The sequence below is a fragment of the Streptomyces sp. NPDC050546 genome (assembly GCF_044457425.1).
Lineage (GTDB): Bacteria > Actinomycetota > Actinomycetes > Streptomycetales > Streptomycetaceae > Streptomyces.
On record NZ_JBITGX010000005.1, the window covers coordinates 227598 to 338854 of the forward strand.

The following is a 111257-nucleotide window of genomic DNA, read 5'->3' on the forward strand; positions in this document are numbered from 1 at the left end:
GATAACACCGTAACGCTTGACAATCCGAATCCATTTCCGTTGAGCGATGTCGTAGTTTTTTCCTTCTGGTACACGAAACGGCCTGACATGTCGGTCGTCATGTGGTCCGAGAAGTTCCTTCTTCCTGCATGCAGTCGAGTTACCTTCTCCAGTCCGGCCGACTGGAAGGGGAATGATTCCAGGTATACCTACGTTCTTCCCGGCAACGCCTCCCCGCGCGGCCAGGGTGCGTATTTCAAGGATCGCGCCAACCGGCCGTGGCTGTCTCAGGGAGTAAATGCATTTCGCCGGTCGGAGGAGATGAGCGGAAACTTCTGGAGTTGGGCAGAGAGGAATGGTATGCCCATGGCTTGGCACACACCTGATGCGGAGAAAGGGTATCTCTACGAGCTCTCCGCCGCAGGTGCCAAAATCAGCAAATCTCCTAGATGTAAGTAAGATGGCGGAGCGTGTGGCGTCGGCTATCGAGCAGCGGCGCCGGCTACAACGACCACGCGACCGAAGACGCCGCTTTCTCGTGACAGGGAATGCATGAGGCTGTGAAGTTGCGTCTCTACGTCCACCCGCCCAGTCAAGCCTGGCACGGTGGCGAGGCAGGACGACAGGAGCACCGCTCCAATCGCTGGGCCACCTCTGGGCCGTCCGGCAGTGACCGACGTCGACCAGCGAGGACCGGTAGCGCGCACATCAGCGCAGGTCAGTCCAACGCCTCATAGAATCAGTCGACTTGGGCGACCTTTGTAACCAGTTCTAGTTATAGTGGGCCATGGCCATGGGGCGCGGGGCGCGGGGTCGGAGGGCAGATGAAGAGCAGCCGGAGCGGGCCCGTGCACGACCATGGTGGAGGTGTCCGGTCTCTCCGGGTGCCCATCCCGGACAACCCGCTCGGGCACACGCTGGTGTACGTCGTCGACACCGACCGCGGGCCGGTGCTCGTCGACACCGGCTGGGACGACCCGGAGTCCTGGGACACCCTCGCGGACGGGCTCACGGCGTGCGGCACCTCCGTGGCCGAGATCCACGGCGTGGTCATCACCCACCACCACCCGGACCACCACGGCCTGTCCGGCCGGGTCCGCGAGGCGTCGGGCGCGTGGATCGCGATGCACGCGGCGGACACCGCGGTCGTACGACGGACCCGGGAGGCCCGGCCCGAGCGCTGGTTCTCGTACATGACGGCCAAGCTCACCGCCGCCGGAGCCCCGGAGGAGCACATCGCCCCACTCCGCACGCCCCGGCCCCGCGCCGTGCCCGGCCTCTCCCCCGCCCTGCCCGACCGCGACATCGTCCCGGGCGAACTCCTCGACCTCGCCGGCCGCCGCCTGCGCGCGATCTGGACCCCTGGGCACACGCCCGGCCACGTCTGCCTCCACCTGGAGGAGTCCCATCCCGCACAACTCCCGGGCCACGGCCGCCTGTTCTCCGGCGACCACCTGCTGCCCGGGATCACCCCGCACATCGGCCTCTACGAGGATCCCGACGACGCCACCGTGACCGACCCTCTCGGCGACTACCTCGACAGCCTCGAACGCGTGGGCCGTCTCGCCCCCGCCGAGGTGCTCCCGGCCCACCAGCACCCCTTCCCGGACGCCGCCGCCCGCGTACGCGAACTGCTCGACCACCACGAGGCCCGCCTCACCGCCCTGCAAGCCCTCCTCGCCGAGCCCCTCACGCCCTGGCAGCTCGCCGAACGCATGGAGTGGAACCGCCCCTGGGACCAGATCCCGTACGGCTCCCGCAACATCGCGGTCTCCGAGGCCGAGGCCCATCTGCGCCGCCTGGTCAAACTGGGCCGGGCGGAAGCGGTACCGGGGAGCGAGCCGGTGACATACGTGGCCGTGTAGGCGCCTGCGAGAGCATCCGGGCAGGGTGCTAGAACCAAGCCCATGGACCCCATCGAGCGCCTCCTCGCCGAACGCGCCTGCGAGCGTCTGATCCTCGGCTTCGTCCACCGGCTCGACCTGGGCGACCCCTCCTCCGTGGCCGAGTTGTTCACCGAGGACGGCGTCTGGCAGTGGCCGCAGGACGGGCGGCTGGTCAGGGGGCGCGACGCCCTGCGCACGTACTTCGGCTCCCGCCCCGCCGACCGGCTCTCCCGCCGCATGATGTCCAACGTCCTGGTCACCGTGGAGTCCCCCGACACCGCCAGGGCGATCTCCTACTTCACCACGTACCGCGTCGACGGCTACGACGGCGGTACGGTCCCGGCCGGGCCGCCGGTCCAGGTCGGGCACTACGAGGACGAGTTCCGGCGGACCGACGGACCCTGGCTGCTCGCTTCCCGGAGTCTTCACCTGCCCTTCGGCGGTCCCACACCGCGGACGAACTCGCCTTCGGCATAAGCGGGATGGGGTCAGGGCAGGGCCTCTAGGATGAACGAGCCGTGTCGCCCCCACGCGTGCGGCGTTGCGTACCACCGCAAGGAGATATGCCCATGGGCACCGATGAGGCCGCTCGAACGTCGCCCTTCAGCGGAGTCCTGGACGGGAGATCCGCCGGGCCCATGGTCCCCCGGCTGGCGCTGGGCGCCCGGCTGCGCAGGCTGCGGGACGCGCGAGGCATCGGCAGGGCGGAGGCGGGGGACGTCATCCGTGCCTCGCCCTCCAAGATCAGCCGCATGGAGGCGGGCCGCCACGGGTTCAAACTGCGCGACGTCGCCGACCTGCTCACGCACTACGGCGTCACGGACGAGGCCGAACGCGCGACCTTGCTGGCGCTGGCCGAACAGGCCAACACCCACGCCTGGTGGCAGTACTACAGCGACGTGGTGCCCTCCTGGACGCAGAGCTACCTCGGTGCCGAGCAAGCCGCGAGCGTCATCCGCTGCTTCCAGATACAGCGCGTCCCCGAACTGCTCCAGACCCCCGACTACGCGCGTGCCGCCGTCCGGCTCGCCCACACCGACGCCGAGGCGCGGGAGATCGACCGCCGGGTGGCGCTGCGGATGACCCGGCAGCGGATCCTGCACCGGCAGCCGGGCGCGGCCCAGCTCTGGGCCGTGATCGACGAGGCGGCGCTGCGGCGCCCGGTGGGCGGGCCGGAGGTGATGCGTGCCCAGCTCAGGCATCTCATCGAGGTCTGCCGGCTTCCGCAGGTCACCGTCCAGATCCTGCCGTTCCTCTCCGGCGGCCATGCCGCGGAGGGCGGTCCGGTCACCATTCTGCGGCTGCCCGGTGGCCAGTTGCCCGACGTGGTCTACCTGGAGCAGCTCACCACCGCGCTCTATCCCGACAAGGCGGCCGACATCGAGCGCTACTGGGACGCCATGAACCGGCTGGTGGTCGAAGCCGAGTCACCGGACGAGACTCCGACCATCCTGCACCGCATACTCCAGGAGACCTGAGCGAGGCCTGTCCGGGGTTCAGCGCTTGAGGGCGACACCGCCGTACTGGTGCACCTCCGCCGGCAGGCCCAGGGCCTCGGCGTCGGGACGCCAGCGCGAGCAGGACGTGACGCCCGGCTCCAGCAGCTCCAAACCGTCGAAGTAGCGGGCGATCTGCTCGGGGCTGCGCAGGATGTACGGGATCGAGCCGCCGTCGTTGTACTGCCCGATGGCCCGGAGGTAGTCCTCGCTGGTGTCGGTGGAGTCGTACTGCACCAGATAGCTGCCGGAAGGCAGCGCGTCCACCAGCTGCCGCACGATCTCGCGCGCCTCGTCGTGGTCCTCGATGTGGCCGAGGATGCCCATCAGCATGAGCGCGACGGGCTGGTCGAAGTCCAGCGTCTTGCCGGCTTCCCGGACGATCGTGCTCGGCTTGCGCAGGTCGGCGTCGACGTAGTTGGTGACGCCTTCCGGTGTGCTGGTGAGCAACGCGCGGGCGTGGGCCAGCACCAGCGGGTCGTTGTCGACGTAGACGATCCGGCTCTCCGGGGCCACCCGCTGGGCGATCTGGTGGGTGTTGTCCACGTTGGGCAGCCCGGTGCCGATGTCCAGGAACTGGCGGATGCCCTCTTCAGCGGCGAGATGGCGAACGGCGCGGGCGAGGAAGTAGCGGGCGGCGCGCGCCCCGGTCTCGATCCCGGGGAAGATCTCGCGGAAGGCGTCACCGGCCACACGGTCGACTTCGTAGTTGTCCTTCCCGCCCAGCCAGTAGTTCCAGATCCGCGCCGAGTGCGGAACCGAGGTGTCGATCTTGGAGAGCGGCTCCTGCTCGGAGTTCTCCACCTGCTCAGTCATGGACGCTCCTGCGTGTGGTCGTGGAGCTTCACGTTAACCGGTTTACCTCAGGGACAGGATCAACTCCTCGGCCGTGTCCAGCAGTTCGACCTCCTCCGGACTCATCGTCGGATTGGAGGCGCGGCGGCTCCGGGCCTCCGTCAGGGCGGGCCGTGTGAGCGGGGACGGGTCGGCGAGGAGGGCGGCCAGCATGGTGCGGGCGGCCGTGGCCAGGGGGTCGCCGGAGACCGCTGCCTGGGCGAGGACCACCGCCGAGGCCGCCCAGTCCAGCCCCGGGTCGCCCTCCTCCGTGTTGGACCAGTCGATGACGCGCGGCCCCTCGGGCGTGATCATCACGTTCTCCGGGTGGAGGTCCAGATGGAGGACGCGGGCCACCGGGTCGGTGGAGTGCAGGGCGGGGACGGTGTGCAGGTCGCGCAGGAGCCCGGCCAGGATCGAACCGGCCTCCGCCACCTCCAGCGTGCCCGCCAGGCAGGCCTGGAGCATGGTCGGGCCGGAGAGCCGTTCCATCACCAGGTCGGTGCGCGAGCCGGTCGGGCGGACGCGGGGCACCGGATAGCCGTGGGCGCGCACGTGCTCCATCACCGCGCCCTCCGCCGCCGCGTCTCCCCCGCCCTCCCGTTCGCGGCGCAGCACCCACATCTCGTCGATCTCGTACACATCGGCACGGCGGCCCGAGCCGAGGAGTCTTCCGGGCGGTGTGGTCGGCATGGGGCGAAGGTACTCTCGGCCGTTTTGCTACTTCCGGGTACAGTAGGCGGGTCGTCATCACCCGTACAGGGAGAAGCCGGTGTAATTCCGGCGCTGACCCGCAACCGTGAACCGCCCGCCGAGGCAGGCGGTGAGCCGGATCGCCCCGTACGGATCGTGACCGGCTCATGTGCCCGGCGCCCGCCGGTGCACGGCACCGTCGAGGTATACGGAGCCGAGCCGCCGGGGTGTCCCGTGCTGCCCGGCTCCCTCACAGGGAGAGGCACCCGCCGATCATGAACGTCCGCCGCAGCGCCGCCGTCCTGGCCGCCGCCACCGTGATCGGCGCCGCCACGCCGGCCGCCGCCGCACCGTCACCGACTCCGTCCCAGGCGTTCCCCTCCGCCCTGTACGGCGACAAGGACCCCAAGTTCGACGGCGTCTGGCGCCAGTCGCTCGCCCTGCTGGCCCAGGACACGGTGGGTGAGAAGCCGGCCGCCAAGTCCGTCGAGTGGCTGGTCCGGCAGCAGTGCGAGGACGGCGGGTTCGCCGCGTACCGGCCCGACCCCGCCGCCGCGTGCGACGCCAAGACCATGCTCGACACCAACGCCACGGCCGCCGCCGTCCAGGCGCTCGCCGCCCTCGGCGGACAGGACGCCGTCACGGACAAGGCCGTCGGCTGGCTGAAGTCCGTCCAGAACAAGGACGGCGGCTGGGGCTACGCGCCCGGCGGCGCCAGCGACACCAACTCCACGTCGGTCATCGTCGGCGCGCTCGCCGCCGCCGGTGAGAAGCCGGACCAGGTCGAGAAGGGCGGGAAGTCGCCCGACGACGCCCTGCTGAAGCTCGCCCTCCCCTGCGGTGGGGACGACGACGGCGCCTTCGCGTTCCAGCCGGACAAGAAGGGCGAGCTGACCGCCAACGCGGACGCCACGGCGGCCGGTGTCCTCGGCGCCCTGGGCAAGGGCATGGTGGTGGAGGCCGGGAAGAAGTCCGACGCCACATGCGCGGATCCGGCCACACCGCGACAGGCCGCCGACAACGGGGCCGCGTACCTCACGCAGACCCTCGCCAAGGGCGACGACCACCTCACCTCCGCCCTCGCCGGCGCGGACCCCCAGCCCGACCACGGCAACACCGCCGACGCGGTCGTGGCACTCGCCGCGCAGGGCGAGGCCGCGCAGGCCGGGAAGTCCGTGCGGTGGCTGGAGAAGAACTCCGCCGGCTGGGCCGAGCAGGGCGGCCCGGCCGCCTACGCCCAGCTGATCTTCGCCGCGCAGGCGACGGGCGCGAACCCGCGTGACTTCGGCGGCACGGACCTGGTGAAGCAGCTCAACGCGACGGGCCCGGCCCCGCAGGCCCCCGAAAAGACCTCGGCGGCCGACGAGAAGGACGACTCGGGGTCGGACTTCTTCGGCGTCTGGTGGTACGTCGGGGTCTGCCTCGTCGCCGGTATCGGCATCGGCTTCCTCTTCACCGGCCGCAAGAAGAAGCAGCAGTCGTGATCGGCCGGGCCGTTCTCCTCCTCCTGGCCTCGCTCCTGCTGATCGCGGGCGCGGGCCAGGCCCAGGCCGCCGGCTACCGGTACTGGTCGTTCTGGGACCGCGAAGGCGACCGCTGGGTCTACGCCACCCAGGGCCCGTCCATGGCCCGCCCCTCCGACGGCGACGTCCAGGGCTTCCGCTTCGCGGTGAGCGAGGACTCCGCCGAGGCGGCCCGGCCGCGCGGCACGGCCGACTTCAGGACCATCTGCGCGAAGACCCCCGCGCAGGACGGGAAGAAGCGGGTGGCGCTCGTCATCGACCCCGGCACCAAGGCGGACGCCCCCCAGGGCGAGACCCCGCCCCCCGCCCGGACGGCCTGCGCCCGCGTCTCCCCCGACGCGACCACGGCTGAGGCCCTCGCGACGGTCGCCAAGCCCCTGCGCTACGACACGAACGCCCTGCTGTGTGCGATCGCGGGCTACCCGGAGAAGGGCTGCGGAGAGCAGGTGGCGAGCTCCCGGGAGTCGACCCCGGCTGCGAGGAAGGACACGTCCGACGACAGCGGCCCGTCCCTGGGCCTGCTGGCGGGCATCGCCGTGGTGACGGCACTGGGGGCGGCGGCGATCTGGCAGGTACGGCGGCGTGACCAGGCTTAGCAGCGCGGACCGGCTCAGCGACGTGCCCTCCCACCCCCCGCGCCGGCCCCGGGCCCCTCTGCACCCCGGCGCCTGGTGGCTCTGGTCCCTCTCCCTCGGCACCGCGGCCACCCGCACCACCAACCCCCTGCTCCTCTGCCTCCTCATCGCGGTATCCGCCTACGTCGTGGCGACCTGCCGCCCCCCGACCCCCTGGTCCCGTTCCTACGGCGCCTTCGTCAAACTCGCCCTCGCCGTCCTGGTCATCCGGCTTCTCTTCGCGATCGTCCTCGGCTCCCCCATCCCCGGCACCCACACCCTCGTCACCCTCCCCGAGGTGCCCCTCCCCGACTGGGCCCAGGGCATCCGCCTGGGCGGCGAGGTCACGGCCGAGGCCCTCACCTTCGCGTTGTACGACGGTCTGAGACTGGCCGCCCTGCTCGTCTGCGTCGGCGCCGCGAACGCCCTCGCCAATCCCTCCCGCCTCCTCAAGTCCCTCCCGGGCGCCCTGTACGAGATGGGGGTCGCGGTCGTCGTCGCCCTCACGTTCGCGCCGAACCTCATCGCCGACGTCCAGCGCCTGCGCGCCGCCCGCCGGCTGCGCGGCCGCCCGGACAAGGGCCTCCGGGGCCTGCTTCAGGTGGGCCTCCCGGTCCTGGAGGGCGCGTTGGAGCGCTCGGTGTCCCTGGCCGCCGCGATGGACGCCCGCGGCTACGGCCGTACCGCACAGGTCCCGCCCGCCGTACGCCGTACCACCGCCGCCCTCACCCTCGGCGGCCTGCTCGGCGTCTGCGCGGGAACGTACGGGCTACTCACCGCCGAGGGCGCCACCTACGGCTTCCCGGTCCTGCTCGTCGGCCTCGCCGCCGCTCTCGCGGGTCTGCGGCTCGGCGGCCGGCGCTCGCTGCGCACCCGGTACCGCCCGGACCGCTGGGACCTGCGCGCGCTGCTGGTGGTCGCCTCCGGCGTGGCGGTCGCCGCGCTGCTCGTGCTCGCCTCGGTCCGTGACCCCGCGGCCCTGCACCCCGGCGTGGTGCCGCTCGTGGCCCCCACGCTCCCGGTCTGGCCCGCGGCGGCGATCCTCTTCGGCCTGCTGCCCGCGTTCGTCGCCCCCGAGCCCAAGGAACCGTCGTGATCCGCTTCGAGGATGTCTCCGTCACCTACGACGGTGCCTCCGAACCCACCGTCCAGGGCATCGACTTCGAGGTCCCCGAGGGCGAACTCGTCCTCCTGGCCGGTCCCTCCGGCGTCGGCAAGTCCACCGTCCTGGGCGCGGTCAGCGGCCTCGTGCCGCACTTCACCGGCGGCACCCTGCGGGGCAGGGTCACGGTGGCCGGCCGCGACACCCGCACGCACAAGCCGCGCGAACTCGCCGACGTCGTCGGCACGGTGGGCCAGGACCCGCTCGCCCACTTCGTCACCGACACCGTCGAGGACGAACTCGCCTACGGCATGGAGTCGCTGGGCCTCGCCCCGGACGTGATGCGCCGCCGCGTCGAGGAGACCCTCGACCTCCTCGGCCTGGCCGACCTGCGGAGCCGCCCCATCGCCACCCTCTCCGGCGGCCAGCAGCAGCGCGTCGCCATCGGCTCGGTCCTCACCCCGCACCCCAGCGTCCTCGTCCTGGACGAGCCGACCTCCGCCCTCGACCCCGCAGCCGCCGAAGAGGTCCTGGCGGTCCTCCAGCGCTTGGTCCACGACCTCGGCACGACGGTCCTCATGGCCGAACACCGCCTGGAACGGGTCATCCAGTACGCCGACCAGGTCGCCCTGCTACCGGCCCCGGGCGAGCCGCCGATCCTGGGCACCCCGGCCGAGGTGATGGCCGTGTCCCCGGTGTATCCGCCCGTGGTGGCCCTGGGCCGCCTGGCGGGCTGGACCCCGCTCCCCCTGACGGTCCGAGACGCCCGCCGCAAGGCAGGGGATCTCCGCGGGCGTCTTGAGGGACGCGAGGGCATCGCCCTTCAGGGGCGCGGGGAACTGCGCGACCAGCCACAACCAACCCGCACCCGCGAACAATCCACACCCCCCACCCCTCTGGGCGAGGTCCAAGCCCTCTCCGTAACCCGCTCCCGCATCCAGGCCCTGGCCCACATCAACCTCACCATCACCCCCGGCGAAACCATCGCCCTCATGGGCCGCAACGGCGCCGGAAAGTCCACCCTCCTCAACTCCCTGGTCGGCCTCGTCACCCCCACCTCCGGATCCGTCCGGCTCGGCGAAGCCACCCCCCACCGCACCACCCCCAAGGACCTCGTCCGCAAGGTAGGCCTCGTCCCCCAGGAACCCCGCGACCTGCTCTACGCCGACACCGTCGCCGCCGAGTGCACGGCGGCCGACCAGGACGCGGGAGCAACACCCGGCACCTGCCGTGCCCTCGTCACCGAGCTGCTCCCGGGCGTCACCGACGACACCCACCCCCGGGATCTCTCGGAGGGCCAGCGCCTCGCCCTCGCCCTGGCCGTCGTACTGACCGCCCGGCCCCCGCTGCTCCTGCTGGACGAGCCCACCCGAGGCCTGGACTACGCGGCGAAGGCCCGCCTGGTCGGTGTGCTGCGCGAGCTGGCCGCAGAGGGGCACGCCATCGTGCTGGCGACCCACGACGTGGAACTGGCCGCCGAGATCGCCCACCGCGTGGTGCTGCTGGCCGAGGGCGAGGTGATCGCGGACGGCCCGACCGCGGAGGTCGTCGTCTCCTCGCCGTCCTTCGCCCCCCAGGTCACCAAGATCCTGGCCCCGCAGCACTGGCTCACGGTCTCCGAGGTCCGCGCGGCCCTCCAACCAGGGACGGACGCGTGAACGCCCAGCGCCAGGCCCGGGCCGTCCGCCTCGGCCCCCGCTCCCTCACCGCCCTGCTCCTGGTCAGCGCCGTAGGGGTGGCCGCTTTCGGCTGGCCCTTCCTCGCCCCGCCCACCTCACAGCTCAGCGCCCACGCGCAGGACGCGCCCTGGCTCTTCGCGGGACTGCTGGTGCTGCTCGTGGCGGTGGTGGCCGCCGCGATCTCGGAGTCCGGTCTCGGCCCGAAGGCGGTGGCGATGCTCGGTGTGCTGGCCGCCACGGGGGCCGCTCTGCGGCCGATCGGCGCCGGTACCGCCGGGATCGAGCCGATGTTCTTCCTGATGGTGCTGAGCGGCCGGGTCCTCGGCCCGGGCTTCGGGTTCGTCCTCGGCTCGGTGACGATGTTCGCGTCCGCGCTGCTCACGGGCGGGGTGGGCCCGTGGCTGCCGTTCCAGATGCTGGCGATGGGCTGGTTCGCGATGGGCGCGGGCCTGCTGCCGGGCCCGGACCGCCTCCGCGGCCGGACGGAACTCACCCTGCTCGCGGCCTACGGCTTCCTCGCCGCCTTCGCCTACGGCACGGTGATGAACATGGCCGGCTGGCCCTTCATGAGCGCGCTCGCCTCGAACGTCGCCTTCGACCCGCAGGCGACGGTCCCCGCCAACCTGGCCCGTTTCCTCGCGTACTGCCTGGCCACCTCGCTCGGCTGGGACCTCGGCCGGGCGGTCGTCACCATCGTCCTGACACTGACCCTCGGCCCGGCGGTGCTCAGGGCGCTGCGCCGCGCCACACGCCGGGCGGCGTTCGAGACGCCGGTCACCTTCGACGCTCCCACGGCAGTGAAGCCGCCCACATGACCCACGTCACGTACGAAGCGAGGCCGTAGGTACCGGCCCCGGTCAGGGGCCGGACCACACCCCTGAATGCGGCCGCGCCTAGTAAAAGAGGACATTGCAGGCATCAGCGGAGGCTGCTTCTCTGGACGGCCAGGCGGCGGCCCCCTGATCCCCGGGGCCGTCGCCTTCGCTCCGCTCAGCCGCCCGTACTGACACGGAGCTCCTTCACACCGTTGATCCACGCCGAGCGCAGCCGGCGCGGGTCGTCGACCAGCCGCAGCCCCGGCATGGCGTCGGCGATGGCGTTGAAGATGAGGTCGATCTCCAGCACGGCGAGGGACTTGCCCAGGCAGAAGTGCGGGCCGCCCCCGCCGAAACCGAGGTGCGGGTTGGGATCGCGGGTGACGTCGAAGTCGTCCGGCTCGTCGAAGACCTCGGGATCGTGGTTGGCGGAGGCGTAGAACAACCCCACCCGGTCCCCCTTGCGGATGCGCTTGCCGCCCAGCTCGGTGTCCTGGGTGGCGGTGCGCTGGAAGGCGGCGACCGGGGTCGCCCAGCGCACGATCTCCTCCGCCGTCGTCGACGGCCGGTCCCTCTTGTACAGCTCCCACTGCTCGGGGTGGGTGAGGAAGGCGTGCATGCCGTGGGTGATGGCGTTGCGGGTGGTCTCGTTGCCCGCGACGGCCAGCATCAGCACGAAGAAGCCGAACTCGTCCGAGTTGAGGTTGCCCTCGTTCTCCGCCGCGACCAGTTGCGTGACGATGTCGTGGGCGGGGCACTGCTTGCGGTCGGCGGCCATGTTCATCGCGTAGGCGAGGATCTCGGTGGCCGACTCGGCGCCGACCTCCTCGGTGATGGCGTACTCGGGGTCGTCGTACGCGATCATCTTGTTGGACCAGTCGAAGATCTTGTCCCGGTCCTCCTGCGGGACGCCCATCAGCTCCGCTATCGCCTGGAGCGGCAGTTCGCAGGCGACCTGGGTGACGAAGTCGAACGGCCCGGTGTGCGCCCGGGCGTTGGCGACGATCGCGAGGGCCCGGGCCCGCAGCCGCTCCTCCAGGGCGCGGATCGCCCGGGGCGTGAAGCCGCGCTGCACGATCTGCCGGACCCGGGTGTGCTCCGGCGGGTCCATGTTGAGCAGGATGAACCGCTGGGCGTCGATGGAGTCCCGGTCGATGTGCTCGTTGAAGCGGATGATCGCCGTGTTGAGGTACGACGAGAACAACTCCGGGTGCGTGGAGACGTACTTGACGTCGGCGTGCCGGGTGACGGCCCAGTACCCCTCGTCCTGGAAGCCGGCGACATTGGCCGGCTGGGGCACCCAGCAGACCGGCTCGACCCGGCGCAGCTCGGCGAACTCCGGCAGGGGCACACGTTGATGGAGCAGGTCCGGGTCGGTGAAGTCGAACCCGTCGGGCAGCGCGGGACAGGGCATGGGCGGCTCCCACCACTCGTACCGACTCTTGTTCTGACGGCCCATCAGCTGTGCGGAGTTGCGGTGACGGTAGTAACGGGTTCTACAACTAGCAAGAGGCATGGACCCCTCAATTGCCCGCACGACCCTTGCGGTCACGGAGTGACCGTCAGCACACTGCTGACAGAACTAGAACGCGTACTAGTTCCGCGTAGCCTCCCGGAGAGGACCCGCACCCATGGCTGCCGAACCCGTGATCGTCGAAGCCGTACGCACCCCGATCGGCAAGCGCGGTGGCGCGCTCGCCCATCTGCACCCCGCCTACCTGCTGGGCGAGACCTACCGCGAACTCCTGGGCCGCACCGGCATCCCCGCCGACTGCGTCGAACAGATCGTCGGCGGTACGGTCACGCACGCCGGTGAGCAGTCCATGAACCCCGCGCGCACGGCCTGGCTCACGATGGGGCTGCCGTACGAGACGGCCGCGACGACCGTCGACGCGCAGTGCGGGTCGTCGCAGCAGGCCTCGCACATGCTGGCCAACATGGTCGCGGCGGGCGTGATCGACGTCGGCATCTCGTGCGGGGTGGAGTCGATGTCCCGGGTGCCGCTGGGGTCGGGCTCGAAGCACGGGCCCGGGAAGCCGTTCCCCGACGAGTGGAACGTCGACCTCCCGAACCAGTTCGAGGCGGCCGAGCGGATCGCCCGCCACCGGGGTCTGACGAGGGAGAACGTCGACGCGCTGGGACTCGCCTCCCAGGAGCGGGCCGCCCACGCCTGGGCGGAGGAGCGTTTCAAACGAGAGACCTTCGCCGTCCAGGTCCCGACGACGGAGGAGGAGCAGCACGCCGGGCAGGGCATGTGGCGCCTGGTCGACAAGGACGAGGGCCTGCGCGACACGTCGGCGGATGCGCTGGCTTCTTTGAAGCCGATCATGCCTACGGCGGTACACACGGCCGGCAACTCGTCGCAGATCTCCGACGGGGCGGCGGCGATCATGTGGGCGTCGAAGCGGATGGCTCGCGCCCTGAAGCTGAGGCCCCGGGCCCGGATCGTGGCCCAGGCGCTGGTGGGGTCCGACCCCCACTTCCACCTGGACGGACCGATCGACGCGACGAACGCCGTGCTGGGGAAGGCCGGGATGTCCCTGAAGGACATCGACCTGGTCGAGATCAACGAGGCGTTCGCGTCCGTGGTGCTGAGCTGGGCGCAGGTCTTCGAGCAGGACCTGTCGAAGGTGAACGTCAACGGCGGCGCGATCGCCCTCGGGCACCCGGTCGGGGCAACCGGGGCCCGGCTCATCACGACGGCGCTTCATGAACTGGAGCGCACGGACAAGGAGTTCGCGCTGATCACCATGTGCGCGGGGGGCGGTTTGGCCACCGGCACGATCATTCAGCGGTTGTAGTCGCCGTCGTCCAGTTGATGAAGGTGGAGAACGTGGCGGGGTCGAGGGTGAGGATCGGTCCCGCCGGGTTCTTGGAGTCGCGTATCGCGATGGTGGTGTGCGGGGTTTCGGCGACCTCCAGGCACTGACCGCCCTGGTCGCTGCTGTACGACGACTTATGCCACTGGATCCCCATAGCGTTCCTCCATCACGCGCCGGATGAGCTTCGCCGAGTCCTTGAGGGAGAGCGCGGCAGCTCGCAGATGATCGTAACGGAGCGAGCAGTTCTTGACGGTGTCCGGATTCGCAGTCGGATGACCACTGCCGTAGCTCTCCGTGTAGACGATGGTCGGATCGCTCGCAAAGTGGTAGAGGTCGAATGAGCCTGTCAGCCCCGCGTGCGCACCCGCCGAGAACGGCAACACCTGGATGTTGATCCGAGGGGCGTGCTCGAAGGACAACAAGTGGGCCAGTTGCCCCCGCATGACTTCCGGGCTCCCGATCTCCAAGTGCAGCGCGGCCTCGCTCAGGACCGCCCAGAAGACCGGCGGTTCCGCCTTCTCGAAGACCCGCTGACGAGCCAGCCGTACCGCCGTGCGGTCTTCGAGGTCGGTCTGGTCCAACGCCCCGAGTACAGCCCGCGCGTACCCCTGCGTCTGGAGGAGACCCAGGACCATGTGCGTCTGGAAGGAGCAGATCTCGGTGGCCCGCATCTCCAGCTCCGCCACCTGCTGGAACCAGGCCGGGAGCCGACTCCGCAGCACCAGTTCCACCAGCCGGGAGAACATCCCGTCCGTGCCCAGCGCCGCATCCGCCCGTTCGCTGAACTCCGGCGTCGGAACCTTCCGCGCTGTCTCGATCTGGCCCACCAGCGAGCCGGTGTAGTTGAGGATTCCCCCGAGCTGCTTCAGCGTCAGGCCCGCCGCCTCCCTGTGCCGCCGCAGCTCGAAGCCGTAGTAGTCCAAGGGCGAGGCACCCGGGTCAAGGGCGTTGATGTTGGTCACGCAGAGCCCCTCTCACGCAACTCAGTCCACTACGGGACCGGTTGTATCCGTTCCGTAGCCGAGAGTAGTCACTGCACGCCAAGCTCGTCTCGTGAACGATTACTTTCCCGCCCAGTACACGATCCGCCTCACCGTCGGTGAACACGCCGCCCGCCACATCCGCCGTATCGTCCGCTCGTTTCTCGGCGAGTGGGGTATGCCCGAGCTGTCCGACGCCGTAGAACTCGGCGTGACGGAGCTGCTCGCGAACGTCGTACGGCACGTCCCGGACCGGCGCTGCGCACTGCTGTTGCTGCGGCAGCCGCACGGCGTGCGGGTGGAGGTGTCGGACGGCAGCGATCAACTCCCCCGCACGCCGGCCTCCCTGGACGCCGAGTCGGAGAACGGCCGTGGACTGCTCCTGCTCGACGCGATGGCCGACAAGTGGGGCGTGTCGGCGTGGCGTGAGGGCGGGAAGACGGTCTGGTTCGAGTGCGAGGCCCCCGTGCCGGGTCAGAGCGGGGGCTCCGCCGTGCACACCCACGGCAGCCGGGAGATCAGCCAGCCGTCGCCCAGCGGGGCTCCCTCGGCGGTGAGCAGGGTTCCCGAGCGGACTCGTACGGCGTCCGTCAGTGCCGTACCGCGCAGCGCGGGAGCCTCGGACAGGGCCTGCGCGAGTGGCGTGACGGCGGCTCTGACCCGGCGTCCCGCGCACATCTGAGGGTGGACGGCCCACACTTCACGGTTCGATGCCGCAGGGCGCAGCCGAGCGAAGGAGACCAGCCCGCAGTCCGTCGGGGTGAGGACGGGACCCGCCCCCTGTGCGAAGCGCGCGAACCGGTCCTGCGGTGCCAGCACCGCCAGCGCGCCACCGGGGCCGGGCGCGAGCCCCGCCCGCCCGGCCTCCTCTCCGACCGCGCGCCCGAGCGCCGCCCAGCCCGGCTCCTCGTCCTGGGCGACGGCGAGCGCGTCCACCCCCAGGGCCAGCGCTCCCTCGACGATCCTGCGGGCCAGCGCGTCCCCGTCGGGTGCCCAGCTCAGTGCGGGTGCCCCGGCCCGGACGAAGGGCAGCAGACAGGGCAGCCCCGCGGCCTGGTACACCGGCAGGGCCCGGCGGGCCCCCTCCGCGTCGGTGTGGCCGACGACCGCGGCGTAGCCGGCAGCGGCGACCGTACGGGCGACGTCCGGCGTCTCGTCGTACACATGCCACTCAGCGGCGTCCGGGCGGGCCGCTCTGACCCGCTCCAGCTGGCCGAGAAGGGCCGCTCCCCAGTCCGTACGCGGACCGGTCAGCGGTGCGACGACGGCGACTCTCGGACCGGCCATCGGCTCATCCCCAGATCAGCGAGTCGCCGCTCGCGGCCACGGCCACGGCTTCGGTGCCGTTCGCCGTGGTGCTCGGCGCGCCACCGAGGACCAGGGCCGTGACGAGCACCGCGAACAGGCCATTGAGCAGGCGAGAAGGAGCAGACATGAGGGTCCCCCTGGATTGTCGTCCGACAGGTCGTCGTTCGACGGTCGTCGCGTGTGTGGTCAGCGGCGAACGCCGGGGGCTCAGCATGTTGTGGCGAGGTCGTTCGCGGCTACGGCGAGGGGAGTTCCGGGACCGGCCATGGCCAGGGGCGGACGACGGCCGGGGCTACGGCGTGGGACCGTCCGGCGGTCCGTATCGCGGACGGCGGCTTTTCCGATGGACGGAACCATTTCTAAGATCCTCGACGGAGCGTCAGGGGGATGGCGCTCGTGAACAACAGGGGGATGACATGGACGCACGCGCCCGAGCACAGGAGCTCTACCGACTCGCTCTCGACAACGCGGCCTGGCGCCCGGAGACCCTCACCGAGAACCACGGCTGGAGCGGGACGGAACTCGCCGAGGCGCTCCGGCTGCTCGGCGAACTCGGCCTGTTCGTACCGTCCTCGGACAACCACAACGGCTGGACGGCACTCGCCCCGGACACCGCGCTGCGCAAGCTGCTCCTCGACGAGGAACAGCACACGAACGCCCTGCTGAACAGCGTCCGGCAGACACGCTCCTCGCTCGCCCGGGTCCTGGCGGACTTCCAGCCGGTGCACGCCCGTGACCTGGCCTCCGTGCAGATGGAGGTGGTGAATGGTATGGCCAACGTGTCGGCGGTCCTGGAGGACGCCTCGCGGCGGGCGGAGGAGGAGGTTCTCTCGATGCACCCCGGCCGCGCGCTGCCCGCCGGGATCATCGAGGCCGGACTCGAACGCGACCGGATCGTGCTGGGCCGCGGCGTACAGATGCGTACGATCCATCTGAACTCGGCGGCCACCGCTCCGCACATGACGGCCTATCTGCGGCGGCTGAACGGCGCGGGCGCCCAGGTACGCACCGCGCACACCCTGCCGCTGCGGCTGATCGTGGTGGACCGCTCGCTGGCGATCGTGCCCGCGTCCCAGACATCGGACGGAGAGATCGCCGCCGTCGTGCTGCGCGGCGAGACGCTGGTCGGGGTGTTCCGGGGGATCTTCGAGCACTGCTGGGCCAGTGCCGCCGTGCTGACCGAGTCCGCGACCGACAGCCCCGAGGGCGACTGGCACCCGACCGGCCGCCACCGCGAGCTGGTGCGGATGCTCGGGGGCGGACTCACCGACGAGGCGATGGCCCGCAAGCTCGGGGTCTCCGAGCGCACGGTCCGCCGCCTCGTCTCCGAACTGACCGAACGGCTAGGAACGGCCAGCCGGTTCCAGGCCGGTGTCTGCGCCGTCCGGCTCGGCTGGCTCGACGACTGACGTCTGCCGCGGGGCGGCCGCGCTACGGCCCCATGCCGTGCCCGCGAGCACGAGGAGCGCGCCCAGCAGCCCCAGCCATCCCGGCCGGTCCCCGGCGAGTGCGATTCCGAAGACGGCGGCCCACACCGGCTCGGTGCCGAGCAGCAGGCTGACCCGGGAGGGCGATGTCCGGCGCACCGCCCACATCTGCACGAAGAACGCGAACAGGGTGCAGAACGCCGACAGGTAGAGCAGCCCGAGCCAGTCCCCGGCGTCGAAGCCCGCCGTGGCCGCCCACGGGGTGCTGCCGGTGCCGGGCGCCGCGAACAGCAACGCGAACACCATGACCGCGCTGCCCAGTTGCACCGTGGTCATCGACAGCGCGTCCGCACCCTGCACCGACCGCATGCGCGACATCGCCAGGACGTGCACGGTACGGGCCACGGCCGCGCCCAGCATCAGCAGATCACCGAGGGACGGTGCGCTGAACCCGGCGCCCTGGGTGAGGAGCAGGACACCGAGCACCGAGAGCCCCGCGGCCGCGGCGAACGACCGGGAGGGCCGGGTGCCGGTGAGCCGGCTCTCCGCGAGCGGCGTGAAGATCATGGTGAGGCTGATGATGAGCCCGGCGTTGGTCGCGGAGGTGTGCACGACGCCGTACGTCTCCAGGAGGAAGATCCCCGACAGGATCAGCCCGAGGACGCCGGCGCCCCGTATCTGTGTTCTGTCGAGCGCCCGCAGCTTGCGCCACCCGGTGACGACCAGGACCGGCAGGACCACCCCGAACCGCAGGACGAGCACGGCCAGGACGGTCTGGGTCGTGGTGATGTCCTTGGCGGCGAGATAGCTGGAGCCCCACACCACCGCGACCAGCAGGACGGGCAGATCGGTCAGCCAGGCGCGGCGGGCCGCGTTGACGGTCATGTGGGACTCCTAGGGCGGCGGACGATGAGATGTGGGGCTGGAGCGGCGGCTCAGCGCGCGGTGTAGGCGATCACCAGGACGTCGCGGTGAGCGGCGAGCTCGGAGTCCACCGGCCGCACCGGGGTCACCGAGTGCAGCGTGCGGCGGTCGTCGCCCAGCAGGAGGTCACCGGGCTCGGACAGGGTAGCCGTGAGCAGGTGCTCACCCTCGTCGGAGTAGACGCCGCTCTCGCCGCCGGTGACATTGCTGCGGCCGATCAGCAGCGAGGTGATGAAGGTGACGCCGTCCCGGTGCCGGCCCTCGGGCGCCGGCTGGCCCTGCTGGTCCGCGGAGGCGCTGATGCGGTACGGGTGCAGTTTCACGTTCCACGAGGCGGTGCCGTCGACGGCGGTGAAGATCCGGCCGAGTTCGACGAGGACGGAGCGCAGCAGCGGATCACCGGTGAAGGACTCGGTCAGCGGGTCGAATACCCGCTCGACGCCGCCGTTGAGCGGATTGATGTCCGACTCCTGTCGGTACGGCGCGTGCGGGAGCAGGGTGAGTTCGCCCTCGGCCGGGTCGAGCTCGAACTGTCCGTAGCGACGGAACCGGTACGTGCCTCCGTCGGCCATGTACGTGTCGAGGGTGAGCTCGTCCCAGTGGGCGGCGAAGCGCGCCCAGTCGGCGGCGCCGACACCGGCCAGCGCGGAGAGCTGTGCGGCGGGCATCAGATGACCGCCGGGCCCGGCGAGGGCGTTGACGGCGTCGACGGCGGCGGGGTGACGGACGGCGGCAGTGGTCATGGCGTACTCCATGGGGAGAGGAGAGGGCGAGGGGTGAGGACGAGAAGGGCGGGAGGGAACACTCAGACGGCGGCGAGAACGGACTCCGCCACCGGGACGAACGGCGCCGACTCCGCGGCGATCGCCCGCTCCTCCCACTTCTCCCGGTCTCGCAGATACAGCGGTGTTCCGACGGTGATGGAGCGCGTGTCGGCGCCGCCGGTGCGCAGTCGCCAGGTCACGGAGCCGGTGGTGCGGGCTGCGCAGGCGTCGATGAACACCTGGGCCGCGAGCCTCAGCTCGCCGAACCAGCGGCCCTCCAGGGCCTCCCGCGTCCAGACCTGTTCCAGATGCCGCTTCTCGCGGATGAGTTCGGCGTCCAGGCAGGCGCTCTCGATGTGCCGGTAGCCGCTGAGCAGGAGCCAGGCGGCGGGCATCTCACGGATCTCGAGGACCTTCTCGCCGTGATCGAGGTGTTCCAGACCGGAGTAGCGGCCGAGTCCGTACGCGCCGACCCGCCGGTTGAGCCGCTCGACCAGCGCGGTCAGCGGCAGCGGTTCTCCGTCGAGAGCGACGGGCAGCCCGTGTTCGAAGGTGACGGTCAGGGTGTCGGTGTCGCCGGGGCGGGCGGTCGGCCGGCTCCAGGTGTACATCTCCTCGGGGACCTCGTGGAGTTCGGGGTCGTCGAGGATGCCCGACTCGAACTCGCGGCACCAGAGGTTGGAGTCGCCGCTGACGATCCGCCCGGCGAGCAGGTCGATACCGGCGGCGCGCAGTTCGACGAGCTTGTCGTCGCGTGTGACGGGATCGAGATCGTACGGGCTGCCGAACGCGCCCTCGTAACCGAGCAGTGCCAGCGCCCCGTTGAGACGGCGCAGGGTGTTCTGGGAGCGGTTGGCGGTGTGCAGCACGGCCTGCGCGCCGAGCGCACGGGCCAGTCCGACCGCGCTGTGGGCGATCAGCGGGCGGCTCAGCGTGGAGCTGACCGGGTGGAGACCGAGGTAGACGGCCTGAGCGGCGATCGCGGGAGCCACGTAACGGTCGGCGAACTCGGCACGCCGGTCGAGGATGTGGATCGTCGCGCCGAGCGCTTCGGCCACCTGGCGTTTGTAGGTACTGGACTCGTCCTCGCCGATGTCGACGCTCACGGCGTGCACCTCGCGGACGCCCATCCGGCGCAGCCGCAGCAGCAGATACGAACTGTCGAGTCCGCCGCTGAACAGGGTCACGACGGGGCGGTCCGGGTCCAGGGAGCCGAGCTGCGAGAAGGAACGTATGAGCGGGGAACGCATGGCGTCTTCAACCTCTGCACTGGTCACAGGGCACGAGACTTCCGTGCCGGAAGGCACGCGACAACGGATTCCGGCGTCCGTGCCCGGCCATGACCGGACCCGGAAGCGCCGCGGAGAACCGACACACGGAGGGCGCTTTCGGTGGTTTTCCGACACCGGCGAGGCCGGCGCGCCGCTACGCGTCGGCGAACTGGCGCGTGAGGGTCCGGCGGTCGCGGCGGGCCACCAGGCGATCGGCCTCCGGGGTGCGCTGGTAGTACACCCGGCTGCCCTCCCGCGTCCGGTTGAGCAGCCCTACGCGATGCAGCCTCAGCAGGTGGTACGAGACCGTCGAGGCGCTCATCCGGTGCCGTTCGGCGAGTTCCGTGGTCGTGCGGGCGCTGCCCAGGTCGGACAGGAGGAGCAGCCGCGCTTCCCCGATCACCTTGCCCAGCGCGTCCGCCGCCGGTTCCTCCACCGGGAGGCCGCTCTCCGCGCCGTTCGGCCCGATCGGATACGCGAGATGGGTGCCGTCCTCGCCCCACGGGTCGTCCCGCAGCAGCCAGGTCGACACGAGCGGCGAGGGGTGCAGCACGATCCTGGTCGACTCGCACACCTTCCAGGAGCGCTCGTCGCGGATGTGCAGCGCGCCGGAGTCGTAGGAGACCGCGGGGTGCAGGGAGTTGAGCGTGGCGCTCAGTCCCCGTCTGGCCATGGAAGCGGCCCGGTGCCGGATGTCCGCCTCGATCCGGGACTGCGTGACATCCCAGCGGTCCGCGAGGAACGCCAGCCAGTACTGCGCGAGTTCCGACGCCACCCGCTCGACGAACGACCGCTCCCCGGCCTCCAGCGCGGCGGTGATCGTCCGCGTGTCCGCGGAAGCCCTCGACGGCCTTCCGTACTGCCCCCGCTTCAGGAAGCGGTCCATCTGGCGGGCGACCACGGCACTGGGTGTCGACGCCAGCTGATGCAACTCCGCGTCCAGTGAGCCGTACAGGTCGCGGTGGGCGAAGAGGAAACCGGGCGCATAGGTCCGGGTCTCCCGGCGCAGCGCCATCAGCAGGTGCAGGTCCTTCCGGAACAGGACCTCGCGTGCCGCGGAGCGTTCGATGCGCAGTCCCGCGCCGTCGGCGGTCCTGCCGAGCCCCAGCAGAAACACCATCTGCGCCAACGGAGACATCGCGAACGTCGCATCGGTCAGCGCATCGGCACCCAAACGTACAGAAATCACTCGATCCCCCCGCCGTCCTTGGGCGGCAGCCGTCGATCCGGTCACGATCGACAGCCCCCCGTCGGATCGAGATCCTCACAGACGCATCAGGCGCCCCGCCAGATCATTTTCTCGCACATCCGGGACATTCCATCAGTCTCGAAACGTGGCGGGGGCACCTCTTTCGGCCAACCGCCAAACGGAATGACGTGATCCGCCCTTCGACGTCGTTCCAAACTCTCATGTGAAGCGCTCTCTTCCGACGACCGCGGAGGAATACTCCGCATTTCACATCCGGCCAACACCTCGGTGCTTTGTTGACGCAGTCATGTTCAGCCTGTGGAATCAAAGCCGAAAGAGCCAAGCCACCCCCACTTCAGGGAGAGAAATGCGTCGCAGAATTGCCGCCGCCATCGGTTCCGTCGCGCTCGTGGGTGCGACCGCTTTCGGTTTCGCCCAGACGGCGACCGCCGCCGAGACCGGCCCCCAGGCCACCTACCTCTGGCTGTTCCAGCACGACGACTTCGGGGGCAGCAGCAAGAACTTCTCGGGTGACGACCACGACCTGAGCAACACCTTCTGGAACGGCACGTCGAGCCGAGTCGACAACGGTGCCAGCTCGATGAAGAACCAGACCAGCCGCGACGTGGCGCTGTACCAGAACGTCGGCTGCTCCGGCGACAACTACTTCGCCCGCGCCAACTCCGTCGACGCGGACTTCAGCAACAACTCGTTCGACAACAAGGCCAGTTGCGTGGACTTCCGCTAGACGCGACGAGGGCGGTGCAGAGATGTCTCCGACCGTGACACACCCCCGCGCCGCCCTCCTCACGGCGCTGGCGGTCCTGGCGACGGGCTGTGCGGCGAGTGCCGCGCCCCGGAGCGACAGCGCCCCCGAGCCCGTGGCCCCCACCGCCGAGGTACGGGGCCTGATCCTGCCGTTCGACGCCTACGAACCCTCCCATCTGGAGTCGTTCGTGGTCGCCGAGGCGCGCGACCTGCTGATGCGGTCGTGCATGCGGGCCCGCGGCCATGACTGGAAAGTCCTCGACTATCCCGCACATATCGACGACCTGAAGAACCGACGGCGATACGGGGTCATCGAAATAGCGGTGGCCCGGAAATTCGGGTACCACGCGAATGCGGCGGTGATGTCGGCGGGCACCGACATCACGAACCTGCGCAAGAAACGCGACGAACAACTCGGATCCGCCGGCATGCGAGCGGCCTACGACGAGAAGAACGGCTGCGGATACAAGGCGAACGACCGTCTTCAGCGCGACGGGGCGAATGCCGACTACGACCGTTTCAACCGACTGAGTTCCGAAATTCTGGCGCGGGCCAAGAAGGAGCCGGAGTCGCGCGCGGCGCTGAAGAACTGGGAAACGTGCATGCGGCAGAAGGGCTTCGACTACCGCACACCCGACGAGTCCATCGCCGATTCCCGCTGGTGGTCCCGGAAACCGCCCGGGGCGTCGCGCGAAGAGATCGCCACAGCCATGGCGGACGTCCGGTGCAAACAGCGCACTCGCCTGGTCGCCGTCCTGTTCGGGGCGGAGTCCCGGCTCCAGCGGCAGTCCGTGGCGAGTGACCGCGGCTACTTCGCCCGGCTCGCCGCCGCGAAGGCCAGGAACCTGGAACAGGCCCGGGAGATCATCGACCGGCACTGACGGAACGGCCCGCCTTCTCCGGCGCCCCTGCCGCGGCCCGCCCCGCGACGGCCGGCCGCGGCCCCGTCAGCACGTGGACGAGCCCGAAGCCCGCCCCGACCACGACCGCCCCGCCCACCGCGTCCAGCACCCAGTGGTTCGCCGTCACGACGATCGCGGAGCCGGTGAGCAGCGGGTGCACCAGCCCCAGCACCTTGATCCACCACCGGCTTGCCAGCATCGCGATCACCACCCCGCACCACAGCGACCAGCCGAAGTGCAGGGACGGCATGGCCGCGTACTGGTTGGTGATGTCCGTGAGCGTGCCGTAGTCGGGCTGGGAGAAGTCCTGGACGCCGTGGACGGTGTCGACGAAGCCGAGCGTCGGCATCAGCCGCGGCGGGGCGAGCGGGTAGAGCCAGAAGCCGGCCAGGGCGAGCAGGGTGGCGAAGCCGATGGCGGAGCGGGCCCAGCGGTAGTCGGCGGGGCGGCGCCAGTACAGGACGGCGAGGACGGCCAGCGGGACGACGAAGTGGAACGACTCGTAGTAGAAGTCGGAGAAGTCCCGCAGCCAGCCGGTCCGCGCCACGGCGTGGTTGGCCCAGTGCTCGATGTCGATGTGCAGGGCGCGTTCCAGGCCGAGGATCTGCCAGGCGTGCTCCTCCGCCTCGGCCCGGCCTGCCGAGATGCTTCCGCCGGTGGCGGCGAGCCGGACCTGGGAGTAGGCGGCGTAGGCGGCCCGGAGGAGGAGCAGCTCCAGGAGGAGGTTCGGCCGGGTGAGGGCCCGGCGCAGGAAGGGCGGTGGCAGATGCCGGAAGCGGGCCGGGGCGGCGGGCGCGTACGCGGTCGGTGTCGGCGACTGGTAGTACGGCGAGGCCCGGGACAGGAACGGCACGGCCACGGCGGCGGCCAGGGCGGCCAGCAGGACGAGCTCGGCGCGCAGCGGGTCCAGTGCCGCCATGTCCGGAAGCAGCAGCCTGGTCGGCAGGGTCATGACCAGGACGACGGCGACGGGCCATACGTACCGGTCACGGGCGCGCCTGCCGGCCCGGCCGACGACCGCGAGCAGCACCCACAGCAGCTGGTGCTGCCAGGCCGTGGGCGAGACGACGATGGCGGCGCAGCCGGTGATCGCGACGGCGAGGAGCAGTTGGCCGTCGCCGAAGTACCGCACGGCGCGGCGCAGGGCGAGGACGGCGACGGCCACGCCGAGGACCAGGAGGAGCGCGACCTCCAGGGGGCCGTTCAGGCCGAGCCGCAGCAGGGCGCCGTGCAGGGACTGGTTGCCGAGGTCGTCGGCCCGGCCGCCGAGGCCGACGCCGGCCAGGTGGTGGACCCAGTAGACGGAGGAGTCGTGCGGCATCGCCGCCCAGGCGAGCCCGGTGCAGGCGGCGAAGGTGACGCCACCGGAGAGCGCGGCGTGTCTGCGGCCGGTGCACCACAGCAGGGGCGTGAAGAGCAGCAGGGTGGGCTGGAGCGCCGCCGCGACCCCGATGAGCAGTCCGCTGGTCCGCTGCCCGTGGGCGACGAAGCAGCCGAGCAGGACGAGCAGGACCGGGATGATGCTGGTCTGGCCGAGCCACAGGGTGTTGCGGACCGGCAGGGACAGCATCAGCAGGCCGATGGCGACGGGGGCGGCCAGCAGCGCCGTGCGGCGGCCGATGGGCTGGGGCAGGGCGCGGGCGGCGATCAGGCCGAGGGCGGCGACCAGCAGCAGCGTGCCGAAGGTCCAGCCCCAGCCGAGTGCCTGTTCGGCCGAACGGGTGAGGGGCTTGAGGACGAGCCCGTTGAAGGGGGTGCCGGTGAAGCGGGTCGAGTCGTAGAGCGAGCCGTTCACATGCAGGACGCCGTTCGGCCCGACCCAGGTCTCCAGGGCCGTCAGCCGCTCCCCGCGGGGGGTGCCGAGGACGACTGTCACCTGCCGTGCGGCGAGGACGGCGACGATCAGCCACAGCCCGAGGCAAACCATGCGCAGGCGTGCGTGAGGCCTGCCGACGGCTGTCGCTCCGAAGGCTTCCGTCGGTCGTCCGCCGCGCTCCGCATTCGTCACGCCTCGTTGGCCTTCTGCCCGGTATGACCCTTACGCCCCCTTCATCCGGTTGACGATAGTGCGCGCGACGCGCGGTTGCCTCTCGTGAACGCGAGAAGGATCACATCAAGATCACGTGGGAACCGCTCCCAGCCGGGCATGCGTGCCTGCATAGCCGGTGTTTAGATGCACCCTGCAACGAAAGGCATACCGCCCGTGAGCGGGCATTCTCCGCCTATCGTCGCTTTCTCGGCCCGTTCGACAGCGCCGCCGCGCGGACCGCGTCCCTGTCCCCGATGAAAGGTAGGCGAGCGAGTCTTGTGACTGCCTCGGTCATTGCTCCCACGTCCGCGCTCAAGAGCCGCACGACGAAGGCCCACGACACCACCGTCACCGACCCCGCGCTCGTCAAGCGCGCCGTGAAGGCGGCCGCGCTGGGCAACGCGATGGAATGGTTCGACTTCGGTGTCTACAGCTACATCGCGGTCACTCTGGGCAAGGTCTTCTTCCCGTCGGGCAACCCCACCGCGCAGCTGCTCTCCACGTTCGGCGCCTTCGCCGCGGCCTTCCTGGTCCGCCCCCTCGGCGGCATGGTCTTCGGCCCGCTCGGCGACCGCGTCGGACGCCAGAAGGTCCTCGCGCTCACCATGATCATGATGGCCGCGGGCACCTTCGCGATCGGTCTGATCCCGTCGTACGCGACGATCGGTGTCGGCGCGCCGATCCTGCTTCTCGTGGCCCGCCTCGTGCAGGGCTTCTCCACCGGCGGCGAGTACGCGGGCGCCTCCACCTTCATCGCCGAGTACGCCCCCGACAAGCGGCGCGGCTTCCTCGGCAGCTGGCTGGAGTTCGGCACGCTGGCCGGCTACATCGGCGGCGCGGGCCTGGTCACCCTGATGACCGCCCTGCTCTCCGCCGACGACCTGACCTCCTGGGGCTGGCGCCTCCCGTTCCTGATCGCGGGTCCGATGGGCATCATCGGCCTCTACCTGCGGATGCGCCTCGAGGAGACCCCGGCGTTCGCCGCCGAGGCCGAGAAGGCCGAGCACAACCGGCCCAAGGTGCCGCTGCGCGAGATGATCACCGGCCAGTGGCGCGCGCTGCTGCTCTGCGTCGGCCTGGTGCTGGTCTTCAACGTCACCGACTACATGCTGCTGTCGTACATGCCGACCTACCTGACCGGTCAGCTGCACTACGACGAGACGCACGGTCTGCTCGTCGTCCTCGGTGTGATGGCGCTGATGATGATCGCCCAGCCGTTCGTCGGCGCGCTGACCGACCGCGTCGGCCGCCGCCCGGTGATCGCCACCGGCTGTGCGGGCTTCCTGCTGCTGTCCGTCCCGGCCCTGCTGCTGATCCGCGAGGGCAGTCTGCTCGCGGTCGGGCTCGGCATGGGCGCGCTGGGCATGCTGCTGGTGTGCTTCACCGCCGCGATGCCCTCGGCGCTCCCGGCGCTCTTCCCGACCCGGGTCCGCTACGGCTCGCTCTCGATCGGCTTCAACGTCTCCGTGTCGCTGTTCGGCGGCACGACCCCGCTGGTGGTGACGGCCCTGATCGGCGCGACCGGGGACATGATGATGCCCGCGTACTACATGATGGCCGCGGCCGTGATCGGCGGTTTCGCGGTGTGGCGCATGGCGGAGTCGGCGGGACGCCCGCTACCGGGCTCGGCACCGTCCGTCACGGAGGAATAAGACACGCCGGTCGAAACCCCCCTGACAGCGGACCGCCGCACCAACTATCTTCGACAGCGCCAGTAGTTAGGGAATCTAACTATGCGTACGAAAGGTAGAGGTGCATGAGCGAGTCGCACGTCTGGGACGAGGTCGACGCCTACTTCACCGCCCACCTCGCACCGGACGACGAAGACCTGGCGGCGGCGCTGCGCGACAGCGACGCCGCCGGGCTTCCGCACATCAACGTCGCGGGGAACCAGGGCAAGCTCCTCCAGCTCCTCGCCCAGATCCAGGGCGCCCGCCACATCCTGGAGATCGGCACGCTCGGCGGCTACAGCACCATCTGGCTGGGCCGCGCCCTGCCCGCCGACGGGCGGCTGGTCTCCCTGGAGTACGACCCCGTGCACGCCGAGGTCGCCGTCCGCAACATCGCCCGCGCCGGTCTCGACAAGCTGGTCGAGGTGCGGGTCGGCCCGGCCCTGGAGTCGCTGCCCAAGCTGGCCGACGAGAACCCGCCCCCGTTCGACCTGGTCTTCATCGACGCCGACAAGGCCAACAACCCGCACTACGTCGAGTGGGCCGTGAAGCTCACCAGCACGGGCAGCCTGATCGTCCTCGACAACGTCGTCCGCGGCGGCCGGGTGACCGACGCGGCCAGCTCGGCCCCGGACGTGGTGGGCACCCGCTCCGCGATCGAACTGATCGGCAGCCATCCGAGGCTGAGCGGGACGGCGATCCAGACGGTCGGCACGAAGGGCTACGACGGGTTCGCGGTGGCCCGGGTGCTGGCCTGAGGGGCCCTTGTGCAAGGACCCTGAGATCGGCGGGTCGCGGTCAGACCTCGTGGTAGAAGCCCACGTTGACGCTGCGCGGGGCGGTGCGGTCCTGGATGATGATCTCGCCGCTGCCGCCCCGTGGAAGCGGGACGGTGCCGCCGTAGGCGAGGGGCTGGGCGTACTCCCCGACCGTCAGCCGGACTTCGGAGGACGGGTCGGGCTGGGAGCCGCGCAGCCAGGTGAGCTGCCAGGTCCCCTCGGGGCCGCACAGGAACTCCAGATGGACCCGGGAGACGAACAGCCAGTCGTCCGGCGTCGAGAGCCGGCACACCGACTTGTCGCGGCCCACCCGCAGCACGGCACCCGGCTCGCTGGGCGCGTCGGCCATGAGCATGCCGGCCGTGGCACCCTCCTCCGCCGGGGACACGGCGGCCATGGTGAGTTCGAGCACGTGCGCTCCTCCTGAGACGTCCTGGTGGGCCTGTCAGGCCTGTGTGTCGGACAGGTCCTGAGCCCGCCGCATGATAGAACGCCCGACTGCACGCTGTCCGGCACAATGGCCTCATGACCGAGCGAAAGCCACCCGGCGTCGACTTCGAGTCCTGGGTCGACAAACAGATCCGTGACGCGGAGACCCGCGGCGAGTTCGAACGGTTGCCGGGGGCGGGCAAGCCGCTGCCGGCCGATGTGGACTCCACCTACGACGAACTGTGGTGGATCAAGCGGAAGATGGCCCGCGAGGGCTTCTCCGTCCTGCCGCCGGCACTGGCGTTGCGCAAGGAGGCCGAGGACGCGCTGACCGCGGCCCTCGCGGCGCCCTCGGAGCGGATCGCACGGAAGATCATCACGGAGATCAACGACAAGATCCGCGAGATGATGTTCAAGCCGCCGCCCGGCCCCCCGCTGGGCAAGAAGCCGTACGACGTCGAGGACGTCGTACGGCAGTGGCGGGAACGCCGGGCGGATCGGTGAACGGGGATCGGTGAACGGGGTCGCTCACACGTGCAGCAGCCGCTCCGCCAGCTCGCGGTAGTCCTTCAGGGCCAGCCGGAGCTGCTCGGTGTCGGAGCTCGACACCGGCTTGCCCTCGCCGCTCTCGACGGACTGCCAGGAGTGACGCAGGGTACGGCGACGCTGCGCCACGGCCTCGGTGAAGCGGGCCGCGATCTCCTCCAGCACATGGTCGGCCTCCTCTACGGAGGCCCGGGGCCCGTCGACGAACCCGGCGACGGCGTGCTGCAACTGCACGCCGAGCTTGTCGGACTCGTCGTGGGGGAAGAGGTGGGCGTGCTTGCCCTCCCGGGGGGTGCCGGTGGTACCGGGGGTGCTGGTGGTACCGGTGGTACCGGTGTCCTTGGGGACGGTGATCTTGTTGGTGGCGCTCGTGGCGGTGGCGCCTGTGCCGGTCGCGCGCTCGGTGCCGGTGCCGCGTCCGGTGCCCAGGGCGCTCTCGCCTCGGGCGTCGGGGGCGGCGGCGGTGTTCTCGCCGGGCGGTCGGGTCACGTCGGACATTTCCTCAACTCTCCTTCGCCTGACGTCGGTTGAGCGCCCACGGCGTATGTCCGCCACGGGTGTTCGCGGCCTTGCGGCCGCCGTTCAGTCCGGCACGGCGGTGTCCGTCCTCGTGCCGTCCGTCCTCGTGCCGTCCGGCGCCGCCGTCGTGGCGGGCCGGCCGTACCAGTTCCTCGAACAGGGCGCGGGCCGCCACCATGGCCTCCCGCATGTCTTCCGTACCGGTGCCGCCGTCACGGGCGTCCTCCGCGCGCAGATGTGCCGCACGGTGCACGCGCCGATAGCCGTCGACGTGATGGGCGTGGTGCACGGACAGCGCGGCGAGCTGTTCCTCGTACTGGCCGCCGTCCGGGAAGCCCCGGGCGCCGGCGAGTTCGGCGAGCAGCCGGTCCGCCTCGGCGACCGCCTCCCGCGGCGAGTCGACGAACCGCTCCTGGGCGGCCGTCCAGCGCGCCTCGTAGCGCTCGCGCTGCGCGGGGTCCAACGACCGCTCGCGCAGGTCGCCGTGGCGGTGCACCCGCTCGGTGAGTTCGCGCTCGGCGGCCTTGGCGTCGCCGTCGTGGCGTGCGACGGCCCGCTCGTACTCGGGTCCGAAGCGCCGCTTCAGGCTCGGGCCGCGACGAGGCCCGCGGGCGCGCAGGGTCATGACGGCCGCGATGATGACGACGACCGCCGCGATCACGATCAGGGCAATGATCAGGCCAGTGGACATGGATGCCTTCCGGGTTCTCGGCCCAACCGGCCCTCCTCGCGGACCGGTTCGCCGCACGGGTAGCCCGGAAACCGCCCCCCAAACGGCACACGGCGGTCACACGAAATCCGGTTGCGGGCGCGGTGCGGCACTGGCCGAGAATGCGCTCATGACCTGGACCGTGGCCCCGGAGCCGTACGACTCCCCCGTCGCCGCCGCTCTGTGGCGGGCGTACTACACCGAGCTCAGCGACCGCTGGTACCTGGTGCACGAGGGCCGCCGGACCGACCCGGAGGAGCTGGAGCGGGGGATCGCCGCCCAGCCGGGTGCCGATCTCGCGCCGCCGCGCGGGCGGTTGCTGGTCGCCCGGTACGGCGGTGAGCCGGCCGGCACCGCGGGCGTACGGCGGTACGACGGCACGACCGCCGAGCTCACCCGGGTGTTCCTGCACCCGCCGATGCGCGGCAGGGGCGGTGCCCCGCTGCTGGTCCGGGCCGCCGAGGACGCCGCCCGTAAGTTCGGCGCCGCACGGATGATCCTCGACACCCGCGGCGACCTCGTCGAGGCCCGCGCCCTCTACGCCCGGCTCGGCTACACGGAGACCGAGCCGTACAACGACGACAAGTACGCCGAGCACTGGTTCGCCAAGTCCCTCACCACCTGAACCGGCGTTCAGCCCAGCCGCACCGGCCGCCGCTCCTCCAAGGGCCCGTCGTCGTACGGCCGCTCCCGCCGGGACCCGCACAGTTCGGCGTTCAACTCCCGCACGAGCTGGACCAGATCGGCCGGCCGGTCGGGGCCCCACCAGTCGCCGAGCAGCTCGGCGAGGGACTCCTCGCGGGCCTGGGCCAGCCGCTCGGCGACTTCACGCCCCTGATCGGTCAGGACCAGGCCGAGGCCCTCGCGCACGGCGAGCCGCCGCTCCTCGACCTGGCGGGCGGCCTCGATGATCACGGTCAGCGGCACGGGCATGCTGTCGGCCAGCACGGCAGGCTCCACCTCGCCGTATCTCCGGATCCGCAGCAGCAGCCAGCTCGCCGCGGGCTGGAGGTCGTAGCCCGCCCGGTCGGTGATCTTCCGGTAGATCTCGCGCCGCCCCGCGCGGGTTCCGAGCACCGACAGCGCGCGGCACACCTCGTCGTACGAGGTCCGCTGGACGGGGTTGCTGGCCAGGGTCTCGGTGACGTCGGGCGCGGTGACCGAGCCGCGCAGCCGGTCCTCCTTGAGGAACCAGGCCAGCACGAAGCCGAGGAGCGCGACCGGGGCGGCGTAGAGGAAGACGTCCGTGATGGAGACGGCGTAGGCGTGCAGGGCCGGTGGGCGCAGGCCGGGCGGCAGGGCGGCGATGCCGCGCGGGTCGGCCTCCAGCGTGTCCACGGAGACGCCGGGTGGCAGCCGCGCGCCCCGGAAGGCGTCCGTGAGCTCGTCGCCGAGCCGGCCCGCGAAGATCGTGCCGAAGACGGCGACGCCGAACGAGGCGCCGATCGAGCGGAAGAAGGTCGCGCCGGAGGTGGCGACGCCCAGGTCCTCGTACGGGACGGCGTTCTGCACGATGAGCACGAGGACCTGCATCACCAGGCCGAGGCCCAGTCCGAAGACGAGGAAGAAGCCGCTCAGCTGGACGGTGGAGCTGTTCTCGTCGAGCTGGTGCAGCAGGAGCAGCCCGAGCGTGGTGACGCCGGTGCCGGCGATCGGGAACACCTTCCAGCGCCCGGTACGGCTGACGATCTGGCCGGAGGCCGTCGAGGCCAGCAGCAGGCCCACCACCATCGGCAGCATGTGCACTCCGGACATGGTGGGGCTGACGCCCTGCACGACCTGGAGGAAGGTCGGCAGGTAGGTCATCGCGCCGAACATGGCGAAGCCCACGACGAAACTGATCACGGCGGCGAGCGTGAAGGTACGGACGCGGAACAGCTTCAGCGGCAGCACGGGTTCGGCGGCACGCCGCTCGACGGCGACGAAGGCGACGGCGAGGACCACGCCCAGCACGGCGAGCCCGATGATCTGTGCGGACCCCCATCCCCAGGTCGTCCCGCCGAGGGAGGCGACCAGCACCAGGCAGGTGGCGACGGCCGCGATGAGGAAGGTGCCGAGGTAGTCGATGACGTGCCGTTGCGACCGGCGCGGGAGGTGCAGGACGGTCGCGATCACGGCGAGCGCGACGACGCCGACGGGCAGATTGACGTAGAACACCCAACGCCAGCTCAGATGCTGGGTGAACAGCCCGCCGAGCAGCGGCCCGAGCACACTGGTCGCGCCGAACACGGCCCCGAACAGCCCTTGATAGCGCCCGCGTTCCCTGGGCGGGACGAGGTCCCCGACGACGGCCATCGACAACACGATCAGCCCGCCCCCGCCCAGCCCTTGCAGGGCCCGGAAGGCGATGAGCTGGGTCATGTCCTGCGCGGTGCCGCACAGCGCGGAGCCGATGAGAAAGATCACGATCGCCGTCTGGAACAGCCTCTTGCGGCCGTACTGGTCGCCGAGCTTGCCCCACAGCGGGGTCGCGGCGGTGGCGGCCAGGAGGTAGGCGGTGACGACCCAGGACAGATGGTCCATGCCGCCGAGGTCGCTGACGATGGTGGGCAGCGCGGTCGACACGATGGTCTGGTCCAGTGCGGCGAGCAGCAGGCCGAGGAGCAGGGCGCCGATGGAGACCAGCACGTTCCCGGGAACCTGCTCCGGGGCGAGTGTTTCCGCAGGTGAGGGTACGGGTGACGGTGTCGTGTCGTGCACATCCCCGGCCATGCGACCTCCCGAGGGTCCTGTGACATTTTCCATCGTGACCGGTGTGACGGGGTATGGCCTGCCGAGTCCTTTTGGAAGCGTTCATTCCGGGGGCTCCCCGGCCGCACTGTGGAGAAGATCTGGATAATCTCTGGAGTTCGCGAGGGGAGGAGGAACGCGTGGAACCGCCTAATGGCCACCCGTGCCCGGAGTGCGGCGCGCCCAGACAGCAGGACAAGTCCCCTTCCTGCGTCTGCGCCCACCGGGCCACCGAGGCCCTGCGCGACACCCGCACCGCCCAGGCGGCGGCAGCGGAGGACTTCGACCCGCTGCGGATCCGCCCGTACGTCGAACTCGACGAAGGTGCCGGTCCCGCGGGGCCCGAGGACCCGCCCGCGCAGGACACGACGGCGAAGACTTCCCAGCCGCCTCTGACGGACCCTGCGGGGGGCCCGGGCCCGGGCGCTTCACGCGCGACAGCGGCACAGCCGCCCCCGCCGAGCACCCCGACCGTCCGCCCACTCGCCCAGGCCCCACACTCCGGAGACCCCGCCCAGGCGCCCGGCGGCGCCCCTCGGCAGTCACTCACGGATCCGGTGGGAGCCCCGCGACCGGTCTCGCGTCCCGGGAGCGTCGCGCCGCCGCCCTCCCCCGCTGACACGACCATGCCCCTGCGCCCGGTGGAACCGGATGCGACCACCGCGCCGCCGGTCACCCCGGCCCCGGACGCGACCACCGCGCTGCCGAGCGTCCCGGCCCCGGATCAGGACGCGACCACCGTGCTGCCCGTCGTCCCGGCCGTCTCCGCCCCGGACGCCACCTCCGTGCTCCCGACGCCCCTGGTCCCCGACGGGACCGAGCCGAGCGTCACCGATCTGCGGATGTTCGACCGTGCCGGGACGGCGGCCACGATGCCGAGCAGGCCGGAGTCGGCCGACGCCGAGGCCGAGGCCGGGGCCGGGGCCGGGGGCAGGTCCCGTCGGCGGCGGCGCACGGCCCTCATCGCCGCGGCCGGGGCATGTGTCGCCGTCGTGACGGCGGCGGGGTACGCGAGCGGGCTGTTCTTCTACGAGGGCCCCTCCCGGAACACCGCGCTGCCGGACGACATCCGGGCGAGCGTGCCGGACGCCCCGTCGAGCAGCGCGGCGTCCTCGTCGCCGGAGGAGAGCGCCCCGGCCACGCCGTCGACCCCCGCGGCACCGCCGCCGGCCCCGTCCCGCACCAGCAGCCCGTCGGCGTCCCCGTCACCGTCCGCGCCGAGCCCCTCGGCGAGCCCGTCGCGGACGGCCTCCCCCTCGGCACCCGAGACGTCCGCGTCGGCGAGCAGCCCCGGGAAGACACCGCCGGGCAACTCCCGCCAGAACGGCGACCCCACCGTCCTGCGCCTCGGCGACCGCGGCCCGGAGGTCACGGAACTCCAGTCGCGTCTGCGCCAGTTGTTCCTCTACGACGACGACACCGACGGCACCTTCGACAACCGGCTGCAGGAGGCGGTCCGCAACTACCAGTACTCCCGCGGCGTCCAGAGCGACGACCTCGGCGTCTACGACCGGGAGACCCGGACGAGGCTCGAGTCGGAAACCCGGGAGCCCTGACCCGCCCCCGCCCCGTACGGTGACGCCGTGACTACTCAGGTGATCGTTCTCAACGGCGGTTCGAGCTCCGGCAAGTCCGGACTCGTGCGGTGCCTGCAAGAGGTGCTGCCGGACCCCTGGCCGGCCTTCGGCGTCGACTCGTTCGTCGAGGCGCTGCCCGCGAGGATGAAGGGTTCGGACGGCGGGATCACCTTCGCGTCCGACGGCGGCGTGAACGTGGGCGCGGACTTCCGGGCCCTGGACGCCGCCTGGACCGAGGGCATCGCCGCCATGGCCCGCGCCGGCGCCAAGGTCATCATCGACGACGTCTTCCTCGGCGGCGGAGCCTCCCAGCAGCGGTGGCAGAAGGCTTTGGCCGGGCTCTCCGTGCTGTGGGTCGGCGTCAGGTGCGACAGCGCGGTCGCCGCGGCTCGTGAGATCGCCCGGGGAGACCGGGTCCGGGGCATGGCCGCGGCACAGGCGCGCCTCGTGCACGAGGGCGTGAGCTACGACCTGGAGGTGGACACGACCCACACCGAGTCCCTGGAGTGCGCCCGCACCATCGCCGCCCACATCGGCTGACCGGCCGGCCCCGGGGCGTCACCGGCCCCGGTGTCACCTACGGCCCTCCTCCGGTGTCCGCGACGACGGCCAGCCGGTCGGCGATCCGGCGGCACGCGTGGGCGAGTTCGGGCGGGTGGAGCTCGGTGAGTTCGGTGTCGAAGGTGGCGAGGATCCCGGCGACGCCGGCCCAGGACCAGGCGCCGAGGGTGAGGCGGCAGTGCTCGGCGTCGAGGTGCTCGACGACCGAACCGCCCGGTGCCCAGCGGGCGACGACACCGGCCGGCAGGTTGAGCCGGGCGCTGCCGGTGCACGGCCACTCGGCGGGGGTGTCGCCGCGATCGTGACTGCTCATGACGAAGTGAGCGAGGTCGTCGTAGGGGAGTTCGCGCGGACTGAAGCGGTGTGTCGTGGGGCGGGGGCGGAGCCGGTCGACTCGGTGCACTCGCCACTGGTGGTCTTCGAGGTCGTAGGCGACCAGGTACCACCGGCCGGCCCAGACGACCAACTGGTGGGGCTCGATACGGCGGGCGGGCAGGAAGTCGTCGTCGCCGGTTCCGGGGCGTGAGCCGTCGGCGCGCAGCGTTTCGGTGACGAGTACCTGGCGGTGGCGCGCCGCGGCCCCCACGGCGGTGAGCGCGGCCGAGTCGATGGGCGCTCCAGGGAACTCCCAGTAGTTCCGCAACCTGGTCAGGCGCAGGGACTTCATCGATTCCCGCAGCGCGGCGGGCATGGCCTGTTCCAGGGTGACCAGCGCCCGCGCCGCGTCGTCCCTCAGGCCGAACACCGTGCTGGGCGCGGCCTGCAGGGCCACCGCGACCGCGAGTGCCTGATCGTGGTCGAACACCAGCGGGGGAAGGGTGTGTCCGGCGCCGAGCCGGTAACCGCCGTCGGGCCCGTGGACGGTGGTGATCGGGTATCCGAGCCGGCGCAGGGTCTCGATGTCACGGCGGACGGTGCGCTCACCGACCTCAAGCCCGGCGGCGAGTTCGCGCAGTGGCCACAGCCGGCCCGCGCCGAACAGGGACAGCAGCCGCAGTGCCCGTTCCGAGGTGCTCGCCATCGCCCCATCATGCCCCGGTGGTGGCCACTCGGTGTCCACCACCGGTGTCACTGTGGACTGCCCGTGCGGGCAGTAAGTGGCAGAAAAGGACGGATTGGCATGCGTGTTGTCGTGGTCGGTGGCGGGATCGGTGGACTCGCGCTGGGGGCGGGGTTACGCCGCAGGGGGTTCGAGGTGGCGGTGTTCGACCGTGACACCGACGTGGCGGCGACGGGCGGTTACCACATCACCCTGGACGAGCGGGCCCAGTCGGCGCTGCGGAAGCTGGTGACGCCGGAGACCATGCGGCGGCTGCTGGCGTCGGCCTCGGCGCTGCGGCTGCGCGACCGCGACGCGTTCTGGGACCGTCGCGGCCGGCTGCTCGGCCACGGACCGGATCTCAGCGGCGACGCCGGCATCGACGTCGACCGGATCACCCTGCGCATGCTGCTGGCCGGGGAAGTCGGCGACGACCTGCGTCTGGGGCGGACGGTGTCCGGCGTCGGCCGGGCCGAGGACGGCACACCCCGGGTGCTGTTCACCGACGCCGCTCCCGTCCCGGCGGATCTGGTGGTGGGCGCGGACGGCACCCACTCCCTGGTCGCCCAGCATCTGGCGGGACGCCGGACCAACAGCCCGGCGGGCATCATCGGGTTCTCCGGCCGTACCCTCCGCGCTGATCTGAGCCCCGGTGAGCGGCGACGGCTCGGACCACGGTCAGCGCTGGCGATCGGCCCACGGGGTGCGGCGCTGTATGTCGGCTTTCTGGACCCGGTCGGCAACGCCGCGCTCGACGCCCCCGAACTGCGGATGTCCGTCACCACCGGCCCCACCTACATCTGGGGCGCCATGTTCCCCGAGTCCTCCGCGACCGACTCCCTGCGCGCACTGCGCGACAGCGAGTTGCGGGCCGCGCTGTCGCGACGGTTCCGTGAGCAGGGCTGGGCCGAGCACACGCTTGAAGTCATCGCCCGCGCCGACCCGCACAGCGTGGCCGCGTACCGCTTCAACGCCGCCTCGACCCGTGCCGCCGAGCTCGCGCCCTGGCCCGCGGGCCGTATCACCGCGCTCGGCGACGCCGTCCACGCGACGCCGCCCACCGCCGGAATGGGGGCCGGCGCGGCGATCCGTGACGCCGCCGCCCTGCTTGAGCACCTGGGCGACGTCAAGGACGGCGGTACGACGACGGCCGAGGCCGTGAACCGCTTCGAGGCGGGCATGCGGCGGCGCGGCAGCGAGGTCCTCGGCCTGGCCATGAGAACGGTCCGCTTGATCCTGGCCACGGACACCACGCTGGGCGCCGCCGCCACCGCCGCGGCCACCCCCGTCCTGGCTGCCGCCGCCCGGCTGCGTCATCGATGACCAGGTGTCAGAACCAGTGCAGGCAGTGCGGGGGGCGCTCGGTGCGGAAGAGGGCGTCGGCGAGGGTGGCCGCGCCCGGGTGGTGGGCCCGGATGTGTCCGGCACGCACCAGCGTGCTCGGGGCGGTGCCGCCGAGGTAGACGGAGCCCAGGTCTCTGATGTCCAGGGACAGGTCGGGATCCCGGTCCGTCGGGACGCAGTCGGCCTTGCCGTCCCGGACGGTCAGCAGCCAGCGGTCGTGTCCGCCGAGGAACGGGTCGTCGACGTCGAGGACGAGCTCGCCGTCCGTGCACCAGCCGCGCGCGGTCAGCGCACGCGGTACGTCCAGCAGCCGCACCCAGAGCCAGTCCATGACGCCGCTCACCTCGCCGGCGCGGAGGTCGGCGAGCTGCCAGCGCAGCGGGTGTTCGGGCGGGACGTGCTTGAACACCACCTGAGAGACCAGGTCGTGTTCAAGCACGAACCGGGCCAGGGCCGTGAAGACGGCGTCGTCGGTGGCGATGGTCTCGTCGACCGTCAGGGTGCCGGACTCGATCGAGTAGCTGGCGTACCCGTCCGGGGCGCCGCCGGCGTCCCGGTGGACGGCGACGTAGCGCTGCGCGGGCGAGATCGGGGGCTGTCCCGCGCGCAGGGCCCACCAGCGGTGCGGCCGGGACAGCGCGCCGGGCTGGGCGCGGCGGTACCGGTCGTAGACCTCTTCCAGGATCTCGCCGCACTCGGCCCGCCGCAGCACCTCGACCGAGCCGGCCGCCCGGTCATCGGCCGTTCCACTCGCCCGGTCATCGGCGGTTCCGCTCGCCCGGTCATCGGCCGTTCCGCCCGCCCGGGGGAGGGCGGGGGCGGCCCTGTGGCGAGACACCTTCAGCTCCGCCGTGTGGGTCGCCGGTCCGTAGCCGAACCTGCCGTAGATCGAGGCCTCGGAGGCCAGCAGCACGGAGAGGAACTCCCCGCCGGCCCGCAGCTCGGCGAGCTGATGCCGCATCATCGCGGTGAGCACGCCCTGCCGCCGGTGCGAGGGCAGGACGCCGACGGCCGTCACCCCGGGGACCGGGACGAGGGTCTCACCGGGCAGGGTGAGCTCGAAGGAGTACCTGGCGGCGGTGCCGACGGGCCGCCCGTCCGCCGTCAGGGCGAGCAGACAGCGGTCCGTTTCGAGCGCCGACCACCAGAGCCCGCCGCCCTCGACCGGGGTTTCCGGGAAGAGGCCGAACGCGGCATGAAGGGTGTCGACGAAGACGTCGAGATCCTCGTCGGTCGTAGGACGGATCTCCATCGCTGCCGCTACCTCCTCGTGATACCGGAACCACGACTCGTGGCCTGGCCACAGTGCAGCGTCGCCCCGCGACAAGAGCAAGCGAATTACGACCGGCCCCGCGACCGCGTCGACGGCCGCCGCCCGGTGGGGGCAGGGCGCACCTACCCGACGTACAGGCGGATCGCCCCGTCCCCCGCCGCCTCCACACGCACCCGTGTGAGGTCCTCCACCACCACGTCCGGCTCGTGGACGGCGGCCCGGGGGCCGACGCCCACCACGGTCATCCCGGCCGCGCGTCCCGCCGCGATCCCGGCTCCGGAGTCCTCGAACACCACACAGTCCGCGGGTTCCACGCCCAGTTCGGCGGCGCCCTTCAGGAAGCCCTCGGGGTCGGGCTTGCTCGCCCCGACGGACTCCGCCGTCACCCGCACCTCGGGCTGCTCGAGACCGGCCGCGGCCATCCGTGCCGTCGAGAGCGGTACATCGGCGGAGGTCACGAGCGCGTGCGGCAGCCCGCGCAGCGAGGCGAGGAACTCCGGCGCCCCGGGGATCGCGACGACGCCGTCGGTGTCCGCCGTCTCGTCGGCGAGCATCCGGGCGTTGTCGGCGTAGTTCTGCTCCATCGGCCGCCCGGGCAGCAGCAGCGCCATCGAGGCGTAGCCCTGGCGTCCGTGGACGACCTTCATGACCTCGTCCCCGTCGAGCCCTTGCCGCTCGGCCCAGCGCCGCCAGACGCGTTCGACGGCGGCATCGGAGTTGACGAGGGTGCCGTCCATGTCCAGCAGGAGGGCGCGGGCGGTGAGCACGGCGGTGGCCGTCATCGGCTGCTCCAAGGCTCAGGACGCGAGAGGCGCGGCCTGCGCCTCCGGCACGTCAAGCGCGGTAGAGGGGGCAGACGACGGATCGCGTCCGTCACCCCCGGAGGGACAAGGCGGCCCCGCCCGCCGGTCAGGGAAAACGGACGGGAGCCACTTTGTTCCCCCACGGTACAAAACAATGCCGCCTTCGCGCCAGAGGGCCCGGCGGACGTTCACCCACCGTTCAGCTCGCCCGGTCCGGTGCTCGCACTCACCCGGCCACGGCCTCCCACAGGCTCCACACGCCGAGCGCCAGCATCACCAGCGCCGCGATCTGCGTGATCAGCCGCAGCGGCACCTTCCTCATCAGCGCCTTCCCGCCGACGATGCCGATCCCGGCCACCGCCCACAGCGCGAGCACCGCGCCCAGGCCGACGGAGAGCGGGTCGTCGTAGCGGGCGGCCAGGTTCGCCGTCATGATCTGGGTGAGATCGCCGAACTCGGCGACCAGGATGAGCATGAAGCCGGCCCCCGAGACCTTCCAGAAGGACTGGTTCTCCGGCTTGCGGACCTCTTCCTCGTCCTCGCCCTTCCGCAGCAGGAGCACCGCGGCTCCGCCCAGGAAGAGCACACCCGTCAGCGCCTGCACGAGCTGCTGCGGCAGCAGCGTCAGCACACTGCCGGCCGCGACGGCGAGCGCGACATGCAGGGCGAAGGCGGCGGCGACACCGGCGAAGACGTAGGAGGCGCGGTAGCGGGTGCCGAGGACGAGGCCGGCGAGGGCGGTCTTGTCCGGCAGTTCGGCGAGGAAGACGACACCGAAGACGACGGCCGTCACGGTCAGGCTGATCAAGGGTTCCTCAATCGGTCGGGGCTGCCCCACCGAGAGTGCTGAACCTTCACGCGACACACCTCGGCACGGCAGCGCACACGGCACCCGTGCCGTGGAGCACGGGTGTGCACTGCTTGCCGAAGGTCTCGCTGGCGGGGCCCCTGGATGGACCAGAGGATCCGCCTCCGGGCGCCGGCTCAGACGAGCTGAGCAGTATGTCGACGGTCCGGCGAAGAGCTACTCCCCTTCTGCGCCGTCCATGGTACGCGACCCCCCTGGAGCGAAAAGTTCCGCCTTGAACCTTGTCATGTCATGAACTCGTCACTACCTTCTCACCGCACGCACACCTCCCCGCAACACGGTGCGGCGAGCATTCTCGCGCTCGCTGCCCAACGCCCCCACCCCACAAGGGAGTTCGTATGCCGAAGTTCTACGCGCGTCGACGGCTCAGCATACTCGCGGGCCTCACCGGCCTCATAGCCTCGGCCGGACTGATCAACGGTCCGGCCGCCTCCGCCGCCCTCCCCACCCCCGTCAGCGCGGCCACCGCCCGCAGCTACCTCGCCTCCCTCACCGTGGCCACCGAGGACCGCACCGGCTACGACCGCGACCTCTTCCCGCACTGGATCACCCAGTCCGGCTCCTGCAACACCCGTGAGGTCGTCCTCAAGCGCGACGGCTCCAACGTCCAGCAGGACTCCTCCTGCGCCGCCACCAGCGGCAGCTGGTACTCCGTCTACGACGGCGCGACCTGGTCCGCCGCCTCCGACGTCGACATCGACCACCTGGTCCCGCTGGCCGAGGCCTGGGACTCCGGCGCCGACTCCTGGACGACGTCCCGCCGCCAGTCCTTCGCCAACGACCTGACCCGCCCGCAGCTCATCGCGGTCACCGACAACGTCAACCAGGCCAAGGGCGACCAGGACCCGGCCACCTGGATGCCCTCCCGGACGGCGTACCGCTGCACCTACGTCCGCGCCTGGGTCCAGGTGAAGTACTACTACGACCTCTCGGTCGACTCCGCCGAGAAGTCCGCGCTGACGAACTATCTCGCGAGCTGCTGACCCCAGGTATTTTCCGGCCGGGATCTCCCCGCTGACCTCAGTCGTTCCGTACCGTACGGGGCGACGGAGAGGGGACCATCATGGCCGGACTGCGCCTCGGACCACTGCTGAGGTACACGGACGGCTCGTCCGCGACCGTATGGGTCGAGACGAGCCGTCCGTGCTCCGCCGAGGTGCGCTGCGCCGACGGCGCGGGAGGCTCGGCCCACACCTTCCAGATCGCGGGCCACCACTACGCGCTGGTCCCGGTGACCGGCCTCACCGCCGGTACGACCACGACGTACGAGGTCCTCCTCGACGGCACCCGCGTATGGCCGCTGCCCGGCTCCCCCTTCCCGCCCTCGGCGATCCACGCGCCGGGCCCGGAGGACGGCCTCCGGGTCGCCTTCGGCTCCTGCCGCTGGGCCTCCCCTCCGGCCGGTGGCCACGATCCCGTCGGCCCGGACGCCCTGGACGCGCTCGCCACCCGCCTCGCGGCCGACCCCGAGGGCGAGCGGCCCGACGTCCTGCTGCTGCTCGGCGACCAGGTGTACGCCGACGAGACCTCCGACAGCACCCAGCGCTGGCTGGCTGCCCGCCGCGACCTGAGCGACCCGCCGGGCGACGGGGTCGCGGACTACGAGGAATACACGCACCTCTACTACGAGTCGTGGCTCGACCCGCGCATCCGCTGGCTGCTGTCCACCGTGCCCAGTTTCATGATCTTCGACGATCACGACGTCATCGACGACTGGAACACCTCCGCCGCCTGGCTCACCGACATGCGGGCCACCGACTGGTGGCAGGAGCGGCTGCTGAGCGGCCTGATGTCGTACTGGGTCCACCAGCACCTGGGCAACCTCTCCCTGGAGGAGCTGGCGGCCGACCCGGTGTACGAGACCGTCCGCGAGGTCCCCGACGGCACCGACGCGCTGCGCGCCTTCGCCGCCCGGGCCGACGCGGACGCGACCACGGCCCGCTGGAGCTACCGGCGCGACTTCGGGCGCGTACGCCTGCTGATGGTGGACAGCAGAGCGGCCCGCGTCCTCGCCGAGGACAGCCGCGCGATGCTCGACCCGGCCGAGGAGGCCTGGCTGCGCGAGCAGGTACGCGACACCCCCGAGGCCTACGACCACCTCCTCATCGGCACCTCGCTGCCCTGGCTGCTGCCGCATCTGGTGCATGACGCCGAGGGGTGGAACGCGGCGCTGTGCCGGGGCGAACGGGGCGAGCGCTGGGCACGGTTCGGGGAGAAGGTGCGGCGGGCCGCCGACCTGGAGCACTGGTCGGCGTTCCCCGAGTCCTTCGCCGGGCTGGCGGAGCTGATCGCCGAGGCCGGCTCGGGGCGGGACGCGCCCGCGACGGTGTGCGTGCTGTCCGGGGACGTGCACCACGCCTATATCGCCGAGCCCTCGTGGCCGGGCCCCGGGCCCGACGCCCGGGTGGTGCAGCTCGTCTGCTCCCCCGTCCACAACTCCGTCCCGCCGTCGATCCGGATGGGCTTCCGTATCGGCTGGACCGCGGTGGCGCGCGCCCTCGGACGCGGCCTGGCCCGGCACGGCAGGCTCCCCCGTCCGCCGGTCACCTGGCGCAAGACGGGCGGCCCCTGGTTCGGCAACCAGCTGATGACCCTGACCCTGCGCGGCCGTTCGGCACGGCTGCGGCTTGAGCAGGCCAAGGCACGTCAGGGGGCGGGCCCCCGTCTGACGACGCTCCAGGACTCCGAACTTGCCCCGTGACACACCCGTTTCACCGGTTTACTCCCGGCGTGTCCCACGATGTCAGTGACGCATGCCACAGCCGACGTCAATCCTTCCCCACGAGCCTCGGTTCCCGCTCCCGGCGACGGCATGATGAGGCGGACCGTCCGCTTCCCGCCCGGCGGACCTCCGACACGCGCCCCACACGCCCGGGAGTACCACCCTTGTCTGCGTCGACCGAGGAACCCGTTCCGGCCGATCCGCCCCCACCGGTCTCCGTCGCCCTGGTCGGCGCCGGGCCACGGGGCACCAGCGTCCTGGAGCGCCTCTGCGCCTCCGCCCCGGAACTGCTCCCTCCCGGTGCCCGGCTGACGGTCCACGTGATCGACCCGGACCCGCCGGGACCCGGCCGCGTCTGGCGCACCGCGCAGCCGTCCGAGCTGCTGATGAACACCGTGGCCTGCCAGGTGACCCTGTTCACCGACGACAGCGTGGACTGCTCGGGCCCGATCCGCCCGGGGCCCAGCCTGTACGAGTGGGCGCGCGGCACGCTGGACCCGGACGAGTACCCGACCCGGGCCGACTACGGTCGCTATCTGGAGTGGGTGTTCGCCAGGGCCGTAGGGGACGCGCCGCCGAACGTGCGCGTCGAGACGCACCGGGCCCGCGCGGTCCGGCTCGACGACATCCCGGGCGGCCGGCAGGCCCTCACCCTGGACGACGGCCGGACCCTGACCGGCCTGTCCGCGGTGGTCCTGGCGCAGGGGCATCTGCCGGCGGCCGCGGACCCGGCCGGGCGGCGCCTCGCGGCCCACGCCGCCCGTCACGGACTGCGCCACATACCGCCCGCCAACCCGGCCGACGTCGACCTGGCCTCCATACCCGCGGGCGAGCCCGTCCTGCTGCGCGGTCTCGGCCTCAACTTCTTCGACCACACGGCCCTGCTGACGACCGGCCGCGGCGGCCGTTTCGTCCGGGACGCCCAGGGCGGCGGCCTGCGTTATCTCCCCTCCGGCCGGGAACCACGGCTGTACGCCGGTTCGCGGCGCGGTATCCCGTACCAGGCGCGCGGCGACAACGCGAAGGGGCCCTACGGCCGGCACGTCCCGCTCGTCCTCACGCCGGAGACGATCGCGGGCTTCCGCAAGCGCGCGGACTCCGGGGAGGCGCCGGACTTCCTCGCGGAGATATGGCCGTTGGTGGCGAAGGAGGTCGAGACGGTCTACTACGCCGCGCTGCTCCGGCGGTCCGGTGCCGCCGCGCGACGGTGCTCGGAGTTCAACGGCCGCTTCCTGGCCGTGCCGCACGGCGACCCCCGGGAGGCCCTGCTGCTGGACGAGTTCGGTGTGCCCGGCGCCGACCGCTGGTGCTGGCAGCGGGTGTCCCGGCCGCACGCGGGACGGGACTTCGCGCACCCCGGCGAGTGGCGCGACTGGCTGCTGTCCTATCTGCGCGAGGACGCCGCGCAGGCCGCCCTGGGCAATGTCCGGGGCCCGCTGAAGGCGGCCCTCGACGTGCTGCGCGACCTGCGCAACGAGCTCCGGCTGATCGTCGACCACGGGGGCCTGGCCGGCGCCTCCCGCCGGGACCACCTGGACCGCTGGTACACCCCGCTCAACGCCTTCCTGTCCATCGGCCCGCCCCGGCGCCGTATCGAGGAACTCGTGGCCCTGATGGAGGCGGACGTGGTGCGGGTGCTCGGGCCGCGCCTGGAGGTGGCGGAGGAGGACGGCGCCTGGGCGGCGCACTCACCCGAGGTGCCTGGCTCGGCCGTCCGTGTGACAACCCTCATAGAGGCCCGCCTGCCGGAAGCCGACTTGCGGAGCACGGCCGACGGGCTCCTCGCCGAGCTGCTGCGGACGGGCCAGTGCCGTCCGCACACGGCCGACGGTTATGAGACAGGCGGACTGGACGTCACACCACGCCCCTACCGTCTGATGGATCGTCAAGGTGTTGTACACGCAAGGCGGTTCGCCTTCGGAGTGCCGACGGAAGGTGTGCACTGGGTGACCGCGGCGGGGGCTCGCCCGGGTGTGGATTCGGTCACGCTTTCGGACGCGGACGCGGTCGCCAGAGCCGCTCTACGTGCGGCTGCGACCGAGAGTGACACCCAAACGGAGGTAAACCAGTGGCCAAATGTTGAACTTGCAAGCATCAATTAGGCACACCTAACGTGGGCTACTCATCGGTTCTGTCCCCCGACCGGCCTTCCCCTGGCCGGCCGCCCGAAGGAGTCCCCCACATGACCGCACGCCTCAACGGCGCCCAGCCGTACGCTCTCGGGCTGTTCCGGATCGTCATCGGCCTGCTGTTCTCCTGCCACGGCGCCGTCGCGCTCTTCGGCGTCCTCGGAGGCGTGGACGGCAAGGGCGGCACCGCGGCGACCGGCGCCTGGCCGAACTGGTACGCGGCTGTCATCGAACTCGTCGGCGGCATCCTGGTGCTGCTGGGCCTGGGCACCCGCGCCGCGGCCTTCATATCCTCCGGCGCCATGGCCTACGCGTACTTCAAGGTCCACCAGCCCGAGGGCCTGTGGCCGATCGAGAACAGCGGCGAGGGCGCGGCCATGTACTGCTGGGCCATGTTCCTGCTGATCTTCACGGGCTCCGGCGCGTTCGGCGTGGACCGGCTGCTGGCGCGGCGCACCTCCGCGCAGGGGCAGCGCTCCACGGAGCAGACGCCGGTGGCCGCCTGAGCCGCCCGGACACCACCACGGAGGACGGCGCCTTCCCCGCCCGGGGGAGGCGCCGTTCCGCTGTCCTGCGGCGCGTCGCCACTCGCCCGTTCCGCTGCCCTGCGGCGCGTCGCCTACTCTCCCCTGTCCACCGGCCCGAACGGCACCGTGAAGCAGGCCGCCCGTACCCCCGCGCCGCCGGGCACGTCGTGGATCACGACCGAGGACGCCTCGCCCGGCCGGAAGCCCCAGTCGTGCCGGGCACTCGCCGCGCCCGCGCCGCGCCGGTCGGCCGTGAAGTCCAGCCAGACCTCGTTCTCCGGGCCGACATGGTGCGGTTCGCTCGACGGCCGGTGCTGGTAGTGCCCGCCGGCGGCCTCCGGGTCGGCGCCGCAGGGCTTCTGGTGCACATGCACGCCGTAGGCATGGCCGGGCTTCATCCCGGCCACCTTCAGCCGTACGGTCGTCGCACCGCCGGGCGCGGTGTGCTGGCGCACCTCGATCCAGGAGCCCACCGGCACAAGACTCCTGTCGTACGTCAGCGCCGCCGACCGGTCCGGCGCCCCGGGCACGACGAACCGGGCCTCCGCCCGCACCGAGTGGCTCTCGACAGCCCCGGCACCGCCCGGACCACCGGCGAACAGAGCGGCCGCGACGGCGCTCGCGCTTATCCCTGCCAGCATGATGTGTACCGTTCCTCGCCTTGTGTCTGATTCAGCCCCTTCTGTTGCTACGGGACACCCGCGCCCACCGCCCTCCGGGACACGCAGCCGGGTGACGACCCGGGACGAGGTGAACAGTCGGTACCGAACGTACGAGCCCCCCGTGAACCGCCCGTCACACCCCAGGCGTACGCTGTATGGCTGTCATGGTCACTCCTGCCGCTCCCCGCCCGACACCGCGGCACGGTCTGGCCCACGGGGGATTCACGGGGAGTCGCGGTGCTGGAGCAGGTGGGGTCGCTGATCGGCAGCCCATGGATCTACGCGGTGGTGGCCCTGTCCATCCTGCTCGACGTGTTTCTGCCGGTGCTGCCCAGCGGCGTCCTGGTGATCACGGTCGCCACGGCGGCGGCCGCGAGTTCGGCGACCGATGTGCCCGACATCCTGGCGCTGATCCTCTGCGCGGCCACCGCCTCCGTCCTCGGTGACCTGGTCGCCTACCGGCTCGCCTGGCGCGGCGGCGCCCGTCTGGACCGGGCCATCTCCCGCTCCCGGCGTCTGACCACCGCGCAGGAACGTCTCGGCGCGGCGCTGGCCCGGGGCGGCGGCGCGCTCGTCGTCCTCGCCCGCTTCGCCCCCGCGGGCCGCTCGGTCGTCTCCCTCGGCGCGGGCGCCGCCCACCGCCGCGCCCGCGACTTCCTCCCCTGGTCCGCCCTGGCCGGCCTGACCTGGGCCGCGTACAGCGTCGCCCTCGGCTGGTTCGGCGCCCACTGGCTGGGCGCCAGCTGGCTGGCGACGGCGGTGTCGGTGGGGGCGCTGTTCGGGGCGGGGGCGGGGGCGGCGTACGTGATGCGCAGGGAGCCGCGGGCGTCGGAGGCGTCGTAAGAGCCGCTTTCGCGACGGCTGGGACCTCAGCTCGCGCGGCGAGTGGCGGCGCCCCGGATCTCCAGTCCGTCGAGCAACTCCTCCGTGGCCTGGGCGACGGCCTCCACGGCGCGGTCGAACACCTCCTGGTTGTGAGCGGCGGGGGCACGGAATCCCGAAACCTTCCGCACGTACTGCAACGCGGCAGCCCGAATGTCGTCCGCCGTGGCCTCCTCGGCCATCGCGGGGGGACGAAGTGTCTTGATGCTCCGGCACATGCCCCCAGTCTCACCCTTTCGGCCCCCGGACGACAGCGACCACTGCCATGATCTCCGCGAGGCGGCCACCACCGTGGGGCCGACCGACGAGAGGAACCCGACATGGGGAACGAACTCACCGTGGCCGTCCTGGGCCCCGGCGGCGTGGGCGGCCTGCTCGCCGCGCTGCTCTCCCGCGCCGGCCACCGGGTGATCTGCCTGTCCGGCGAGGAGACGGCCCGGACCCTGCGCAGGGACGGCATCCACGTCCGCAGCACGCACTTCGGCGACTTCACGGCCCCGGTCGAGGCCGGCACGCAGCTGCGCGAACCGGTCGACGCCTGCCTGGTGACCGTCAAGCACACCTCGCTCGACGCCGCCCTGACACGCGTCCCCGCCCCTGCCCTGGCCGACGGCCTCGTCGTGCCGTTCCTGAACGGCGTCGAACACCCGGCGACCCTGCGCGCCCGCTACCGCCCCGACCTCGTCGCCCCCGCCGTCATCCGCGTCGAGTCGACCCGTCTGGCCCCCGGCGTCATCGAACACGGCAGTCCCTTCGCGGAGATCGACCTGACCGGTACGGCGGTGCCACGCGCCCGCCTCGACACCCTCGCCGAGGCGCTCACCGCCGCCGGCCCGGCCACCCGCGTCCAGCACGACGAGGCGGCGGCCCTGTGGGCGAAGATGTCGTTCCTGGCCCCCTTCGCGCTGCTCACCACGCACTACTCCCTCCCCCTCGGCGAGGTCCGCACCCGCCACCGCGACGAACTGACGGCCCTGGTGGAGGAGACGGCCGCGATCAGCCGCGCGTGCGGCGGCCCGGCCGACCCGGCCCAGGCCCTCGCCCGCTACGACGCCTTCCCGCCGCGGACGAGGTCGTCGATGCAACGCGACGCCGAGGCGGGCCGCCCCCTCGAACTGGACGCCATCGGCGGTGCGTTGCTGCGCGCGGCCGAGCGGCACGGCGTTCCGGCTCCGGTGACGGCCCGGGTGGTGGGCGAGCTGGAGAGGGAACACATGTTCGCGTGAACCACGGGAAGGGACTCGCCCCTCTAATTCGAACAGGCGTATCATTGGGGCGTGGCTACGACCTATGACTTTCCGAGTGACCTCCTCGCCGGTCAGGAGGAACTCCATCAGGTCCGGGCCGAGCTGTCGGTCCTGCTGAAGCGGCTGCCCTGGTCGGTGGAGCCGGTGGACGGCTTCAGCGACGACAACGGCTGGCGCAAGGTCGAACGCCCCGCCTCCCCCGGCTGGAGCGCCGACGAACAGGCCGAGGTGGAGAAGCTCCGGCGGCGGGAGCACGAGCTGGCGGTGTTCGTCAGCACCCACCGCTACTGGTCCGAACTCACCGGCTCCGAGCGGGTGACGGCCCGTTCCCAGCTGAAGCACGCGCACGAGGCTCCGCCGGAGGAGACCGACGGAGCCTCGTAGCCGCGGGGGCGTCAGCCTCGGTTCTTGCCCAGGAGCTTGTTCATCTGGCCGATCTCGGCGTTCTGCGCGGTGACGATGTCACCGGCCATGGCGGTGGCGGGTCCGTAACGGCCCTTGCTCTTCTCTACGGTGGCCATCTCCACGGCACCCTCGTGATGCTCGACCATCAGGGTCAGGAACTGCGTGTCGAAGGCCTTGCCCGTTAGCTTCTCCAGGCCGGCCATGTCCTCACCGCCCATCATCCCGGGCATGCCGGAGTGGCCGGAGGCCGAGTGGTCCATGCCCTTGCCGGACCCGGGGGCGTCCTCGCCCCAGGCCTTCAGCCAGCCGGTCATGGTCTTGATCTCCGGGTCCTGCGCCTTCTCGATCTGCGCCGCGAGGTCCTTGACCGCACCGGAGGTGGCCCGGTCCTCGGCCAGCCGCGCCATCTCCAGCGCCTGCCGGTGGTGCGGGATCATGCCCTGCGCGAAGGACACGTCCTGGGCGTTGTGCGCGGCGCCGCCGCCGTCATCGCCGCCGCTGTCACCGCCGCACGCGGCGAGGACGAACGCCGCGGCGCCGGCCGCCACCACGAGCGCGCCCCGGCGCGCCAGGGTACGGATGCTGTACGTCCTGCTCGTGCTGTTCGTGCTGCTCATGCTGTTCGTGCTGTTCGTGCTGCTCATGCGTGAACTCCTGCTTCTGCAAGGAGGGAAAGGGGATTCCGGACACGTCGACGCACCACACCGGCAAGGGCGTCGGCCCCCGGCGCGATGCGGGCGCGGTGTCTAGATCCGCAGAAGCTGGAGTTCGGCGAGGGAAGGCGGGGCACGCGCACCATCCGCCTCCGCGACCGCCGACACCCGTACGACGCCCTCCCGCACGCCCGCGGGGACCGGATCGGGAACCAGCTGGGGCAACACCGGCCCACCGCTCAAGGCACCCGACGCACAAGTCGCGTCGGCATGCTGAACGGACCCGCCACCGCAGTGCCCGTACGACATGCCCTGGGAGTGGGCCTGCGCCGCGTGACTCTGGTGTGAGTGCGCCTCCTGCCCGTGCGCCCCCTCCGGGACAGCACCCCCGGGCGCCAGCCCGTGCATCCCCAGCAACCCCACCAACAGCCCCAGCACACACAGCACACGCCACCGCCGGACGACTGACCGCGGGGCACGCTGGACGGGGCTGTTCACGGTGACCATCGTAGAGAAACGCCCCGGGCCGATATCGGCCCGGGGCGTTTTTCGATGCCCATGTGTGCGCGGACCGCTACTGGACCGGGCCGGCCAGGGTGCTGATGCGCAGCGGAGGGCACGTCTCCGGCGGCCGGGTGAGGTCGACCAGTTCCTCCGGCGGCTCGTCTCCGTCTCGGACAGCCGTGACATAAGCCTTCGCCTGCTGCAGCCCCAACAGCGGGGCCTGCTTCCGCAGGTGGCGCATCGCGGCCATGGTCCCCTCGGAGTGCACGAGCGCCTCAACGGCCGCGATCAGCGGGTCGGGCGGCCGGCCCCCCCTGATCTGCTGGAGGTAGAGATCTTCCCAGACACCGGCTACGTATGTGGTGGCAGGGATGTGGTGGATACTCCCGTCCTGCCGGTCCACAAGGTAGGGCCCGTGGCCCACCAACATCTTCCCAATGTCGCGGCTGCGGATGTACTCCACCGATTGCCAGACGACCAGCCACCCGAGAGCGTGCTCCTTTACGTCGCAGACTGCTAGCTCGGGTAGTCGTGCCATCCATGGTGACTCCTGCCGCTGTCTCGACAGCAGGGCTTTGACCAGCTGCACGGCGCGCTCCTTGGTAACCACGCTGCTCATCCTTCACCACGGCTCATCCGGTCCTCGATCGAGATCTCCAACGCGGCCTAAGCTTGCCGTTTGACCTCGACCGCGTCCTGATCACGTGGAACGGAAGAGTTGCTCGCGCACCCATGCAGGATCGGGGTTGGTGTGCGGCCGGCCCGTCACGATGACGGTCGGCACGGTCTCGTTGCCGTCGTTGGCCGCCCTCACCGCTGCGGCTCCGGCCGGGTCGCGCCAGATGTTGACCCAGTGCACGTGTTGGGCGCTACGGCCCAGCCGGATGCGCAGTCGGATGCAGTATTTGCAGCCTGGCCGCCAGAAGACGACCGGTCGGCCGTCCACGGCGCTGCGGCGTTGTGCTTCCAGCGTGCCGACCGACCTCGGGAAGATCAGAGGTGAGTTCACGCATGCGAGCAGCACAAAGACCAGCAGGATGGCTGCCGCTGCGCCGGGGGTCCCCCTGAGGGTGAGCCCAGTCGCGAGGGCTGAGCCGCAGAGCACCAGCAGCATCGGCAAGGTCCAAGCGCGGGTCATGAAGACGAAGGCTATCGATGAGTCGAAAAGGGCCTCGCCCAGGCCGCCCACCTGTGCATTCGGGGGACGTTGAGACGGCCTTCGTCTGCTCGGTCGATGTCAGCCACTGGCTGCGCCCTGACGCGGCGCTTCTGCAAGGCCTGACCACGAGAAGGAACTGAAGCACAGGCCAACCACAGCTGTGGCTCGGCTGGGAGGGAAGCGCAGATTTGGGTCCTGGTCCGCCTGGCCCGCTCGTGGTGGGGGCTGGGCCCGAGCCGCCGCCAGTATCCCTGAGCTTCTTGGCCCTCTCGCTGTCGCCTTCGCGCGGGAGGGGGCCTTCCTCGTGCCTGGACTCAGCACGTGTGCAGCCCTTGGCGGACCCGGCCGATCACGTTCTGTGCGCCTGCGCCGTAGACGGCGGACTCGCTCAAGGTGTCCCACACGCGTCGGTAGGAGGCCACCGACTCATCGTCGTCGAGCCACAGCTCGGCGTGCCAGTCCTCGGCGATGACGAGGCTGTCGTCGAGGATCCAGAACCCGTTCGCGGTGGGGATCCGCAAGGATGCGCCGAGGGGGATGATCCCGAGTTCGATCGTGTCCATTCCGACCTGGCCCGCCAGACGGTCCAGCTGCGCAGCGAGGACAGACGGCGGGCAGACGAGCGCGTGCAGCGCGGCCTCCCACACGAGCGCGTGGAACCGCCGCCCGCCGTGGTACAGCCACCTCTGCCGCTCCATCCGGGAGCGAACGGCCTCCTCCGTGTCCCGCACCGTGCCTTGCAGGTCGGCGTACCGCAGGAAGATGTGCCGGGCGTAGTCGGCGGTCTGAAGCATGCCCGGGACGACGGCCTCTTCCCACGCGCGGATGACACGGGATCGGTCGACAGCGACGTTCCAGGTGTCCTGTACGGGCCGGTGCCCGGCGGCGAGCTGGCGGCGCCACGACCGGATGTGAGACTCGAAGCCCTTGAGGCGGGCGTCCAGTTCACCCACCACGTCGGGCTGCCCGACGGCGTGGCTCCAGGCACGGAGATCCTCGCTCGTGGCGGTCTGCCGGCCGCCCTCCAGCTTGTAGACCTTGGAGTGCGGCCAGCCGAGCCGCTCGGCAAGCACGGTGCCGGTGAGACGGCCCCCAGGAGCGGACAGGCGTAGTTCCCTCAGCCGACGGCCGAGGGCCTCCCGGGCCTGCTGGTAGTCCGTGCTCACCGGCGGGGGCTGCTACTTCGTGCCGAGCTGAGCCGCGAACTGGTCGTACGGCACGGACGCGTGGACCGCGGCCTCGCGCACCTGGCAGTACCGCAGCACCTCGGCGGGCTCAGTGATGATCTCGACGTCGTGGAAGACATCGTCGTCGTCGAAGCGGAGGATCGCCACGAGACGGCTGTCGAAGAGCCAGAAGTCCTCGGCGGGCAGCTGCACCCGCTCCGCGTCCTCCCTCCAGATGTTGCGCGCGTCTTCTCCGGTGGCCGCGTTGCAGCGGGCGTAAGAGAGAAGGAACCGCTGGCCTTCGGTCGGCGGGTCGTCCACGACACGCACGCGACCGACGTACTTGCCGGCTTGTGTCTGCCGGTGGATGTTCTGGCACCAGTCGCTGTCGAGGTCCATCGAGGACCGGCCGGTGGCAAGGAACTCGGCATACCCCTCGTCTTCTCGGTCGGAGGCGTAGCCGCTCCGGGTCTCCAGGTGCCACGCCGAGTGCTCGAAGTGATGGAACAGCCGGCCGAACTCCTCGAGACCGATCAGCTCGGGCACGCGGTCCATCTCCTTCGGGCCGTGGTTGACGAGCAACTCGCGGGGGACGGCCACCGCGGCGTCGTCCGGTCCGAAGTGCTGCAACTGCCGCAGGTCCGCAGGGTCGGTGAGGGGCCGGCCCTGGACGATGATCTCTCCGCTGTCGAGGTCCTCGTGCACTGCTGGGCACCCGCCGTTCTTGCTGTCTGTGCCGTTGAGTCGCAGCCGTCGCGCCATGGGCGTCTCCCTCGTGCCGGGTCGAGTCGTGTCGCCTTCAGCATCACCGGGCTCCAGGCCTCGTACAAAGAGTGTCAACACCGCCTCCCTACCGTCCTGTTCATGGCCGAAGCACCCGCGCAGGACTGAGCGGCGAGGCTCCTGCGCTGCACGGTCGTTGAGACAACAGCAGCGACCGGCGATCGGAGACCCATGGCAGGCATTGAGTTCGAAGTGAAGGCCCTCGACGTCGACCCCGCGAAGATCGAACGGCTCATCACAGACGCGGGCGGCACCTGCACCACTGGAACCCGCCTCATGCGGCGGTACGTGTACGACACCGTCCCGGCCGTCCCCGGCCGTTGGGTGCGGCTGCGCGACACCGGAACCGACGTCACCCTGTGCGTGAAGCAGATCACCACGGACGCCGTCGACGGGACCCACGAGACCGAGGTAACCGTCGACAGCTTCGAGGAAGCCGCCGCGCTGCTGCGGCTCACCGGCCTGACGCCGCGCAGCTACCAGGAGAACCGGCGCACCTCGTACACCCTCGGCGCTGTCCGCCTCGAGCTCGACGAATGGCCGCGCATCCGGCCGTACCTGGAGATCGAGGCAGACGACGAAGCGCAGGTGTGGACTGCCGCTGCCGCGCTGGGCATCGACCGCGACCAGCTCACATCGATCAACACCACGAAGGTCTACGGCCTGTACGGCATCGACCTGGATTCCATCGCCGATCTGCGCTTCGAGTAGGCGGCGCCTGCTGCTCCGGCCGGAGCACCGCGCCCTGGCCGGCACCGGAGAGGGGGCACCATGCACGACCTGAGCGACGTGCCGGTGGAAGTGAAACCGGACCGTACCCTGCGCGTGAAGATCATCGACGCGTGCGGTCTCGCCTGTTCGTTCTGCCACAACGAGGGAACACCCGTCGCCGCACCGGGCCGCACCGGACGCGTCTCCATCTATCTCCGCACCAACGGCGCCGACTTCCTGCCCGGCCGGATCGCCGCCGACTCCGACTTCGCCCTGGCCCTTGCCGCCGTGCGCGGCAGCCTGCCGACGAATGAAGTGCACTTCACCGGTGGCGAGCCGACGCTGCACCCCGACCTGCCCGGCCTGATCGCCATCGCCCGGCGCCTCGGACTCACGGTCGGGCTCACCTCGAACGGCGAGAACGGCGCCGCGGTCCTGCCCGCCGCGGCGGCAGCCGGCCTCGACCGCATCAATCTGTCCGTGTTCGGCACCACCCCGGCCGAGCTGGCCGCCGTGCAGGCTCCGCGTCTCGCCTCACCGAAGCTCGCTGAGCGCAAGCTGGCTGCTCTCTACGCGACGATCGAGAGCGCGACCGCGCACGGCGTCAAGGTCTCCGCCAACATCGTGATCCCCGGCCGTGACCACGTCGACCGCGTGCTCCGCATCATCGAACGGCACAGCCGCTCCGTAGTGGTCAGGATGCTCGTGTCGCTGGAGGACGGGGGCGCCTCTCTGGCCGCCATGCGGGAGGTCGTCAACCACCTGGGCGCCGTACCGGTCCGCCGCATCATCACGGCCGGGGCGTCCGACCAGCGGGTGCGGTACGGCCTGCCGGACGGGCACACGCTGTACGCGAAGAGCATCCGGCCCGTGCGCCTGCCCAAAACCTGCGCCGACTGCCGGTTCAACAACCCGGACGACTGCCAGGAGGGGTACTACGGCGTCCGGTTGTACCGCGCTACGGACGGCCCGTTCATGGTCGGCGTCTGCATCCAGCGCATGGACCTCTGCCTGCCGCTCGGCGAGTTCGTGATGAGCCGGCGCTGCCACGAGGTAGCGACCTTCCGCGACGACGAGGCAGCACGACTGACCCGGCTGCACGCCTCGACGGCAGCGACCGGCGAAAGGCCCCCCGACTCGCGGTCGGAGGGCCTCTGGCCTGCTACTTAGTTACGTGGGCGCGGACGGTTTCGAACCGCCGACATCCTGCTTGTAAGGCAGGCGCTCTACCCCTGAGCTACGCACCCGGCTCCCGGGCCACGCGCCCAGGACGAGTCGACAGCCTACATTGCCCGGGGCGCGGACCGGCAATCCTGTTGCCGTGGGGCGGGCCGGGGGTTATCCCCCCTCCGGATCCGGGAGTGGCCCGGATCCCTCTGCGGGCCCCGGATCCATACGGTCGTAGAGCGCTCGGGGAGCGCCCGTCGTCCGCCCAGGGGGAGATCGTCATGGCCAGCACCATCCGTACCACCGGCACCGGCAGCGGCACCGGCACCGGCACCGGCACCGGCACCATCCGTACCACCGGCACCAGCCGCACCACGCGCACCACCCGCACCGCTGCCGCCCGCGCGATCGCCCTCGCCGGTGCCGTGGCCGTTCTCGTCGGCGGGCTCAGTGCCTGCGGGGCGTCCGCCGGGGACGACACCGAGCCCGAGCAGCGGTCCTTCGGCCTCCAGGGGCGCACCCTGACCGTCGACTCCGACGACTCGGCCCTGGAGATCGTCGCCGCCGACGAGAACCCGGCGGGCAGGATCGAGGTCACCCGGTGGTTCCAGGGCTCGGTCGTCGTCGGCAACGAGCCCGAGGTCACCTGGTCGATGCGGGACGACCGGCTGGTGCTGCGGCTGAAGTGCTCCGGCGTCGTGGCCGACTGCGCGGCGAAGCACCGTATCGAGGTGCCCCGGGGCGTCACCGTGAAGGTCCGGGAGGGCGACGGCAGCGTGCGCGCCCGGGGGTTCCGGGACCCCCTGAGCATTCGTACGGGCGACGGATCCGTCCGCGTCACCGACACCACCGCGCCCCTGGAGCTGCGCACCGGCGACGGATCCATCCGGGCGGACGTCTCCTCCCGCGACGTACGCACCCACACCGGCGACGGCTCGGCCCGTCTGGAGCTGGGCGTCGTTCCGGACCGCGTGGAGTCCCGCAGCGGCGACGGTTCCGTGACCATCGCGCTGCCCGAGGCGACCTACCGCGTGACCACCGAGACCGGCGACGGCGGCGTGGACGTGTCCGTGCCCCGCGACGAGAGCAGCGCTCACGTGGTGTCCGCCCGCACCGGCGACGGCAAAGTGACGGTCCGGACAGCGAACTAACCGGCCCGTGTGTTCGTCCTTAACCGGTGGGAGAATGACACCGGGCAGGGCGGACAACAGCACGGGAGAGGGATGTGACGGCGACACCAGGGCAGCCGTACTCGCCGTCGGTGCCGCGCGCACAGAGCCCGCGCCACCCCGTTCCCCGCCGCCCCCGTCCCCGCACCCCGGGCCGTCCGCTGCGGGACGCGCTCACCCTGATGGCGCTGCCGCTGGTGGCCGCGCTGGCACTGCCCGCCGCCTTCGCGGGCGGGGGCACCCGGCGCTGGTTCGGCGGCCGTGCCGAGAACCAGCGGGCCGAGGCCCAGGCCGCGAAGGACGCAGCGGCCGCCGCCTTCTACGAGCTGGACACGGCCCAGCGCGACCTGCGCATCTCGATAGAGACGATCAACGCGGTCGACGACTCCCCCGCCGCCCGGCGCGCCGTCGCTGATTTCGGTGCCCTGGGCAGCCGTATCGACGAGGTCAGCCACCGGTACATCAACGCCGTCGACGCCCACGACCTCGACCGCGACGACCTGGAGGCCTCGGTCGCCTCCCGTGCCCGGGGCGAGCTGACCGCCGCCAAGGAGGAGCTGGGCCGGGTCAAGCAGGAGCTGGACCGGTTCGCCGACGGCCTCGGCCCCCTGCTCGGCAAGGCCGAGACCCAGCTCGCCCGCCTGGCACCCGCCGTCGAGCGGGCCCGCCAGGCCCTGCTCGGCGCCTCCAACGCCCTCGACTCCGTGCGAGCGTCGAACCTGAAGGCGGACGACCTCGCCGCCCGGCTCGCCGCTCTCTCCCCGGAGCTGACCAAGCTGAACCAGGGCGCCGGCCGGCACGGCGTGCCGGAGACCCTGGAGCGGGCCGAGCGGGTCACCCGCGAGGCCGAGGCGATCCGCGTGGAGGCCGAGCGGCTGCCGGACCGCGCCGCCGAGATCGACCACCGGCTCGTCTCCCTGCGCACCCGTGCCCAGGCGCTCACCACCCGCTCCGAGCAGGTGGACCCGATCCTGAGCGAACTGCGCCGCCGCTTCACCGCGGCCTGCTGGCAGGACCTCCAGCGCGTCCCCGACGACGCCGCCGAGCACGTCCGTCAGGCCGAGACCAAGCTGGCCGAGGCCCGGTCCGCCCGTGCCGAGCAGCGCTGGGCCGACGCGACGGCCCTGCTGTCGACCGTACGGGCCCTGCTGAACAGCACCGACGAGGCGGTCTCGGCCGCAGGAGACCGCCTGCACCGTCTGAACGCGGTGCAGAAGGACCCCCAGCAGGAGATCGAGCGCACCCGCTTCGCCATCCGCGACGCCCAGCGCCTCGCCATGGCCGGCCGCAACACCCCTGACCCGCAGCACGCCCGCCCCCTGGACGACGCCGTGTCCCGTCTGGATCGTGCGATCACAGGCCTGGAGGGCCGGCACCCCGACTACTGGCACTTCCTCATGGAGACGGAGGGGATCCGGCGGACGGTGGCCCGGGTGGTCGACGGGATCCGCGAGGAGCGAGGGGCCGGACACTGAGCCCGGCCCCCGCCCGGTCTCAGGTGCGGTAGGCGTAGTAGTACGCGTTCGGGTCCGACGCGACGAGGCTCGCCACCGACCTGCGGAGGGTGTTGGTGGAGTGGTAGGTCAGGTAGGGCACACCGCCGCTCTTGGACGTGACGATCATCGTGTGGTCCTTGGACCCGTCCCGGTCGAAGTCCATCTGGAGGACGTCACCGACCTCGAGCTGGTAGACGTTGGCGAGCGGCTTGGTCCGCTTGGAGTTCTGGGCGAACCAGGACCACTCGTTGACGCCGACGAACGAGTGCGACTGGATCTCGGCGTTGCCGAACCACTTGGTGTAGTCGTACACATAGCCGGGGGCGTGCTTCCAGCCGCCCGCCTTCAGGGACTGGCTGACGAAGTTGGTGCAGTCGCCGCCGGCGCCGCGGCCGCTGAAGTCCGGGTAGTCCTTGTTGTAGACCTTCCAGTGCTTCTCGGCGTAGGCCGCCATGGCCTTGTAGTCGTACGTCGTGCCGGTCTTCGGGACCGCGGCCGGGTTGCGGGTGGTCGCCGCTCGCGGGGCGTTCGGCATGGTGTCGGCGGCTGCGGTCGCCTTGACGGGGGCCGGCTTGGAGAGCGTGTTCACCGCGAGGCCGCCCTGGCCGGTGTCGCGGATGCCGGTCAGCCGCCAGTCGCCCTGCCGGTCGGCCTTGAAGGTCAGCTCGTGCCGGGACTGGAAGCCGGTGGTCGTCGGCGCGTCGCCACGGGCCCCCGCATAGGTCAGGGTCGTGGTCTCGGTGACCGTCGCCTTGGCCGTACGGCCCGTCACCCGCGTGGCGTCCAGGGTGACGGTGGTGCCGGCCTTGCGGTACGTCTCACCGGCCCGCGCCAGCCGCTCCTTGCGCTGTCCCAGCGCGGACCGTGTGGCGTCCTCGGAGCGGGCCGTGCCGGAGGACAGGGTGACGTCGCCGGAGAAGCCGTCGGTCAGCGGCTTGTCCGGGCCGGTCTGTCCGCCGTCGACGAGGGCGTTGGTGCGGTCGGTGAAGACCGCGTCCGCCAGCCGCTGGAAGGTGGCCTTGGTCCGCGCGTCCACCGTCGGGTCGTCGAGGACCGCCGCGCCGGCGCTCCAGTTGGGCAGCAGGGCGACTCCGGCGACGACCGAGGTCGCGGCCGCCCCGAGTATCGTGGCGCGGCGCCGCGTCCCGTTCAACTTCCTTGATTTCACTGGTGTGTTTTCCCCTCTTGCCCCGGCCAAGGGTTGCCGAGGTAGGAGATCTTTGCATGAAGTGTGTGGCTGTTGTGAAGAGGGTTGCCCCTGTTACTTCACGACTCACTTCACGACGGTCGACCAGTCGGGCGACTGCGCCGGGTCCAGGCCGCGCAGCCGCTGGAGCGTCCCGGGCTTCTGCGCGTCGAGCCAGTCGGCCAGCTCCCTGAAGGACACGCACTTGACGTCCTTCTTCGTGCACACGTCCCTGATGACCCGGTCGACGGCCCGCATGTAGATGCCGCCGTTCCAGTCCTCGAAGTGGTTGCCGATGAACAGCGGGGCGCGGCTGCCGTAGTACACGCGGTTGAAGCCGGACATGTAGGAGGCGACGGTCTCCTGTTCCCACTCGGGGTACTTCGCCGGGTCGCCCTCGGTCTGGCCCTCGGACTGGTTGTAGAGGAAGTTGAAGTCCATCGAGAGGCCCTGGTACTTGCCGCCCTCGTACGGGAGCATCTGCAGCGGGAAGTCCCAGATGCCGTTCTTCTTGACGGGCCATATCTGGAAGTCGCCCGCGGAGCTGGCGTCGTAGCGCCACTTGTAGTTCTCGGCGGCCTTCAGCAGGTTCTTCTGGCCCTCCAGGCAGGGGGCGCGGCCGCCGGTGACCTCCTTCCTGATGTCGAACGGCAGCGGGTCCACGTCCTGGAAGCCGGTGTTGGTCTTCCACTTCTCGACGAAGCCGTAGAACTGGTCGATCTCGCTCTTCCACTCCGCGACGCTCCAGTCGCCGCCGCCCTTGTCGCCGCAGAAGTGGCCGTTGAAGTGGGTGCCGATCTCGTTCCCGCCCTGCCACGCCTTGCCGAGCTGCTCCAGCGTGGTGCGGATGTGCTCGTCGGTGGCGAAGCTGATCGCCGCCGAGCCCTTCGCGTGCTGGGGCGGGGAGTAGAGGCTCTTCTTGCTCTTGGGCACCAGGTAGATGCCGGTGAGGAAGAAGGTCATGTGGGCGTCGTACTCCGCGGCCAGCTCCCGGTAGTGCGAGAAGAGCCCGTCGTCGCCCTGGAGCGCGCCGTCCCAGGAGAAGACCACGAACTGGGGCGGCTTCTCGCCCGGTTTGAGCGGCACCGGCTTCAACTGCCCCTTCTGCGGGCCGGTGTAGGAGGTGGAGCCGTCCCCCAGGACCTTCGTCCTGCCGTCCCACGGGGGTTCCCGGTCCGGTTGGGCGGAGGGCCCCGTGCGGGTCCCGGAGGCGGCGGTCGGGGTGGTGGTGTCCGAGCGGTTCAGGGCCAGATAGCCCGCGACCAGGGACGCGACGACGAGCAGGGCCGCCAGGGTCAGTATCCCGGGGGGTGTGGCGCGGCGGGGTGCGCGAGGTCGACGGCGGCGGCCGGACGGCTGCTTCATGCGCGGCTCATTCTGCGAGGGGGGTGGGGGGTGTTGCGGTGGTGCCGGGCGCGGGGGTCAGCCGATGCCCCGGGCACCGGACCAGATGCGGTACGGGACGCTGTCACCGGGAGAGCCCGCGATCCCGTCCAGCGGCAGTGGTTCGAGGCTCTTGGTGAGGTCGATGCGATAGGCCACGACGGCCGTCGACACGGAGTCGGCCGTACCGACGTACCAGGCCGCGGTGTCGTCCTGCGAGGTGCCGGCCTTCCCGGCCACCGTGGCGGTGGCGCCCGCCCCGGGTCGGGCGGTGCGGAAGGCGTCCGTGAGGGCGGACTGGACCGCCTCGGCCACCCCCGCCCCGACCGCACGGCGGGAGGCGGGCTTCGCCAGCGTGGCCTCGGAGCCGTTGCGGGTGATCCGGGCCACCGAGTACGGCTCGACGTGCGTGCCGGCGGCGGCGAACGTGGCGTAGCCGCTCGCCATGCGGATCGCGCTGGGCGTGGCGCTGCCCAGGGACATCGCGGGCACCTGCGGGCCGAAGCTGGAGGAGAGCAGGCCTGCCCGCTGGGCGGTCGCCCGCACCTCGTCCAGGCCGGTGTCCATGCCGAGCTGCATGAACGGCGTGTTCACCGACAGGGCGAGCGCCCGGCTCAGACTGATCCGCCCGTAGGACTTCCCGCCGTCGTTGCGGGAGGTGACCTTCTTGCCGCCGCGATCCCAGTAGGGGCCCTCGGGTGTCGTGACGGCGATGCCGTCGTCCCCGTCGTACAGCGTCTGCGGGGTGACCTCGGCCACGGCGCCGTCACGGGTCTTGCGCACCCCGTTCTCCAGGGCGGCGGCGTAGACGAACGGCAGGAAGGCCGAACCGGCGGGCACGGTGGTCGCGTTCGACTCGTTGTAGCCCTGTGTGCGGTGGTCGGGGCCGCCGTGGACGGCGAGGATCCGCCCGTCGGTGGCCACCGAAGCGGCGCCGAAGTGCAGGGCCTTGGCCTTGGCCGCGTCGTCCTTCCGTGCCTGCTTGCGGGCTCTGTCCACGGCGCCGGTGAGCGCGGTCTCCTGCTTGCGGTCGAAGGTCGTGTAGATCTGGTAGCCGCCGAGGTCGAACTCCTTGGCCGAGAGGTGCGCGGCCTTCTTCGCGTACTGGGCGGCCAGTTCCACGAGGTAGTCGCTCTGCTTGCCGGTGTCGAACCCGGGCGCCCGCTTCAGCGGCTCGGGGAACTCCTTGTACTCGGCCCGCTCGGACCTCGACAGCGTGCCGACCTCGACCATGCGGTCGAGGGTCCAGGACCAGCGCTCCACCGCCCGGGCGTGGTTGGCCTCGCTCAGGGCCGGGTCGTAGAGCCCCGCCCCCTTGAGGAGGGAGGCGAGGAAGGCGGCCTCGCCTGCGTCGAGTTCGCCGACGTCCTTGCCGTAGTAGGCCTGGGCGGCGCGCTGGATGCCGTAGGTGCCCCGGCCGAACCAGCTGGTGTTGAGGTAGCCCTCGAGGATGTCGTCCTTGCTCATCCCGTTGTCGAGCTTGAGGGCGAGCATGGCCTCGGTGAACTTGCGGCCGACGGAGCGGTCCTGGTTGAGATAGACGTTCTTGACGTACTGCTGGGTGATGGTGGAGCCGCCCTGGGTGTCTCCCTGGCCGACGGTGCGCCACAGGGCGCGGGTGAGGCCGCTGAGGGAGATGCCGGGGTCGCTGTAGAAGCTCGCGTTCTCCGCCGCGAGCACCGCGTCGCGGACGTCCTCGGGTATGTCCTTCAGCGGCATCGCCTGCCGCCGCACCCAGCCGGTGCGTGCCATGGGTGTCCCGTCGGACCAGTAGTAGACGTTGTCCTGCTGGGTGGCGTACGAGTTGAGGTTCTCCGGGATGTCGGTGGCGGCATAGGCGACTCCCAGGAAGCCGACGGCCAGGCCGGTGAGGGTCAGCGCGGCACCGAGCCACTGCCGCCAGGAGGGTGCCCAGCGACGCCAGCCGGTGCGGTCGGCGTGCGGGAAGCGGGGCCGGACGCGGGCCAGCGGGGCCAGCAGGGGGCCCACGGCAGCACGGAGACGGGACAGGGGGGTGCGCCGGGGGGCCCGGCGCCGACGGCGCGGCCCGCCGGATCCGCTCCCGCCGGATCCGCTCCCACCCGATTCCGAATTTCCCGACCGGCGCGCATATTGCGCATTCTCCACATTTAAGGAAGCGGGAGCCTTCAATTGCATGGTCTCTTCCGGTTCCCACCCAGCCCTGGTCACGGCTGCGTCACCCTCCCCGCTTACTGTGGTGCTCGCGGGAAAGTTACCAGCGGCCTTTACAACTCCTCCACACCGGTACGGCAGAAATGATCGATTAATCTGGTCCCATGCCTCGCTACGAGTACCGCTGCCGGACCTGCGGCGACACCTTCGAACTGAGCCGCCCCATGGCGGAGTCCTCCGATCCCGCCGCGTGCCCCTCGGGCCACGACGACACGGTGAAGCTCCTCTCCACGGTCGCGGTGGCCGGCTCGGCCTCCGCCCCGGCGCCGGCCCCCCGCGCGGGCGGTGGCGGTGGCGGTTGCTGCGGTGGGGGCTGCTGCGGCTGACCCCGGCGACGCCCCGGACCGTGAGCTTCCTCAGGAAACCTTCAGGTCCGGTTTTCTAGCGTGGTCGGCATGACAGCCATCGCAGCCGCCGCGGACGCCGGACCGCAGTGGGTCAACGACCTCATGGACGCGCTGGGCGCACCGGGTGCCGGTCTCGCCATCGCCCTGGAGAACCTGTTCCCGCCGCTGCCCAGCGAGGTGATCCTGCCCCTCGCCGGGTTCGCCGCGAGCAGCGGACGGATGAGCCTGCTCGCCGTCCTGCTGTGGACGACGGCCGGCTCGGTGATCGGCGCGCTCGCGTTGTACGGGGTCGGTGCGCTGCTCGGCCGTGACCGGACGGTGGCGATCGCGGCCCGGCTGCCGCTGGTGAAGGTCTCGGACATCGAGAAGACGGAGGCCTGGTTCCTGAAGCACGGCACCAAGGCCGTGTTCTTCGGCCGGATGATCCCGATCTTCCGCAGCCTGATCTCCGTACCGGCGGGCGTCGAGCGCATGCGGCTGCCGGTGTTCCTGGGCCTGACCACGCTCGGCAGCGCGATCTGGAACACGGTGTTCGTCCTCGCGGGCTACTTCCTCGGCGCGAACTGGCACCAGGTCACGGACATCGTCTCCACCTACTCCAAGGTGGTCCTCGCCATGGCGGCGCTGGCGGTGGTGGTCTTCGCCGGAGCACGGCTCCTACGACGCCCCAAGGGAACACGCCCTCAAGGGGCGCGGGGAACTGCGCGAACGGCCACGACGGCGCCGCACCCGCACCACGACCAGGACACCCGAGTCCTCAGGCGCCCCGTACCGCCTCCAGAAACTCCCGCAGGATCCGCTCCCCGGCAAGGACGCCCCGGTCGGGAAGCACCCTGATCGACGGCGCCGTGAAGCCGGTGTCGGCCAGCTCCCCGTGCCCGGGCCGCCAGCCCTGGTCCGCCGCGAGGAGCAGGTCAGCGTCGAGCAGGGAGTCCCCCGCGGCGAGGGTGAGATCGGCGCCCGTCCGCCGGGCGACCTCACGCAGCGCCGCGCTCTTGGTGAGCGGCTTGGGCACCGCGTAGATCTTGCGGCCCTGGAGGGAGACGGTCCAGCCGCGGTTCTCGGCCCACACCGCGAGTTCCTTCACCCAGTCCTCGTCGAGCAGTTCCCGCTCGACGACGAGGTAGGCGAAGAGGTCGTCGGCGACGCGGTGCTTGCGCACCCAGACCGGGTCGGCGGCCCTCAGCAGGTGTTCCTGCACCTCGGCGAGGGGCGCGCACTGGTCGGCCAGCCGTGCGGTCACCTGGGCGTGCCAGTCGGGGTCGGAGACCCCGTCCACCAGCAGGTGGCCGCCGTTGGCACAGATCGCGTACGTGGGCTCGGGGCCCGGCAGGTTGATGCGCTGGTACTGCTTGCGCGTCCGGGTCGTCGTCGGCACGAACACGGCCGCGTCGCCCAGCTCGGTGAGGAGCCGGGCCGCCGTCTCCGTCATGTACGACAGCGGCTTGCTCTCGTGCACCTCCACGCACAGCAGCCGCGGCGCCCGGGCGTCCGGCATGGTCAGCGCCAGGGCGGCGGCGGAGTAGATCAGGGTGCGATCGAGGTCGCTGGCGACGAGTGCGGGCATCAGACCGACACCGCCTTGCCGTCGGCGCCGGTCGCGCCCCGGGTGTACTTGGGGTGGATCAACCCGACGCAGGTGTAGGGCAGTTCGGCGGCCTCCTCGACGGGCACGCCGCGTTGCTCGGCCAGCAGGCGTACATGGTCGAGGTCGCTGCCCGCTCCGGCACGGGCCAGGATCTTCCAGGGCACGCGGCGCAGCAGCACCCGGGTGGTCTCGCCGACACCGGGCTTGACGAGGTTCACGTCGTGGATGCCGTACTCCTCACAGATGCGTTCGACGGCGGCCCAGCCCTCCCAGGTGGGCGAGCGGTCGGCGGCGAGCAGTTCCTTGGCCTGGGCGCAGGCGGCGTCCTCGACCTCGGGGAAGCGGTCGGACACGGCGTCCAGGAAGGCCACCGAGACGTCGGTGCCGGCGAGTTCGCGGTAGAACTTCGCGCCGTGGAAGTCGTGCGGACCGACCAGGTCCGCCCGCAGCACGGTCCGCGAGATCAGGCCGGACACGGTGGAGTTGAGGCAGGCGGAGGGGATGAGAAAGTCCTCGCGGGTGCCGTAGGTCCGTACACAGGAGCCCGGGTCGGCCAGGACCGCGATCTCGGGGCTGAAGCCGGTGATGCCGTCGGACTTCTCGAACTCCTCCAGGGCCTGGGCGAGTTCGCGGGTGATCGCGCCCTTGCCGGTCCAGCCGTCGACGAAGACGACGTCCCGCGGGTCGTGGTGCGCGGCGAGCCAGCGCAGCGCGTTGGCGTCGATGCCGCGTCCCCGGACGATCGAGACGGCGTAGTGCGGCAGGTCGAGGCCGTGGCGGTGCTGCGCCCAGCGGCGCATGAGGATGCCGACGGGGGTGCCCGCGCGGGCCAGGGAGACCAGGACGGGACGGGGACCCCGTTCGGCGAGGACCGTCTCCGTGACCACGCCGGTCGCCTGGGCGATACGGGCCGCCGAGTCGTCCAGCGCGGCGTGGAACAGCTCCTGGTACCGCTCGCTCGGCTGGTACTCCACGGGCAGCGACTCCGCGTAGTGCGCGCCGCCGCTCTGGATGGCCTCCTCGCGCTCCTCGGTCGGCGCTTCCAGTGTCACGTCCGAGAGGTCCCGGAGCAGCCAGCCGACCTCCTCGGGCGCGTACGAGGAGAACGCGGGGCCGCGCAGGGGCTCGGGCAGCATGGAGGGCCTTTCGGGGACGTACGACGGTATGACGGCGAGCAGGACGCACGGCGTGTGCGCGGCGAGCCGGGCCGGCAGACCGTCCGGCGCGTGCAGCGCGGGGGTGTCCCCGGCCGAGTCGACCACCACGACGACGGCGTCGAAGCCCGCGCCCGCGACGTTGTAGGCGTACCGCTCGCCCGGCCCGTCGGCGGGGTCGTCGTGGGCGGGGAAGGCGAGGCGGGTGCGTATCGCGTAGCCGGGGTCGTCGACGGCCAGGACGGGTGAGCGGGTGGTGGTCGAGTAACGGACCTCGACGCCGGCGGTCCGCTCCAGCTCGCAGGCGAGCCTCAGCGGGGCGTACATCAGCTCCTCGAAGCCGAGGATGTGCACGCGGCGCGCGTCTGCGGGCAGCGCGTCGGCGATCCTGGCCGCCATGCCGGGCAGGGCGGCCTCCAGCTCTTCCCGATGGGCCGGGGTGAACCCGTGCCGGGCGCCGTCCGGCAGGTTGGCGGGCCAGTGCAGGTCTATGCGGTTGCCGGCCGAGTGCCGGCCGGTGGGGGCCGGTCGCGCAGTTCCCCGCGCCCCTAGGGGGGTGACCTCCTGGTCGGCTTCGACGGCGACGCCGTTGTTTGGGGGCGCGGGGAACTGCGCGACCGGCCACGACGGCGCCGCAGCCGCAGCACGACCTTCCGCCCCGCTCTCGGACTCGTACCGCGCCACCAGCTCCTGCCCCTTCTCCAGCACCCCCTCGGGCAGCCGCACAGTCCCCGAAGCCGCAGCCACCAAGTCCACCCGCGCCCCGATCTCGCGCGCGAACGCCTCCAGCCGCCCCGCGTCATCCGCCGACCGCATGTCCACCAGCGCCACCACGACGTACCTCCGCCGCGGATACCGCTCATGAAGATCCCGCACGGTGTTCAGCACCGTGTTCCCCGTGGAGAACTCGTCGTCGACCAGGACCAGCGGCCCGTCCCCGGCCAGCAGCGCGGGGTCCTGCGGCAGGAGCAGATGCGAGGTCGCGTGCGAGTGGGCCTCCTCGAAGCCGCCGGCCGCCGCGATACCGGCGACGGGGCGGCGCGTGGAGTGCAGGTAGGGGGCGAGGCCCAGCCCGTCGGCGACGGAGTGGCCGAGGCCGGTCGCGGTCTCCGCGTAGCCGAGCACGACCGCCCGGCCCGCCTCCTCGTCGCCCAGCAGCTCCCGCACCCGGCGGCCGAGCTCGACGCCCTGGCCGTAGACGACGGACGGCGACTGCGGCACATGCTTGCCCAGCACGTTCGACACCAGCAGATGGGCCCGCTTGGGGTTGCGCCGCAGCGCCAGCCCCAGCAGCTCGGTCAGCCGGTCCTCGCCGACGAGCTCGACGCCGAGCCGCTCCGCGACCCAGCTGCCGGACCAGACGCCGCCGGGTTCTTCGCGCACCTCGCCGTGCACCCCCTCGTTCACTGCCTTCTCCACCAACCGTTCGAATTCTTCGGATGCCGTGCGTTCAGCCGGGCAGGCCGGCGGCGAGCAGTTCCACGAAGCCGATGTCCTCGTTGGCCACGCCGAAAACCTCGGCGCGCAGCAGGGTCCGCTCGGCCCAGGCCCGATGCGGCTTCACCTCGTTCATCTTGTTCGTGTACGCCGATCGAAGCACACCCCCGCCGCCGCGCTCGGGGCGCAGGATGTCCTGGGCGTCCGAGAACTCCTCGTGACTGACGACCGACAGGGCGTGCACCGGAAGCACGTGGGAGGGGTGGATGCAGGTCTTGCCCAGCAGGCCGTTGGCGTGGTCCAGGGAGATCTCCCTGAGCAGGCCGTCCATGGCGTGCTCAATCAGCTTCTCGCGCAGTTCCGCGGCCTGCACCTCAAGGAAGGGGCTCTGCCGCAGCAGCGGCTTGAACATGCGCTCCTGGACGCGGAAGTACTCCCACACCGGCCCGGTCACGGTGAAGCCGGTCCCGTCGGCGCGGCCCAGCATGTTCACCACGTCGGCGATCACGGAGGCGACGATCTGCACGTCGTACGCCGTCATGTCGGGGCCTCTGCGCAGCCCGTAGGAGGAGCAGAAGTCCGTCACGCCGAGGCGCAGGGCGAGCACGCGGTCGCGGTACTTGTCGACGGCCCGGGAGATGCCCTCCAGGGTCTCGACGCGGGACTCGCGGTAGAGCAGCTCCGGCGACTCCAGCACCGGCATGGCGAAAAGGCGACGGCCGCTTTCGGCCTCGGTGGTCGCCATCGCCTCCAGGAAGGGGATGCCGCGCTCCTCGGTGAACTTCGGCAGTACGAATCCGGAGAGCAGCCGGGCGGACGGGCCGAGCCGTCGTACGAGGTCGGGGATCTGCTCGGGGGCGCGGACCCGGATGAACAGCAGGGGCAGGTCCGCGTCCGGGAGACCGGCGAGCGCCTCGAACTGGCGGACGAGGTTCTCCTCGCCCGGGCCGACGTCCGCGTCGTCGATCGAGTCCTCCAGGCACAGCACCATCGAGACGACGCCGCGTCCGGCCTGCTTGAGGACGTCGTCGGCGAGGCGGGGCCGGGTGGCCGGACTGTAGAGCGTGGCGCCCAGGGCCGCCGCGAGCAGCCGGGCCGGGGAGCCCGGCGTGAACACACACGGCTCGCGGTGGAAGAGACGCTTCCGCACCTCAGGCGCGATGTGCCCGAAATGACGCATGGAACTCCCCCGTGGTTGTCGTGCGGCCTGCGAATCGTCGAAAGGTGGCCGGTAATAGTACGTAGAAGTCCATGTCAGAGGTTCCCGTCAGGCATGAATTTCAGGTAACGCGGGCAAGCACAGCCAGGCCCGGCCATGACGACGGTAGTCCGCGTCGGCCGTCGGCGCCGCTCGTGGCGCCCGGCCCCCGCGTTGTCGTGAGCAGGACCGAGAAGGCAGGATGACCGCATGACGCACGCGATGCTGAAGGGGTCGAACGTCCCGCTGGAAGCCACCACGGTGCGCGCCGTGCTGCGCTGGACACCCGGACAGGGGGTTCCGGACGTCGATGCCTCCGCGCTGCTCCTCGGCCCCGACGGTCGTGTGCGCTCCGACGAGGACTTCGTCTTCTACAACCAGCCCCGGCACCCCTCGGGGAAGGTGTGGCGGCTCGGCAAGAAGCGGGCCGCCGAGGGCCTGACCGACACGATCCAGACAGAGCTCACCGGTGTCGAGTCGGGAGTCAGCCGGATTCTGCTGGTCGCCTCGGCGGACGGCGTCTCCTTCGACCGCGTACAGGCGCTGCGCATTCTGCTGTACGACGCGGCGGGCACCGAGGCGGAAGCGCTGGCGTACTTCGACGTCAAGCCGGAGACGGGCGAGGAGACCGCGCTGATCTGCGGCGAGCTGTACCGGCGCGGCGAAGGCTGGAAGTTCCGGGCCCTGGGCGAGGGCTATTCGAACGGGTTGCAGGGGCTCGCGACCGACTACGGCATCTCGGTGGACGAGTCGGAGGCGGTGGAGGAGCCGACCACGACGGTCCCCGCACCCCCCACCACGGCCGGTCCCACGCAGTCGCCCTCCCCCGAGGTGTCCCGGCCGCTGCCTCCGGAGCAGCCGACCGCCGTCCCCGCGCAGCCCGCGTACGGGTATCCGCCCCAGCAGCCCGCGACGACCCAGCCGGCGTACGGCTACCCGCAGCCCGCGAGCCAGCCCGCCTACGGCTACCCCCAGGCGCCGGCCGCGGCGGGCGTCACGGGGGCGCAGAGCGGCTACGGCTACCCGCCGCCGCTCACCGCGGCCCCCGACCCGGACTTCCGCCTGCCCCCGCAGGGCCCGCAGTTCATCGGACGCTGAGCAGGCCCGGAACCGGGCAGCCCGCACCCGCCAGGGCCCTCAGCGCTCGACCTTCGTCTTGTAGCCCCGGCCCCACTGCAGGCCCCACCCGTACAGGCGGTCCAGCTCGGCCTGGAACCCGTAGACGAACTTCGCCTCGCGGCGCACGATGATCTCGTCGTTCTTGATCTTCTCGATCATGACGACGGCGCAGGAGCGCGCCTGCGGCTGGCGTTCGTCGAGGTGGATCTCGATGCGCGGACCGCTGCTCGGGTAGAGGGTGACGCTGGCGTGGGTGCGGTCAAAGGCGGGTGTCTGGTCGTAGATGTAGACGAAGACCAGGAGCCGCTTGATGTTCTCGCGGTGGTCGAGGTTGATGTACATCGTCTCGCCGGACCCGGAGCCGAACCGGTCGTCGCCGCTGAGCTTGACGTACGGCGGGGCGTTGACGTCGCCGAAGTAGCCGCCGAGGGGCTGGACGACGCCCTTGGTGCCGTCCTGGAGCTCGTAGAGGCAGCCCAGGTCGAGGTCGACGTTGACCATGCTCTGGCTGTGGCCGACGACCTCCGGTGGCTTGAGGGCCCGGAAGGGGTGCCGCAGCAGGCTCTCGCGCTGCGGGCCGCCGATGTCGGACGTGCGCATCCGCCAGCTCAGGTTGACGCGCAGATGGCCGTTGGCCGCGTCCTGCTTGGTGAGTGATATCTGTGCGCGCCGCTTGGTCAGCTCGATCGCGTTCGTCGCCGCGTGGCCCGAGTCGAACTGCACATCGCGCCCGCGCCGAAGTCCGTCGAACAGGCCCATTCCGCCCCCCACCTCACTTGGAGACCGCAGGTCATCGCATTGCCCACGGCCTTGACGACCGACGGGGCGGCGCCGAGGACTCGCCTCGGCAGCCGCCCCGCACAGAGCGTTCCTCACCCGGAGGGGTGTCACACCCCGGACGAGACCTCAGTCTTCTCGTCCGAGCCGGCTTTTCCCTCGGCGGCCGCGATGGCGCGGTTGCGGCGGACGGAGGACCAGAACGAGGCGCCGATCAGGACGACGCCGATGGAGCCGGTGATGAACTCGTTGATCTCGTACTGGATGGTGACGAGGAGGACCATGGCGAGGGCGCCGATGGCGTAGTGCGCGCCGTGCTCCAGGTAGACGTAGTCGTCGAGGGTGCCCTCGCGGACCAGGTAGACCGTGAGCGACCGGACGTACATGGCGCCGATGCCGAGGCCGAGGGCCATCAGGACGATGTCGTTGGTGATGGCGAAGGCGCCGATCACGCCGTCGAAGGAGAAGGACGCGTCCAGGACCTCGAGGTAGAGGAACATGAAGAACGCGGCCTTGCCGGCCAGCTTGACCGCCGACTTGGGCTTGCCCTCGCGGGCGGCCTTCTCCTCGGCCTCGTGCTCGCGCTCCTCCTCCTCTTCGAGCTTGTCCTCGAAGTAGCCGGAGAGGCCGCCGACGATCATGTAGGTGATCAGACCCGCGACACCGGAGAGCAGGACGGTCTCCGCCTTGTCGGCGTGGGTGCCGCCGTGCTGGTGGGCGTTGGCGCCGAAGGTGATCGAGGAGATCAGCAGGACGATCAGGGCGATGCAGACCGACAGCATGTCGACCTTGCCCAGCTTGGCCAGCGGGCGCTCCAGCCAGCCGAGCCACTTGATGTCCCGGTCCTCGAAGATGAAGTCCAGGAAGATCATCAGCAGGAACATGCCACCGAAGGCGGCGATCGACGGGTGGGCGTCGGTGACGTACTGCTGGTACTGGTCCTTGTCGGTGAGAGCGAGGTCGACGGCCTCGATCGGCCCGAGCTGGGCGCTGAGCGCGACGATCACGACGGGGAAGACCAGTCGCATACCGAAGACGGCGATCAGGATGCCGATAGTGAGGAAGATCTTCTGCCAGAAGGCATTCATCTTCTTCAGGATCCCGGCGTTGACCACCGCGTTGTCGAAGGACAGCGAGATCTCGAGGACGGACAGGATCGCTACGACGCCGAACGCGGTCCACCCTCCGTAGAGAACCGCCGCGACCAGGCCGAGCGCGGTGACCGCGAACGACCACCCGAAGGTTTTCAGAACCACTGGCTACCCAATCGTGTGTGTACGGGGCTCCCCCGCGCCGTACCCGGCTTTACGAACTTTTGAAGCCGAAGTCTAGTCCGGCCCCCTCCATACCCCACCGGGCCCCGGATTTTGCTCATATCGCGTTATGAGACGTTGACTCCGAAGTCCAGCGCGATCCCCCGCAGCCCCGACGCGTACCCCTGCCCCACCGCCCTGAACTTCCATTCGCCCTGGTAGCGATAGACCTCACCGAAGATCATCGCGGTCTCCGTGGAGGCGTCCTCGCTCAGGTCGTAGCGGGCGAGCTCCTGGCCGTCCGCCTGGTTCACGACGCGGATGAAGGCGTTGCTGACCTGGCCGAAGGTCTGGCCGCGCTCGTCGGCCATGTGGATGGAGACGGGGAACACGATCTTGTCGCACTGCGGAGGCACCTTGGAGAGGTCGATCAGGAGCGACTCGTCGTCGCCGTCGCCCTCACCGGTGAGGTTGTCACCGGTGTGCTCCACCGAACCGTCCGGGCTCTTGAGCTGGTTGTAGAACACGAACCACTCGTCCCCGAGCACGCGCCCGCCACTGCACATCAGGGCGCTGGCGTCGAGGTCGAAGGGGGCTCCGGTGGTGGAGCGCGCGTCCCAGCCGAGCCCGATCATCACCTGCGTGAGATCCGGTGCGGCTTTGGACAGGGAGACATTGCCTCCCTTGGCGAGCGTGACGCCCATGATTCCCTCCCCTGTGGTCTTCCTCAGGTGGTCCTGCGCGTCCGGCGCCGCACGTAAACCGTGCGGCGCCGGATGGTGTGACCTTGGGCCCTCAGGGCCTGCCGGTCGCGGCTCAGACGTTCACGCCGAAGTCCTGCGCGATGCCGCGCAGGCCCGAGGCGTAGCCCTGGCCGATGGCGCGGAACTTCCACTCCGCGCCGTGCCGGTACAGCTCACCGAAGACCATGGCGGTCTCGGTGGAGGCGTCCTCGCTCAGGTCGTACCGGGCGATCTCGGTGCCGCCGGCCTGGTTCACGACGCGGATGAACGCGTTGCGCACCTGGCCGAAGGACTGCTGGCGGGTCTCGGCGTCGTAGATCGAGACCGGGAAGACGATCTTCTCCACGTCGGCCGGAACGGTGGCGAGGTCGACCTTGATCTGCTCGTCGTCGCCCTCGCCCTCACCGGTGAGGTTGTCGCCGGTGTGCTCGACCGAGCCGTCCGGGGTCTTGAGGTTGTTGAAGAAGATGAAGTGCTGGTCGTTGCCGACCTTGCCGGAGTTGTTCAGCAGCAGCGCACTGGCGTCCAGGTCGAAGTCGGTGCCGGTCGTGGTGCGGATGTCCCACCCCAGACCGATGATGACCGCGGTCAGGCCCGGCGCCTCCTTGCTAAGCGATACGTTGCCGCCCTTGCTGAGGCTGACTCCCACGAGTCCTCCATTGGTGTTCTGGGGCAGGATGCCCCGTTGTGCTCGGATGTCGGATCAACGAGTCGATCCTAGTGACGGGTTCCCGCCCCACCCAGGCCCTGAAGCCGGGATTTCGGCGGGTGTCGGGCACATGACGCCCGACCGGCGTCACAGGGAGTCGAGCGCCTTCACGTAGTCGTTCAGGTCGCGCGCGTCCGGCAGGCCGTTGACGACGGTCCACCGCACGACGCCCTCCTTGTCGATGACGAAGGTGCCGCGTACGGCGCAGCCCTTGTCCTCGTCGAAGACGCCGTAGGCCCGCGAGACGTTGCCGTGCGGCCAGAAGTCCGACAGCAGCGGGTACTCCAGACCCTCCTGCTCGGCGAAGACGCGCAGGGTGTGGATGGAGTCGTTGGAGACGGCGAGCAGCTGGGTGTCGCGGTCGGAGAACTGCGGCAGGTTGTCACGCAGCTCGCACAGCTCGCCGGTGCACACACCGGTGAAGGCGAAGGGGTAGAAGAGCAGCACGACGTTCTTCTCGCCGCGGAAGTCGGACAGCTTCACGCTCGCGCCGTGGTTGTCCTTGAGCTCGAAGTCGGGGGCCTTCTCGCCGGCCTGGATCGCCATCGTGGTGGGTGTCCCTTCGTGCGGCTTCTCGGGTGGGGACCACCCTACGCAGGCACCGGGGCAGGCCGATGGGCGGGCCGACGGCTGTCGGCCCGCCCCGTCCAACGACTAACGCTTGGACTTGGCGGCCTTCGGCGTGGCCAGCCGGCTGCCGCTCCAGTCCTTTCCGACGCTGACGCTCTTGGACGCCGTCAGACCCGCCGTGGTGGCGGCCTCCGAGATGTCGCTCGGCTCCACATAGCCCGAACGGCCGGTCTTCGGCGTGAGGAGCAGGATCGCGCCGCCCTCTTCGATGTACGTGGTGGCATCGACCAGCGAGTCCGTCAGGTCGCCGTCGTCGTCACGGAACCACAGCACAACGGCGTCGGCCACGTCGTCGTAGTCCTCGTCCACCAGGTCGCTCTCCACAATGCCTTCGATGGCCTCGCGGAGTTCCTGGTCCACGTCGTCGTCGTAGCCGATCTCCTGGACCACCTGCCCGGGCTGGAACCCCAGCCTGGCGGCAGGGTTCGTCCGCTCCTCCGCGTGGTCCGCGGTCGCGCTCACGGGTTGCCTCCTGATCATGTTTTGGGAATGTCTCAGCCACGCGCGTGCGCGAAGCATTGGCCGTAGTCCACACGGGCGGGGCGGATCGCGCAAGTACCCGGCCGTTCAGACCGCCGAAACGGTGACGATCCTGGCCGTGTCACCGCAACTCCAGGCACACCATCACGGTCCGAGGTGACGTACACCACACCTTTCTGCCCTGTTTGGGCGTTTGGGAATCGTCTGTGGGTACGAGACTCGAATGTATTCACCCCATACGTCACAGAGCCGAGCTCCCGCTCGGGTTACCGCTCGGTAGAGATGACGTTTACGGCCCCGAGGTAGACCATGGGTGGCGGCGCAGCCCAGCGACATCGCCCAGCGACTCCAGCGAAGCAGCGGCCCCCGCACGGCCCTCCGACAGGTAAGGAACAGCGTGGCTTCCGCATCCGATCGCAACCCGATCATCATTGGCGGCCTTCCGAGTCAGGTTCCTGACTTCGACCCCGAAGAGACGCAGGAGTGGCTCGACTCCCTCGACGCCGCTGTCGACGAGCGGGGCCGTGAGCGTGCCCGCTACCTGATGCTGCGGCTGATCGAGCGGGCCCGCGAGAAGCGCGTGGCCGTGCCGGAGATGCGCAGCACGGACTATGTCAACACCATCCCGACCAAGAGCGAGCCGTTCTTCCCGGGCAACGAGGAGATCGAGCGGAAGATCCTCAACGCGACCCGCTGGAACGCGGCCGTGATGGTGTCCAGGGCCCAGCGCCCCGGTATCGGCGTCGGCGGCCACATCGCCACGTTCGCGTCCTCCGCGTCCCTCTACGACGTCGGCTTCAACCACTTCTTCCGCGGCAAGGACGAGGGCGACGGCGGCGACCAGGTCTTCTTCCAGGGCCACGCCTCGCCGGGCATCTACGCCCGCGCCTTCATGCTGGACCGGCTCAGCGAGGAGAACCTGGACGGCTTCCGCCAGGAGAAGTCCAAGGCGCCCCACGGTCTGTCGTCGTACCCGCACCCGCGTCTGATGCCGGACTTCTGGGAGTTTCCGACGGTGTCGATGGGCCTCGGCCCGATCGGCGCGATCTACCAGGCGCGGATGAACCGCTACATGCACGCGCGCGGGATCGCCGACACCTCCAAGTCGCGCGTGTGGGCGTTCCTCGGCGACGGCGAGATGGACGAGCCGGAGTCGCTGGGCCAGCTCACGCTCGCCGCCCGCGAGGGCCTGGACAACCTGACCTTCGTCGTGAACTGCAACCTCCAGCGGCTCGACGGCCCGGTGCGCGGCAACGGCAAGGTCATCCAGGAGCTGGAGTCGGTCTTCCGCGGCGCCGGCTGGAACGTGATCAAGCTGGTCTGGGACCGCAGCTGGGACCCGCTGCTCGCCCAGGACCGCGACGGCGTGCTGGTCAACAAGATGAACACCACGCCCGACGGACAGTTCCAGACGTACGCCACGGAGACCGGCGCGTACATCCGCGACCACTTCTTCGGTGACGACCACCGGCTGCGGGCGATGGTCGAGGGCATGACCGACGACCAGGTCCTGCACCTGGGGCGCGGCGGTCACGACCATAAGAAGATCTTCGCGGCGTACAAGGCGGCGGCCGAGCACAAGGGCCAGCCGACGGTGATCCTCGCCAAGACGATCAAGGGCTGGACGCTGGGCCCGAACTTCGAGGGCCGCAACGCCACGCACCAGATGAAGAAGCTCACGGTCGACGACCTCAAGCGCTTCCGCGACCGCCTGCACCTGCCGATCCCGGACCGGGAGCTGGAGTCCGGCGCTCCGCCGTACTACCACCCGGGCCGGGACTCGGAGGAGATCCAGTACATGCACGACCGCCGCAAGGGACTCGGCGGTTACGTCCCGACGCGTGTCGTGCGGTCCAAGCCCCTGGCTCTCCCCGAGGACAAGACGTACGCGACCGTGAAGAAGGGCTCGGGCCAGCAGTCCATCGCGACGACGATGGCCTTTGTCCGGCTCCTCAAGGACCTCATGCGGGACAAGGAGATCGGCAAGCGGTTCGTGCTGATCGCGCCGGACGAGTACCGCACCTTCGGAATGGACTCGTTCTTCCCGAGTGCGAAGATCTACAACCCGCTCGGCCAGCAGTACGAGTCCGTCGACCGCGATCTGCTGCTCGCCTACAAGGAGTCGCCGAACGGCCAGATGCTGCACGACGGCATCTCGGAGGCGGGCTGCACGGCCTCGCTGATCGCGGCCGGCTCGGCCTACGCCACGCACGGCGAGCCGCTGATCCCGGTCTATGTCTTCTACTCGATGTTCGGTTTCCAGCGCACCGGTGATCAGTTCTGGCAGATGGCCGACCAGCTGGCGCGCGGTTTCGTACTGGGCGCGACCGCGGGCCGTACGACCCTGACCGGTGAGGGCCTCCAGCACGCCGACGGCCACTCCCAGCTGCTGGCCTCCACGAACCCCGGCTGTGTGGCGTACGACCCGGCGTTCGGCTTCGAGATCGCCCACATCGTGCAGGACGGCCTGCGCCGGATGTACGGCGGCTCCGAGGAGCACCCGCACGGCGAGGACGTCTTCTACTACCTGACCGTCTACAACGAGCCGATCCAGCACCCGGCCGAGCCGGCGAACGTGGACGTCGAGGGCATCCTCAAGGGCGTCTACCGCTTCAGCGAGGGCACGCAGGGCTCCATCCCGGCGCAGATCATGGCGTCCGGTGTCGCGGTGCCGTGGGCGGTCGAGGCGCAGAAGATCCTGGCCGAGGAGTGGAACGTCAAGGCCGACGTCTGGTCGGCGACCTCCTGGAACGAGCTGCGGCGCGAGGCCGTGGACTGCGAGCGGCACAATCTGCTGCACCCCGAGGAGGAGCAGCGGGTGCCGTATGTGACCCGGAAGCTGGCCGACGCGCAGGGGCCGGTCGTGGCCGTGTCCGACTGGATGCGAGCGGTTCCGGACCAGATCGCGCGCTGGGTGCCGCAGACGTACCAGTCGCTGGGCGCGGACGGCTTCGGCTTCGCCGACACCCGTGGCGCGGCCCGCCGCTTCTTCCACATCGACGCGCAGTCGATCGTGGTGGGGGTGCTGACCGAGCTGGCCCGTACGGGCAAGGTCGACCGGTCGGTGCTCAAGCAGGCCATCGACCGGTACCAGCTGCTCGATGTGGCGGCGGCCGACCCGGGGGCCGCGGGCGGCGACGCATAACACGCTGAACCCTGTCAAGGGGTGGTGCGCATCACGGGCACACCGTGGGCACACCACCCCTTCACGTTTCCTACGATGCGGCCATGCAGCAGCAGTCGGCCCAACTCCGTTGGGAACAGCACACTCAGCGGCCCCTCTTCGGACTGGCCCTGGCCTTCGCCGTCGCCTACGCCGTGCCGATCGTCCGGCCGGACGCGAGCCGGGACGTGGTGGAGCTGTGCACCGCGGTGGAGTGGGTGGTGTGGGGCGCCTTCGCGCTCGACTACGTGATCCGGCTGGGGCTCGCGGAGCAGCGGCTGAGGTTCGTACGGACGCACTGGCTCGACCTGGGCGCGGTGTTGCTGCCGGTGATTCAGCCGCTGCGGTTGCTGCGGCTGGTGTCGACGCTGCTGCTGGTCGGGCAGCGGGCGCGGATGGCCTCGCAGATACGGCTGACCACGTATGTCGGCGGGGCCGTGGTCGGGTTGCTGATGTTCGGGTCCCTTGCGGTGCTGTCGGTGGAGCGGGACTCGCCGGACGGGAACATCAGGACGCTGGGTGACGCGGTGTGGTGGTCCTTCACGACGATGACGACCGTCGGGTACGGGGATCACGCACCGACCACCGGTCTGGGGCGGATGCTGGCGGTGGGGTTGATGCTCTCCGGGATCGCGCTGCTGGGTGTGGTGACGGCGAACATCGCGGCGTGGTTCATAGCGCGGTTCGAGAAGGACGACGTCGAGGAGCGGCGGCAGACGGAGGCGATACGGGAGCTGACGGAGGAGGTGCGGGCGCTGCGGGGGGAGTTGGCGGCGCTCAAGGGGACGCCGGTGGACTAGGACGGAACACAAAGGTGGGCCCCCGGCTGAACCGCCAGGGGCCCTTCCCTTGTTCACTTCGTCCGGGTCAGAGCATGCCCATGCCCGGTGTGGTCGCTCCTGACAGCCAGATGATGGCCAGGAGCGTGTCGATGGCGCCCAGGACCAGTGCCACCACGGCCGTGGCCGGGCGGGAGCCCGACCAGGTGCGGCCCATGGCGAGCCAGCCGCAGACGATCGCCGCGGGGCCGAGGATGATCCCCAGCACGAAGAATCCGGCGACCGCGCAGATGACTCCGATGATTCCGAGCGTCGCGCGATCCGTCCCGGCCCGTGACCACGTCCGGCCACGTGAGCGGGGGTGCCTGCGCGTACCGTGTCCGAAGCTCGCCATCATCAACTCCCGTAAACCCTCGGTCGGTTGGGGTTTGGTGCGGGTACGACATGGCGAGTTCCCACGCTGCGAGGCTCAAACCCGCTGCCTGCGCGCTGCCCCCCTCCGGCAGCGCGCCGCAGCGACCGTCCCCCATGCCCTGCGGAGGACTTGACCCACTGTGACCTGCGATGCCCGCCGGAGGGGAGGGGTCAGCGGTCTTGTTCACCCTGATAGGCGAACACCCCGTCAGGGGCCGTCAGATGTGCGCCGCTCCCGCGCCGGCCTCCGCGTTCTCACCGCGCTTGGTGAGGAACGCCACCAGCACCGCGACCACTGCGACCCCGGCGGCCACGAGGGACGCCGCGCTCATGCCGGAGATGAACGTGTCGTGCGCGACGCCCGTGATCTTCGCGGCGATCGCGTCCGGCGTGCCCGGCGCCAGCGGCGGGACACCGACCTGGACCGCCTCGGACGCCTGGTGTTCCTGCTCCGGCGTCAGCGGAGGGAGCCCCGCCTTCTCCCAGTTGCCCGCGAGGTCGCTGTTGACCTTGGAGGCCATCACCGCACCCAGCACGGCCGTACCGAGGCTGCCGCCGATCTGCATGGCGGCCTGCTGAAGACCGCCCGCCACGCCCGAGAGCTCCATCGGGGCGTTGCCGACGATGACCTCCGTGGCACCGACCATGACCGGCGCGAGGCCGAAGCCCAGCATGGCGAACCAGAGCGACATGACGCCGCTGCCGGTGTCCGTCTCCAGGGTCGACATCCCGTACATGGCGATCGCGGTGAACGCCATACCGCCGGCGAGCGGGACACGGGGACCGAACTTGGTGATCATCGCGCCGGCGAGCGGCGAGCCGACGATCATCATGCCGGTGAGCGGCAGCAGGTGCAGCCCCGCGTCGATCGGGCTCATCCCGTGCACGTTCTGGAGGTAGAACGTCACGAAGAACAGGCCGCCCATGAAGGCGATGGCCATCAGGACCATCAGCACGACACCCGCGGACAGGGCCACCGAACGGAACAGCGCGAGCGGGATCAGCGGCTCCCTCACCTTCGTCTCCCAGAAGGCGAAGAGCACGAAGCACAGCACGGAAGCACCGAGGAACGACAGCGTCTTGACGTCGCCCCAGCCCCACTCGGACGGCGGGGCCTTGATGAGCGCCCACACCAGGCAGAACACGGCCGTCGACAGCAGGGCGATGCCCAGGATGTCGAAGGAGCGCGGGGCGTTCTCGGCGCGGTGGTCGAGCAGGATCACCACACCGAGGACGACGGCGAGGACGCCGACCGGCACGTTGATGAAGAACACCGACTGCCAGTTGACGTGCTCGACGAGCACACCGCCGAGGATCGGGCCGCCCGCGGTGGACGCGCCGATGACCATGCCCCAGATGCCGATCGCCATGTTCAGCTTCTCGGCCGGGAAGGAGGCCCGCAGCAGGCCGAGCGCGGCCGGCATCAGCAGCGCGCCGAACAGGCCCTGGAGGACGCGGAAGACGACGACGAACGCGATGCTGTCGGACAGGCCGATCGCGCCCGAGGCGGCGGCGAAGCCGACGACGCCGATGAGGAAGGTCTGCCGGTGGCCGAAGCGGTCGCCGAGCTTGCCCGCGGTGATCAGGGAGACCGCGAGGGCGAGGAAGTATCCGTTGGTGATCCACTGGACCTCGGCGAAGGTGGCGCCGAGGTCCTTCTGTATGGCCGGGTTGGCTATGGCCACGATGGTGCCGTCGAGGGCCACCATCATGACCCCCACAGCGACGGTGATGAGGGTGAGCCAGGGGTGTCCCCGCAGCCCCTTGCCCGGCGTCGCGTCCGACGGCGCCGCCGGCGGCTTGCCCCCCGACCCCGTCTTGTCGATGGTGGTCTGACTAGTCATGCGCCGAGGCTAATGACAGCCACTGACAATTGACAAACCAATTCACTAGTCGGTAACTGACATGACATCCCCGTATAGCCTGAACTGGGAAAACACTTCAGACGAGAGGAACGGAACGCCTTGAACCTGCGTGAACGGAAGAAGCAGCGCACCCGGGACGCGCTGCTGCGTGCCGCTCTGGAGCTGTTCGCCACGCGCGGGTACGACGAGACCACCGTCGACGACATCGCCGCCGCCGTCGACGTCTCGCAGCGCACCTTCTTCCGGTACTTCGCCGGCAAGGAGGAGACGGCGTTCTTCGTGCCGCGGCTCGCGGAGGGGCTCGTCGTCCAGGCCCTTCAGGTGCGCCCGCCGGACGAGGGCCCGCTGGAGGCGCTGCGCCGGGCCGTGCTGGAGAGCTGGGACACGATCAACGAGGCCGTGGAGGAGATCGTGCCGATCGACCTCCATCTGCGCGTCTACCGGGTGATCGAGTCGACGCCCGCGCTGTTCGCCGCCCATCTGCGGCGGTCGGCGGAACTGGAGGAGCAACTCGCGCGCATCATCGCCGAGCGCGAGGGGCTGGACGTGGACGCGGATCCGCGGCCCAGGATCGTCGTAGCCCTGTTCGGCGGGGTGATTCGGGTCACCGAGCGACTGTGGTCCGCGGGGGACGAACTCAGCCTCGCGGGAATGCGCCAACTCACCACGACATACCTGGATCAGGTGGGTCCGGCGCTTGCCGGGAACTGGCGTACAGGGCAGTCCCCTTAGCGCATACACCGAAACGTGATCCCGGTCACTTGGTTAACGCGAGACCCTCTCGTTCTCCTAGTGTGTCCTTTCAGTGACTTCCTTCGACACCTCCCCGCAATTGAACGTCTGGCGCGCACTGCTCGCTCTGGCCGTCGTGTTCGTGATGCTGGCGACCACCGGCTGGACGGCCCTGCGCAACCAGCGGGGCGACACGCCGCTCCAGGCCTCGCTCTCCGCCTGGGAGCACGGCCGGATCGGCGGCCACGGCCTGCCGGACCCGCAGGCCCAGCCGAAGAAACTCGCCCGCTTCTTCGCCTCTCTCACCGAGCACGACCGCGCGAGCCTGGTCCGCAAGTATCCGCTCGCGGTCGGCAACATGAACGGCGCCCCGGTCGAGCTGCGCTATCGCGCCAATCGCGTCGCGCTCGAGCAGGCACGCAAGGTCGAGCGGGAACGCATGCACGACAGCCGCCTCACGGCGGTCGGGAAGCATGAGGCCGGCCGAAGGATGCACCGCTTCGAAGACCTCCTGGCGCAGGGCCGCCACATCCTCGCCTTCGACCCGGAGGGCTCGGGCCGGGTGGCGGAGGTCTTCGGCGATCTGCGCAAGGCGGACCGGGTCTCGGTCGTCGTGCCCGGCGTGGACACCGACCTGCTCACCTTCCAGCGCACCCAGCGCAAGTACTCGGCGCCCGTCGGCATGGCCGAGTCCCTGCACGAGGCCGAGCGGGCGGCGAGCCCCTCGACGCGTACGGCCGTGATCGCCTGGGCCGACTACACGGCACCCAGCGGACTCGGCATCGACTCGGCCACGGCGATGCGCGCCGCGGAGGGCGCCGTACGGCTGAACTCGCTGGTGCGGGCGCTGCCCGGCGACAAGCCGGTCTCGCTGTTCTGCCACAGCTACGGCTCCGTGGTGTGCGGGGTCGCGGCGCGTTCGCTGCCGGCCAAGGTGTCCGACATCGCGGTGGCCGGCAGCCCCGGCATGCGCGTCGAGAAGGCCGCCCAACTGCACACCGGCGCCCGGGTGTGGGCCATGCGGGACGCCGACGACTGGATCCAGGACGTGCCCTACCTGGAGGTCGGCGGTCTCGGCCACGGGGCCGACCCGGTGTCCGCCGGGTTCGGCGCGCGGGTGCTGTCGGCCCAGGGCGCGAAGGGGCACGCCGGCTACTTCGAGCCGGGTACGGCAAGTCTGATGAATTTCGCAGAGATCGGCGTTGGCGCATACCGCTCGGTGCACTGCGCGCACGAAGACGGCGTCTGCCGGACCGGTTTGTCCGGCACGGCGGCGGCCTGACGCGCGTAGAGGCGAAGGAATTGCGGTCTGCTCGGGAGGGGGACGGAGGAGCGTGTGCCGCATACGATGAGCCGCATGGGTGACGTACTGGCCGGATTTCATGCCGCCTGGGAGTTCGAGTCCGACTCCGTGCTCATCCGCTACGAACGGGGGATTCGAACACCTAAGCTCTTTCAGGCACTCGGGGAACGCCGTGTCCCGCTGGACGCGATCGCCGGGGTGACGCTGACCCGGGGGAAACGCGGCACGGTCGTGCTGCGCGTCGAGCCGCGGCCCGGCGCGGACCCCTTGATGGAGGCGGCCGCCGGGCAGCTGAAGGAGAGCGGCGACCCCTACCGGCTGGTGATGCCCGCCGAGCGCGAGGTTCTCGCGGAGTACTACGCCGACGAACTGCGGGCGCTGCTGGCGAAGTCCGAGTCCGGGCCCGCGGAGCGGTTCCTGGTGGAGCCGCCGAAGGGGCCGTTGTCGTTCAAGGCGTACGACGGGAAGGCCTCGTTCGACGGGCGGACCGTCAACTTCCGCTGGTTCTGGACGGGGGCGTCGTCGGCGAAGTGGAAGGCCGGCGACCAGAACTTCCCCGTCGGGGAGCTGAACGGGGTCGAGTGGCGCTCGCCCGAGGTGTTCGAAGGGCATCTGCGGTTGCTGCACCGGGACGCGGGCGGGGCGGCCGCGCAGGCCGACCAGGATCCTGCCGCGGTGGTGTTCGGGCTGGGGTACGGGCCGGTGCACGAGTCACTGCCGTTCGCTGCGGCGGTGTTGGCGGCGGTGCGGACGTCTCAGCCGGTGGCTGCTGTGTCCGCGGCTGGGCCGCGCCGTGATCCCGCGGATATCGCCGAGCGGATTCGGCATCTCGGGGAGTTGCATCAGGCCGGGCTGGTGACTGATGAGGAGTTCTCTGTGAAGAAGGCCGAGTTGTTGGCGGAGCTTTAGCGTCTGCGTGGTGCGGTGCGGTTTGCGGGCGCGGGTTGTGCGTGGCTTGTCGCGCAGTTCCCCGCGCCCCTTAAGTCCGCTTCACTCACGTCCGGCAGAAGTGAAGGCCATGTCCGCGTAGCGGTTGCCTGCCACCTTGGACGCGATCGGGTCCAGGAGGGCCAGCTCGTCGTCGGTGAGGACGATCCTGGTCGCCGCCGTGTTCTCCTCCACCCTGGTCGGCTTGCGGGTGCCCGGGATCGGGATGACCGGCAGGCCGTGGACGGACGACTGCTGGTGGGCCCAGGCCAGGGCGATCTGGCCGACCGACGCGCCGTGGGCCTCGGCGACCGTGCGGACGGGCTCCAGCAGGGCCCCGTTGGCGGCGGCGTTGTCCCCGGTGAAGCGGGGCTGCTGGCGTCGGAAGTCGCCCGACGACAGGTCCTCGGCGCTGGCGAACGAGCCCGTGAGGAAGCCGCGTCCGAGAGGCGAGTACGAGACCAGGGTCACACCCAGCTCACGCGCCGCCGGGACGACGTTCGTCTCGATGTCCCGGCTGAAGAGCGACCACTCCGACTGCACGGCGGCGATGGGGTGGACGGCGTGGGCGGCGTGGAGTTCGCCGGCCGTGACCTCACTCAGGCCGAGGTGCTTGACCTTGCCCTCGCGGACCAGCTCGGCCATGGTGCCGACGCTCTCCTCGATCGGCACGTTCACATCGCGCCGGTGCATGTAGTAGAGGTCGATGACGTCGACGTCCAGGCGCTTCAGGCTCGCCTCGACGGCCTGGCGGATGTAGGGCGGGTCGTTGCGGATGATCCGGCGTGTCGGGTCGTCCGGGGGGATGGCCAGGGCGAACTTGGTCGCGATGACGAGTTCGTCGCGGTGAGCCTTGAAGAACGGCGAAAGGAACCGCTCGTTCTCGCCGGCGCCGTACGCGTCGGCCGTGTCGTAGAGGGTGACGCCGAGTTCCAGTGCCCGTTCCAGGGTCGCCCGGGAGGCGTCGGCGTCCGAGGGGCCGTAGCCGAAGTTCATGCCCATGCAGCCGAGGCCCTGGACGCCCACCTCGGGGCCGTCGTCGCCGAGCTTCGCCGTCGTGATCCTGCCGTCCGTCATCGGGACCTCTCCGACGCCAGGGCACGCCCGGCGTCCGCGTAGAAACTGATCTTCCGGTCGAGCACGGCGAGCGTGCCGCGGAGTTCGTCGATCCTGGCCAGGACGTCCTCGCGGGTCGTCTTGAGCAGCTCGAAGCGCTCGCCGTAGGTGTGGTCGCCCTCGCGCACCAGTTCCGCGTACCTGACCATGTCGGCGACCGGCATGCCCGTCAGGCGGAGCTTGCCGACGAGGTCGAGCCAGTCGAGGTCGCGGTTGGTGTAGCGGCGCTGGCCCGTGTGGGACCGGTCGATGTGCGGCATCAGGCCGATGCGCTCGTACCAGCGCAGGGTGTGTGCCGTCAGGCCGGTGAAGGCGACGACCTCGCTGATCGTGTAGCGGTCCTCACCGTCCGGGCGCCGGTCCTGCCGCGGCGGGCCTGCGCAGGTGTCGGTCCTGGTCCCCGTGGTCTCCATCACCGTCATGACCCCAACGCTAGAACCCTGGAGTGCACTCCAAGCAAGCGCGGACGGTAAGAAATGGGCAGGACGTTTCTTGATCCGTCTGGTTAGCGTACGGAGTCATGAGTTCTGTACGCCGTGCCCTGCCCGAGGACGCCGAGGAAGTCCTGCGGCTGCGCCAAATCATGATCGACTCGCTGTTCGCAAGCGACCCCTCCACCCGCTGGCACGGGGAGTCCCTCCCCACCCTGAAGACCAAACTGGGCGAATCGGGCGGGGACTTCGTGGCGTTCGTCGTGGACCACCCGGAGCGGCCCGGGGCGCTGGCGTCGCTGGTGGCCGGGACGATCGACTACCGCATCGGGAAGTCGGGCGATCCGCAGGGCAAGGTGGGCTTCGTGTTCAGTGTCGCCACCGACCCGGACGCCCGGCGCCGCGGGTATGCCCGCGCCTGCATGCAGACCCTGCTGGACTGGTTCCGCACACACGGCGCCCGACGCGTACAGCTCACCGCCTCACCGGAGGCCGAGCCGCTGTACGTCTCCCTGGGGTTCCGGCCCAAGCCCGACCCGTTGCTGGAGCTGACGCTGTGAGCGCATAGGCTCGAACGCATGTCGTTGAAGAGCCTCGCGTTGATCGAGAACTGGCCGGTTCCCACCGCCGCGGCGGGTGTCGTCCGGGCGGACGGCTCCGTCCTCGGCACCCATGGGCCGGCCGGACGGCGGTTCCCGCTCGCGTCGGTGACCAAGCCGCTCGCGGCGTACGCGGTGCTTGTGGCGTACGAGGAGGGGGCGGTCGAGCTCGACGAGCCCGCCGGCCCGGCCGGGTCGACGGTCCGGCACCTGCTCGCGCACACCTCGGGCCTCGCCTTCGACGAGCACAAGGTCACGGCCCCGCCCGGGGAACGGCGGCTGTACTCGAACGCCGGTTTCGAGCAGTTGGGCGACCACATCGCGAAGGCGACCGACATCCCCTTCGGGGAGTATCTACGGCAGGCCGTGCTGGAGCCGCTGGGGATGACCTCGACGGCCCTGGAGGGCTCTCCGGCCAAGGACGGGGTGTCCACGGCCGAGGACCTGCTGCGGTTCGCGGCCGAGGTGCAGGCACCGCGCCTGCTGGACCCCCGTACGGTCGCCGAGGCGATGACGGTGACCTACCCGGGCACCAAGGGCGTCCTGCCGGGGTACGGCCACCAGAACCCCAACGACTGGGGGCTCGGCTTCGAGATCCGCGACTCCAAGTCGCCGCACTGGACGGGATCCTCGTCCTCACCGCGCACGTTCGGGCATTTCGGGCAGTCCGGTACGTTCCTGTGGATCGACCCCGACGCGCGTGCCGCGTGTGTCGCGCTGACGGACCGCGCGTTCGGGCCCTGGGCGGTCGAGGCATGGCCGGCGTTCACGGACGCGGTGCTCGCGGAGCTCTAGGCCGCGGACCCTAGGACATCTCCCAGATCAGCAACTCGGCGTCGGACACGCCCTCGGCCTCCAGGGACTTGGCGTCCGTGACGCGGGCCGCGTCGCCCGCGCCCAGTTCCTCGCCGTCGAGGCGTACATCACCCCGTACGACATGCACGTACGCGTGCGCCCCGTCCGGCACCGCCGTCCGCTCCCCCGCCGCGAGGCGCCGCACGTGCAGCATCGCGCCGGCTTCCGGGACGGCGTAGGGCGTCGAGTCGGCGATGCCGTGGACGACCTCGTAGTACGGGTCGCCGCCGGGCCGGAGCGGGGCCAGCCACATCTGCACGAAGGTCAGCGGGGCGGGGCCGTCGTTGCGCTCCACGTGACGTACCCCACCCGCCGAGCTGAGCCGCTGCACGTCCCCGTGGCGCACCACCGACTCGTGCCCGGTGGAGTCCCGGTGCGTCAGCTCGCCCTCCACGACCCACGTCACGATCTCGGTGTGGCTGTGCGGATGCTCGTCGAAGCCGGCTCCCGGGGCCAACCGCTCCTCGTTGCAGGCGATCACCGCGCCGAAGCGGAGGTTGTCCGGGTCGTAGTGGGGCCCGAAGGAGAAGGCGTGCCAGGTCTCGATCCCCGCGGCGGGTTCCCCTCCGGGGTAGCGCTCGTGAGCGCGCCGTACGTCCATCACGGAGACCACCGTAGACCCGCCGACGCACCTTCCCGTCCGGATAAGGCAGTCTTGTCCCCGTGCCCGAACCCGAAACCAGCAACAACGCAGCCCCAGCACACGACGCCCACCCGCATTCCGCGACGCTGAAGCGGTTGGTGGAGTCGTCCGGATCGCTCGCCGCGCAGGCCATCGCGCGGATGGACGAGACGCTGCCCTGGTACCGGGCCATGCCCCCGGAGAACCGTTCCTGGATCGGTCTGGTCGCGCAGGCGGGTATCGCCGCCTTCACCGAGTGGTTCCGGCATCCGGACGCCCCGCAGGCCATCTCCACCGACGTGTTCGGAACCGCGCCGCGCGAGCTGACCCGGGCGATCACGCTGCGGCAGACCGTGGAGATGGTGCGCACCACCATCGAGGTCATGGAGAGCGCGATCGACGAGGTCGCGGCCCCCGGCGACGAGAGCGTGCTGCGCGAGGCGCTGCTCGTCTACGCCCGGGAGATCGCCTTCGCCACCGCCCAGGTGTACGCGCAGGCCGCCGAGGCACGCGGTGCCTGGGACGCCCGGCTGGAGTCCCTGGTCGTGAACGCGGTGCTCAGCGGCGAGGCCGACGAAGGAGCCGTGTCGCGGGCCGCCGCCCTCGGCTGGAACTCGCCCGAACACGTGTGCGTGGTACTCGGCACCGCACCCGACGGCGACTCCGAACTGACCGTCGAGGCCATCAGGCGCGCCGCCCGGCACGCCAAGCTCCAGGTGCTGACCGGTGTGCTCGGGGACCGGCTCGTGGTCATCGCGGGCGGCAGCGACAACCCGCTGGCCGTCGCCAAGTCGCTCATCGGCCCGTACGCGGCCGGACCGGTCGTGGCGGGCCCGGTGGTGCCGGACCTGCTGGCCGCGACCCGGTCCGCGCAGGCCGCGGCGGCGGGGCTGAAAGCGGGTTCTGCCTGGCAGGACGCCCCGCGCCCGGTGCTGGCCGACGATCTGCTCCCGGAGCGCGCGATCGCCGGTGACCCCGCGGCCCGTGAGCAACTGGTGGAGGAGATCTACAGACCACTGGAGGAGGCCGGGGCCGCGCTCCTGGAGACCCTCAGCGTCTATCTCGAACAGGCGAGCAGTCTCGAGGGCGCCGCCCGCATGCTGTTCGTGCATCCCAACACCGTCCGCTACCGGCTTCGACGTGTGACTGACGTCACCGGCTGGTCACCCTCCGATGTACGCTCTGCGTTCACGCTGCGGATCGCTCTGATCCTGGGGCGTCTGGTCGATGGAGATCTCCAGCCCTAAGGTTTTGTCGGAGCCCGACAAAACCCCCTCGTGTTCTTCGTCCCTGTCCCCACGGGCGGCCGTGCCCGTACCCAAGAGAGAGTGTGAGAGTGCTCGTACTCGTCGCTCCCGGCCAGGGCGCCCAGACGCCCGGCTTCCTGTCCGCATGGCTCGACTTCCCCGGTGTCCGCGGTGCCCTCGAGGCATGGTCCGACGCCGCGGGCCTCGACCTGATCCGTTACGGCACCGAGGCCGACGCGGACGAGATCCGCGACACCGCGGTGGCGCAGCCGCTGCTGGTCGCGGCCGGACTGGCGTCCACGTACACGCTGTTCGACGACCCGGCCGAACTGCCCCGCAAGGTCGGCGCCATCGCCGGGCACAGCGTCGGCGAGTTCACCGCCGCCTCGCTCGCCGGTGTGCTCCCGCACGAGGAGGCCGTCCGCCTCGTCCGCACCCGCGGGCTCGCCATGGCCGAGGCCGCCGCCGTCACGGAGACCGGCATGGCGGCCCTGCTGGGCGGTGACCCGGAAGTGACGGTTTCGCACCTGGAGAAGCTGGGCCTGACCCCGGCGAACATCAACGGCGCGGGCCAGATCGTCGCGGCCGGTACGAAGGAGCAGCTCGCCGCGCTGGAGGCGGACAAGCCCGATGGCGTGCGCAAGGTCGTCGCGCTGAAGGTCGCCGGCGCCTTCCACACGCATCACATGGCCCCCGCGGTCGACACGCTGGCGAAGGCCGCCGAGGCCCTGACGCCCGGCGACCCGCAGGTCACCTACGTCTCGAACAAGGACGGGCGGTCCGTCGCCGCCGGCACCGAGGTGCTGGACCGTCTGGTCGGTCAGGTCGCCAACCCGGTCCGCTGGGACCTGTGCATGGAGACCTTCAAGGAGCTCGGCGTCACGGCCCTGATCGAGGTGTGCCCCGGCGGTACCCTCACCGGTCTCGCCAAGCGTGCTCTGCCCGGTGTGAAGACGCTGGCCCTGAAGTCCCCCGCCGACCTCGACGCGGCTCGCGAGCTCATCGCCGAGCACGCCTGACCGCCGCCCCCAAGGAGCCGTCCGCATGGCGAAGATCAAGCCCAGCAAGGGCGCCCCGTACGCGCGCATCCTCGGCGTCGGCGGCTACCGTCCGACCCGGGTCGTGCCGAACGAGGTGATCCTCGAGACGATCGACTCGTCCGACGAGTGGATCCGCTCGCGCTCCGGGATCGAGACGCGGCACTGGGCGAACGACGAGGAGACCGTGGCCGCGATGTCGGTCGAGGCCTCCGGCAAGGCGATCGCCGACGCCGGGATCTCCGCCGAGCAGATCGGCGGAGTGATCGTCTCGACCGTCTCGCACTTCAAGCAGACCCCGGCCGTCGCCACCGAGATCGCCGACAAGCTCGGCACGAACAAGGCCGCCGCCTTCGACATCTCGGCCGGCTGCGCGGGCTTCGGCTACGGCCTGACCCTCGCCAAGGGCATGATCGTCGAGGGCTCAGCCGAGTACGTCCTCGTCATCGGCGTGGAGCGCCTGAGCGACCTCACCGACCTGGAGGACCGGGCGACGGCCTTCCTGTTCGGCGACGGTGCCGGCGCGGTCGTCGTGGGCCCGGCCCAGGAGCCCGCCATCGGCCCCACGGTCTGGGGCTCCGAGGGCGACAAGTCCGAGACCATCAAGCAGACCGTGCCGTGGACGGACTACCGTTCCGGCGAGGTCGCCAAGTTCCCCGCCATCACGCAGGAGGGCCAGGCGGTCTTCCGCTGGGCCGTGTTCGAGATGGCGAAGGTCGCCAAGGAGGCGCTGGACGCCGCCGGCATCTCCGCGGACGACCTGGACGTCTTCATTCCGCACCAGGCCAACGAGCGGATCATCGACTCGATGGTGAAGACACTCAAGCTGCCGGAGTCCGTCACGGTCGCCCGTGACGTACGCACCACCGGCAACACCTCGGCCGCCTCGATCCCGCTCGCGATGGAGCGGCTCCTGGCGACCGGTGAGGCGAAGAGCGGCGACACCGCGCTCGTCATCGGCTTCGGGGCGGGTCTCGTCTACGCCGCGACTGTCGTTACCCTCCCCTAGGCACTCCGTGCCGGATCATGCGGTCCGGCACGAAGGAAACACCTGCCACACCCTCTGGATATCTACGAAGGAGCGCCAACATGGCCGCCACTCAGGAAGAGATCGTCGCCGGTCTCGCCGAGATCGTGAACGAGATCGCCGGCATCCCGGTTGAGGACGTCCAGCTGGACAAGTCCTTCACCGACGACCTGGACGTCGACTCGCTGTCCATGGTCGAGGTCGTCGTCGCCGCCGAAGAGCGCTTCGACGTCAAGATCCCGGACGAGGACGTCAAGAACCTCAAGACCGTCGGCGACGCGACCGACTACATCCTCAAGCACCAGGGCTGATCGTCCGACCAGGCCCTGGGCCTACTGCCCCGCCACCCGGCGGTGGCGCCGCTTAATCCTCGTATCCGTTGGAGAAAGAATTCCCGTGAGCCCGACCAATCGCACCGTGGTCGTCACCGGTATCGGCGCAACCACACCGCTGGGTGGCGACGCAGCCTCTACCTGGGAGGGCCTGATCGCCGGACGTTCCGGCGTCAAGCCCCTGGAGCAGGAGTGGGCCGCCGAGCAGGCGGTCCGTATCGCGGCCCCGGTCGCCGTGGAGCCGACCGAGGTCATCCCCCGGCCGCAGGCCCGCCGCCTGGACCGCTCGGCGCAGTTCGCGCTGATCGCGGCCAAGGAGGCCTGGGCCGACGCCGGTTTCGAAGCGAGCGCCGACGAGGACCCGAACGTCGACCCGGACCGGCTCGGCGCGGTCATCGCCTCCGGCATCGGCGGCGTGACGACCCTGCTCGACCAGTACGACGTGCTGAAGGAGAAGGGCGTTCGCCGCGTCTCCCCGCACACCGTGCCCATGCTGATGCCCAACAGCCCGTCGGCCAACGTGGGGTTGGCCGTGGGTGCCCGGGCGGGCGTGCACACGCCGGTCTCCGCCTGTGCCTCGGGCGCCGAGGCCATCGGCTACGCCATCGAGATGATCCGCACCGGTCGCGCCGACGTCGTCGTCGCGGGTGGCACGGAGGCGGCGATCCACCCGCTGCCGATCGCCGCGTTCGGCAACATGATGGCGATGTCCAAGAACAACGACGACCCGCAGGGCGCGTCGCGTCCCTACGACGTGGCCCGCGACGGCTTCGTCCTCGGTGAGGGCGCCGGTGTCGTCGTCCTGGAGTCCGCCGAGCACGCCGCGAAGCGCGGTGCGCGGGTGTACGCCGAGGCGGTCGGCCAGGGCATCTCGGCCGACGCCCACGACATCGTGCAGCCGGAGCCGGAGGGGCGGGGCATCTCGCAGGCCCTGCAGCACCTGCTGGAGCGCAACGACCTGGATCCGGCGGAGATCGTGCATGTCAACGCGCATGCCACGTCGACGCCGGCCGGTGACATCGCCGAGCTGAAGGCGCTGCGGAAGGTGTTCGGTGACGACGCCGACCATTTCGCGGTGTCGGCGACGAAGTCGATGACCGGGCATCTGCTGGGTGGTGCGGGTGGTGTCGAGACGGTTGCGACCGTGCTCGCGCTGTACCACCGGGTGGCTCCGCCGACCATCAATGTCGAGAACCTTGACCCGGAGGCCGAGGCGAACGCGGACGTGGTTCGTGGTGAGGCTCGGAAGCTGCCGGTGGATGGGCGGATCGCCGCGTTGAACGACTCGTTCGGGTTCGGTGGGCACAACGTGGTGCTGGCGTTCCGGACGGTTTGATCGTCTTTACGGCGATTGGCCCGGACTCCCTGAGGGGGGTTCGGGCCAATCGCCGTTTCTGACGTGTTGTGTGCCGAGTGACGGCCGGTGGGGGTTGTTCGCGCAGTTCCCCGCGCCCCTGAAAAACGCGTTGTGTGTCGCGCCCACGCGGCGGAGCCGCACATCGAAACAGCCCCGCGCCCCCAAGAAAAGAAGGGCGTCACACCACCTGGTGGAGCCAGCGGACCGGGGCGCCTTCTCCTGCGTAGCGGAACGGTTCCAGTTCGTCGTCCCAGGGCTTGCCGAGGAGTTTGTTGAGCTCGGCCTCCAGGTCGGTCTCGCCGCGCTGGGAGCGTTGCAGGGCCGCGCGCAGGCGGTCCTCGGGGATGAGGATGTCGCCGTGGATGCCGGTGACGGCGTGGAAGATGCCCAGGTCGGGGGTGCAGCTGTAGCGTTCGCCCTCGGCGGTGGGGCAGGGCTCGGCCGTCACCTCGAAGCGCAGCAGCTGCCAGCCCCGCAGGGCGGACGCCAGCTTCGACGCCGTGCCCGGCTGGCCCTGCCAGGAGAACTCCGAGCGCCAGGTGCCCGGCGCGGCGGGCTGGCGGATCCAGTCCAGGCTGACGCGTGTGCCGAGCACCCCGGCGATGGCCCACTCGACGTGCGGGCACAGCGCGCGCGGCGCGGAGTGCATGTACAGAACTCCACGGGTCGTCACCGGAACCTCCGGGCAGAGCGGACCATCTTTGAACGGGCGGAACGGCTGTGACCGGGCGGGTCACGTTGATGGCGAGGCTACCGTGCGGTGGCGCAAGGAGTGTGACGTACGGTCGGTCCCGGTGCCGGGAAACGCCCGCCATTCACCCAGGGGGACGCTTGTACGGGTGTGAGCCGTTGCACCTGATCGGTCGGGAACCCTCGTGCGTTGTTAATGGGTGGGGAGACAGCCATGGCGCGGCGAGGGGATGGAACAGGCATGCGGAAGCGAAGCCACCGCTCACGGATCGTTGCCGCCGTGGCCGTGGCGACTGCCCTGGGGGTCACGGGATGTGACGCCGTGGGGGGCAATTCTCCCGCCCCGTCCGCCAGCGCCAAGCCGTCGCCCAGACCCACGCCCCTGTGGGACCGGAGCCCGAGTTCCGTCGCGGCCGTCGGTGACTCCATCACGCGCGGTTTCGACGCCTGTGACGTGCTGCAGGACTGTCCGGAGGCGTCCTGGGCGACCGGCGCCAGCCCTCAGGTGGACTCTCTCGCCGTCCGGCTGCTGGGGCGGGCCAGGGCCGCCGAGCGGAGCTGGAACTACGCCGTGACGGGGGCCCGGATGGCCGATCTGCCCGGGCAGATGACCCAGGCGGTGCGGCGGAAACCGCAGCTGGTGACGGTGATGGCCGGGGCGAACGACGCCTGCCGGTCCTCCACGGCGGCGATGACCCCGGTCTCCTCCTTCCGCAGCGACTTCGAGGACGCGCTGCGCACCCTGCGCGAGGCTCTGCCCAAGGCACAGGTGTTCGTGGCGAGCGTGCCGAACCTGAAGCGGCTGTGGTCGCAGGGCCGCAACAGCCCGTTGGGCAAGCAGGTGTGGCAGCTGGGCATCTGCCCGTCGATGCTGGGCGACGCGGACGCCCTGGACTCGGCGGCGACCCTGCGGCGGGACACGGTGCAGAAGCGGGTGGAGGACTACAACAAGGTCCTGAAGGAGGTCTGCGCCGAGGACAAGAGGTGCCGGTACGACGGAAACGCGGTGTACGACTACCGCTTCGGCACGGCTCAGTTGAGCCGCTGGGACTACTTCCACCCCAGCGTGAACGGACAGGCCCGGTTGGCGGAGATCGCGTACCGCACGGTCACGGCGAAGGACCGCTGACGCAGGCCCTGCCCTAGAGTTCCGCACATGAACGAACTCTTCGGCACACTTTCCGACGGCACGCCGGTGCACCGCTGGACCCTGGAGCGGGCGGGCGTGCGGGTGCGGGTGCTGTCGTACGGCGGGATCGTGCAGTCCGTCGAGGTGCCGGACCGGGAGGGCCGGGCCGGGAACGTGGTGCTGGGGTTCCCGGATCTCGAGGGCTATCTCGCCCACCCCGGGCCCTACCTCGGAGCCCTGATCGGGCGGTACGCCAACCGGATCGCGGGCGGCCGTTTCCCGCTGGACGGTCGGACGTACGCCCTGGAACCGAACAACGCGCCGAACTCGCTGCACGGCGGGTTGCACGGCTTCGACAAGCGGGTGTGGGACGCGGCCCCGGTCGAGCACGGTGTGCGGCTCAGCCGGGTCAGTCCGCACGGTGAAGAAGGGTTCCCGGGGCGGCTGGAGGTCTCGGCGACGTACACGCTGCGGGAGAGCGGCGCGCTGCGGATCGCCTACGAGGCCGTGACGGACGCGCCGACCGTGGTGAACCTGACGAACCACAGCTACTTCAACCTGGGCTGTTCCGGCGACGCGGGCGGCCATGAACTGCGGCTGGCCGCCTCCCGGTACACGCCGGTCGACGCGGACCTGATCCCGGCCGGCGGCCTGGACGACGTGACCGGCACGCGCTTCGACTTCCGTGAGGCCCGCAAGGTCGGCTCCGGCTACGACCACAACTTCGTGCTGGACAAGGGCGTGGCGGACGTCCCGGTGGAGGTCGCCGAACTGCACGACCCGGCGTCGGGGCGGGTGCTGACGGTGGCGACGACCGAGCCCGGACTCCAGCTGTACACCGCCGACCATCTGAGCGAGCCCTTCGCGCCCGGCGACGGCATCGCGCTGGAGACCCAGCACTTCCCCGACTCCCCGAACCGGCCGGACTTCCCGACCACGGTGCTGCGGCCGGGCGAGGTGTTCCGCTCGGAGACGGTGTACGGGTTCGGCACCCGCTGAGTCACAGGCCGGGAAACCGTCGCGGCCCCGGAAACCCACGAGCCCCGGTCCAGGGGTCAGGTCCCGGACCGGGGCTGCTCAGTGGGGAACTCGTCCCGGATCAGACGTTAATCGTCGCGGTGATCCTGCGGTCGGTGATCGAGCGCGCCACCTGGATCTCGTACGAACCCTTCACAAACGACCACGAGGCGTTCGTCTCGTCCCAGCTCTCGAAGGCGCGGCGCGGCAGTTCGACGGTCGCCTCGGCGCTCTCGCCCGGTGCGGCCTCGACGCTCGCGAAGCCGGCCAGCCAGCGCGCCGGACGGGTGGGGTCGGGCTCGCTCGGGGCGAGGTAGAGCTGGACGACCTCGCGGCCCGGGCGGTCGCCGGTGTTGCGGAGGCGGACCTTCGCGGTGGTCCCTTCGGCGCTCCCGGCGACCTCGACCGACTCGTAGGTCCAGTCGGTGTAGCCGAGGCCGTGGCCGAAGGGGTAGGCGGGGGTGCGGCCCTGTTGCTCCCAGGCGCGGTAGCCGATGAAGACGCCTTCGTCGTAGGGGAGTTCGCCGCCCTCCGGGACGACCTGGGTGACCGGGGCGTCGGTCAGGGAGCCCCAGGTGGTGGGCAGGCGGCCGCCGGGCTCCTGGGCGCCGGTGAGCACGTCCGCGAGGGCCGCGCCGCCCTCCTGGCCGGGGAACCAGCTCAGGAGCACGGCGGCGACGTCGTCGCGCCAGGGCAGTTCCACCGGGGAGCCGGAGTTGACGACCACGACGGTGTTCGGGTTGGCGGCGGCTACGGCACGGACCAGGTCGTCCTGGCGGCCGGGGAGGCGCAGGTCGGTGCGGTCGAAGCCCTCGGACTCGACGCGGTCGGTGGTGGCGACCACGACGACGGCCGTGTCGGCGGCGCGGGCGGCAGCGGCGGCCTCGGCGATCAGCTCGTCGGGGTCGCGCTGCGGGTCCTGGTGGGCCAGGGTGAAGCCGATGACCCGCATGGGGTGGCCGTCGGGCGGCGGGACGGTGTAGGTGAGGGAGACCTCGACCGGGTCGCCCGCGGTGAGTTCGACGCGGGCGTGGGGCACCGGGGCGCCGAAGAAGGCGGCGAAGGGGTCGCCGTCCTCGGCGGGGCGCTGGACGTCGTCGAAGTACGTGGTGCCCGCGACGGTCAGCCTGAAGAGGCCGAGCCCCTTGAAGCCGAAGGTGTGCGTGCCGGTCTCGCGCGGGGTGAGGGTACCGGTCAGTTCGACGCTGTGCAGGGTGTCGTGGGTGACGCCGTCGGGCAGGTCGGCGCCCATCCACTGGATGTGGCCGCTGGGCGCCGAGCGGGTGCCGATGACGGTGCCGTCGCTGTCGCGGCAGACCGCGCGCAGCTCGAAGCCCGGTCCGGCGACGGGGAGTTCGGTGTTGGGGTCGGCGCCGAGGGCAAAGGTGACGCTGCCGTCGGGGAGGGCGGCGGTGAGGCCGTCGAGCGGGGAGACGGTCCGGGCGGGGAAGACCGTGGCGGAGCCGCCGCCGAGGACGCGGGCGTCGCGGGCGGCGGCGCCGATCAGCGCGACGCTGCCGGGCTTCAGCGGCAGCGCGCCTGACTCGTTGCGGACGAGGACGAAGGAGCGGCGGGCGATCTCCCGGGCGAGTGCCTCGCCGTCGACGGGTGCGGGCGGTTCGGTGACGACCGGTTCGGCGCCGTCCAGGATGCCGACCCGGGCGGCGAGGCGCAGGACGCGCCGGACGGCCTCGTCGACCTGCGCCTCGTCCGCCTCGCCGTCCCGCACGGCCTGCGCGAGGGCCTCGCCGTAGACGGTCCGCGGGCCGGGCATCGCGATGTCCAGGCCGCCGGTGAGGGCGCCGGTGGTGGAGCGGGCGGCGGTCCAGTCGGAGACGTTGATCCCGTCGAAGCCCCACTCGCCACGCAGGACCTCGTTGACCAGGTGGTGGTGCTCGGTCATGGTCGGGCCGTTGACGGAGTTGTAGGCGGTCATGATGCCCCAGGGGTGGGCGCCCGCGACGATCGCCTCGAAGGGGGCCAGGTACAGCTCGCGCAGGGCGCGTTCGCTCACCAGGTTGTTCACCGTGAGGCGGTCGGTCTCGGCGTCGTTGGCGACGAAGTGCTTGACAGTGGTGCCGACGCCGCCGGACTGGACGCCCCGGACGTACTCGGTGCCGATCCGGCCCGTGAGGTACGGGTCCTCGCTGTAGGCCTCGAAGTGGCGGCCGCCCAGCGGGGAGCGGTGCAGGTTGACCGTGGGGGCGAGCAGGACGTGGACGCCCTTGCGGCGGGCCTCCTGGGCCAGCAGCACACCTGCCCGGCGGGCGAGTCCGGGGTCCCAGGTGGCGGCGAGGGCGGTCGGTGAGGGCAGGGCGACGGACGGGTCGTCGGCGCTCCACTGCACCCCGCGGACGCCGATCGGACCGTCGGACATGACCAGCGAGGCCAGGCCGACCTGTGGCAGCGCGGGCAGGCTCCACAAGTCCTGCCCGGCCAGCAGCCGTGCCTTGGCGTCCAGGTCGAGCTTGCCGAGGGCCGCCTCGACGGCGACCTCACGGGCTGCGTCCTGCATCGCCTGTGTTCTCTCCGCCACGCCGGCCTCCTGGTTGAAGTCGATGTACGTCCTCCTCATCCTGCCTCGGCAGCATGCGAAGGACTCGCGACCGCAACCAATAATTGAGCAACCCACACGGCGAGCAACCACGTCCGCGAGAGCGGCGGCGGTTTAGCCGCAAAGGGAGGAGGCACTGCTGGTCGCGGTGCTCCAGGAGCGGGACCGCTGGGACGCGATGCCCGCCGGGCGGCTGCGGCTGGACCTGCTGGCCTCGCTGGTCGAGTACAACGCGATGCGTCCCGCCATCATCCAGACCTTCTCGGCGCTGCTCGGCGAGAGTGTCACGGAGGACCATCCGGCCCGCGCCTACTTCACGGAGCGCTACGTCGGGGTCCGCGCCGGCATGGCCGAGGTGCTGCGCGCCGAGTACGGCGACCGCCTGCCGAGCGGCCTCACCCCCGAGCGGGCCGCGCCCCTGCTGGTGGCGATCCTGGACGGCCTGCAGTACCAGTGGCTGCTGGACCCGGAGTCGGTGGACATGGCGTCGGCGTTCCGGGACTTCCTGACGCTGCTGGGCGAGAGCACCGACTGAGCACCACTCCCCCATCGACCCATGGCGTAGATCACTCCCGTCACGCGATACTGCGGCCGTCCGGCACCAAGCCACCGCAGCACCCCCACCGTGACGGAAGGCCTGAACCTCCTTGAACTCCATACGTGTTCGCCTCGGCGTCCTCGGGCTCGCCCTGCTGACCGGCCTCACCACCCCGACGGCCGCGAGTGCCGCCCAGGCGGCCCCCTCCCCCACCGTCGAGGAGCAGCGGCTCGGCAAAGCCGTCCCGCAGGAGATCCTGCGCCGCTCCGGGTTCGACACCGTCGCCCCGCGGCTGGCCAGGGAGCTGGGGGCGGCCCGTTCCTACGCGGAGGCCCGCCGGGCCGTCGCGCGGGAGGGCGCGCGGTTGTGGCGGCGTGCGGTGGACCGGGCGCAGGGCCGTGGACCGGCGGCCGGTGATCTGAGCCGGGACGACGACCGGCCGCTGTACTGGGCCCGGCTCGGCATGACGCGTGAAGTGCGCACCTGGGATCCGGAGTTCGGTCTGACGGACGGACAGCGGGCCACGCTGCTCGACGAGCTGGAGCGCACCTCACGCGGCCAGACGACCATCGGCTACCCCCACGGCAAGGGCCTGAAGCGGATCCTGCTCACCGGCTTCGACCCGTTCACCCTGGACCGGGACATCCGGATCTCCAACCCGTCCGGCGCCACCGCGCTCGCCCTCGACGGCACGGTGATCGAGACGGCGGACGGCCCGGCCCGGATCGAGACGGCCGTGTTCCCGGTGCGCTGGCAGGACTTCACGGACGGGACGGTGGAACGGACGCTGCGGCCCTATCTGCCGAAGGTCGACCTGTTCACCACGGTCAGCCAGGGCCGGGTCGGGAAGTTCGACATCGAGCGGACCAACGGGGCCTGGCGGGGCGGCTTCGGGGACAACGACAACATCGGCCGCACCGAGACCGTCCCCGTCACCGACCCGGCCTCACAGCCGCAGTGGACGACGACCACACTGCCGTACCGGGCGATCGTCGCCGCGGAGACCGGCCGGTTCCCCGTGTACGACAACACGAGCGTCACCGAGATCCCGGCGGGCGGCACCCAGCCCGTCGTACGCCCCGAAGGGCCGACCCCCGGCTCGACCGCACGGCAGGGCGGCGGCGGGGACTACCTCTCCAACGAGATCGCCTACCGGGCGACGCTGCTGCGCGACCGGCTCGGGCTGCACGACCGGCTGCCGGGCGGGCATGTGCACACGCCCGTGCTCCAGTTCGGCGCCGGGAACACCACCGAGGTCACCGACCCGGAGTTCGTGCGGAACCGGCTGGACATCATCGCCCAGGTGAGGGCCATCCTGAAGGCGGCTGCGGAAGAGCGCTGACGTCCCCGTCGCCCTCCACGGCGGAGCCACCCTCCTGAATCTCCTCACCGAGCAGTTCCCGCGCCATGAGGGTGGCGCCCGCGACCGCGCCCGGCATCAGGAACACCGCCACGACCGGCACCAGGAAGGCCACGGCCAGGGGCGTGCCGAAGCCCCAGACCAGGGTCTTGCGGGAGCGGAGCAGCGTCAGGCGGGTGCGCAGGTCGACGCCGCGGCGCTGGAGGGCGACGGCGGTCAGCTCCTCGGTCAGGAAGAACCCGGTGACGAAGAACCCGAGCACCGGTACGGCCGTCTGGCCGACCACCGGGATGAAGCCGCAGGCGAACAGCAGCACGCCCCACAGGGCGGCCCGCACCACGATGCGCAGACTGTCGCGGCCGGAGATCCACAGCTCGCGCCAGAGCGGCAGGCCCGACTCGGGGGCGTGGCCGTCCGGGGACACGTCCCGGTCGACCTTCTCGGAGAGGTTCTCGTAGAAGGGCTGCCCGATCAGCAGCGTCACCGCCGTGAACGTCACGACGGCGAGGAGCAGGGCGAGGGCGAACAGCACGGCGGTCAGGAAGCCGCGGAAGAGGCCGAGCCAGGGGCTCGACCAGTCGTCGGCGAACGGGGTCGCCCAGGTGACGGCGTCCTCGCCCCACAGCGCCAGCGCGACCAGCGCCGCCGCGTACAGGACCAGGGTGATCAGACCCGGGAGCAGCCCGAAACCGTACTGCTTGCCGTGCCGGGCCACCCATCGCTGGCCCTTCAGGAGGTACCGGAACCCCGCCCCGAGATCGCTCATGGGAAAACCCTATCGGTGCAGGCCCGGACGCACTCCGCAGGGGCCATCCGGGTCATCGGTGACACCAACGCGCTCTTGTTGCCGTTGAGTCGAACCGGTACACCTCGCCGTACCGATCTCAGGAAGCCCCGGAGGAGGTACGCGTGCGCACCACGAGAACCGTTCCTGCGAGACCTGTACTGATCGTCACCCTCAGTCTCGCGACGGCGGGCTTACTCCTGCTCACCCCCCACACCGCCGGCGCGGACCCGAGGCCCGTCACCCGGGAGGGCCCGGCCGTCGACGACCGAGCGGCCCAGGCGCCCCCGAGCGCGGCCCGGCGCGCCCTGACCGCCGAGGCCTCCACCGGCCCCACGTCCGCCACCCGCGGCTACCCCCGCCGCCAGCTCCTCTCCCCCGACCCCGAGAACCCCCGCGACAAGTCACTGAAGCTGGGACTCACCCCGTACCACGCGATCGCCCCGAAGCTGAACGCCCTGCAACGCCTGGGCGACCGCGTCAGTGTCGAGGTGACCGGCCGCTCCGCCGGCGGCCACCGCCTCTACCTGGTCACCGTCACCGCCCCGGAGACCACCCGCCAGGCCCGCGCCCAGGAGCGGATGCGCGAACTGATCGAGAACGCTCCCGCGTCCGCCGCCAGGTCCCGCGAGATCAAGCGCGCGTACAAGGCCCCGGTCTTCGTCAACAACAACATCCACGGCAACGAGTGGGAGGGCACGGACGCCTCCCTGAAGATCATCGAGCAGCTCGCGACGGCCAAGGACGCGAAGACGCGCGACCTCCTGGCGCACAGCCGCCTGTACTTCAACGTCACGGCCAACCCGGACGGCCGTATCGCCGGCACCCGCGCCAACGCGAACGGCTTCGACCTGAACCGCGACTTCGTCACGGCCTCCCAGCCCGAGACCCGCGCGATGCGGCAGATCGAGCTGGACAAGCAGCCGGCCGTCCTGCTCGATCTGCACGGCTACGTCAACGGCACCCTCATCGAGCCCACGACTCCCCCGCACGGCGAGAACTACGAGTACGACCTCTTCCTGAAGAACTCCTACGCCAACGCCCTCGGCATGGAGTCCGCCGTGAACGCCCTCGGCTACACGTCCGCGAAGGACGGCGTGGAGCCGGCGCAGATCCCGTTCCGCGACCAGGAGGAGGGCTGGGACGACTGGCCGCCGATCTTCACCCCGCAGTACGCGGCCTTCCACGGCACGGTGGCCGCGCACACGGTGGAGATCCCGCTGGCGGTGAACAACGAGGAGTACGACACCCTCCCCGTCCCGGAGCTGCGCCGCCGCTCGGCGGTCAACACGGCCGTGGCGGGCGCGGCCGTCCGCGCGACCCTGAACCACGTCCGCGAGCACCGCGCCACCCTCGTCGCCGACCAGATCGAGACCTTCCGCCGCGGCGCGGCCGGCGCCCCGCAGGTGCCGGTCTCGCCGAAGACGGTCCCCGGCGTCCCCGGCATCGGCCCGGAGGACGTCTACACGACCGACTTCCCGCGCGCCTACGTCATCCCGCCCGGCGGCTCCCGCACCCAGCGTTCGGCCCCGGCAGCGGCCCGCCTCGTCGACCACCTCCTCGCCAACGACGTCCGCGTCACCCGCGCCATCCGCCCCTTCCGCCTGGCCGGACGGACGTACGCCCGGGGCTCGTATGTCGTAGACCTGCGCCAGCCCAAGCGCGGCATGGCGAACGTCCTGCTGGCCGACGGCCGGGACATCAGCGACAAGGTGTCGGTGATGTACGACATCTCCGGCTGGAGCCTGGGCCGGCTGTGGGGAGCCACGGTCGAGCGGGTGACCTCGGGCAGCCTGCGGGGCGCGCCCCTGCGCCCGGTCACCGAGGCCGCGCCCGTCGCCCATGTGCCCGCGCACGGCACCCTCCGCCTGCGCCTGACCGACCCGCGCGAGATCGCGGCCCTCAACTCCCTCCTCGGGCAGGGAGTCCGGGTCCGGCAGGCCCCGGACGGCAGCGCGATCGTCCCGGCGTCGGCACGCCGCCAGGCCCTCTCAGCCGCCCGCACGCACGACGTCTCGTTCACCGCGACGCACCTCAAGGGCGGCACACCCCTGCACCGCCTCCGCATCGCCGCAGCCGTCACCCCGGGTGAGCTGTTCGCCCTGCGGGAGATGGGCTTCGACGTCACACCGGTCTCGACGGCCGTCCTGAACAAGGGCTTCAACTGGTCAGCCACAGACGTGCTGTTCGTGTCGGCCGACCTGGACCACGCCTCCCTCACCACCCCCGCCCGCAAGGCCCTGGACGCCTTCCTCGACGGTCACGGCCTGGTCGGCCGGGGCGCGACGGGAGCGGCCCTGAACGCGGCGGCGGGCCTGCTGGCCGTCAAGCCGGTCGAGGGCAACCCGGACGCCAACGGCGTCGTACGCGCGGTGAACTCGGGCCGCCTCACCCAGCACGCCCCCGCGCACACCTTCGTCTACGCCCCGCTGTGGTTCACCGACCTCGGCCCGGGCGTCCGCGCGGAGCAGTCGTACGCGAACGGGAACCCGCTCCTCTCCGGGCACTGGCGTCCGCTCGGGGACGGCACCGGCGGCCCCGCCGAGGCTGCGGGACAGGCCTCGGTGGTCAGCGGCGGCAGGACGGTCCTGTTCGGCACCGAACCCCTCTTCCGGGACCACCCCAAGGGGGAATTCCCGCAGGTGGCGAGGGCATTGTTCACAGTGGCACACAGCGGTTCAGCGAAGGAGAACGGATGACGCAGGAGATCCACGGCACCGTGGCCGACGGCTTCGAGGGGGTACGCGAGGAGTTCGCCGCGTTCGTGGCCGGGGACCGCCCCGACTACGAGGGCCAGCTGTGCGCCTACGTCCACGGCCGCAAGGTCGTCGACCTCTGGGCGGGCACGGACGCGGACGCCCTCTACGGCGTGTTCTCCTCCACGAAGGGCGCCGCCTATCTGGTCGTGGCTCTCCTCGTCCAGGACGGCACACTCGAACTGGACCGCAAAGTGACGTACTACTGGCCGGAGTTCGCGGCTGAGGGCAAGGGCGACCTGACTCTGCGCGATCTGCTCGCGCATCGCGCAGGGGTGGTCGGCACGGACACCGGCTTCAGCCTGGCGGAGCTGGCCGACGACCGCCAGCTCGCCGAACGCCTTGCCGACCAGCGGCCCTTCTGGCGCCCCGGCACGGCGTTCGGCTATCACGCGCTGGTCAGCGGCGCCCTGACCGGCGAGGTCGTACGCCGCGCCACGGGCCGCACACTCCAGGAGATCTACCAGGAGCGCGTCCGCACCCCGTACGCCCTGGACTTCCACCTGGGACTGCCCGCACCCCAGGAACCCCGCTTCCGCACCACCCAGCCGATGGCCCCGACCCCGGACCAGCAGGCCCTCCTCGATGCCACGCCCACGGGCCCGCACACCCTCGCCTCGATCGCCTTCAACCGCAACGCGACGGAGGCCACCGACCTGGCCTCCCTCCCCAACATGCCGCTGGTCCGCGCCAAGGGCCCGGCATCGGTGGGCGGAGTGGCGTCCGCGCGGGGTCTGGCCGGGATGTACGCGGCGGCCATCAGCGGGGTGGGCGAGCAGGCGCCGCTGCTGAAGCCGGACACGGTGGCGGAGTTCGGCCAGTTCCACTCGGTCGGCTACGACCTGGTGGCACGTGCCCACAAGTCGTTCGGCCTCGGCTTCCAGACGACGGCTGACACGTGGCACCCGTTCCTCGGCGCCGGGACGATCGGGCACAGCGGCGCGAGCGGCTCGCAGGCCTTCGCGGACCCGTGGAGCGGACTGGCCTACGGCTACACCCGCCGCCGTTTCGCGTTCCCCGGCGGGGCCGCCCCCGAGAACAACCGCCTGGCACAGGCGATCCACCGGGCGGCACTCGCCGCCTGACCCCGCGCACGAGCGGAGGCCGCACCCCACGTCCAAGGGTGCGGCCTCCGTGTAGCCAACGACCGTGGTCAGGCCAGCGTCACGGTGATGTTCCCGCGGGTCGCCTTCGAGTAGGGGCACACCTCGTGCGCCTGCTCGACGAGCGCCCGCGCGGCACCCCGCTCCACCTTCGGCAGGTCGGCCGAGATCTCGACGATGATCCCGAAGCCGTCCCCGTTCTTCCCGAGGCCGACGCTGGCGGTGACGGTCGACCCGGTGAGGTCGGCGCCCGTCTCCCGGGCGACGACGCCGAGGGCGCCCTGGAAGCAGGCGCTGTAGCCGGCGGCGAAGAGCTGCTCGGGGTTGGTGCCGGCGCCACTGCCTCCCATGGCCTGCGGTGGATTGACGACGACGTCGAGCCGGCCGTCATCGGTGGCCACGCGCCCGTCGCGCCCGCCCTCCGCGGTGGCGACGGCGGTGTACAGGACGTCGGACTGCTGGATCGGCATGCGGTTGTGTTCCTTCGGTCGTCCGCCGCGGCTCGCGCCCGGGCCGAGCGGATTCGGAAAAAACTTACCGCATGCCGAAAACCAACAGAAGGCGTCAGAGCTTGACGATCATCTTCCCGGTGTTGTCACCGCGCAGCACGCCCAGGAACGCCTCGAGGTTGTTCTCGATGCCCTCGACGACGGTCTCGCGGTACTTCAGCTCACCGGAGGCGACCCACGGGGCGACCTCGCGCACGAACTCCGGCTGGAGGTCGTAGTGGTCCCCGACGAGGAAGCCCTCGATACGGCCACGCGTCGCGATCAGGCGGGCGAGGTTCCGCGGGCCCGGGGCGGGCTCGGTGTTGTTGTAGACGGAGATCATGCCGCAGACGGCGATCCGACCACCCTGGTTGAGGGACCCGATGGCCGCCTCCAGGTGGTCACCACCCACATTGTCGAAGTACACGTCGATCCCGTCCGGAGCGGCGGCACGCAGCTGCCCGCTCACGGGCCCGTCCTTGTAGTTGAAGGCGGCGTCGAAGCCGTACTCCTCCACGAGGAGCTTCACCTTCTCCTCGGACCCGGCGGACCCGATGACCCGCGAGGCGCCCTTCAGCCTGGCGATCTGCCCGACCTGGCCGCCCACGGCACCGGCGGCACCGGACACGAACACGGTGTCGCCCTCCTTGAAGGAGGCGGTGCGCAGCAGCCCCGCGTAGGCGGTGAGGCCGGTCATGCCCAGCACACCGAGGTACGTCGACAGCGGCGCGGCGTCCGCGTCCACCTTGACGGCGTTCTTCGCGGCCACGACGGCGTACTCGCGCCACCCGAGGAAGTGCAGTACGTGATCCCCGACGGCCAGCCCGTCGACGTTGGAGGCCACGACCTCGCCGACGGCGCCACCCTGCATGACCTTGCCCAGCTCGAACGGGGCGACGTAGGACTTCGCGTCACTCATGCGGCCACGCATGTACGGGTCCACGGAGAGGTACTTGTTCCGCACGAGGACCTGCCCCTCGCCCGGCTGCGGGACCTCCGCCTCGACGAAGGCGAAGTCCTCGGGCTTCGGCCAGCCGACGGGGCGGCTCGCCAGGTGCCACTCGCGGCTGACGGCGGGGAGGGTGGGGGTGTCGGTCATGATGCGCCTGTCCTCACTGGTCGATGCGGATGTTTCAGTAACTGAAACAACCATGCTCCTGAAAATTTCATGTTGTCAAATAACCGGGTACCCTCGATGTCATGGTTTCCACCACACCGACCCCTGACTCCCGCCCCGACGCACTGACCCTCGAGGTCGTCGAGCTCATCGGGGAGGTCGTGGCCCGGTTCCACGAGGACTACGAGGAGGCGGCGGCGGAACACTCCCTCACCGGGGCGCAGGCGCGGCTGCTGAGCCTGCTGTGCCTCGAGGCGCTGCCCATGCGGAGGCTCGCCCAGCGGTTGAAGTGCGAGCCGTCCAACGTCACGGGGATCGTGGACCGGCTGGAGGCGCGGGGGCTGGTGGAACGGCAGCCGGATCCCGCGGACCGGAGGGTGAAGGTGGCGGCGGCGACGCCGGAGGGGCGGGCTGTGGCCCGGAGTCTGCGGGAGGCGCTGCGGTTCGCGCGGGAGCCGCTTGCCGGGTTGTCGGAGGGGGAGAGGGTGGCGTTGCGGGATGCGTTGCGGGGGATGCTGGGGTAAGGCTTGCCGGGGCTGCCAGGTGCTCGGCGTGGATGCTGGGGCCGGGTGGGTGCGCAGCCCGGCGGAGCGGGGTGCCGCTGCGCCCACCCGTGCCGCCCCTAGCGGCACGCATGCCCGCAGCGGCGGGCGCCGACGGACGTAAGGGGACGTGTCGGGGGGTGTTCGCCCGCAGTGGTTGGCGCGTCAACGCCAGTGAGTCGGTGTGAGGCCCCATCGCGCCAATCCGAGGACGGACACCCCCCGGCGCGGCCCCGACCCACCACGACCCCTCAGGCGACTACGTGCACCACCACAAGAAGCGGTTGCACGTCTTCGTAGGGGACGGTTCCGGAGTCGGAGCCGGGGTCGTCGGGTCCGGGGTTCGGGTCGGGGCCGGAGCCGGAGGCGCCGCCGTGGGGGTCGAGGCCGGGCGGCTCGGGGGCGTTTCCGCCGTGGGAGACCGAGTCGGTTCAGGGGCCTTCGACTTCTCGTCGTTCGGGGATGCGGAAGCCGACGGCGAGTCAGACGCCCCTGGGGAAGGGGACCTCGACGCTCCCTCGACCCCAGGCGTGTCGCCCGCAGGGCGGACCGTCTCGCCCGCCTCCGCCGGCTCACCCTCCGCCTCCGCCGGCTTCGACGTCGACTTGGGTGCGTCCATGCCCAGTTCCGCGAGGCTCAGCCCACCCGCCGCCAGCACGAACCCCGCCGCGATGAACAGGGTCCGCCGCCGCCGCCGGCGATGCGCGGCCGCCTTCCGGTCCCGTCGGCTCGCGCCACCTGGACCGTCAGCGGCAGGCCCGCGCCCTCGCCCGGTGCCACGCCGCCGAGCGGCACGCCCCACCGGCTCACCACCGTCGGAGTCGTCATGCTCCCCGTGCTCACGGCCCCCGTGCTCACGCTCCTCGGGCTCGGGTCCATACTCCGGCTCACGCCGCCGCAGCGCATCCGCCGAGGTGCCACACCCCGGGCACGCCAGCGCGCCGTTGAGGTGCCGTCGGCACGGGTCGCAGTAGTCCATGACGCGGGAAGATTAAGTTCCGCGCCGGTCACGTTCCTAGATCCAGCTGTGAAGGTTCTGTACGGACACGCCTCACCCATGGTTTCGAAACTGTCGAAACCGTTATGCGCGCGACCCATTGACACCCCGACCACCGCATCCTTACTGTCACGCCAGCATTTCGAACGTGTGCCGAAATCTCGAACACGTCGAACTGGCTGAACGAACCGAATGACTGACGGAACTGAGCCGACGAAGCTGCGAGGGACAACCGCCGTGCGCATCACCGGAATCAGCACACACGTGGTCGGGACGCCGTGGCGCAACCTGACCTACGTCCAGGTGCACACCGACGAGGGGATCACCGGAGTCGGCGAGACCCGGATGCTGGGACACACCGACGCCCTTCTCGGATATCTGAGGGAGGCCGAGGCCAACCACATTCTCGGCTCCGACCCCTTCGCTGTCGAGGACCTCGTCAAGCGCATGAAGTACGGCGACTACGGCCGCGCGGGCGAGATCGTGATGTCCGGTATCGCCGTGATCGAGATGGCGTGCTGGGACATCAAGGGCAAGGCCCTCGGCGTCCCCGTCTGGCAGCTGCTGGGCGGCAAGGTCACCGACAAGGTCAAGGCGTACGCCAACGGCTGGTACACCACGGAGCGGACGCCCGAGGCGTACCACAAGGCCGCCCAGGGCGTGATGGAGCGCGGCTACCGGGCGCTCAAGATCGACCCGTTCGGCACGGGTCACTTCGAGCTGGACCACCAGGGGACCCTGTACGCCGTCTCCCTCATCGAGGCCGTCCGGGACGCCATCGGCCCCGAGGCGGAGCTGATGCTGGAGATGCACGGCCGCTTCTCCCCCGCCACGGCCGTACGCCTGGCCAGGGAGCTGGCGCCGTTCAACCCGGCGTGGCTGGAGGAGCCGGTCCCGCCGGAGAACCTCAAGGCGCTGGAGAAGGTCGCGGCCAAGGTCGACATGCCGGTCGCCACCGGTGAGCGCATCCACGACCGGATCGAGTTCCGGGAGCTGTTCGAGAGCCAGGCCGTCGACATCATCCAGCCGGACGTCGGCCATATCGGTGGAATCTGGGAGACCAGGAAGCTCGCCGCGACGGCGGAGACCCACTACATGCTGGTGGCCCCGCACAACGTCGGCGGCCCGGTCCTCACCGCCGCGTCCCTCCAGGTCGGCTTCACCTCCCCGAACTTCAAGATCCTGGAGCACTTCAACGACTTCGCGGACGCGGAGATCAAGAAGGTCGTCAAGGGCGCCCCGCAGGTGAACCCGGAGGACGGCTGCTTCCACCTCTCCGACGCCCCCGGTCTCGGCGTCGAGCTGGACACGGACGCCGCTGCCGAGTTCCCGCAGCAGCAGGCCCGTTTCGACCTCTGGGCGGAGGGCTGGGAGCAGCGCAAGCCCAAGGGCAAGCAGTGACCGTCCGGCCCCCGGAAACCCGGAACCGGCAACCGAAACCTTCGAAAACCGGAGGAGCGACGTGAGCACCGCGGTAGTGATCGACGCCCCGGGCGAGCACCGGCTCGTCCCGCACGAGCCCCGGCAGCCCGAGGCCGGCGAGGCGCTGGTCCGTGTCCACGCCTCCGGCATCTGCGGCAGCGACCGCGAGGTCTACCAGGGCAACCGCCCCGAGGGCTACGTCCGCTACCCGCTCACCCCGGGCCACGAGTGGTCCGGGACGGTCGAGGCGGTGGGCGCGGGCGTCCCCGGGTCCCTCGTCGGCCGCAAGGTCGTCGGTGAGGGCTTCCGCAACTGCCAGGTCTGCGACCGCTGCCACGCGGGCGACACGACGCTGTGCACGGCCGGTTACGAGGAGACGGGGTTCACCCAGCCGGGCGCGATGGCGACGACGCTGACGCTCCCGGCCCGGCTGCTCCACACCCTCCCGGACGACTGCGACCTGACCGCCGCGGCCCTCCTGGAGCCCGCCGCCTGCATCGCGGCCGCCGCACTGAAGGCGAACGCGCAGCCCGGCGAGCGGGTGGCCGTGGTCGGCACGGGCACGCTCGGCATGTTCGCCGTGCAGTTCCTGAAGGCGAACTCGCCGGCCGAGCTGCTGGTGGTCGGCACCCGCAGGGACCGTGAGGCGCTGTCGCGGCAGTACGGCGCGACGGACTTCCGGACGAAGGACCAGGAACTCCCGGACGACATCGACGTGGTGATCGAGACGGCCGGTTCGGCGGACGCCGCCCGGATCTCCGCCGCCCTGCTCCGGCGGGGCGGCCGGCTGGCCCTGACGGGCATCCCGGCGCCGGGTGCCGACGGCCTCGACCCGACCGATCTCGTCGTGAAGCAGCTGGAGGTGCACACCGTCTTCGGTGCTCCGCCGGACGCCTGGGCGCACACGGTGCGGGTGTTCGCCGCCGGTCTGCTCGATCCGCTGCCGCTGGTGACGCACGAGCTGCCGCTCGCCGAGTTCTCGCAGGCCATCGAGCTGGTGGGAGCCGGTGATCCGAAGGTGGGCAAGGTGTTGCTCCGCCCGTAGACGTACGCCGGTACGGGGGCAACCTGACGGCTCCCGTACCGGCGTACACCCCAAGCCTTGCCGTACCCAGAGCCGCGAACCTCGTCCGAAATATCGAACCGAAGGACTTTCCTGTGACCGACGCTCCCGCCACGGCAGCCCGCAGGCCCGGTGAGCAGGCGCTCGCCGACCTCGGCCTGAAGGCGCCCGCCCTCGACCCCGCCGACGCCTCGCCGCACTCCTTCCCCGGCGGCGGCCGCTGGCGCACCGAGATCCCCTCCTGCGAGGGTCCCGAGGCGCTGGCGGTGGTCCTGAAGGAGGCCTCGCGGCTGGACGTGCCGATCCACCGGATCAGCCAGGGCAGCGGTGTCTGGATGCTGACCGACGCCGAGATCACCGAGATGGTCGAGTCGACGGCCGAACGCGACATCGAGCTCTGCCTGTTCACCGGCCCGCGCGGCACCTGGGACATCGGCGGCTCGACCCGGACCGACTCGCGCGGCGCGGGCCTCAGAGCCCGCGGCCACGACGCCGTCGCCGGATGTGTCGAAGACGCCGTCCGGGCCACGGAGTTGGGTGTCAAGTGCCTGCTCGTCGCCGACGAGGGCGTGCTGTGGACCCTGCACCGGGCGCGCGCGGCCGGCATCATCCCGGCCGACACCACGCTGAAGGTCTCCGCGCTCATCGGCCCGGTCAACCCGGCGGCGTACGCGGTCTACGAGCGTCTCGGCGCCGACTCGGTCAACGTGCCCAGCGACCTGACGCTCGATCACCTCACCGAGATCCGCCGGGTGTCGGGCGCTCCCATGGACATGTACATCGAGGCCCCCGACGACCTCGGCGGCTACGTCCGGATGTACGAGGTCGCCGAACTCATCCGGCGCGGCGCCCCGTTGTACCTGAAGTTCGGCCTGTCGAAGGCGCCCGGGATCTACCCCTACGGGCACCACATGCGGGAGTTGACGCTGGCCACCGCCAAGGAACGCGTGCGCCGCGGCCGGCTCGCCCTGGACCTCCTGGCGCGCCACGGGGCGGACGGCGACATGGCGCCGCTCGGCTCGCGACTGCCGGGCGATCTGCAACGGTTCGAAATCTCGGCATAACGTTCCGGAAACTCGGCTTCACAAAAGAAGACACAGCCGACCACAATCCGACACATCTCTTCTCGGTCTTTCCGGCACGACCACCCGGAGCGACTTCGCGCCTCCCAGACCGAGCCCTGCACACAGATCAAGGATGATCAATATGCGTAACCGCAGAGCCGCTCTCGCCGCCATAGCCGGAGCCGCGTCCCTCGCCCTGACCCTGTCCGCCTGCGGCCAGAGCAGCGAGGGCGGCAGCAAGGAGAGCGAGGGAGACGCCAAGGGAGGCACCATCGGCATCGCGATGCCGACCAAGTCCTCCGAGCGCTGGATCGCCGACGGCAAGAACGTCGTGACGGAGCTGGAGGCCAAGGGCTACAAGACCAAGCTGGTCTACGGCGAGGACGACCCGGACCAGCAGGTCTCGCAGGTCGAGAACCTGATCACGCAGGGCGTCAAGGCGCTGATCGTCGCCGCCATCGACAACAAGTCGATGAACAACGTGCTCCAGCAGGCCAAGGACGCGAACATCCCGGTCATCTCCTACGACCGCCTGATCCTCGGCACGCAGAACGTCGACTACTACGCGTCGTTCGACAACGAGAAGGTCGGCGAGCTCCAGGGCAGCTACATCGTCGAGAAGCTCGGACTGAAGGACGGCAGCAAGAAGGGCCCCTTCAACATCGAGCTGTTCGCCGGCTCCAACGACGACAACAACACCCGCTACTTCTTCGGCGGCGCGATGAAGGTCCTCCAGCCCTACATCGACAAGAAGCAGCTCGTCGTCCGCTCCGGCCAGACCAAGCTCAACCAGGTCACCACCCTGCGTTGGGACGGCGGCACCGCCCAGAAGCGCATGGACGACATCCTGACCTCGGCCTACAAGAGCGAGCGCGTCGACGCCGTCCTCTCCCCCTACGACGGCATCTCCATCGGCATCCTGTCGGCGCTGAAGTCCGACGACTACGGCTCCAAGGCCAAGCCGCTGCCGATCGTCACCGGCCAGGACGCCGAGGTCGCCTCGGTGAAGTCGATCATCGCCGGCCAGCAGTCGATGAGCGTCTTCAAGGACCTCCGCAAGCTCGCCAAGGTGTCCTCGAACATGGTCGACGCGCTGCTGAACGACAAGAAGCCCGAGGTCAACGACACCAAGACCTACGACAACGGCGCGAAGGTCGTCCCGGCCTACCTGCTGGAGCCGGTCGCCGTCGACAAGAGCAACTACCAGAAGGAGCTCGTCGACTCCGGCTACCTCAAGGAGAGCGACGTCAAGTAGTCCCCGCCACCGACCGACGATTCACCACTGATTGGAAGGCACGACCATGGCGGGACCCGTCCTGGAAATGCGCTCGATCGTCAAGACCTTTCCCGGCGTCAAGGCGCTTTCGGACGTCACGCTGACCGTCCGGCAGGGCGA

The 111257-nt window shown here is 70.9% G+C and carries 108 protein-coding genes, 1 tRNA gene, 2 pseudogenes and 1 riboswitch (2 of these 112 cut by a window edge); of the genes and pseudogenes, 59 read left to right on the plus strand and 52 right to left on the minus strand.

The window, feature by feature from the left end; translation table 11 throughout:
• From ACIBK5_RS14780 to ACIBK5_RS14795, 4 genes are all read left to right on the plus strand, one after another.
• Positions 1-438 carry the 3' portion of a hypothetical protein gene (locus ACIBK5_RS14780; protein WP_399019543.1) on the plus strand. 135 nt of this gene lie to the left of the window's left edge, so only the last 438 of its 573 coding nucleotides appear in the window; its start codon lies off the left edge, out of view; it ends in the stop codon at positions 436-438.
• 365 nt (positions 439-803) lie between these two features.
• Positions 804-1844 (plus strand): MBL fold metallo-hydrolase, encoded by a 1041-nt coding sequence (locus ACIBK5_RS14785; protein ID WP_399019545.1) that lies wholly within the window; start codon positions 804-806, stop codon positions 1842-1844.
• A 42-nt stretch (positions 1845-1886) separates the two neighbouring features.
• Positions 1887-2342 (plus strand): nuclear transport factor 2 family protein, encoded by a 456-nt coding sequence (locus ACIBK5_RS14790; RefSeq protein ID WP_399019547.1) that lies wholly within the window; start codon positions 1887-1889, stop codon positions 2340-2342.
• Between the two features lie 92 nt (positions 2343-2434).
• On the plus strand, positions 2435-3343 hold the full coding sequence (locus ACIBK5_RS14795) for a helix-turn-helix domain-containing protein (protein ID WP_399019550.1): 909 nt from the start codon (positions 2435-2437) through the stop codon (positions 3341-3343).
• An 18-nt stretch (positions 3344-3361) separates the two neighbouring features.
• Here ACIBK5_RS14795 and ACIBK5_RS14800 read toward each other — a convergent pair whose 3' ends face one another.
• Both ACIBK5_RS14800 and ACIBK5_RS14805 read right to left on the minus strand, forming a co-directional pair.
• A complete protein-coding gene (locus ACIBK5_RS14800; protein ID WP_399019552.1) occupies positions 3362-4177 on the minus strand; it encodes an SAM-dependent methyltransferase in 816 nt (271 codons plus the stop codon).
• 42 nt (positions 4178-4219) lie between these two features.
• On the minus strand, positions 4220-4888 hold the full coding sequence (locus tag ACIBK5_RS14805; protein WP_399019554.1) for a phosphotransferase: 669 nt from the start codon (positions 4886-4888) through the stop codon (positions 4220-4222).
• A gap of 18 nt (positions 4889-4906) precedes the next feature.
• Positions 4907-5051, plus strand: a riboswitch (cobalamin riboswitch).
• Between the two features lie 112 nt (positions 5052-5163).
• On the opposite strand from ACIBK5_RS14805, the gene ACIBK5_RS14810 reads away from it, so the two are divergent.
• Genes ACIBK5_RS14810 through ACIBK5_RS14830 form a run of 5 tightly spaced genes read left to right on the plus strand, consistent with a single transcriptional unit; the run spans position 5164 to position 10621 of the window.
• The gene (locus ACIBK5_RS14810; protein WP_399019556.1) at positions 5164-6372 is read left to right on the plus strand and encodes a prenyltransferase/squalene oxidase repeat-containing protein; all 1209 of its coding nucleotides are present in this window, start codon (positions 5164-5166) and stop codon (positions 6370-6372) included.
• Positions 6369-7007: an SCO2322 family protein gene (locus tag ACIBK5_RS14815; RefSeq protein WP_399019558.1), complete on the plus strand. Its 639-nt coding sequence runs from the start codon at positions 6369-6371 to the stop codon at positions 7005-7007. The genes ACIBK5_RS14810 and ACIBK5_RS14815 overlap by 4 nt, the downstream gene beginning before the upstream one ends.
• 22 nt (positions 7008-7029) lie before the next feature.
• Positions 7030-8121 (plus strand): energy-coupling factor transporter transmembrane component T, encoded by a 1092-nt coding sequence (locus ACIBK5_RS14820; RefSeq protein ID WP_399020014.1) that lies wholly within the window; start codon positions 7030-7032, stop codon positions 8119-8121.
• On the plus strand, positions 8118-9785 hold the full coding sequence (locus tag ACIBK5_RS14825) for an ABC transporter ATP-binding protein (protein WP_399019560.1): 1668 nt from the start codon (positions 8118-8120) through the stop codon (positions 9783-9785). The genes ACIBK5_RS14820 and ACIBK5_RS14825 overlap by 4 nt, the downstream gene beginning before the upstream one ends.
• On the plus strand, positions 9782-10621 hold the full coding sequence (locus ACIBK5_RS14830) for an ECF transporter S component (protein ID WP_399019562.1): 840 nt from the start codon (positions 9782-9784) through the stop codon (positions 10619-10621). Before ACIBK5_RS14825 ends, ACIBK5_RS14830 begins: the two co-directional genes overlap by 4 nt.
• Positions 10622-10796: 175 nt before the next feature.
• On the opposite strand, the gene ACIBK5_RS14835 is transcribed toward ACIBK5_RS14830, so the two are convergent.
• Positions 10797-12035 (minus strand): cytochrome P450, encoded by a 1239-nt coding sequence (locus ACIBK5_RS14835; protein ID WP_399019563.1) that lies wholly within the window; start codon positions 12033-12035, stop codon positions 10797-10799.
• Between the two features lie 217 nt (positions 12036-12252).
• Here ACIBK5_RS14835 and ACIBK5_RS14840 point away from each other — a divergent pair, with 217 nt between their 5' ends.
• On the plus strand, positions 12253-13422 hold the full coding sequence (locus ACIBK5_RS14840; protein ID WP_399019565.1) for a steroid 3-ketoacyl-CoA thiolase: 1170 nt from the start codon (positions 12253-12255) through the stop codon (positions 13420-13422).
• Here ACIBK5_RS14840 and ACIBK5_RS14845 read toward each other — a convergent pair.
• Entirely contained in the window at positions 13406-13597 is a 192-nt protein-coding gene (locus ACIBK5_RS14845) for a DUF397 domain-containing protein (protein ID WP_399019567.1), read from the minus strand. The genes ACIBK5_RS14840 and ACIBK5_RS14845 overlap by 17 nt on opposite strands.
• Positions 13578-14405 (minus strand): helix-turn-helix domain-containing protein, encoded by an 828-nt coding sequence (locus ACIBK5_RS14850; RefSeq protein WP_399019569.1) that lies wholly within the window; start codon positions 14403-14405, stop codon positions 13578-13580. The genes ACIBK5_RS14845 and ACIBK5_RS14850 overlap by 20 nt, the downstream gene beginning before the upstream one ends.
• 91 nt (positions 14406-14496) lie before the next feature.
• On the opposite strand from ACIBK5_RS14850, the pseudogene ACIBK5_RS14855 reads away from it, so the two are divergent.
• Positions 14497-14880, plus strand: a pseudogene (locus ACIBK5_RS14855) (ATP-binding protein); the annotation flags it as partial.
• A 17-nt stretch (positions 14881-14897) separates the two neighbouring features.
• Here ACIBK5_RS14855 and ACIBK5_RS14860 read toward each other — a convergent pair.
• Both ACIBK5_RS14860 and ACIBK5_RS14865 read right to left on the minus strand, forming a co-directional pair.
• Positions 14898-15710 carry a hypothetical protein gene (locus ACIBK5_RS14860; protein ID WP_399019571.1) on the minus strand — a complete coding sequence of 271 codons (813 nt, stop codon included), beginning with the start codon at positions 15708-15710 and terminating at the stop codon, positions 14898-14900.
• Positions 15711-15714: 4 nt separating this feature from the next.
• Entirely contained in the window at positions 15715-15858 is a 144-nt protein-coding gene (locus ACIBK5_RS14865) for a hypothetical protein (protein WP_399019573.1), read from the minus strand.
• A gap of 289 nt (positions 15859-16147) precedes the next feature.
• Between ACIBK5_RS14865 and ACIBK5_RS14870 the strand changes: the two genes are divergently transcribed.
• Positions 16148-17140 (plus strand): LuxR C-terminal-related transcriptional regulator, encoded by a 993-nt coding sequence (locus ACIBK5_RS14870; RefSeq protein WP_399019575.1) that lies wholly within the window; start codon positions 16148-16150, stop codon positions 17138-17140.
• On the opposite strand, the gene ACIBK5_RS14875 is transcribed toward ACIBK5_RS14870, so the two are convergent.
• The 4 genes from ACIBK5_RS14875 to ACIBK5_RS14890 all read right to left on the minus strand — a co-directional run bounded on the left by ACIBK5_RS14875 (position 17075) and on the right by ACIBK5_RS14890 (position 21237).
• Entirely contained in the window at positions 17075-18043 is a 969-nt protein-coding gene (locus ACIBK5_RS14875) for a DMT family transporter (RefSeq protein WP_399019577.1), read from the minus strand. The two genes, ACIBK5_RS14870 and ACIBK5_RS14875, sit on opposite strands and share 66 nt — an antisense overlap.
• Before the next feature lie 50 nt (positions 18044-18093).
• Complete coding sequence (locus ACIBK5_RS14880) at positions 18094-18825, minus strand: 2OG-Fe dioxygenase family protein (protein ID WP_399019579.1); 732 nt, start codon at positions 18823-18825, stop codon at positions 18094-18096.
• Positions 18826-18887: 62 nt separating this feature from the next.
• Positions 18888-20096, minus strand: coding sequence for an argininosuccinate synthase-related protein (locus ACIBK5_RS14885; RefSeq protein WP_399019581.1), 1209 nt, complete (start codon positions 20094-20096; stop codon positions 18888-18890).
• 175 nt (positions 20097-20271) lie between these two features.
• Positions 20272-21237, minus strand: a complete 966-nt coding sequence (locus ACIBK5_RS14890; protein WP_399019582.1) for an ArsR family transcriptional regulator — start codon at positions 21235-21237, stop codon at positions 20272-20274.
• A gap of 436 nt (positions 21238-21673) precedes the next feature.
• Here ACIBK5_RS14890 and ACIBK5_RS14895 point away from each other — a divergent pair, with 436 nt between their 5' ends.
• Positions 21674-22054, plus strand: coding sequence for a peptidase inhibitor family I36 protein (locus tag ACIBK5_RS14895; RefSeq protein ID WP_399019584.1), 381 nt, complete (start codon positions 21674-21676; stop codon positions 22052-22054).
• A gap of 22 nt (positions 22055-22076) precedes the next feature.
• Complete coding sequence (locus ACIBK5_RS14900; protein ID WP_399019585.1) at positions 22077-22955, plus strand: hypothetical protein; 879 nt, start codon at positions 22077-22079, stop codon at positions 22953-22955.
• Here the strand turns inward: ACIBK5_RS14900 and ACIBK5_RS14905 are convergent.
• The gene (locus ACIBK5_RS14905) at positions 22939-24984 is read right to left on the minus strand and encodes a phosphatase PAP2 family protein (RefSeq protein WP_399019587.1); all 2046 of its coding nucleotides are present in this window, start codon (positions 24982-24984) and stop codon (positions 22939-22941) included. The two genes, ACIBK5_RS14900 and ACIBK5_RS14905, sit on opposite strands and share 17 nt — an antisense overlap.
• A gap of 275 nt (positions 24985-25259) precedes the next feature.
• On the opposite strand from ACIBK5_RS14905, the gene proP reads away from it, so the two are divergent.
• Together proP and ACIBK5_RS14915 are read left to right on the plus strand one after the other, a co-directional pair.
• Positions 25260-26657 (plus strand): glycine betaine/L-proline transporter ProP, encoded by a 1398-nt coding sequence (gene proP, locus ACIBK5_RS14910; RefSeq protein ID WP_399019589.1) that lies wholly within the window; start codon positions 25260-25262, stop codon positions 26655-26657.
• A 104-nt stretch (positions 26658-26761) separates the two neighbouring features.
• Entirely contained in the window at positions 26762-27433 is a 672-nt protein-coding gene (locus ACIBK5_RS14915) for an O-methyltransferase (RefSeq protein ID WP_399019591.1), read from the plus strand.
• 40 nt (positions 27434-27473) lie between these two features.
• On the opposite strand, the gene ACIBK5_RS14920 is transcribed toward ACIBK5_RS14915, so the two are convergent.
• Positions 27474-27866, minus strand: coding sequence for an FHA domain-containing protein (locus tag ACIBK5_RS14920; RefSeq protein WP_189724807.1), 393 nt, complete (start codon positions 27864-27866; stop codon positions 27474-27476).
• A 113-nt stretch (positions 27867-27979) separates the two neighbouring features.
• Here ACIBK5_RS14920 and ACIBK5_RS14925 point away from each other — a divergent pair, with 113 nt between their 5' ends.
• Positions 27980-28387 carry a DUF1992 domain-containing protein gene (locus ACIBK5_RS14925; protein WP_399019593.1) on the plus strand — a complete coding sequence of 136 codons (408 nt, stop codon included), beginning with the start codon at positions 27980-27982 and terminating at the stop codon, positions 28385-28387.
• A gap of 24 nt (positions 28388-28411) precedes the next feature.
• Here the strand turns inward: ACIBK5_RS14925 and ACIBK5_RS14930 are convergent, their stop codons facing one another.
• Positions 28412-28927 carry a hypothetical protein gene (locus ACIBK5_RS14930; protein ID WP_399019595.1) on the minus strand — a complete coding sequence of 172 codons (516 nt, stop codon included), beginning with the start codon at positions 28925-28927 and terminating at the stop codon, positions 28412-28414.
• Positions 28928-28931: 4 nt separating this feature from the next.
• Positions 28932-29639 (minus strand): hypothetical protein, encoded by a 708-nt coding sequence (locus ACIBK5_RS14935; protein ID WP_399019597.1) that lies wholly within the window; start codon positions 29637-29639, stop codon positions 28932-28934.
• A 148-nt stretch (positions 29640-29787) separates the two neighbouring features.
• On the opposite strand from ACIBK5_RS14935, the gene ACIBK5_RS14940 reads away from it, so the two are divergent.
• Positions 29788-30282: a GNAT family N-acetyltransferase gene (locus ACIBK5_RS14940; RefSeq protein WP_399019599.1), complete on the plus strand. Its 495-nt coding sequence runs from the start codon at positions 29788-29790 to the stop codon at positions 30280-30282.
• A gap of 8 nt (positions 30283-30290) precedes the next feature.
• Here ACIBK5_RS14940 and ACIBK5_RS14945 read toward each other — a convergent pair whose 3' ends face one another.
• Positions 30291-32369, minus strand: a complete 2079-nt coding sequence (locus ACIBK5_RS14945) for a DHA2 family efflux MFS transporter permease subunit (RefSeq protein WP_399019601.1) — start codon at positions 32367-32369, stop codon at positions 30291-30293.
• Between the two features lie 158 nt (positions 32370-32527).
• Here ACIBK5_RS14945 and ACIBK5_RS14950 point away from each other — a divergent pair, with 158 nt between their 5' ends.
• Both ACIBK5_RS14950 and cpt read left to right on the plus strand, forming a co-directional pair.
• Positions 32528-33943 (plus strand): peptidoglycan-binding protein, encoded by a 1416-nt coding sequence (locus ACIBK5_RS14950; protein WP_399019603.1) that lies wholly within the window; start codon positions 32528-32530, stop codon positions 33941-33943.
• A 27-nt stretch (positions 33944-33970) separates the two neighbouring features.
• Positions 33971-34504, plus strand: a complete 534-nt coding sequence (gene cpt / locus ACIBK5_RS14955) for a chloramphenicol phosphotransferase CPT (protein ID WP_399019605.1) — start codon at positions 33971-33973, stop codon at positions 34502-34504.
• A 37-nt stretch (positions 34505-34541) separates the two neighbouring features.
• On the opposite strand, the gene ACIBK5_RS14960 is transcribed toward cpt, so the two are convergent.
• Positions 34542-35546: a helix-turn-helix transcriptional regulator gene (locus tag ACIBK5_RS14960; protein ID WP_399019607.1), complete on the minus strand. Its 1005-nt coding sequence runs from the start codon at positions 35544-35546 to the stop codon at positions 34542-34544.
• 99 nt (positions 35547-35645) lie between these two features.
• Between ACIBK5_RS14960 and ACIBK5_RS14965 the strand changes: the two genes are divergently transcribed.
• Complete coding sequence (locus ACIBK5_RS14965; protein WP_399019609.1) at positions 35646-36887, plus strand: FAD-dependent oxidoreductase; 1242 nt, start codon at positions 35646-35648, stop codon at positions 36885-36887.
• 7 nt (positions 36888-36894) lie between these two features.
• Here the strand turns inward: ACIBK5_RS14965 and ACIBK5_RS14970 are convergent, their stop codons facing one another.
• The 3 genes from ACIBK5_RS14970 to ACIBK5_RS14980 all read right to left on the minus strand — a co-directional run bounded on the left by ACIBK5_RS14970 (position 36895) and on the right by ACIBK5_RS14980 (position 39792).
• Positions 36895-38160: a GNAT family N-acetyltransferase gene (locus ACIBK5_RS14970; protein ID WP_399019611.1), complete on the minus strand. Its 1266-nt coding sequence runs from the start codon at positions 38158-38160 to the stop codon at positions 36895-36897.
• Between the two features lie 143 nt (positions 38161-38303).
• Positions 38304-38963 carry an HAD-IA family hydrolase gene (locus ACIBK5_RS14975; protein WP_399019613.1) on the minus strand — a complete coding sequence of 220 codons (660 nt, stop codon included), beginning with the start codon at positions 38961-38963 and terminating at the stop codon, positions 38304-38306.
• Positions 38964-39210: 247 nt separating this feature from the next.
• Complete coding sequence (locus ACIBK5_RS14980; RefSeq protein ID WP_399019615.1) at positions 39211-39792, minus strand: TMEM165/GDT1 family protein; 582 nt, start codon at positions 39790-39792, stop codon at positions 39211-39213.
• 398 nt (positions 39793-40190) lie between these two features.
• Between ACIBK5_RS14980 and ACIBK5_RS14985 the strand changes: the two genes are divergently transcribed.
• From ACIBK5_RS14985 to ACIBK5_RS15000, 4 genes are all read left to right on the plus strand, one after another.
• Positions 40191-40835 carry an HNH endonuclease family protein gene (locus tag ACIBK5_RS14985; protein ID WP_399019617.1) on the plus strand — a complete coding sequence of 215 codons (645 nt, stop codon included), beginning with the start codon at positions 40191-40193 and terminating at the stop codon, positions 40833-40835.
• A gap of 80 nt (positions 40836-40915) precedes the next feature.
• Positions 40916-42553, plus strand: coding sequence for an alkaline phosphatase D family protein (locus ACIBK5_RS14990; protein WP_399019619.1), 1638 nt, complete (start codon positions 40916-40918; stop codon positions 42551-42553).
• 185 nt (positions 42554-42738) lie between these two features.
• Positions 42739-44676: an FAD/NAD(P)-binding protein gene (locus ACIBK5_RS14995; protein WP_399019621.1), complete on the plus strand. Its 1938-nt coding sequence runs from the start codon at positions 42739-42741 to the stop codon at positions 44674-44676.
• An 80-nt stretch (positions 44677-44756) separates the two neighbouring features.
• Positions 44757-45209, plus strand: coding sequence for a DoxX family protein (locus ACIBK5_RS15000; RefSeq protein ID WP_399019623.1), 453 nt, complete (start codon positions 44757-44759; stop codon positions 45207-45209).
• 113 nt (positions 45210-45322) lie between these two features.
• Here ACIBK5_RS15000 and ACIBK5_RS15005 read toward each other — a convergent pair whose 3' ends face one another.
• Entirely contained in the window at positions 45323-45871 is a 549-nt protein-coding gene (locus ACIBK5_RS15005; protein WP_399019625.1) for a superoxide dismutase family protein, read from the minus strand.
• A gap of 258 nt (positions 45872-46129) precedes the next feature.
• On the opposite strand from ACIBK5_RS15005, the gene ACIBK5_RS15010 reads away from it, so the two are divergent.
• Positions 46130-46735 (plus strand): DedA family protein, encoded by a 606-nt coding sequence (locus ACIBK5_RS15010; protein ID WP_399019627.1) that lies wholly within the window; start codon positions 46130-46132, stop codon positions 46733-46735.
• Between the two features lie 26 nt (positions 46736-46761).
• Here the strand turns inward: ACIBK5_RS15010 and ACIBK5_RS15015 are convergent, their stop codons facing one another.
• The gene (locus ACIBK5_RS15015; protein ID WP_189724824.1) at positions 46762-46992 is read right to left on the minus strand and encodes a DUF2277 domain-containing protein; all 231 of its coding nucleotides are present in this window, start codon (positions 46990-46992) and stop codon (positions 46762-46764) included.
• Between the two features lie 102 nt (positions 46993-47094).
• Here ACIBK5_RS15015 and ACIBK5_RS15020 point away from each other — a divergent pair, with 102 nt between their 5' ends.
• Together ACIBK5_RS15020 and ACIBK5_RS15025 are read left to right on the plus strand one after the other, a co-directional pair.
• Positions 47095-48000 (plus strand): ketopantoate reductase family protein, encoded by a 906-nt coding sequence (locus ACIBK5_RS15020; RefSeq protein ID WP_399019629.1) that lies wholly within the window; start codon positions 47095-47097, stop codon positions 47998-48000.
• A 51-nt stretch (positions 48001-48051) separates the two neighbouring features.
• Complete coding sequence (locus ACIBK5_RS15025; protein WP_399019631.1) at positions 48052-48405, plus strand: hypothetical protein; 354 nt, start codon at positions 48052-48054, stop codon at positions 48403-48405.
• Between the two features lie 11 nt (positions 48406-48416).
• On the opposite strand, the gene ACIBK5_RS15030 is transcribed toward ACIBK5_RS15025, so the two are convergent.
• The 6 genes from ACIBK5_RS15030 to ACIBK5_RS15055 all read right to left on the minus strand — a co-directional run bounded on the left by ACIBK5_RS15030 (position 48417) and on the right by ACIBK5_RS15055 (position 52670).
• Positions 48417-49070 carry a DUF305 domain-containing protein gene (locus ACIBK5_RS15030; protein ID WP_399019633.1) on the minus strand — a complete coding sequence of 218 codons (654 nt, stop codon included), beginning with the start codon at positions 49068-49070 and terminating at the stop codon, positions 48417-48419.
• Between the two features lie 102 nt (positions 49071-49172).
• A complete protein-coding gene (locus tag ACIBK5_RS15035) occupies positions 49173-49769 on the minus strand; it encodes a DUF6153 family protein (protein WP_399019635.1) in 597 nt (198 codons plus the stop codon).
• Positions 49654-50193 (minus strand): YrhB domain-containing protein, encoded by a 540-nt coding sequence (locus tag ACIBK5_RS15040; RefSeq protein ID WP_399019637.1) that lies wholly within the window; start codon positions 50191-50193, stop codon positions 49654-49656. Before ACIBK5_RS15040 ends, ACIBK5_RS15035 begins: the two co-directional genes overlap by 116 nt.
• 90 nt (positions 50194-50283) lie before the next feature.
• A complete protein-coding gene (locus tag ACIBK5_RS15045; RefSeq protein ID WP_399019639.1) occupies positions 50284-50721 on the minus strand; it encodes a glutaredoxin domain-containing protein in 438 nt (145 codons plus the stop codon).
• Between the two features lie 335 nt (positions 50722-51056).
• Positions 51057-51908, minus strand: a complete 852-nt coding sequence (locus ACIBK5_RS15050) for a DUF5753 domain-containing protein (protein WP_399019641.1) — start codon at positions 51906-51908, stop codon at positions 51057-51059.
• Between the two features lie 12 nt (positions 51909-51920).
• Positions 51921-52670: a DUF6879 family protein gene (locus ACIBK5_RS15055; RefSeq protein ID WP_399019643.1), complete on the minus strand. Its 750-nt coding sequence runs from the start codon at positions 52668-52670 to the stop codon at positions 51921-51923.
• Positions 52671-52862: 192 nt separating this feature from the next.
• On the opposite strand from ACIBK5_RS15055, the gene ACIBK5_RS15060 reads away from it, so the two are divergent.
• Together ACIBK5_RS15060 and ACIBK5_RS15065 are read left to right on the plus strand one after the other, a co-directional pair.
• Positions 52863-53402, plus strand: coding sequence for a class IV adenylate cyclase (locus ACIBK5_RS15060; protein ID WP_399019646.1), 540 nt, complete (start codon positions 52863-52865; stop codon positions 53400-53402).
• A gap of 60 nt (positions 53403-53462) precedes the next feature.
• Entirely contained in the window at positions 53463-54572 is a 1110-nt protein-coding gene (locus tag ACIBK5_RS15065) for a radical SAM protein (RefSeq protein ID WP_399019648.1), read from the plus strand.
• A 5-nt stretch (positions 54573-54577) separates the two neighbouring features.
• Here ACIBK5_RS15065 and ACIBK5_RS15070 read toward each other — a convergent pair.
• Positions 54578-54649: transfer RNA gene (locus ACIBK5_RS15070), tRNA-Val, on the minus strand.
• A 201-nt stretch (positions 54650-54850) separates the two neighbouring features.
• On the opposite strand from ACIBK5_RS15070, the gene ACIBK5_RS15075 reads away from it, so the two are divergent.
• Positions 54851-55720: a DUF4097 family beta strand repeat-containing protein gene (locus ACIBK5_RS15075; RefSeq protein WP_399019650.1), complete on the plus strand. Its 870-nt coding sequence runs from the start codon at positions 54851-54853 to the stop codon at positions 55718-55720.
• A gap of 74 nt (positions 55721-55794) precedes the next feature.
• Positions 55795-57213 carry a hypothetical protein gene (locus ACIBK5_RS15080; protein ID WP_399019652.1) on the plus strand — a complete coding sequence of 473 codons (1419 nt, stop codon included), beginning with the start codon at positions 55795-55797 and terminating at the stop codon, positions 57211-57213.
• 19 nt (positions 57214-57232) lie between these two features.
• Here the strand turns inward: ACIBK5_RS15080 and ACIBK5_RS15085 are convergent, their stop codons facing one another.
• The 3 genes from ACIBK5_RS15085 to ACIBK5_RS15095 form a co-directional block, all read right to left on the minus strand.
• The gene (locus ACIBK5_RS15085; protein ID WP_399019654.1) at positions 57233-58387 is read right to left on the minus strand and encodes an amidase domain-containing protein; all 1155 of its coding nucleotides are present in this window, start codon (positions 58385-58387) and stop codon (positions 57233-57235) included.
• A 120-nt stretch (positions 58388-58507) separates the two neighbouring features.
• Positions 58508-59785 (minus strand): hypothetical protein, encoded by a 1278-nt coding sequence (locus tag ACIBK5_RS15090; RefSeq protein WP_399019656.1) that lies wholly within the window; start codon positions 59783-59785, stop codon positions 58508-58510.
• 57 nt (positions 59786-59842) lie between these two features.
• A complete protein-coding gene (locus ACIBK5_RS15095) occupies positions 59843-61960 on the minus strand; it encodes a transglycosylase domain-containing protein (protein ID WP_399019658.1) in 2118 nt (705 codons plus the stop codon).
• 140 nt (positions 61961-62100) lie between these two features.
• On the opposite strand from ACIBK5_RS15095, the gene ACIBK5_RS15100 reads away from it, so the two are divergent.
• Both ACIBK5_RS15100 and ACIBK5_RS15105 read left to right on the plus strand, forming a co-directional pair.
• Positions 62101-62322: a zinc ribbon domain-containing protein gene (locus tag ACIBK5_RS15100; protein ID WP_399019660.1), complete on the plus strand. Its 222-nt coding sequence runs from the start codon at positions 62101-62103 to the stop codon at positions 62320-62322.
• 69 nt (positions 62323-62391) lie between these two features.
• On the plus strand, positions 62392-63180 hold the full coding sequence (locus ACIBK5_RS15105; RefSeq protein ID WP_399019662.1) for a DedA family protein: 789 nt from the start codon (positions 62392-62394) through the stop codon (positions 63178-63180).
• On the opposite strand, the gene ACIBK5_RS15110 is transcribed toward ACIBK5_RS15105, so the two are convergent.
• Genes ACIBK5_RS15110 through ACIBK5_RS15120 form a run of 3 tightly spaced genes read right to left on the minus strand, consistent with a single transcriptional unit; the run spans position 63101 to position 67702 of the window.
• Positions 63101-63910 (minus strand): HAD family hydrolase, encoded by an 810-nt coding sequence (locus ACIBK5_RS15110; protein WP_399019664.1) that lies wholly within the window; start codon positions 63908-63910, stop codon positions 63101-63103. The two genes, ACIBK5_RS15105 and ACIBK5_RS15110, sit on opposite strands and share 80 nt — an antisense overlap.
• Entirely contained in the window at positions 63910-66504 is a 2595-nt protein-coding gene (locus ACIBK5_RS15115; protein WP_399019666.1) for a phosphoribosyltransferase, read from the minus strand. The genes ACIBK5_RS15110 and ACIBK5_RS15115 overlap by 1 nt, the downstream gene beginning before the upstream one ends.
• A 31-nt stretch (positions 66505-66535) precedes the next feature.
• Positions 66536-67702 carry an HpcH/HpaI aldolase/citrate lyase family protein gene (locus tag ACIBK5_RS15120; RefSeq protein WP_399019668.1) on the minus strand — a complete coding sequence of 389 codons (1167 nt, stop codon included), beginning with the start codon at positions 67700-67702 and terminating at the stop codon, positions 66536-66538.
• 228 nt (positions 67703-67930) lie between these two features.
• Between ACIBK5_RS15120 and ACIBK5_RS15125 the strand changes: the two genes are divergently transcribed.
• A complete protein-coding gene (locus ACIBK5_RS15125) occupies positions 67931-68818 on the plus strand; it encodes a TerD family protein (RefSeq protein WP_399019670.1) in 888 nt (295 codons plus the stop codon).
• Between the two features lie 39 nt (positions 68819-68857).
• Here the strand turns inward: ACIBK5_RS15125 and ACIBK5_RS15130 are convergent, their stop codons facing one another.
• The 6 genes from ACIBK5_RS15130 to ACIBK5_RS15155 all read right to left on the minus strand — a co-directional run bounded on the left by ACIBK5_RS15130 (position 68858) and on the right by ACIBK5_RS15155 (position 73413).
• Positions 68858-69598 carry a Tellurium resistance gene (locus tag ACIBK5_RS15130; RefSeq protein ID WP_399019672.1) on the minus strand — a complete coding sequence of 247 codons (741 nt, stop codon included), beginning with the start codon at positions 69596-69598 and terminating at the stop codon, positions 68858-68860.
• 128 nt (positions 69599-69726) lie between these two features.
• Positions 69727-70872: a DUF475 domain-containing protein gene (locus tag ACIBK5_RS15135; protein ID WP_399019674.1), complete on the minus strand. Its 1146-nt coding sequence runs from the start codon at positions 70870-70872 to the stop codon at positions 69727-69729.
• Between the two features lie 125 nt (positions 70873-70997).
• Entirely contained in the window at positions 70998-71573 is a 576-nt protein-coding gene (locus ACIBK5_RS15140; protein WP_399019676.1) for a TerD family protein, read from the minus strand.
• A gap of 112 nt (positions 71574-71685) precedes the next feature.
• Positions 71686-72261, minus strand: coding sequence for a TerD family protein (locus ACIBK5_RS15145; RefSeq protein WP_184592174.1), 576 nt, complete (start codon positions 72259-72261; stop codon positions 71686-71688).
• 147 nt (positions 72262-72408) lie between these two features.
• Complete coding sequence (locus tag ACIBK5_RS15150; protein ID WP_399019679.1) at positions 72409-72867, minus strand: peroxiredoxin; 459 nt, start codon at positions 72865-72867, stop codon at positions 72409-72411.
• A gap of 108 nt (positions 72868-72975) precedes the next feature.
• Complete coding sequence (locus ACIBK5_RS15155) at positions 72976-73413, minus strand: DUF3052 domain-containing protein (RefSeq protein WP_039932421.1); 438 nt, start codon at positions 73411-73413, stop codon at positions 72976-72978.
• A gap of 415 nt (positions 73414-73828) precedes the next feature.
• On the opposite strand from ACIBK5_RS15155, the gene aceE reads away from it, so the two are divergent.
• A complete protein-coding gene (aceE, locus tag ACIBK5_RS15160; protein WP_399019681.1) occupies positions 73829-76576 on the plus strand; it encodes a pyruvate dehydrogenase (acetyl-transferring), homodimeric type in 2748 nt (915 codons plus the stop codon).
• Between the two features lie 83 nt (positions 76577-76659).
• A complete protein-coding gene (locus tag ACIBK5_RS15165; protein WP_399019683.1) occupies positions 76660-77394 on the plus strand; it encodes a potassium channel family protein in 735 nt (244 codons plus the stop codon).
• Positions 77395-77461: 67 nt separating this feature from the next.
• Here ACIBK5_RS15165 and ACIBK5_RS15170 read toward each other — a convergent pair whose 3' ends face one another.
• Together ACIBK5_RS15170 and ACIBK5_RS15175 are read right to left on the minus strand one after the other, a co-directional pair.
• Positions 77462-77770, minus strand: a complete 309-nt coding sequence (locus ACIBK5_RS15170) for a small hydrophobic protein (RefSeq protein ID WP_399019685.1) — start codon at positions 77768-77770, stop codon at positions 77462-77464.
• 235 nt (positions 77771-78005) lie between these two features.
• Entirely contained in the window at positions 78006-79631 is a 1626-nt protein-coding gene (locus ACIBK5_RS15175; protein WP_399019687.1) for an MFS transporter, read from the minus strand.
• A gap of 120 nt (positions 79632-79751) precedes the next feature.
• Between ACIBK5_RS15175 and ACIBK5_RS15180 the strand changes: the two genes are divergently transcribed.
• From ACIBK5_RS15180 to ACIBK5_RS15190, 3 genes are all read left to right on the plus strand, one after another.
• Positions 79752-80384: a TetR family transcriptional regulator gene (locus ACIBK5_RS15180; protein WP_399019689.1), complete on the plus strand. Its 633-nt coding sequence runs from the start codon at positions 79752-79754 to the stop codon at positions 80382-80384.
• A 73-nt stretch (positions 80385-80457) separates the two neighbouring features.
• Positions 80458-81666 (plus strand): alpha/beta hydrolase, encoded by a 1209-nt coding sequence (locus ACIBK5_RS15185; protein WP_399019692.1) that lies wholly within the window; start codon positions 80458-80460, stop codon positions 81664-81666.
• A gap of 66 nt (positions 81667-81732) precedes the next feature.
• Positions 81733-82596 carry a DUF4429 domain-containing protein gene (locus ACIBK5_RS15190; RefSeq protein WP_399020016.1) on the plus strand — a complete coding sequence of 288 codons (864 nt, stop codon included), beginning with the start codon at positions 81733-81735 and terminating at the stop codon, positions 82594-82596.
• A gap of 81 nt (positions 82597-82677) precedes the next feature.
• On the opposite strand, the gene ACIBK5_RS15195 is transcribed toward ACIBK5_RS15190, so the two are convergent.
• Both ACIBK5_RS15195 and ACIBK5_RS15200 read right to left on the minus strand, forming a co-directional pair.
• Positions 82678-83691: an aldo/keto reductase gene (locus tag ACIBK5_RS15195; protein ID WP_399019694.1), complete on the minus strand. Its 1014-nt coding sequence runs from the start codon at positions 83689-83691 to the stop codon at positions 82678-82680.
• Positions 83688-84152: a MerR family transcriptional regulator gene (locus ACIBK5_RS15200; RefSeq protein WP_399019696.1), complete on the minus strand. Its 465-nt coding sequence runs from the start codon at positions 84150-84152 to the stop codon at positions 83688-83690. Before ACIBK5_RS15200 ends, ACIBK5_RS15195 begins: the two co-directional genes overlap by 4 nt.
• Positions 84153-84250: 98 nt before the next feature.
• On the opposite strand from ACIBK5_RS15200, the gene ACIBK5_RS15205 reads away from it, so the two are divergent.
• Complete coding sequence (locus ACIBK5_RS15205; RefSeq protein ID WP_399019698.1) at positions 84251-84721, plus strand: GNAT family N-acetyltransferase; 471 nt, start codon at positions 84251-84253, stop codon at positions 84719-84721.
• An 18-nt stretch (positions 84722-84739) separates the two neighbouring features.
• Positions 84740-85555: a serine hydrolase domain-containing protein gene (locus ACIBK5_RS15210; RefSeq protein WP_399019700.1), complete on the plus strand. Its 816-nt coding sequence runs from the start codon at positions 84740-84742 to the stop codon at positions 85553-85555.
• 10 nt (positions 85556-85565) lie between these two features.
• Here ACIBK5_RS15210 and ACIBK5_RS15215 read toward each other — a convergent pair whose 3' ends face one another.
• On the minus strand, positions 85566-86219 hold the full coding sequence (locus ACIBK5_RS15215; RefSeq protein WP_399019702.1) for a pirin family protein: 654 nt from the start codon (positions 86217-86219) through the stop codon (positions 85566-85568).
• 59 nt (positions 86220-86278) lie between these two features.
• Between ACIBK5_RS15215 and fasR the strand changes: the two genes are divergently transcribed.
• The 5 genes from fasR to fabF all read left to right on the plus strand — a co-directional run bounded on the left by fasR (position 86279) and on the right by fabF (position 91216).
• Entirely contained in the window at positions 86279-87484 is a 1206-nt protein-coding gene (fasR, locus tag ACIBK5_RS15220; RefSeq protein WP_399019704.1) for a fatty acid biosynthesis transcriptional regulator FasR, read from the plus strand.
• A gap of 89 nt (positions 87485-87573) precedes the next feature.
• A complete protein-coding gene (locus ACIBK5_RS15225; protein WP_399019706.1) occupies positions 87574-88503 on the plus strand; it encodes an ACP S-malonyltransferase in 930 nt (309 codons plus the stop codon).
• Positions 88504-88528: 25 nt separating this feature from the next.
• On the plus strand, positions 88529-89530 hold the full coding sequence (locus ACIBK5_RS15230; RefSeq protein WP_193477752.1) for a ketoacyl-ACP synthase III: 1002 nt from the start codon (positions 88529-88531) through the stop codon (positions 89528-89530).
• Between the two features lie 80 nt (positions 89531-89610).
• Positions 89611-89859, plus strand: a complete 249-nt coding sequence (locus ACIBK5_RS15235; RefSeq protein WP_003989952.1) for an acyl carrier protein — start codon at positions 89611-89613, stop codon at positions 89857-89859.
• 85 nt (positions 89860-89944) lie between these two features.
• Positions 89945-91216: a beta-ketoacyl-ACP synthase II gene (gene fabF / locus ACIBK5_RS15240; RefSeq protein WP_399019709.1), complete on the plus strand. Its 1272-nt coding sequence runs from the start codon at positions 89945-89947 to the stop codon at positions 91214-91216.
• Between the two features lie 199 nt (positions 91217-91415).
• Here the strand turns inward: fabF and ACIBK5_RS15245 are convergent, their stop codons facing one another.
• Positions 91416-91910, minus strand: coding sequence for a DUF3145 domain-containing protein (locus tag ACIBK5_RS15245; RefSeq protein WP_382493011.1), 495 nt, complete (start codon positions 91908-91910; stop codon positions 91416-91418).
• 258 nt (positions 91911-92168) lie between these two features.
• Here ACIBK5_RS15245 and ACIBK5_RS15250 point away from each other — a divergent pair, with 258 nt between their 5' ends.
• Positions 92169-93056, plus strand: a complete 888-nt coding sequence (locus ACIBK5_RS15250) for an SGNH/GDSL hydrolase family protein (RefSeq protein WP_399019711.1) — start codon at positions 92169-92171, stop codon at positions 93054-93056.
• Positions 93057-93083: 27 nt separating this feature from the next.
• Entirely contained in the window at positions 93084-94055 is a 972-nt protein-coding gene (locus tag ACIBK5_RS15255; protein WP_399019713.1) for an aldose epimerase family protein, read from the plus strand.
• Positions 94056-94155: 100 nt separating this feature from the next.
• On the opposite strand, the gene ACIBK5_RS15260 is transcribed toward ACIBK5_RS15255, so the two are convergent.
• Entirely contained in the window at positions 94156-96588 is a 2433-nt protein-coding gene (locus tag ACIBK5_RS15260; RefSeq protein WP_399020017.1) for a glycoside hydrolase family 3 protein, read from the minus strand.
• Positions 96589-96754: 166 nt separating this feature from the next.
• Between ACIBK5_RS15260 and ACIBK5_RS15265 the strand changes: the two are divergent.
• Together ACIBK5_RS15265 and ACIBK5_RS15270 are read left to right on the plus strand one after the other, a co-directional pair.
• Positions 96755-97162 (plus strand): annotated as a pseudogene (locus ACIBK5_RS15265) (TetR family transcriptional regulator C-terminal domain-containing protein); the annotation flags it as partial.
• A 112-nt stretch (positions 97163-97274) separates the two neighbouring features.
• Positions 97275-98507: a pyroglutamyl peptidase gene (locus ACIBK5_RS15270; RefSeq protein WP_399019715.1), complete on the plus strand. Its 1233-nt coding sequence runs from the start codon at positions 97275-97277 to the stop codon at positions 98505-98507.
• Here the strand turns inward: ACIBK5_RS15270 and ACIBK5_RS15275 are convergent.
• Complete coding sequence (locus ACIBK5_RS15275) at positions 98458-99291, minus strand: EI24 domain-containing protein (RefSeq protein WP_399019717.1); 834 nt, start codon at positions 99289-99291, stop codon at positions 98458-98460. The two genes, ACIBK5_RS15270 and ACIBK5_RS15275, sit on opposite strands and share 50 nt — an antisense overlap.
• 143 nt (positions 99292-99434) lie before the next feature.
• On the opposite strand from ACIBK5_RS15275, the gene ACIBK5_RS15280 reads away from it, so the two are divergent.
• Positions 99435-102008 (plus strand): M14 family zinc carboxypeptidase, encoded by a 2574-nt coding sequence (locus ACIBK5_RS15280; protein ID WP_399019719.1) that lies wholly within the window; start codon positions 99435-99437, stop codon positions 102006-102008.
• Positions 102005-103150 (plus strand): serine hydrolase domain-containing protein, encoded by a 1146-nt coding sequence (locus ACIBK5_RS15285; protein WP_399019721.1) that lies wholly within the window; start codon positions 102005-102007, stop codon positions 103148-103150. The genes ACIBK5_RS15280 and ACIBK5_RS15285 overlap by 4 nt, the downstream gene beginning before the upstream one ends.
• A gap of 68 nt (positions 103151-103218) precedes the next feature.
• Here ACIBK5_RS15285 and ACIBK5_RS15290 read toward each other — a convergent pair whose 3' ends face one another.
• Entirely contained in the window at positions 103219-103638 is a 420-nt protein-coding gene (locus tag ACIBK5_RS15290) for an organic hydroperoxide resistance protein (protein ID WP_399019722.1), read from the minus strand.
• 94 nt (positions 103639-103732) lie between these two features.
• A complete protein-coding gene (locus tag ACIBK5_RS15295) occupies positions 103733-104755 on the minus strand; it encodes an NADP-dependent oxidoreductase (RefSeq protein WP_399019724.1) in 1023 nt (340 codons plus the stop codon).
• Positions 104756-104856: 101 nt separating this feature from the next.
• Between ACIBK5_RS15295 and ACIBK5_RS15300 the strand changes: the two genes are divergently transcribed.
• The gene (locus tag ACIBK5_RS15300) at positions 104857-105297 is read left to right on the plus strand and encodes a MarR family winged helix-turn-helix transcriptional regulator (RefSeq protein ID WP_399019726.1); all 441 of its coding nucleotides are present in this window, start codon (positions 104857-104859) and stop codon (positions 105295-105297) included.
• A gap of 654 nt (positions 105298-105951) precedes the next feature.
• Here the strand turns inward: ACIBK5_RS15300 and ACIBK5_RS15305 are convergent.
• On the minus strand, positions 105952-106143 hold the full coding sequence (locus ACIBK5_RS15305) for a hypothetical protein (RefSeq protein WP_399019729.1): 192 nt from the start codon (positions 106141-106143) through the stop codon (positions 105952-105954).
• Between the two features lie 406 nt (positions 106144-106549).
• On the opposite strand from ACIBK5_RS15305, the gene ACIBK5_RS15310 reads away from it, so the two are divergent.
• The 5 genes from ACIBK5_RS15310 to mmsA all read left to right on the plus strand — a co-directional run.
• Positions 106550-107713: a mandelate racemase/muconate lactonizing enzyme family protein gene (locus ACIBK5_RS15310; RefSeq protein ID WP_399019731.1), complete on the plus strand. Its 1164-nt coding sequence runs from the start codon at positions 106550-106552 to the stop codon at positions 107711-107713.
• Positions 107714-107774: 61 nt separating this feature from the next.
• On the plus strand, positions 107775-108779 hold the full coding sequence (locus ACIBK5_RS15315; RefSeq protein WP_399019733.1) for a zinc-binding dehydrogenase: 1005 nt from the start codon (positions 107775-107777) through the stop codon (positions 108777-108779).
• 113 nt (positions 108780-108892) lie between these two features.
• Positions 108893-109861, plus strand: a complete 969-nt coding sequence (locus ACIBK5_RS15320; RefSeq protein ID WP_399019735.1) for a hypothetical protein — start codon at positions 108893-108895, stop codon at positions 109859-109861.
• A 142-nt stretch (positions 109862-110003) separates the two neighbouring features.
• Entirely contained in the window at positions 110004-111116 is a 1113-nt protein-coding gene (gene chvE, locus ACIBK5_RS15325; protein WP_399019737.1) for a multiple monosaccharide ABC transporter substrate-binding protein, read from the plus strand.
• Between the two features lie 46 nt (positions 111117-111162).
• Positions 111163-111257 carry the 5' portion of a multiple monosaccharide ABC transporter ATP-binding protein gene (gene mmsA, locus ACIBK5_RS15330; protein ID WP_399019739.1) on the plus strand. The gene runs 1456 nt beyond the window's last position, so the window shows 95 of its 1551 coding nt (coding positions 1-95); the start codon lies at positions 111163-111165; the stop codon falls past the right edge of the window.

What these genes read in the sequence shown, in the direction of transcription:
- ACIBK5_RS14875 (WP_399019577.1), bottom strand. Translation starts at nt 18,043, where the DNA reads ATGACCGTCAACGCGGCCCGCCGCGCCTGGCTGACCGATCTGCCCGTC.
- ACIBK5_RS14810 (WP_399019556.1), top strand. Translation starts at nt 5,164, where the DNA reads ATGAACGTCCGCCGCAGCGCCGCCGTCCTGGCCGCCGCCACCGTGATC.
- ACIBK5_RS15205 (WP_399019698.1), top strand. Translation starts at nt 84,251, where the DNA reads ATGAGTTCTGTACGCCGTGCCCTGCCCGAGGACGCCGAGGAAGTCCTG.
- ACIBK5_RS15125 (WP_399019670.1), top strand. Translation starts at nt 67,931, where the DNA reads ATGACGCACGCGATGCTGAAGGGGTCGAACGTCCCGCTGGAAGCCACC.
- chvE (WP_399019737.1), top strand. Translation starts at nt 110,004, where the DNA reads ATGCGTAACCGCAGAGCCGCTCTCGCCGCCATAGCCGGAGCCGCGTCC.
- ACIBK5_RS14940 (WP_399019599.1), top strand. Translation starts at nt 29,788, where the DNA reads ATGACCTGGACCGTGGCCCCGGAGCCGTACGACTCCCCCGTCGCCGCC.
- ACIBK5_RS15015 (WP_189724824.1), bottom strand. Translation starts at nt 46,992, where the DNA reads ATGTGCCGGAGCATCAAGACACTTCGTCCCCCCGCGATGGCCGAGGAG.
- ACIBK5_RS14975 (WP_399019613.1), bottom strand. Translation starts at nt 38,963, where the DNA reads ATGACGGCCACCGCCGTGCTCACCGCCCGCGCCCTCCTGCTGGACATG.
- ACIBK5_RS14900 (WP_399019585.1), top strand. Translation starts at nt 22,077, where the DNA reads ATGTCTCCGACCGTGACACACCCCCGCGCCGCCCTCCTCACGGCGCTG.
- ACIBK5_RS15285 (WP_399019721.1), top strand. Translation starts at nt 102,005, where the DNA reads ATGACGCAGGAGATCCACGGCACCGTGGCCGACGGCTTCGAGGGGGTA.
- ACIBK5_RS14935 (WP_399019597.1), bottom strand. Translation starts at nt 29,639, where the DNA reads ATGTCCACTGGCCTGATCATTGCCCTGATCGTGATCGCGGCGGTCGTC.
- ACIBK5_RS14860 (WP_399019571.1), bottom strand. Translation starts at nt 15,710, where the DNA reads ATGGCCGGTCCGAGAGTCGCCGTCGTCGCACCGCTGACCGGTCCGCGT.
- ACIBK5_RS15140 (WP_399019676.1), bottom strand. Translation starts at nt 71,573, where the DNA reads ATGGGCGTCACGCTCGCCAAGGGAGGCAATGTCTCCCTGTCCAAAGCC.
- ACIBK5_RS15105 (WP_399019662.1), top strand. Translation starts at nt 62,392, where the DNA reads ATGACAGCCATCGCAGCCGCCGCGGACGCCGGACCGCAGTGGGTCAAC.
- ACIBK5_RS14785 (WP_399019545.1), top strand. Translation starts at nt 804, where the DNA reads ATGAAGAGCAGCCGGAGCGGGCCCGTGCACGACCATGGTGGAGGTGTC.
- ACIBK5_RS15230 (WP_193477752.1), top strand. Translation starts at nt 88,529, where the DNA reads ATGGCGAAGATCAAGCCCAGCAAGGGCGCCCCGTACGCGCGCATCCTC.
- ACIBK5_RS15005 (WP_399019625.1), bottom strand. Translation starts at nt 45,871, where the DNA reads ATGCTGGCAGGGATAAGCGCGAGCGCCGTCGCGGCCGCTCTGTTCGCC.
- ACIBK5_RS14925 (WP_399019593.1), top strand. Translation starts at nt 27,980, where the DNA reads ATGACCGAGCGAAAGCCACCCGGCGTCGACTTCGAGTCCTGGGTCGAC.
- ACIBK5_RS14930 (WP_399019595.1), bottom strand. Translation starts at nt 28,927, where the DNA reads ATGTCCGACGTGACCCGACCGCCCGGCGAGAACACCGCCGCCGCCCCC.
- ACIBK5_RS15260 (WP_399020017.1), bottom strand. Translation starts at nt 96,588, where the DNA reads ATGCAGGACGCAGCCCGTGAGGTCGCCGTCGAGGCGGCCCTCGGCAAG.
- ACIBK5_RS14960 (WP_399019607.1), bottom strand. Translation starts at nt 35,546, where the DNA reads ATGGCGAGCACCTCGGAACGGGCACTGCGGCTGCTGTCCCTGTTCGGC.
- ACIBK5_RS14805 (WP_399019554.1), bottom strand. Translation starts at nt 4,888, where the DNA reads ATGCCGACCACACCGCCCGGAAGACTCCTCGGCTCGGGCCGCCGTGCC.
- ACIBK5_RS14845 (WP_399019567.1), bottom strand. Translation starts at nt 13,597, where the DNA reads ATGGGGATCCAGTGGCATAAGTCGTCGTACAGCAGCGACCAGGGCGGT.
- ACIBK5_RS14890 (WP_399019582.1), bottom strand. Translation starts at nt 21,237, where the DNA reads ATGGTGTTTCTGCTGGGGCTCGGCAGGACCGCCGACGGCGCGGGACTG.
- ACIBK5_RS14795 (WP_399019550.1), top strand. Translation starts at nt 2,435, where the DNA reads ATGGGCACCGATGAGGCCGCTCGAACGTCGCCCTTCAGCGGAGTCCTG.
- ACIBK5_RS15250 (WP_399019711.1), top strand. Translation starts at nt 92,169, where the DNA reads ATGCGGAAGCGAAGCCACCGCTCACGGATCGTTGCCGCCGTGGCCGTG.
- ACIBK5_RS14970 (WP_399019611.1), bottom strand. Translation starts at nt 38,160, where the DNA reads ATGGAGATCCGTCCTACGACCGACGAGGATCTCGACGTCTTCGTCGAC.
- ACIBK5_RS15235 (WP_003989952.1), top strand. Translation starts at nt 89,611, where the DNA reads ATGGCCGCCACTCAGGAAGAGATCGTCGCCGGTCTCGCCGAGATCGTG.
- ACIBK5_RS15175 (WP_399019687.1), bottom strand. Translation starts at nt 79,631, where the DNA reads ATGACTAGTCAGACCACCATCGACAAGACGGGGTCGGGGGGCAAGCCG.
- ACIBK5_RS14895 (WP_399019584.1), top strand. Translation starts at nt 21,674, where the DNA reads ATGCGTCGCAGAATTGCCGCCGCCATCGGTTCCGTCGCGCTCGTGGGT.
- ACIBK5_RS15300 (WP_399019726.1), top strand. Translation starts at nt 104,857, where the DNA reads ATGGTTTCCACCACACCGACCCCTGACTCCCGCCCCGACGCACTGACC.
- ACIBK5_RS14800 (WP_399019552.1), bottom strand. Translation starts at nt 4,177, where the DNA reads ATGACTGAGCAGGTGGAGAACTCCGAGCAGGAGCCGCTCTCCAAGATC.
- ACIBK5_RS15255 (WP_399019713.1), top strand. Translation starts at nt 93,084, where the DNA reads ATGAACGAACTCTTCGGCACACTTTCCGACGGCACGCCGGTGCACCGC.
- ACIBK5_RS15045 (WP_399019639.1), bottom strand. Translation starts at nt 50,721, where the DNA reads ATGACCCGCGCTTGGACCTTGCCGATGCTGCTGGTGCTCTGCGGCTCA.
- ACIBK5_RS15275 (WP_399019717.1), bottom strand. Translation starts at nt 99,291, where the DNA reads ATGAGCGATCTCGGGGCGGGGTTCCGGTACCTCCTGAAGGGCCAGCGA.
- ACIBK5_RS14790 (WP_399019547.1), top strand. Translation starts at nt 1,887, where the DNA reads ATGGACCCCATCGAGCGCCTCCTCGCCGAACGCGCCTGCGAGCGTCTG.
- ACIBK5_RS15095 (WP_399019658.1), bottom strand. Translation starts at nt 61,960, where the DNA reads ATGCAATTGAAGGCTCCCGCTTCCTTAAATGTGGAGAATGCGCAATAT.
- ACIBK5_RS15190 (WP_399020016.1), top strand. Translation starts at nt 81,733, where the DNA reads ATGAGCCGCATGGGTGACGTACTGGCCGGATTTCATGCCGCCTGGGAG.
- ACIBK5_RS15075 (WP_399019650.1), top strand. Translation starts at nt 54,851, where the DNA reads ATGGCCAGCACCATCCGTACCACCGGCACCGGCAGCGGCACCGGCACC.
- ACIBK5_RS15000 (WP_399019623.1), top strand. Translation starts at nt 44,757, where the DNA reads ATGACCGCACGCCTCAACGGCGCCCAGCCGTACGCTCTCGGGCTGTTC.
- ACIBK5_RS15035 (WP_399019635.1), bottom strand. Translation starts at nt 49,769, where the DNA reads ATGTCACGGCTGTCCGAGACGGAGACGAGCCGCCGGAGGAACTGGTCG.
- ACIBK5_RS14840 (WP_399019565.1), top strand. Translation starts at nt 12,253, where the DNA reads ATGGCTGCCGAACCCGTGATCGTCGAAGCCGTACGCACCCCGATCGGC.
- ACIBK5_RS15055 (WP_399019643.1), bottom strand. Translation starts at nt 52,670, where the DNA reads ATGGCGCGACGGCTGCGACTCAACGGCACAGACAGCAAGAACGGCGGG.
- ACIBK5_RS15305 (WP_399019729.1), bottom strand. Translation starts at nt 106,143, where the DNA reads ATGACGACTCCGACGGTGGTGAGCCGGTGGGGCGTGCCGCTCGGCGGC.
- ACIBK5_RS15065 (WP_399019648.1), top strand. Translation starts at nt 53,463, where the DNA reads ATGCACGACCTGAGCGACGTGCCGGTGGAAGTGAAACCGGACCGTACC.
- ACIBK5_RS15090 (WP_399019656.1), bottom strand. Translation starts at nt 59,785, where the DNA reads ATGAAGCAGCCGTCCGGCCGCCGCCGTCGACCTCGCGCACCCCGCCGC.
- ACIBK5_RS14985 (WP_399019617.1), top strand. Translation starts at nt 40,191, where the DNA reads ATGCCGAAGTTCTACGCGCGTCGACGGCTCAGCATACTCGCGGGCCTC.
- ACIBK5_RS14880 (WP_399019579.1), bottom strand. Translation starts at nt 18,825, where the DNA reads ATGACCACTGCCGCCGTCCGTCACCCCGCCGCCGTCGACGCCGTCAAC.
- ACIBK5_RS15295 (WP_399019724.1), bottom strand. Translation starts at nt 104,755, where the DNA reads ATGACCGACACCCCCACCCTCCCCGCCGTCAGCCGCGAGTGGCACCTG.
- ACIBK5_RS15030 (WP_399019633.1), bottom strand. Translation starts at nt 49,070, where the DNA reads ATGAGCAGCACGAACAGCACGAACAGCATGAGCAGCACGAACAGCACG.
- ACIBK5_RS15170 (WP_399019685.1), bottom strand. Translation starts at nt 77,770, where the DNA reads ATGATGGCGAGCTTCGGACACGGTACGCGCAGGCACCCCCGCTCACGT.
- ACIBK5_RS15110 (WP_399019664.1), bottom strand. Translation starts at nt 63,910, where the DNA reads ATGCCCGCACTCGTCGCCAGCGACCTCGATCGCACCCTGATCTACTCC.
- ACIBK5_RS14965 (WP_399019609.1), top strand. Translation starts at nt 35,646, where the DNA reads ATGCGTGTTGTCGTGGTCGGTGGCGGGATCGGTGGACTCGCGCTGGGG.
- ACIBK5_RS15020 (WP_399019629.1), top strand. Translation starts at nt 47,095, where the DNA reads ATGGGGAACGAACTCACCGTGGCCGTCCTGGGCCCCGGCGGCGTGGGC.
- ACIBK5_RS14990 (WP_399019619.1), top strand. Translation starts at nt 40,916, where the DNA reads ATGGCCGGACTGCGCCTCGGACCACTGCTGAGGTACACGGACGGCTCG.
- ACIBK5_RS14870 (WP_399019575.1), top strand. Translation starts at nt 16,148, where the DNA reads ATGGACGCACGCGCCCGAGCACAGGAGCTCTACCGACTCGCTCTCGAC.
- ACIBK5_RS15120 (WP_399019668.1), bottom strand. Translation starts at nt 67,702, where the DNA reads ATGCGTCATTTCGGGCACATCGCGCCTGAGGTGCGGAAGCGTCTCTTC.
- ACIBK5_RS15100 (WP_399019660.1), top strand. Translation starts at nt 62,101, where the DNA reads ATGCCTCGCTACGAGTACCGCTGCCGGACCTGCGGCGACACCTTCGAA.
- ACIBK5_RS15060 (WP_399019646.1), top strand. Translation starts at nt 52,863, where the DNA reads ATGGCAGGCATTGAGTTCGAAGTGAAGGCCCTCGACGTCGACCCCGCG.
- ACIBK5_RS15200 (WP_399019696.1), bottom strand. Translation starts at nt 84,152, where the DNA reads ATGACGGTGATGGAGACCACGGGGACCAGGACCGACACCTGCGCAGGC.
- ACIBK5_RS15210 (WP_399019700.1), top strand. Translation starts at nt 84,740, where the DNA reads ATGTCGTTGAAGAGCCTCGCGTTGATCGAGAACTGGCCGGTTCCCACC.
- ACIBK5_RS15130 (WP_399019672.1), bottom strand. Translation starts at nt 69,598, where the DNA reads ATGGGCCTGTTCGACGGACTTCGGCGCGGGCGCGATGTGCAGTTCGAC.
- ACIBK5_RS14865 (WP_399019573.1), bottom strand. Translation starts at nt 15,858, where the DNA reads ATGTCTGCTCCTTCTCGCCTGCTCAATGGCCTGTTCGCGGTGCTCGTC.
- ACIBK5_RS14915 (WP_399019591.1), top strand. Translation starts at nt 26,762, where the DNA reads ATGAGCGAGTCGCACGTCTGGGACGAGGTCGACGCCTACTTCACCGCC.
- ACIBK5_RS14835 (WP_399019563.1), bottom strand. Translation starts at nt 12,035, where the DNA reads ATGCCCTGTCCCGCGCTGCCCGACGGGTTCGACTTCACCGACCCGGAC.
- ACIBK5_RS14945 (WP_399019601.1), bottom strand. Translation starts at nt 32,369, where the DNA reads ATGGCCGGGGATGTGCACGACACGACACCGTCACCCGTACCCTCACCT.
- ACIBK5_RS15165 (WP_399019683.1), top strand. Translation starts at nt 76,660, where the DNA reads ATGCAGCAGCAGTCGGCCCAACTCCGTTGGGAACAGCACACTCAGCGG.
- proP (WP_399019589.1), top strand. Translation starts at nt 25,260, where the DNA reads ATGAAAGGTAGGCGAGCGAGTCTTGTGACTGCCTCGGTCATTGCTCCC.
- ACIBK5_RS15150 (WP_399019679.1), bottom strand. Translation starts at nt 72,867, where the DNA reads ATGGCGATCCAGGCCGGCGAGAAGGCCCCCGACTTCGAGCTCAAGGAC.
- ACIBK5_RS14885 (WP_399019581.1), bottom strand. Translation starts at nt 20,096, where the DNA reads ATGCGTTCCCCGCTCATACGTTCCTTCTCGCAGCTCGGCTCCCTGGAC.
- ACIBK5_RS15290 (WP_399019722.1), bottom strand. Translation starts at nt 103,638, where the DNA reads ATGCCGATCCAGCAGTCCGACGTCCTGTACACCGCCGTCGCCACCGCG.
- ACIBK5_RS15195 (WP_399019694.1), bottom strand. Translation starts at nt 83,691, where the DNA reads ATGACGGACGGCAGGATCACGACGGCGAAGCTCGGCGACGACGGCCCC.